At 58.5% G+C, this 111762-nt stretch carries 107 protein-coding genes, 1 tRNA gene and 1 other RNA gene (2 of these 109 cut by a window edge); 51 read left to right on the top strand and 58 right to left on the bottom strand.

The features are described from left to right. On the bottom strand, positions 1-1249 hold the 5' portion of the coding sequence (rimO, locus tag AC2TAD_RS11590; protein WP_480867810.1) for a 30S ribosomal protein S12 methylthiotransferase RimO. 140 nt of this gene lie to the left of the window's left edge; 1249 of the gene's 1389 nt are visible here — the first part of the coding sequence; it begins with the start codon at positions 1247-1249; its stop codon lies beyond the left edge, outside the window. A 95-nt stretch (positions 1250-1344) separates the two neighbouring features. Between rimO and AC2TAD_RS11585 the strand changes: the two genes are divergently transcribed. Continuing rightward, on the top strand, positions 1345-3300 hold the full coding sequence (locus AC2TAD_RS11585; protein ID WP_480867808.1) for an AsmA family protein: 1956 nt from the start codon (positions 1345-1347) through the stop codon (positions 3298-3300). Positions 3301-3335: 35 nt separating this feature from the next. Here AC2TAD_RS11585 and AC2TAD_RS11580 read toward each other — a convergent pair whose 3' ends face one another. From AC2TAD_RS11580 to AC2TAD_RS11565, 4 genes are read right to left on the bottom strand one after another with little or no spacing between them, the layout of a single operon-like run. Further along, positions 3336-4832 (bottom strand): phosphomannomutase/phosphoglucomutase, encoded by a 1497-nt coding sequence (locus AC2TAD_RS11580; RefSeq protein WP_480867806.1) that lies wholly within the window; start codon positions 4830-4832, stop codon positions 3336-3338. A 15-nt stretch (positions 4833-4847) separates the two neighbouring features. Then, positions 4848-5681 (bottom strand): 3-deoxy-8-phosphooctulonate synthase, encoded by an 834-nt coding sequence (gene kdsA, locus AC2TAD_RS11575; protein WP_480496799.1) that lies wholly within the window; start codon positions 5679-5681, stop codon positions 4848-4850. A gap of 5 nt (positions 5682-5686) precedes the next feature. Next, on the bottom strand, positions 5687-7261 hold the full coding sequence (locus tag AC2TAD_RS11570; RefSeq protein ID WP_480867804.1) for a KpsE/RkpR family capsule polysaccharide export protein: 1575 nt from the start codon (positions 7259-7261) through the stop codon (positions 5687-5689). Next, the gene (locus tag AC2TAD_RS11565; protein ID WP_480867802.1) at positions 7239-7898 is read right to left on the bottom strand and encodes an ABC transporter ATP-binding protein; all 660 of its coding nucleotides are present in this window, start codon (positions 7896-7898) and stop codon (positions 7239-7241) included. The genes AC2TAD_RS11570 and AC2TAD_RS11565 overlap by 23 nt, the downstream gene beginning before the upstream one ends. Positions 7899-8115: 217 nt before the next feature. Here AC2TAD_RS11565 and AC2TAD_RS11560 point away from each other — a divergent pair, with 217 nt between their 5' ends. Both AC2TAD_RS11560 and AC2TAD_RS11555 read left to right on the top strand, forming a co-directional pair. Next, on the top strand, positions 8116-8703 hold the full coding sequence (locus AC2TAD_RS11560) for a uracil-DNA glycosylase family protein (RefSeq protein WP_480867800.1): 588 nt from the start codon (positions 8116-8118) through the stop codon (positions 8701-8703). Continuing rightward, positions 8696-9484: an SseB family protein gene (locus AC2TAD_RS11555; protein ID WP_480867798.1), complete on the top strand. Its 789-nt coding sequence runs from the start codon at positions 8696-8698 to the stop codon at positions 9482-9484. The genes AC2TAD_RS11560 and AC2TAD_RS11555 overlap by 8 nt, the downstream gene beginning before the upstream one ends. A gap of 35 nt (positions 9485-9519) precedes the next feature. Here AC2TAD_RS11555 and yghU read toward each other — a convergent pair whose 3' ends face one another. Next, the gene (gene yghU / locus AC2TAD_RS11550; RefSeq protein WP_480867797.1) at positions 9520-10398 is read right to left on the bottom strand and encodes a glutathione-dependent disulfide-bond oxidoreductase; all 879 of its coding nucleotides are present in this window, start codon (positions 10396-10398) and stop codon (positions 9520-9522) included. A 248-nt stretch (positions 10399-10646) separates the two neighbouring features. On the opposite strand from yghU, the gene AC2TAD_RS11545 reads away from it, so the two are divergent. Next, complete coding sequence (locus tag AC2TAD_RS11545; RefSeq protein WP_170352397.1) at positions 10647-11165, top strand: YHS domain-containing (seleno)protein; 519 nt, start codon at positions 10647-10649, stop codon at positions 11163-11165. Positions 11166-11224: 59 nt separating this feature from the next. Here the strand turns inward: AC2TAD_RS11545 and AC2TAD_RS11540 are convergent, their stop codons facing one another. Continuing rightward, a complete protein-coding gene (locus tag AC2TAD_RS11540) occupies positions 11225-11878 on the bottom strand; it encodes a J domain-containing protein (RefSeq protein ID WP_480867794.1) in 654 nt (217 codons plus the stop codon). Positions 11879-12041: 163 nt separating this feature from the next. Beyond that, the gene (gene metF, locus AC2TAD_RS11535; protein WP_170753528.1) at positions 12042-12908 is read right to left on the bottom strand and encodes a methylenetetrahydrofolate reductase [NAD(P)H]; all 867 of its coding nucleotides are present in this window, start codon (positions 12906-12908) and stop codon (positions 12042-12044) included. A 93-nt stretch (positions 12909-13001) separates the two neighbouring features. Here metF and AC2TAD_RS11530 point away from each other — a divergent pair, with 93 nt between their 5' ends. Together AC2TAD_RS11530 and AC2TAD_RS11525 are read left to right on the top strand one after the other, a co-directional pair. Next, entirely contained in the window at positions 13002-13907 is a 906-nt protein-coding gene (locus AC2TAD_RS11530) for a LysR family transcriptional regulator (protein WP_170352400.1), read from the top strand. Positions 13908-14003: 96 nt separating this feature from the next. Further along, the gene (locus tag AC2TAD_RS11525; RefSeq protein WP_480867793.1) at positions 14004-14789 is read left to right on the top strand and encodes an inositol monophosphatase family protein; all 786 of its coding nucleotides are present in this window, start codon (positions 14004-14006) and stop codon (positions 14787-14789) included. Between the two features lie 54 nt (positions 14790-14843). Here the strand turns inward: AC2TAD_RS11525 and bhcD are convergent, their stop codons facing one another. The 4 genes from bhcD to bhcA are packed head-to-tail and all read right to left on the bottom strand — an operon-like array spanning position 14844 to position 19191. Further along, the gene (gene bhcD, locus AC2TAD_RS11520) at positions 14844-15827 is read right to left on the bottom strand and encodes an iminosuccinate reductase BhcD (RefSeq protein WP_480867792.1); all 984 of its coding nucleotides are present in this window, start codon (positions 15825-15827) and stop codon (positions 14844-14846) included. Positions 15828-15842: 15 nt separating this feature from the next. Further along, positions 15843-17006, bottom strand: coding sequence for a 3-hydroxy-D-aspartate aldolase BhcC (bhcC, locus tag AC2TAD_RS11515; RefSeq protein ID WP_480867790.1), 1164 nt, complete (start codon positions 17004-17006; stop codon positions 15843-15845). An 11-nt stretch (positions 17007-17017) separates the two neighbouring features. Beyond that, on the bottom strand, positions 17018-17989 hold the full coding sequence (bhcB, locus tag AC2TAD_RS11510; RefSeq protein WP_480867789.1) for a beta-hydroxyaspartate dehydratase BhcB: 972 nt from the start codon (positions 17987-17989) through the stop codon (positions 17018-17020). An 11-nt stretch (positions 17990-18000) separates the two neighbouring features. Beyond that, positions 18001-19191, bottom strand: a complete 1191-nt coding sequence (gene bhcA / locus AC2TAD_RS11505; protein WP_480867787.1) for an L-aspartate--glyoxylate aminotransferase BhcA — start codon at positions 19189-19191, stop codon at positions 18001-18003. A gap of 187 nt (positions 19192-19378) precedes the next feature. On the opposite strand from bhcA, the gene bhcR reads away from it, so the two are divergent. Further along, entirely contained in the window at positions 19379-20221 is an 843-nt protein-coding gene (gene bhcR, locus AC2TAD_RS11500) for an HTH-type transcriptional regulator BhcR (protein ID WP_480867785.1), read from the top strand. Here bhcR and AC2TAD_RS11495 read toward each other — a convergent pair. Both AC2TAD_RS11495 and putA read right to left on the bottom strand, forming a co-directional pair. Further along, positions 20186-20929: a rhomboid family intramembrane serine protease gene (locus AC2TAD_RS11495; RefSeq protein ID WP_480867783.1), complete on the bottom strand. Its 744-nt coding sequence runs from the start codon at positions 20927-20929 to the stop codon at positions 20186-20188. The genes bhcR and AC2TAD_RS11495 overlap by 36 nt on opposite strands. Before the next feature lie 42 nt (positions 20930-20971). Further along, positions 20972-24373 (bottom strand): bifunctional proline dehydrogenase/L-glutamate gamma-semialdehyde dehydrogenase PutA, encoded by a 3402-nt coding sequence (putA, locus tag AC2TAD_RS11490; protein ID WP_480867781.1) that lies wholly within the window; start codon positions 24371-24373, stop codon positions 20972-20974. A gap of 103 nt (positions 24374-24476) precedes the next feature. Between putA and AC2TAD_RS11485 the strand changes: the two genes are divergently transcribed. After that, positions 24477-24965 (top strand): Lrp/AsnC family transcriptional regulator, encoded by a 489-nt coding sequence (locus AC2TAD_RS11485; protein ID WP_170753285.1) that lies wholly within the window; start codon positions 24477-24479, stop codon positions 24963-24965. Between the two features lie 30 nt (positions 24966-24995). Then, entirely contained in the window at positions 24996-25562 is a 567-nt protein-coding gene (locus AC2TAD_RS11480) for a tetratricopeptide repeat protein (protein ID WP_480867779.1), read from the top strand. A gap of 45 nt (positions 25563-25607) precedes the next feature. Here the strand turns inward: AC2TAD_RS11480 and AC2TAD_RS11475 are convergent, their stop codons facing one another. The 7 genes from AC2TAD_RS11475 to AC2TAD_RS11445 all read right to left on the bottom strand — a co-directional run bounded on the left by AC2TAD_RS11475 (position 25608) and on the right by AC2TAD_RS11445 (position 33719). Further along, the gene (locus tag AC2TAD_RS11475; RefSeq protein ID WP_480867777.1) at positions 25608-27497 is read right to left on the bottom strand and encodes a PhoX family protein; all 1890 of its coding nucleotides are present in this window, start codon (positions 27495-27497) and stop codon (positions 25608-25610) included. A gap of 207 nt (positions 27498-27704) precedes the next feature. Then, positions 27705-28697, bottom strand: coding sequence for an ABC transporter ATP-binding protein (locus AC2TAD_RS11470; RefSeq protein WP_170783917.1), 993 nt, complete (start codon positions 28695-28697; stop codon positions 27705-27707). Then, positions 28694-29728 carry a Gfo/Idh/MocA family protein gene (locus tag AC2TAD_RS11465; RefSeq protein WP_480867776.1) on the bottom strand — a complete coding sequence of 345 codons (1035 nt, stop codon included), beginning with the start codon at positions 29726-29728 and terminating at the stop codon, positions 28694-28696. The genes AC2TAD_RS11470 and AC2TAD_RS11465 overlap by 4 nt, the downstream gene beginning before the upstream one ends. Continuing rightward, on the bottom strand, positions 29725-30564 hold the full coding sequence (locus AC2TAD_RS11460) for a carbohydrate ABC transporter permease (RefSeq protein WP_480867774.1): 840 nt from the start codon (positions 30562-30564) through the stop codon (positions 29725-29727). The genes AC2TAD_RS11465 and AC2TAD_RS11460 overlap by 4 nt, the downstream gene beginning before the upstream one ends. A gap of 10 nt (positions 30565-30574) precedes the next feature. Beyond that, on the bottom strand, positions 30575-31489 hold the full coding sequence (locus AC2TAD_RS11455; protein ID WP_480867773.1) for a carbohydrate ABC transporter permease: 915 nt from the start codon (positions 31487-31489) through the stop codon (positions 30575-30577). 65 nt (positions 31490-31554) lie between these two features. Next, complete coding sequence (locus tag AC2TAD_RS11450) at positions 31555-32808, bottom strand: ABC transporter substrate-binding protein (protein WP_170352416.1); 1254 nt, start codon at positions 32806-32808, stop codon at positions 31555-31557. 17 nt (positions 32809-32825) lie between these two features. After that, on the bottom strand, positions 32826-33719 hold the full coding sequence (locus AC2TAD_RS11445) for an N-acetylmuramic acid 6-phosphate etherase (protein ID WP_170753272.1): 894 nt from the start codon (positions 33717-33719) through the stop codon (positions 32826-32828). Between the two features lie 168 nt (positions 33720-33887). On the opposite strand from AC2TAD_RS11445, the gene AC2TAD_RS11440 reads away from it, so the two are divergent. From AC2TAD_RS11440 to AC2TAD_RS11405, 8 genes are all read left to right on the top strand, one after another. Next, positions 33888-34763: a glucosamine kinase nucleotide-binding domain-containing protein gene (locus AC2TAD_RS11440; RefSeq protein ID WP_480867771.1), complete on the top strand. Its 876-nt coding sequence runs from the start codon at positions 33888-33890 to the stop codon at positions 34761-34763. Further along, positions 34750-35499 (top strand): GntR family transcriptional regulator, encoded by a 750-nt coding sequence (locus AC2TAD_RS11435; protein ID WP_480867769.1) that lies wholly within the window; start codon positions 34750-34752, stop codon positions 35497-35499. The genes AC2TAD_RS11440 and AC2TAD_RS11435 overlap by 14 nt, the downstream gene beginning before the upstream one ends. A 19-nt stretch (positions 35500-35518) precedes the next feature. Further along, a complete protein-coding gene (locus AC2TAD_RS11430; protein WP_170352420.1) occupies positions 35519-36547 on the top strand; it encodes an SIS domain-containing protein in 1029 nt (342 codons plus the stop codon). After that, positions 36544-37680 (top strand): N-acetylglucosamine-6-phosphate deacetylase, encoded by a 1137-nt coding sequence (gene nagA, locus AC2TAD_RS11425; RefSeq protein ID WP_480867767.1) that lies wholly within the window; start codon positions 36544-36546, stop codon positions 37678-37680. Before AC2TAD_RS11430 ends, nagA begins: the two co-directional genes overlap by 4 nt. 112 nt (positions 37681-37792) lie before the next feature. After that, a tRNA-Gly gene (locus AC2TAD_RS11420) sits at positions 37793-37867 on the top strand. A 127-nt stretch (positions 37868-37994) separates the two neighbouring features. Further along, the gene (locus tag AC2TAD_RS11415; protein WP_480867766.1) at positions 37995-39815 is read left to right on the top strand and encodes an ABC transporter transmembrane domain-containing protein; all 1821 of its coding nucleotides are present in this window, start codon (positions 37995-37997) and stop codon (positions 39813-39815) included. A gap of 152 nt (positions 39816-39967) precedes the next feature. Next, complete coding sequence (locus tag AC2TAD_RS11410) at positions 39968-41857, top strand: acyl-CoA synthetase (RefSeq protein WP_170753263.1); 1890 nt, start codon at positions 39968-39970, stop codon at positions 41855-41857. Positions 41858-41870: 13 nt separating this feature from the next. Further along, positions 41871-42794, top strand: coding sequence for an alpha/beta hydrolase (locus tag AC2TAD_RS11405; RefSeq protein ID WP_170753261.1), 924 nt, complete (start codon positions 41871-41873; stop codon positions 42792-42794). On the opposite strand, the gene AC2TAD_RS11400 is transcribed toward AC2TAD_RS11405, so the two are convergent. The 16 genes from AC2TAD_RS11400 to AC2TAD_RS11325 all read right to left on the bottom strand — a co-directional run bounded on the left by AC2TAD_RS11400 (position 42795) and on the right by AC2TAD_RS11325 (position 60204). Continuing rightward, positions 42795-43631 carry an alkaline phosphatase family protein gene (locus AC2TAD_RS11400; protein ID WP_480867764.1) on the bottom strand — a complete coding sequence of 279 codons (837 nt, stop codon included), beginning with the start codon at positions 43629-43631 and terminating at the stop codon, positions 42795-42797. A 138-nt stretch (positions 43632-43769) separates the two neighbouring features. Next, positions 43770-45407, bottom strand: a complete 1638-nt coding sequence (locus AC2TAD_RS11395; RefSeq protein WP_480867763.1) for an ABC transporter ATP-binding protein — start codon at positions 45405-45407, stop codon at positions 43770-43772. Continuing rightward, positions 45404-46219, bottom strand: coding sequence for an ABC transporter permease (locus AC2TAD_RS11390; protein WP_170352427.1), 816 nt, complete (start codon positions 46217-46219; stop codon positions 45404-45406). Before AC2TAD_RS11390 ends, AC2TAD_RS11395 begins: the two co-directional genes overlap by 4 nt. Further along, a complete protein-coding gene (locus tag AC2TAD_RS11385) occupies positions 46216-47172 on the bottom strand; it encodes an ABC transporter permease (protein ID WP_170352428.1) in 957 nt (318 codons plus the stop codon). The genes AC2TAD_RS11390 and AC2TAD_RS11385 overlap by 4 nt, the downstream gene beginning before the upstream one ends. Positions 47173-47188: 16 nt before the next feature. After that, positions 47189-48775, bottom strand: a complete 1587-nt coding sequence (locus AC2TAD_RS11380) for an ABC transporter substrate-binding protein (RefSeq protein WP_480867761.1) — start codon at positions 48773-48775, stop codon at positions 47189-47191. A 125-nt stretch (positions 48776-48900) separates the two neighbouring features. Then, positions 48901-50892, bottom strand: coding sequence for a CocE/NonD family hydrolase (locus AC2TAD_RS11375; RefSeq protein ID WP_480867759.1), 1992 nt, complete (start codon positions 50890-50892; stop codon positions 48901-48903). Between the two features lie 51 nt (positions 50893-50943). Further along, on the bottom strand, positions 50944-52047 hold the full coding sequence (locus AC2TAD_RS11370; protein WP_480867757.1) for a DUF4147 domain-containing protein: 1104 nt from the start codon (positions 52045-52047) through the stop codon (positions 50944-50946). Further along, positions 52047-52484, bottom strand: a complete 438-nt coding sequence (dtd, locus tag AC2TAD_RS11365) for a D-aminoacyl-tRNA deacylase (protein WP_480867756.1) — start codon at positions 52482-52484, stop codon at positions 52047-52049. The genes AC2TAD_RS11370 and dtd overlap by 1 nt, the downstream gene beginning before the upstream one ends. A gap of 15 nt (positions 52485-52499) precedes the next feature. Next, positions 52500-53168 carry a nitroreductase gene (locus AC2TAD_RS11360; protein ID WP_480867754.1) on the bottom strand — a complete coding sequence of 223 codons (669 nt, stop codon included), beginning with the start codon at positions 53166-53168 and terminating at the stop codon, positions 52500-52502. 89 nt (positions 53169-53257) lie between these two features. After that, the gene (locus AC2TAD_RS11355) at positions 53258-54346 is read right to left on the bottom strand and encodes a TFIIB-type zinc finger domain-containing protein (protein ID WP_480867752.1); all 1089 of its coding nucleotides are present in this window, start codon (positions 54344-54346) and stop codon (positions 53258-53260) included. After that, positions 54343-54885, bottom strand: coding sequence for a hypothetical protein (locus tag AC2TAD_RS11350; RefSeq protein WP_480867750.1), 543 nt, complete (start codon positions 54883-54885; stop codon positions 54343-54345). The genes AC2TAD_RS11355 and AC2TAD_RS11350 overlap by 4 nt, the downstream gene beginning before the upstream one ends. 3 nt (positions 54886-54888) lie before the next feature. After that, the gene (locus AC2TAD_RS11345) at positions 54889-56037 is read right to left on the bottom strand and encodes an SPFH domain-containing protein (protein ID WP_480867748.1); all 1149 of its coding nucleotides are present in this window, start codon (positions 56035-56037) and stop codon (positions 54889-54891) included. A 22-nt stretch (positions 56038-56059) separates the two neighbouring features. Further along, complete coding sequence (locus AC2TAD_RS11340; protein ID WP_480867746.1) at positions 56060-57016, bottom strand: DUF2927 domain-containing protein; 957 nt, start codon at positions 57014-57016, stop codon at positions 56060-56062. A 4-nt stretch (positions 57017-57020) separates the two neighbouring features. Further along, the gene (locus AC2TAD_RS11335; RefSeq protein ID WP_480867745.1) at positions 57021-58211 is read right to left on the bottom strand and encodes a toxic anion resistance protein; all 1191 of its coding nucleotides are present in this window, start codon (positions 58209-58211) and stop codon (positions 57021-57023) included. 30 nt (positions 58212-58241) lie between these two features. Beyond that, entirely contained in the window at positions 58242-59156 is a 915-nt protein-coding gene (locus AC2TAD_RS11330; protein WP_480867744.1) for a 5-bromo-4-chloroindolyl phosphate hydrolysis family protein, read from the bottom strand. A gap of 175 nt (positions 59157-59331) precedes the next feature. Next, entirely contained in the window at positions 59332-60204 is an 873-nt protein-coding gene (locus AC2TAD_RS11325) for a pseudouridine synthase (protein ID WP_480867742.1), read from the bottom strand. Here AC2TAD_RS11325 and AC2TAD_RS11320 point away from each other — a divergent pair. After that, positions 60203-60658, top strand: coding sequence for a nucleoside deaminase (locus tag AC2TAD_RS11320; RefSeq protein ID WP_480867740.1), 456 nt, complete (start codon positions 60203-60205; stop codon positions 60656-60658). The two genes, AC2TAD_RS11325 and AC2TAD_RS11320, sit on opposite strands and share 2 nt — an antisense overlap. A gap of 13 nt (positions 60659-60671) precedes the next feature. On the opposite strand, the gene AC2TAD_RS11315 is transcribed toward AC2TAD_RS11320, so the two are convergent. Together AC2TAD_RS11315 and AC2TAD_RS11310 are read right to left on the bottom strand one after the other, a co-directional pair. After that, complete coding sequence (locus AC2TAD_RS11315) at positions 60672-61649, bottom strand: adenylate/guanylate cyclase domain-containing protein (protein ID WP_480867738.1); 978 nt, start codon at positions 61647-61649, stop codon at positions 60672-60674. 7 nt (positions 61650-61656) lie between these two features. Continuing rightward, entirely contained in the window at positions 61657-62349 is a 693-nt protein-coding gene (locus AC2TAD_RS11310; RefSeq protein WP_480867736.1) for a metal-dependent hydrolase, read from the bottom strand. Between the two features lie 58 nt (positions 62350-62407). Here AC2TAD_RS11310 and AC2TAD_RS11305 point away from each other — a divergent pair, with 58 nt between their 5' ends. Next, positions 62408-63058 (top strand): ceramidase domain-containing protein, encoded by a 651-nt coding sequence (locus AC2TAD_RS11305; protein ID WP_480867735.1) that lies wholly within the window; start codon positions 62408-62410, stop codon positions 63056-63058. Here AC2TAD_RS11305 and AC2TAD_RS11300 read toward each other — a convergent pair. Next, positions 63055-63618, bottom strand: a complete 564-nt coding sequence (locus tag AC2TAD_RS11300; RefSeq protein WP_170352445.1) for a DUF4202 domain-containing protein — start codon at positions 63616-63618, stop codon at positions 63055-63057. The genes AC2TAD_RS11305 and AC2TAD_RS11300 overlap by 4 nt on opposite strands. 125 nt (positions 63619-63743) lie before the next feature. Then, a complete protein-coding gene (locus AC2TAD_RS11295; RefSeq protein WP_480867733.1) occupies positions 63744-63902 on the bottom strand; it encodes a hypothetical protein in 159 nt (52 codons plus the stop codon). 225 nt (positions 63903-64127) lie between these two features. Between AC2TAD_RS11295 and gatC the strand changes: the two genes are divergently transcribed. From gatC to rnpB, 5 genes are all read left to right on the top strand, one after another. Then, entirely contained in the window at positions 64128-64415 is a 288-nt protein-coding gene (gene gatC, locus AC2TAD_RS11290; RefSeq protein WP_170325838.1) for an Asp-tRNA(Asn)/Glu-tRNA(Gln) amidotransferase subunit GatC, read from the top strand. A gap of 3 nt (positions 64416-64418) precedes the next feature. After that, positions 64419-65906, top strand: a complete 1488-nt coding sequence (gene gatA / locus AC2TAD_RS11285) for an Asp-tRNA(Asn)/Glu-tRNA(Gln) amidotransferase subunit GatA (RefSeq protein WP_480867731.1) — start codon at positions 64419-64421, stop codon at positions 65904-65906. Positions 65907-65941: 35 nt separating this feature from the next. Beyond that, positions 65942-66652, top strand: a complete 711-nt coding sequence (locus AC2TAD_RS11280; protein ID WP_170352448.1) for a hypothetical protein — start codon at positions 65942-65944, stop codon at positions 66650-66652. Continuing rightward, positions 66603-67304 carry an N-acetylmuramoyl-L-alanine amidase gene (locus AC2TAD_RS11275; RefSeq protein ID WP_480867729.1) on the top strand — a complete coding sequence of 234 codons (702 nt, stop codon included), beginning with the start codon at positions 66603-66605 and terminating at the stop codon, positions 67302-67304. Before AC2TAD_RS11280 ends, AC2TAD_RS11275 begins: the two co-directional genes overlap by 50 nt. A 132-nt stretch (positions 67305-67436) precedes the next feature. Further along, an RNA gene (gene rnpB, locus AC2TAD_RS11270) (RNase P RNA component class A) lies at positions 67437-67830 on the top strand. Positions 67831-67839: 9 nt separating this feature from the next. Here the strand turns inward: rnpB and AC2TAD_RS11265 are convergent. The 3 genes from AC2TAD_RS11265 to AC2TAD_RS11255 all read right to left on the bottom strand — a co-directional run bounded on the left by AC2TAD_RS11265 (position 67840) and on the right by AC2TAD_RS11255 (position 69728). Next, on the bottom strand, positions 67840-68172 hold the full coding sequence (locus AC2TAD_RS11265) for a GYD domain-containing protein (RefSeq protein ID WP_480867727.1): 333 nt from the start codon (positions 68170-68172) through the stop codon (positions 67840-67842). 65 nt (positions 68173-68237) lie between these two features. After that, entirely contained in the window at positions 68238-69080 is an 843-nt protein-coding gene (locus AC2TAD_RS11260) for a DUF2182 domain-containing protein (RefSeq protein WP_480867726.1), read from the bottom strand. Between the two features lie 12 nt (positions 69081-69092). Then, positions 69093-69728, bottom strand: a complete 636-nt coding sequence (locus AC2TAD_RS11255; protein ID WP_170753217.1) for a DUF1326 domain-containing protein — start codon at positions 69726-69728, stop codon at positions 69093-69095. 293 nt (positions 69729-70021) lie between these two features. On the opposite strand from AC2TAD_RS11255, the gene rpmG reads away from it, so the two are divergent. After that, positions 70022-70189, top strand: a complete 168-nt coding sequence (rpmG, locus tag AC2TAD_RS11250) for a 50S ribosomal protein L33 (protein WP_010441901.1) — start codon at positions 70022-70024, stop codon at positions 70187-70189. A 215-nt stretch (positions 70190-70404) separates the two neighbouring features. Continuing rightward, on the top strand, positions 70405-70911 hold the full coding sequence (locus AC2TAD_RS11245) for a hypothetical protein (RefSeq protein WP_480867725.1): 507 nt from the start codon (positions 70405-70407) through the stop codon (positions 70909-70911). A 131-nt stretch (positions 70912-71042) separates the two neighbouring features. Here AC2TAD_RS11245 and AC2TAD_RS11240 read toward each other — a convergent pair whose 3' ends face one another. After that, entirely contained in the window at positions 71043-71819 is a 777-nt protein-coding gene (locus tag AC2TAD_RS11240; RefSeq protein ID WP_170352454.1) for a Bax inhibitor-1/YccA family protein, read from the bottom strand. Between the two features lie 180 nt (positions 71820-71999). After that, on the bottom strand, positions 72000-72209 hold the full coding sequence (locus AC2TAD_RS11235; RefSeq protein WP_209195018.1) for a DUF1127 domain-containing protein: 210 nt from the start codon (positions 72207-72209) through the stop codon (positions 72000-72002). Positions 72210-72336: 127 nt separating this feature from the next. Between AC2TAD_RS11235 and AC2TAD_RS11230 the strand changes: the two genes are divergently transcribed. Next, positions 72337-73218 carry a LysR family transcriptional regulator gene (locus tag AC2TAD_RS11230; protein WP_170352456.1) on the top strand — a complete coding sequence of 294 codons (882 nt, stop codon included), beginning with the start codon at positions 72337-72339 and terminating at the stop codon, positions 73216-73218. Between the two features lie 5 nt (positions 73219-73223). Here AC2TAD_RS11230 and AC2TAD_RS11225 read toward each other — a convergent pair whose 3' ends face one another. After that, positions 73224-74180: an NADPH:quinone oxidoreductase family protein gene (locus tag AC2TAD_RS11225; RefSeq protein ID WP_480867723.1), complete on the bottom strand. Its 957-nt coding sequence runs from the start codon at positions 74178-74180 to the stop codon at positions 73224-73226. A 332-nt stretch (positions 74181-74512) separates the two neighbouring features. Between AC2TAD_RS11225 and AC2TAD_RS11220 the strand changes: the two genes are divergently transcribed. From AC2TAD_RS11220 to AC2TAD_RS11210, 3 genes are all read left to right on the top strand, one after another. After that, on the top strand, positions 74513-74884 hold the full coding sequence (locus AC2TAD_RS11220) for a helix-turn-helix domain-containing protein (protein WP_170352458.1): 372 nt from the start codon (positions 74513-74515) through the stop codon (positions 74882-74884). A 44-nt stretch (positions 74885-74928) separates the two neighbouring features. Then, the gene (hisN, locus tag AC2TAD_RS11215) at positions 74929-75720 is read left to right on the top strand and encodes a histidinol-phosphatase (RefSeq protein WP_170753205.1); all 792 of its coding nucleotides are present in this window, start codon (positions 74929-74931) and stop codon (positions 75718-75720) included. 115 nt (positions 75721-75835) lie between these two features. Next, complete coding sequence (locus AC2TAD_RS11210) at positions 75836-77170, top strand: 8-oxoguanine deaminase (protein ID WP_480867721.1); 1335 nt, start codon at positions 75836-75838, stop codon at positions 77168-77170. 61 nt (positions 77171-77231) lie between these two features. Here AC2TAD_RS11210 and guaD read toward each other — a convergent pair whose 3' ends face one another. Next, entirely contained in the window at positions 77232-78521 is a 1290-nt protein-coding gene (gene guaD, locus AC2TAD_RS11205; RefSeq protein ID WP_480867719.1) for a guanine deaminase, read from the bottom strand. 138 nt (positions 78522-78659) lie between these two features. Between guaD and mgtE the strand changes: the two genes are divergently transcribed. Further along, on the top strand, positions 78660-80054 hold the full coding sequence (gene mgtE, locus AC2TAD_RS11200; protein ID WP_480867717.1) for a magnesium transporter: 1395 nt from the start codon (positions 78660-78662) through the stop codon (positions 80052-80054). After that, entirely contained in the window at positions 80051-80608 is a 558-nt protein-coding gene (locus AC2TAD_RS11195) for a 5-formyltetrahydrofolate cyclo-ligase (protein ID WP_170352463.1), read from the top strand. Before mgtE ends, AC2TAD_RS11195 begins: the two co-directional genes overlap by 4 nt. Position 80609: 1 nt before the next feature. On the opposite strand, the gene AC2TAD_RS11190 is transcribed toward AC2TAD_RS11195, so the two are convergent. Beyond that, positions 80610-80837, bottom strand: coding sequence for a putative hemolysin (locus tag AC2TAD_RS11190; protein WP_170352464.1), 228 nt, complete (start codon positions 80835-80837; stop codon positions 80610-80612). Between the two features lie 89 nt (positions 80838-80926). On the opposite strand from AC2TAD_RS11190, the gene AC2TAD_RS11185 reads away from it, so the two are divergent. The 3 genes from AC2TAD_RS11185 (at position 80927) to AC2TAD_RS11175 (ending at position 84428) form a co-directional block, all read left to right on the top strand. After that, positions 80927-81742 (top strand): TIGR00282 family metallophosphoesterase, encoded by an 816-nt coding sequence (locus tag AC2TAD_RS11185; protein WP_480867715.1) that lies wholly within the window; start codon positions 80927-80929, stop codon positions 81740-81742. 64 nt (positions 81743-81806) lie between these two features. After that, a complete protein-coding gene (locus AC2TAD_RS11180; RefSeq protein WP_353393728.1) occupies positions 81807-83585 on the top strand; it encodes an SLC13 family permease in 1779 nt (592 codons plus the stop codon). 96 nt (positions 83586-83681) lie between these two features. Then, positions 83682-84428: an META domain-containing protein gene (locus tag AC2TAD_RS11175; protein WP_480867713.1), complete on the top strand. Its 747-nt coding sequence runs from the start codon at positions 83682-83684 to the stop codon at positions 84426-84428. On the opposite strand, the gene AC2TAD_RS11170 is transcribed toward AC2TAD_RS11175, so the two are convergent. The 4 genes from AC2TAD_RS11170 to AC2TAD_RS11155 all read right to left on the bottom strand — a co-directional run bounded on the left by AC2TAD_RS11170 (position 84429) and on the right by AC2TAD_RS11155 (position 89549). Continuing rightward, the gene (locus AC2TAD_RS11170; RefSeq protein WP_480867711.1) at positions 84429-86090 is read right to left on the bottom strand and encodes an FAD-binding dehydrogenase; all 1662 of its coding nucleotides are present in this window, start codon (positions 86088-86090) and stop codon (positions 84429-84431) included. Then, positions 86087-86953, bottom strand: a complete 867-nt coding sequence (locus AC2TAD_RS11165; RefSeq protein WP_170753192.1) for a bile acid:sodium symporter family protein — start codon at positions 86951-86953, stop codon at positions 86087-86089. The genes AC2TAD_RS11170 and AC2TAD_RS11165 overlap by 4 nt, the downstream gene beginning before the upstream one ends. Positions 86954-87025: 72 nt before the next feature. Then, complete coding sequence (locus AC2TAD_RS11160) at positions 87026-87760, bottom strand: glutamine amidotransferase (protein WP_480867709.1); 735 nt, start codon at positions 87758-87760, stop codon at positions 87026-87028. Between the two features lie 16 nt (positions 87761-87776). Then, the gene (locus AC2TAD_RS11155; RefSeq protein ID WP_480867708.1) at positions 87777-89549 is read right to left on the bottom strand and encodes an SLC13 family permease; all 1773 of its coding nucleotides are present in this window, start codon (positions 89547-89549) and stop codon (positions 87777-87779) included. A 110-nt stretch (positions 89550-89659) separates the two neighbouring features. Between AC2TAD_RS11155 and AC2TAD_RS11150 the strand changes: the two genes are divergently transcribed. Beyond that, positions 89660-90400, top strand: a complete 741-nt coding sequence (locus AC2TAD_RS11150) for a YebC/PmpR family DNA-binding transcriptional regulator (RefSeq protein WP_480867706.1) — start codon at positions 89660-89662, stop codon at positions 90398-90400. 120 nt (positions 90401-90520) lie between these two features. Next, positions 90521-91795, top strand: coding sequence for an MFS transporter (locus AC2TAD_RS11145; RefSeq protein WP_480867705.1), 1275 nt, complete (start codon positions 90521-90523; stop codon positions 91793-91795). A gap of 1 nt (position 91796) precedes the next feature. Here the strand turns inward: AC2TAD_RS11145 and AC2TAD_RS11140 are convergent, their stop codons facing one another. Further along, entirely contained in the window at positions 91797-92681 is an 885-nt protein-coding gene (locus tag AC2TAD_RS11140) for a LysR family transcriptional regulator ArgP (RefSeq protein ID WP_480867703.1), read from the bottom strand. Between the two features lie 88 nt (positions 92682-92769). Here AC2TAD_RS11140 and AC2TAD_RS11135 point away from each other — a divergent pair, with 88 nt between their 5' ends. The 6 genes from AC2TAD_RS11135 (at position 92770) to AC2TAD_RS11110 (ending at position 98549) form a co-directional block, all read left to right on the top strand. Further along, the gene (locus AC2TAD_RS11135) at positions 92770-93369 is read left to right on the top strand and encodes a LysE/ArgO family amino acid transporter (protein ID WP_480867702.1); all 600 of its coding nucleotides are present in this window, start codon (positions 92770-92772) and stop codon (positions 93367-93369) included. Positions 93370-93409: 40 nt separating this feature from the next. Further along, positions 93410-94318, top strand: a complete 909-nt coding sequence (locus AC2TAD_RS11130; protein WP_480867700.1) for a DMT family transporter — start codon at positions 93410-93412, stop codon at positions 94316-94318. A gap of 88 nt (positions 94319-94406) precedes the next feature. Further along, positions 94407-94979, top strand: coding sequence for a choline-binding transcriptional repressor BetI (betI, locus tag AC2TAD_RS11125; RefSeq protein ID WP_480867698.1), 573 nt, complete (start codon positions 94407-94409; stop codon positions 94977-94979). Continuing rightward, on the top strand, positions 94976-96484 hold the full coding sequence (gene betC, locus AC2TAD_RS11120; protein WP_480867696.1) for a choline-sulfatase: 1509 nt from the start codon (positions 94976-94978) through the stop codon (positions 96482-96484). The genes betI and betC overlap by 4 nt, the downstream gene beginning before the upstream one ends. Positions 96485-96572: 88 nt before the next feature. Further along, complete coding sequence (gene betA, locus AC2TAD_RS11115) at positions 96573-98231, top strand: choline dehydrogenase (RefSeq protein ID WP_480867695.1); 1659 nt, start codon at positions 96573-96575, stop codon at positions 98229-98231. A gap of 78 nt (positions 98232-98309) precedes the next feature. After that, complete coding sequence (locus tag AC2TAD_RS11110) at positions 98310-98549, top strand: HP1242/YdcH family protein (protein WP_170352480.1); 240 nt, start codon at positions 98310-98312, stop codon at positions 98547-98549. Positions 98550-98623: 74 nt separating this feature from the next. Here AC2TAD_RS11110 and AC2TAD_RS11105 read toward each other — a convergent pair whose 3' ends face one another. After that, entirely contained in the window at positions 98624-100024 is a 1401-nt protein-coding gene (locus AC2TAD_RS11105) for a helix-turn-helix domain-containing protein (RefSeq protein WP_480496876.1), read from the bottom strand. A gap of 65 nt (positions 100025-100089) precedes the next feature. Next, positions 100090-101295: a multidrug effflux MFS transporter gene (locus AC2TAD_RS11100; protein ID WP_480867692.1), complete on the bottom strand. Its 1206-nt coding sequence runs from the start codon at positions 101293-101295 to the stop codon at positions 100090-100092. Positions 101296-101479: 184 nt separating this feature from the next. Between AC2TAD_RS11100 and AC2TAD_RS11095 the strand changes: the two genes are divergently transcribed. The 4 genes from AC2TAD_RS11095 (at position 101480) to AC2TAD_RS11080 (ending at position 104094) form a co-directional block, all read left to right on the top strand. Then, entirely contained in the window at positions 101480-103012 is a 1533-nt protein-coding gene (locus tag AC2TAD_RS11095) for an acyl-CoA carboxylase subunit beta (RefSeq protein WP_480867690.1), read from the top strand. Positions 103013-103274: 262 nt separating this feature from the next. Then, entirely contained in the window at positions 103275-103604 is a 330-nt protein-coding gene (locus AC2TAD_RS11090; protein ID WP_353393756.1) for a DUF6497 family protein, read from the top strand. Between the two features lie 2 nt (positions 103605-103606). Next, the gene (locus tag AC2TAD_RS11085) at positions 103607-103747 is read left to right on the top strand and encodes a hypothetical protein (protein ID WP_214648750.1); all 141 of its coding nucleotides are present in this window, start codon (positions 103607-103609) and stop codon (positions 103745-103747) included. After that, positions 103741-104094 carry a hypothetical protein gene (locus AC2TAD_RS11080; protein WP_480496880.1) on the top strand — a complete coding sequence of 118 codons (354 nt, stop codon included), beginning with the start codon at positions 103741-103743 and terminating at the stop codon, positions 104092-104094. Before AC2TAD_RS11085 ends, AC2TAD_RS11080 begins: the two co-directional genes overlap by 7 nt. Before the next feature lie 86 nt (positions 104095-104180). Here the strand turns inward: AC2TAD_RS11080 and AC2TAD_RS11075 are convergent, their stop codons facing one another. Further along, the gene (locus AC2TAD_RS11075; RefSeq protein WP_480867687.1) at positions 104181-105338 is read right to left on the bottom strand and encodes a DcaP family trimeric outer membrane transporter; all 1158 of its coding nucleotides are present in this window, start codon (positions 105336-105338) and stop codon (positions 104181-104183) included. 650 nt (positions 105339-105988) lie between these two features. On the opposite strand from AC2TAD_RS11075, the gene AC2TAD_RS11070 reads away from it, so the two are divergent. Then, a complete protein-coding gene (locus AC2TAD_RS11070; protein ID WP_480867685.1) occupies positions 105989-106192 on the top strand; it encodes a hypothetical protein in 204 nt (67 codons plus the stop codon). A 114-nt stretch (positions 106193-106306) separates the two neighbouring features. Beyond that, the gene (locus AC2TAD_RS11065; RefSeq protein WP_480867683.1) at positions 106307-108352 is read left to right on the top strand and encodes an acetyl-CoA carboxylase biotin carboxylase subunit; all 2046 of its coding nucleotides are present in this window, start codon (positions 106307-106309) and stop codon (positions 108350-108352) included. Positions 108353-108428: 76 nt separating this feature from the next. Here AC2TAD_RS11065 and AC2TAD_RS11060 read toward each other — a convergent pair whose 3' ends face one another. Continuing rightward, on the bottom strand, positions 108429-108875 hold the full coding sequence (locus AC2TAD_RS11060; RefSeq protein ID WP_170352489.1) for a DUF4174 domain-containing protein: 447 nt from the start codon (positions 108873-108875) through the stop codon (positions 108429-108431). Between the two features lie 169 nt (positions 108876-109044). Between AC2TAD_RS11060 and scpA the strand changes: the two genes are divergently transcribed. Continuing rightward, positions 109045-111171 (top strand): methylmalonyl-CoA mutase, encoded by a 2127-nt coding sequence (gene scpA / locus AC2TAD_RS11055; protein ID WP_480867682.1) that lies wholly within the window; start codon positions 109045-109047, stop codon positions 111169-111171. A gap of 100 nt (positions 111172-111271) precedes the next feature. Further along, positions 111272-111762 carry the 5' portion of a VOC family protein gene (locus AC2TAD_RS11050; protein ID WP_170753154.1) on the top strand. 112 nt of this gene lie beyond the right edge of the window, so only the first 491 of its 603 coding nucleotides appear in the window; its start codon is at positions 111272-111274; its stop codon lies off the right edge, out of view.

Here is a 111762-nt window from a genome sequence, read left to right as displayed (position 1 = left end):
AGGTGGCGGCCTCGTCATCGACCTCATCCACGATCACGTCCAGCGTTTGTCCAACCTTTGCGGCCAGCTTTGCCTCGGATATCGCCTGCGCCTTTTCCATGAAGCGTTCCCAGCGGTCCTGTTTGACCTCGGCCGGGACATGATCAGGCAGATCGTTCGAGCGCGCCCCGTCCACGTTTTCGTACTGAAAGCAGCCAACACGATCCAGCTGCGCCTCGTCCATCCAATCCAGCAAAGTCTGGAACTCGGCCTCGGTCTCACCGGGATAGCCGACGATAAAGGTCGAGCGCAGGGTGATATCGGGGCAGGTCGCGCGCCACGCGGCGATTTCGTCTAGCGTTTTGGCCGCCGCCGCCGGGCGTGCCATACGTTTCAGAACGTCTGGATGGGCGTGTTGGAATGGAATATCCAGATAAGGCAGCACGTTGCAGCCTGCATCGGCCATCAGCGGGATCAACTCGCGCACATGCGGATAGGGATAGACGTAGTGCAAGCGTACCCAGGCATCGAATTGCCCCAGCTCGCGCGCCAGATCGGTGATGTGGCTGCGGACCTCGCGATCTTTCCACAGGTTCACGTCATATTTGCGGTCCAACCCATAGGCCGACGTGTCCTGAGAGATCACCAGCAGCTCGCGCACGCCATTGTCGACCAGTTTTTCGGCCTCGCGCAGCACCGCGTGGGCCGGGCGGCTGGCCAGCTTACCGCGCATGTCGGGGATAATGCAGAACTTGCACTTGTGGTTACAGCCCTCGGATATTTTCAGATAGCTGTAATGGCGCGGGGTCAATTGCACGCTGGCGGCGGGCAGCAGGTCTACGAACGGATCGGGATCTGGTGGAACCGCCTGATGCACGGCGTCCAGCACCTGTTCATACTGATGTGGCCCGGTGACGGCCATGATGCGCGGATGATGCTCGCGGATGTAATCCGGCTCGGCCCCCAGACAGCCCGTGACGATAACCTTGCCGTTTTCGACCAGAGCTTCTCCGATTGCGTCCAGTGATTCTGCTTTGGCGCTGTCAAGGAACCCGCAGGTGTTCACGATCACGGCATCCGCCCCTGAATAGTCCGGAGAAATACCGTACCCTTCCGCCCGCAGACGGGTCAGGATGCGTTCACTGTCCACCAAAGCCTTAGGGCAACCCAGCGACACCATACCAATGGTCGGCTGGTTCGCGCGGGGCGCTTCGGTGATCCGGGCGGCAGGCGCCAGGTCGGGGCGGAGGTTCGGCGGGTTTGTACTCATGGCGCGGCATATAGTGGGGAACGCTTCCCCTTGCAAATGCACTGAAGGCCAAGAATGATCATTTCCAAACAAGCCGAAGGGCGGAGAGCAGAAAAATGAAATGGCTGTTGCGCATTGTTTTCCTTTTTATAGCGGTGCTTGGGCTGGTAATCGGCGCTTTGCTACTGATGCCAGGTGACAAGTTGGCATCCATACTGGCTGAGCAGGTCAAAGCGGAAACCGGGCGCGATCTGAACCTGTCGGGCGATGTCCGTTTATCGTTCTGGCCTGTCTTGGGAATGGAGACCGGCCCCGTTGCCTTTGGCAACGCGCCTTGGGCAGGCTCCGATCCGATGCTGAGCGCCCAAAGCCTGGCCGTGGGCGTTGACGCGGCGGCGCTGATGGGGGGCGATTTGCGGATCAAACGGATCATTGCCGAAAACCCGACACTGCGGCTGGAATTGTCGGATGGGCGCGGGAACTGGGAGTTCACTTCGGCAACCCCGACTGAGGGCACCACCAGCGCAGCAGCGACCCCAGCGCAAGGGCAGCAAGGCGCGGTGACATTGGACCGTCTGCAGTTAACGAACGCGCGGCTTGTCTATGTCGAGAATGGTTCCACTCGGTATGATTTCGACAATGTCGATCTGGCCGCAAGTTGGCCGGACCCGAGTGCGCCTATGACCCTCGAAGCCCAAATGACGGTGCCGGGTGGCGCTGTGGACGTCGATCTGACGATTCCTGACCTTCCCGCCTATGCTTCGGGTGTTGCGACGCCTTTGACCGTGACGTTGACCGCACCCGGCGGAGACGCGCGATTTGATGGCCGCGTTAACCTCGCTGGTGAGATGGACGGCAATTTCCACGTCAGAACGCAAAACACCGAGCGGATGCTGGCAGCTTTTGGTCAAGCTGGTGTTGGCGTACCACTGGGGTTGGGGACGGCAGCAGACATATCGGGGCATATGACTCACACGCAGGATGGTCGCATTTCTGTTCGCGATATGGTTGCTCAACTGGACGAAAACCGAGTGACCGGCGAGGCGGATATTCTGATCTCGGATCTTCCACAAATCACGGCACGGCTGGACGCTGGTGACTTGGACCTGTCGAAATACAACGCGGCCCCGGCAGGTCCGTCAGGCGGAACAAGCACAGGCCCGGTTAATGACACAGGGTGGTCCACCGATCCTATCGACGCATCGGCTTTGGCACTGGCGAACGGGAAAATTCGGCTGAAGGCCAGCTCGATTGTGGTTCCGGGACTGACCCTGGGCCCCAGTGATCTGACGCTGAACCTTGATCGGTCGCGCGCAGTTCTGCAGATGAATCCGGCCAGCTTGTTTTCAGGTCAGTTGACCGGGCAGGTCGTAGCCAATAACCGAAGCGGATTGTCGGTCGGCGGTGACCTCAAGGCCGAGGGCATCGACATCGAACAGGCTTTGACTGCGCTTGCAGGTGTCGATCGCCTGTCGGGGACCGGGACAGGTTCGTTCAAGTTCCTCGGTGTCGGCCAAACCGAAGATCAGATCATGCGGTCGCTCAGCGGCGATGGGCGGCTGGATGTTGGCGCCGGGGTCATCAGCGGATTTGATCTGGACCGTCTGATGGGGCGCAGCTCGGAAACGGGTGGGACAACCGTCTTCAACAGCCTTTCAGCAAGTTTCACCTTGGATCAAGGCGTGCTTAGGAACGACGACTTGTTGATGTCACTCAAAAATTTCCGTGCGGATGGTGAGGGGCGTGTGGGCATTGGCGCGCGTGACATTGATTATCTTTTCACCCCTACAGCATTGCAGGCTAACGCAGGTCAGGGGCTTTCGGTACCCGTTCGAATTGTCGGCCCCTGGAGCAATCCATCGATCCAACCTGACCTAAGCAAAGTACTTGAAGCGGCAGCAGAGGGCAAAGTCAAAGAGTTGGAGGATGATGCCAAGCAAAAAGTTCTGGAAAAGGTTGGCGATGAGCTTGGAGTTACGGTGACCGACACGGAAAGCATCGAAGATGCGGTAAAAAACAAGCTGCAGGAAGAGGCTGCAAAAGGGTTATTGAAACTCTTGGGCGCAGATTGAGAGGGCAGGGGGCGTAAAGTGCCCCCCTTGCCGGTTCAGATGGTTTGGTCGTAGTCGCCGACGCCAGGTTCCGTTCGAATAACGGCGTCGATATCAGCGAAAATCGCACGCATCTCTTCTTCGCTTTCGCTGCTTTCGCATACGACAACCAGATTGGGCGTGTTGGACGATGCGCGAACCAATCCCCAGCTGCCATTGTCTAGAATGACACGGGCTCCGTTGACAGTGACCACCTCTTTTATGTTGCGCCCTGCGAAAGTCTCGCCATCTTCGGATTTGGCGACCAGCTTGTCGACCAGACGCTTTAGGATGTCGTATTTTTCGGTATCCGCTGCGTAGGGTGACATGGTCGGGGTCGACCAAGTCTTGGGGAGGGCCTTGCGTAGATCAGACATGCTTTTGTCGGGGTTTCGATCCATAAGCTTGCAGATCTCAACCGCCACGCGCATCCCGCAATCATAACCACGCCCGATGGGTTCAGCCAAGAAGTAGTGGCCCGACTTTTCGAAACCAGCTAGCGCATTGATTTCCTTAACCCGCCGCTTCATATGGCTGTGGCCCGTCTTCCAGTAATCCGCTTTGACGCTGTGGGCCTGCAACTCGGGGTCACTGGCAAACAGGCCGGTGGATTTCACATCGGCCACAAAGGTGGAATTTGGGTACAGCTTGGCCAGATCGCGAGCCATGATCACTCCGACCTTGTCGGCAAATATCTCCTCGCCCTCGTCATCTACAACGCCGCAACGATCGCCATCACCGTCAAACCCGAGCGCCATGTCGGCACCGCTGGATTTCACGCTGTCGGCCATGTCGTGCAACATCTCCATGGCTTCGGGGTTGGGGTTGTAGTTGGGAAAGGTATAATCTAGCCGGTTATGACTGGGTACAACCTCGACCCCCATCCGTTCAAAGACCTCGGGTGCGAAGGCCGACGCAGTTCCATTGCCCGTCGCGCAGACGACTTTAAGCGGGCGGGACATTTTGAAATCGCCGACCAGATCGTCGATATACGCCTCTTTCACCCCGTCGACAAATTCATACGAACCGCCTTCGTGCGGCTGACATTCGCCATTCAGAACGATGTCGCGCAGCTCGGACATTTCATCGGGACCATGGGTCAACGGACGCTCAAACCCCATTTTAACCCCGGTCCAGCCGTTCGGGTTGTGGCTGGCCGTGACCATCGCAACCGCAGGCACATCCAGATGGAACTGCGCGAAGTAAGCCATCGGGCTAAGTGCCGGGCCAATATCCTTGACCTGTATCCCCGCCTGCATCAGCCCCAGGATCAGCGCGTTCTTAATCGCAAGAGAGTAGTCTCGATAGTCGTTGCCAACCGCGATCACCGGCGCGATTCCGCGGCGACGCATCTGTGTACCAAGACCCAGACCCAGCGCTGTCATGCCCGGCAAGTTGATCTCTTCGGGGTATTTCCAACGCGCGTCGTATTCACGAAAACCCGTTGGCTTGATCATTGCGTCGCGCAGAAATGTCCAGGTGTTCGGGGTCACCTCGGGGAGTGGTTTGGTCATCAAGAATCTCGGTTGTTAAATCTGAATCGGATTGGCTTTGGCAAGCGTATCAAATCGCATCAATGTATCAATCAGTTGAGGCATCTGATCCAGGTAAATCATATTCGGGCCATCACATGGCGCATTGTCCGGATCCTGATGCGTTTCCATAAAGACGCCAGCAACGCCAACAGCAACGGCCGAACGCGCCATAACAGGCGCAAATTCGCGCTGGCCACCGGATGCGCCGCCCAAACCGCCGGGTTGAGCCACAGTGTGCGTGGCGTCCATGATCACCGGATACCCGGTTCGCGCCATTTCCGGTAGCGATTGCATATCGACCACCAGACGGTTGTAGCCAAAGCTGACGCCACGCTCGGTCAACATGATGTTGTGGTTGTCGGTGCTTTCGATCTTGGCAGCAACATTTTGCATGTCCCAAGGGGCCAGGAACTGTCCTTTCTTGACGTTCACCACCGCGCCTGTTGCGCCTGCCGCCTTAAGCAAGGCAGTCTGGCGACACAGAAACGCAGGGATCTGAAGGATATCGCACACCTCGGCCACTGGGGCGCATTGTTCTTTCTCATGTACATCGGTGGTAACTGGCACCCCGATGCTGTCCTTGACCGATTGCAGAACGGACAACCCCTTTTCCAACCCCAAAGCAGGGGCGGCATTTATCGAGGTGCGGTTGGCCTTGTCGAACGAGCCCTTGAACACATATTGCGCGCCCGCGGCATCGCACGCCTCTTTCATTTTACCGGCGATCATTTGGGCATGATCGGCGCTTTCAAGCTGGCAGGGGCCGGCAATGATTGTCAGAGGCAGATCATTGCCGACCGTGAGATCGGAGATTTTTACATGTTTCATGTGTCTTACGAGGATACCTGTTCACGAAGGACCGACGCGGTAAGCGAGATCAACAGGTAGATACCAGCAAACAACAGGAATGCCAAAATCGTATTTTCGAATTTGCGCGGGTAAGTGGGGTCCTGACTGGGCACAGGATTAACCGAGACTGTCAGATATCTAACCTTACGGTTAGCCTCGGTCCGGGTGGTTTCCATTTGCTGCATAGCGTTTTGCAGCATCATATCCCGGGCAATCAAATCGGCCTGAGCCATTTGAAGGCGCACGCTAAGCTGGGCAAGCGAATTTTCGCCTGCCGAGACATCCAGCATCTGTGCATTAAGCTCATCCAGGACTTGTTCAAGACGACGGATATCTGCACGCGCGCCATCGACCTTGGCTTGGTTGGGCCGCAGGTTGTCCAGCAAAGCAGCCAATTGCAGTTCTTTGTCTTGAATCTCGGTTTCCAGCGCGTTGATGCGCCCGCGCAGACCAGCGATCACGTTTTCAGGGTCCAGCAAAGCACCTTGCAACTGCAACTCGATCAAGTCTTCCTGCGCTTTTCGGCGCTCGGCCTGGGCCAACTCGAATCCGGCGCGGGCCTCGCGCATCTGGTCTTCGCGTTTCAACTCGGTCAGTCCGTTGATCGTTTCTTCAGCATAGGACAACAAGCGCTCGGACAGACCGACGGCAAGCTCGGCCGATGGGGCGGCAACCTCCATCCGTATGATCCCGTCGCTTGGGTCATATCCGATCGTTATCATCCGTTTGAACAGCTTGTAGGTTTCTTCCAGACTGGCATCAGGCGACAGGCGCTGAATTGGATCAATCCACTCCTGTTTGAAGATTTCGGCGAAGCCCATGTCCCGATCCAACCGAAGAAGGGCATCTTTGGATTCCAGGAACTCCTGCGTCGCCACCGAGTCCTGCGCTGTGGCATATTGCGTACCGGCCAAAAACCCACGGAACGATGCGCCTCCGCCATCGGCCTGAAGAATCGAGAAAGCCGAATCGCTGGCATACATTGGGGTCGCGTAGCGATAGAAATAGGTGCCCACGATTAGCGTCGGAAGCAAAACAAATGCAGCGAGGCGCGCGAACAATGCCATCAGCTTGCGCCTGCGTCTGCGAGCAATGTCCCTTTGGATCTCCTTGATCTCAATCTCGCGACGCTCTGCCGGGTTCATTTCGGGGCCAGGCAGGGTTTGAGCGGCTTCAGAAAACGTTTGGGGCAGTTGGATGGTGATTTTGTCCTTGGTCTCACCCTCAGTGCGTTTCTTTTCAGCGGCCAGATCTAAAAGGTTAGCCCGTTCAAACGGGTCGATACCTTTTTTCCGCAAAAGACGTACGGCATCATAATCCGAGGTCGCGGCAAGCCCGTTTTTCTGAGCAAGACGTCGTGCCACCCTAAGCTGCCGTCCGGTCAGTCCTTCGCGTTTGATCTCGTCGATTTCTGTAGCAGTCTGCGACTCGTTTGCGGCGGCCGGAGCCTTCGTTGCCTTGCGAATACGCGAGATCGCCTCAGCGCGCGCTTCAGGGTCGCCAGAGCCTTTGCGCTTGCGGCGCAGGTTGTAGATGCTAGCCTTGGGTTTGGTAGTCATATAGCTGCTTAGCCTCTTCCAAGGTGTCAAACATGTAAAGCTGACCGTCCACGAGAACGGCAGCCTGACGGGCGAATTTTTCCAGCACTGCAGGGCTGTGGGATACAATGACCAACGTGGTCGTGCGCAACCTTTCCCTCAGAATGTCACTGGCTTTCCTGTTGAATTCGACATCCGTGGTGGCGGGCATGCCTTCGTCAATCAGATACATGTCGAAATCAAGTGCCAGCATCAAGGCAAAGGTGAAACGGGCCTTCATGCCCGATGAATACGTGGCCATTGGCTGGTCAAAATACTCGCCCAGATTGCACAGCCATTTACAATAGGCTTCGACGTAATCGGGATCCATGCCATAGATTTTCGCGATATATCGCGCGTTTTCCAGTGCCGAAAGCTTGTTCGCAACGCCACCAGTGAACCCCATCGGAAACGAAATCCGGCAGGACTTGCGGATCACGCCTTCATCCGGTTTCTCTAACCCGGCCATCATGTTGATCAGTGTTGTTTTGCCAGTGCCGTTCGGGGCAAGCACGCCCAGAGATTTCCCAAGCTCAACCCTGAACGACACCCGGTCCAGGATCACCTTGCGGCGCGTCCCGGTCCAGAAAGACTTACTGACGTTCTCAAACTCAAGCATACTGGGCCTGCTACATATGTCTTTTTATTGCACCGACCAAGCCGGTGATGCCGCGTTCACGCGTGCTGCATTATGTCGAAAAATGAGGGGGGGGATCAATGCGTTCGCTTGCATGCTGTTGCTATTGTGACTTTTCCATCTGTTGGCGTCCAAAGGCGCGTTGTCTATCCTTTGATCTAACCGTCACTCATTTTGATGCAGGAAACCTTGCGATCTGATGAATGCACTCGAGAAAGACATCGCAGCCTGCAGGATCTGCGCCGATAGGTTTGCCGACACGCACACTGCGCACGAACCTCGACCGGTGGTCTGGTTCCGCAAAGGAACTTCGGTTCTGATTGCAGGGCAGGCACCCGGCGCACGCGTTCACGAATCCGGTCGCCCTTTTACCGACCCCTCCGGGGATCGCCTGCGGGATTGGTTGGGGCTTGATGAACCGACATTCTATGACCGCTCAAAGGTGTCGATTGTGCCAATGGCATTCTGCTTTCCCGGATATGATGTGCGCAAAGCCGATCTGCCTCCACCGCCGATCTGCGGGCAAACCTGGCACGACCGGGTGATGCAAGCGCTGGGCGAAATGCCGTTAACGGTTCTGGTCGGGGGCCATGCGCAAAAATATCACCTGGGCACAAAAAGCTCGGTGACGGAAACGGTGCGCAACTGGCGGGACCATGCGCCGCGCGTCTTTGCCTTGCCTCATCCGTCTTGGCGGAATACGGCATGGATGAAGAAAAACCCCTGGTTCGAGGCCGACCTTCTGCCGGTCTTGCGTGCGCGGGTGCAAGAGGTTCTGAATGACTGACACAACAGCTCTGGATGCCGCCCATTCCGCGATGGAGGCTGCCCCACTGGACGATGCTGCCCGACTGCGCTTTTTTGAACGGCTAGCGGATAGCGAGTTGTTTCTTTTGCTGACCGAAGAGGCGAAAGACGAAAACATCTCGCCCGAATTGTTCGATGTGGCTGACGGCCGGTTTGTTCTGGCCTTCGATCGGGAAGATCGGCTTGCCCGATTTGCGGAACGCCCGGTGCCTTATGTTGCTTTGTCGGGGCGGATTTTGTCCAACATGCTGGCCGGTCAGGGGATTGGTCTGGGTCTGAACCTTGAGGTCGCGCCATCGTCCATGCTGATCCCGTCCGAGGCCCTTGGATGGTTGGCTACGACTTTGCAGCACGCGCCAGAGGAAGTGCAGCAACACCTGTCCGAGTTCCTACCCCCCGTTGGGTTGCCCGACGATCTGTTAACGGCCCTGGACGCCAAACTGGCAACGGCCGTAGGTCTGGCGCAGGCGGCATATCTGGTCGGCACAAAGACGTCTGAGGGTGGCACAGGTCATCTGCTGGGCTTTGTCGGAGCGGTGAGCGGGGCTGAGGCTGCGCTGGCCAAAGCTGCGTCCGAAGCGTTGACCTTTTCGGGTATCGAAGCTGGGGCCATGGATGTCGGTTTTTTTTCAGCGCACGACTCGGCTGCCGCAGCGTTGGCGCGCGTTGGGCTAAGGTTCGATTTGCCCCAGCCCGAGACGTCCGAATATGCGCAGATAGCACCGGGCAGCGACCCGGATAAACCACCAATTCTGCAATAATAAGGCCCCGCAGATTAAGCTGCGAGGCCCATGCGTTACTCCGCTGCAGGTTCCAGCTTGTCCTGAGTGCGGGTTTCAAAGTCGCTGGCCTCGTGGCGTTCGTGAAGCTGCATGTGCTTTTCACCGAAGGGACGGTTGACCATGCGACCGCGCAGTACTGCGGGGCGTTCGTCGACTGCTTTGGCCCAACGCATAACGTTCTTATAGGATTCGACGTCCAGAAACTCGGCGGCGTCATACAGACGTCCCAGAACCAACTGACCGTACCAGGGCCAGATGGCCATGTCGGCAATGCTGTAATCGTTGCCTGCAATATAGGCATTTTCCGCCAGTTGCTTGTCCAGAACGTCTAACTGGCGCTTGGTTTCCATTGCAAACCGGTTGATCGGGTATTCCCATTTCTCGGGCGCATACGCATAGAAATGGCCGAACCCGCCGCCCAGATAAGGTGCGCTGCCCATCTGCCAGAATACCCAGTTCATCACCTCAGTCCGTTCGGGACCGGATTTCGGCAGAAAGGCGTCGAATTTCTCGGCCAAATGAAACAGGATCGAGGCGCTTTCGAACACGCGCACAGGTTCATCCCCCGACCGGTCCCAAAGCGCGGGTATCTTTGAGTTCGGGTTTGCCCCGACAAAGCCCGAACTGAATTGATCGCCCTCGCCGATATTGATCAGCCAGGCGTTATATTCGGCCTCTTCATGGCCAAGGGCCAACAGTTCTTCCAGCATCACCGTGACTTTGACACCGTTTGGCGTTGCCAGCGAATACAACTGGAACGGATGGCGTCCTACAGGCAGGTCTTTGTCGTGCGTCGCGCCGGAAATGGGGCGGTTGATATTGGCGAATTGTCCGCCATTCTGACTGTCCCAAGTCCAAACCTTTGGCGGGGTATAGGTCGATTGCTCGCTCATTTCTTGCCTTCCTCAGCAAATCTGGTGTGCATTGTCTGTCCGCAGCAACAGCTAATATTGCAAAGCGCCGAGTCCAACCCCGCATCTGTGGTTCATTTTGTAACATTCGGCGCCAATACTCTCACGTTTCTTCATCGGACGTCACAGCGCCGCGAGCAGGACTGCTCTGAGCCCTGAAATCGCTTATTGTCTGGTCAGACCCGGAATGCGGGTGACCTTGAAACCTAAGGACAAGAGGATTGACCTATATGAAACGTTTTGCCCTGACCCTTGCAGCAACGCTGGCATTCGCTGTTCCGGCATTCGCTGGTGATCAGTATGTTGATGGAACCGGTTATGCTGTTTCAGGCTATGATGTTGTGGCCTATCGCAGCCTGGATCAGTCACCGGTTGGTAAGGCGCAGCCGGCGGGCGTTCGTGGGCGTTCCGACATCACCGCTGAATACAATGGCGCAACCTGGGCATTCTCGACCGAAGAAAACCGCGACAAGTTTTTGGAGAACCCCGCGTACTACGCGCCGCAGTATGATGGCCATTGCGCCTATGGCGTGTCACGTGGCGGCAAGGTTCCGGCCAACCCGAACCTGTGGCGCATCGTTGATGACAAGCTGTACCTGAACATCACGGACGTGGTTGTTGGATTCTTCGAGGAAGATATCCCGGGTAACATCAATCTGGCGGAAGGTAACTGGCCGGGTATCGAGCCTGCGAAAGCTTCGACCGCAGTTATCCCGAAATTTACCTCGGACGCTCCGATTTCCAACTAAATGGAATCCGACAAACGAAAACCCGGCTGGTATCAGCCGGGTTTTTTGCATTTCAGGCCTCAGCTTGCCAGTTCAAAGGCATCCTGCAGGGCCTGATCCGCATCGAACCGTATGCGAACACTTTTGGCGCCAGGAAACTTTCGGGCCATGATCGCGTCAGGGACAACGACTTCGCCGGCACCTGCGTTCTTGGATTGGAAATTCAAAACTTCGGTTTCCGTTTTGCGAAACCCAGCCAGAACAGATGTGGGCAAAGCAACGCGGTTCGCACCTTTGCAGACCGGAGACTTCACGAAGTATATCAGATTACGACCAAAACACTCGATAGCGCTGGGGATGTGGTCCGAGTCAGCAACGATTTTGTCGGCACCGTCAGTTGGCGCAGTTTTGCCAGAATGGGCCAACGCCCGAGCAAGCAGATCACGACAGGCGCTGACTTCGGTGTCTTTCAACCGGATCACGCGTTTGCGCAGCTTGGGCCTTTTGGGCTTGCCATGCATCGAGCTCTTGGTGGTCAGCCCCTCTTGCCGCAGAAGATCATAAGCGTCTTTGGCGCGGACAAAATCCGAGCAATCATTGTCAGCGCGGTCAGGATGTGCGCTGAAGGCAATCTTGCGCCAAGCGTTGCGGATGTCGTCGGAACTGGCACTGTGGTCCAGCCCAAGCGCATACAAAGCATCTGTCCGCGCCTTGATCTTTTCAACTGCTTCCATACCCAAATCACTCACTAAACAACAACATGCCCTAGTGTTGTGACGGTCGCAATTTTGTCAAATTTGGTGAGTTTTTAGGGGGTATGTGGGAACAATTTCGAGATAACTATTTTGATTGTTCCCACTATTGCGTCTGATTGGCCAGGTATCGTCCGGCCTTTCGTTAGGCCACGTTCTGCAACGAGGGCTTTGGTGTGATCCCAAGAGCAAAGCAGACATCGCGCGTCAGTTCTGGCCGGTTCAGTGTATAGAAATGCAGTTTGTCCACACCGCCTTCTATAAGGTCCGAGCACAGCTCGGTGCACAATGCAGTAGCCAGCAAATCCTCGCGGTCATCCCGGAGGGCCTTGTCAAATGCCTGCTCGATCCAGCCGGGAATGCGTGTGCCACAACGTTTGGCAAAGTTGCGCGCGCCTTTCCAGTTCTCGATTGGCAGGATGCCCGGCACGATGGGCTTGTCGATCCCGGCCTTTTCGCAGGCGTCGCGGAAGCGGAAAAAAGTCTCGGCCTCAAAGAAGAACTGCGTCAGCGCTTCGTCTGCGCCAGCGTCCAGCTTGGCTTTCAACCAGTCGATATCAGTGCGAGCGCATTGCGCTTCGGGGTGGATGTCTGGATAGGCGCCCACGCGGATGTTGAACGCGCCGGTGTCTGAAAGCGCTTCGATCAGTTCGACCGAATTGGCGAACCCGTCTGGATGAGGGACGAACCGGTCCTGTCCTTTGGGGGGGTCGCCACGCAGTGCCACGATGTCTTTCACACCTGCCTTGGCGAAGGAATCTGCTATTTGCAGGGTCTCAGCGCGGGTCGCATCGACGCACGTCAAATGCGCGGCCACGGGAAGACCCGAAGACTTGTGCAAAGTCGCCACCGCATCGCGGGTCAATTCCCGCGTGGTGCCACCAGCACCATAGGTGACTGACACAAAGCGCGGGTCCAGCGGAGCCAGCGTCTGCACGGTGTCCCACAGGCGGAACGAGGCCTCGAGCGTTTGGGGCGGGAAGAATTCGAATGAAATCTCAGGTTGTGTCATCTCGGCCTCGTAAATACTGGTTGCAGGCCTTGTGCCATGACCTGCATTGTGAGACAAACTCATATTCCTCAAGAACAACATGAGTTCCATTGAATGCATATCGAATTCCGGCACCTGCGCACGATCAAGGCGATCCATGAATGCGGCGGTCTGGCCCGCGCGGCGGATCAGCTGAACATCACCCAATCGGCGTTGAGTCATCAGATCAAAGGGCTTGAGGATCAGGCCGGGGTTGAGCTGTTCCTGCGCCGCTCCAAGCCGATGAAGTTGTCGGCGGCGGGGTTGCGCCTGTTGCGGCTGGCCGAACAGATACTACCGCAGGTCGAAGCGACGCAGCACGAATTTTCTTCCCTGCGCGACGGGCGCACGGGCCGGATGCATATCGCGATCGAGTGCCATGCCTGTTTCGAATGGCTGTTTCCGGTGTTGGAAGCTTTCCGTAAATCCTGGGGCGATGTGGATGTCGATATCCGCCCCGGGCTGGCCTTTGACGCGTTGCCCGCGCTGCAGAAGGAAGAGGTCGATCTGGTCGTGTCCTCGGACCCCGAAGACCTGCCGGGGGTCGAGTTCATCAAACTGTTTGACTACGATGCGGTGTTTGTTGCGGCCTCGGCCCACCCATTGGCACAAAAGGATTTCATCGAAGCCGAGGATTTCCGCGGTCAGACTCTGATCACCTATCCGGTCGAACGCACGCGTTTGGACGTGTTCAGCCAGTTGCTGATCCCAGCGCGGGTGGAACCGGCGGCCATCCGGCAGGTGGAGCTGACAGCAGTTATCCTTTTGCTGGTCGCTTCGAACCGGGGGATTTCGGTCCTACCCGACTGGGTGGTGCGCGAGGTCAAGTATAACTCGGACTATGTGACCCGGCCACTGACCAAGGACGGGATCACCCGCAGTCTGTATGCGGCGGTGCGGTCCGAGGACCTTGAAAAACCCTATGTGCAGGAACTGATCGAACTGGCCGGGACCGAGGCGCGTAAGCTGCAATCGCAATAGGCGCGAAACGCGGGGCTGCTATGCGCATCAAGCCTCTTGGCAAGGGCGCATTGCATCAGTATACGCGCGGTTTGACCGAACAGGAGCCTTGGGACAATGGTAGGCAGTGCAAACCTCAACATCATGATCAAAGCCGCGCGCAAGGCGGGGCGGTCTCTAGTCAAGGATTTCCGCGAAGTCGAGAACCTGCAGGTCTCGATGAAGGGCGCGGGTGACTTTGTCTCCAAGGCCGATATCGCCGCCGAGGCGATCCTGAAAGAGGAATTGCTGGGCGCTCGCCCGACCTATGGCTGGCTGGGTGAAGAAGGCGGCGGGCAGGCGGGTGAAGACCCAACGCGCCGCTGGATTGTCGACCCGTTGGACGGCACCACCAACTTCCTGCACGGGCTGCCGCATTGGGCGATTTCCATCGCTCTGGAACACAAGGGCAAGATCGTTGCCGGCGTGATCTATGACCCCGCCAAGGATGAGATGTTCTTTGCCGAAAAGGGCGAGGGCGCGTGGATGAACGACACCCGCATCCGCGTTTCGGGCCGTCACCGTATGATCGAATCGATCTTTGCGACCGGTTTGCCTTTTGGTGGCCGTTCTGACCTGCCTGCGACCTTGCAGGATCTGGCCCGTATCATGCCCACCTGCGCTGGCGTGCGTCGTTGGGGATCGGCAGCGCTGGATTTGGCTTATGTCGCTGCAGGGCGTTACGAAGGCTATTGGGAACGTCGACTGAACGCGTGGGACGTGGCAGCCGGGATCATCATCGTGAAAGAGGCTGGCGGATTTGTGCAAGCCATCAATCCAGAAGGCAGTGTCTTGGAGGATGGTGAGGTTATCTGTTCGAATGAGCCGATCTTTGACCAGTTCTCGAAGGTGATCCGGGGCTGATTTTCTTAAGCCAGTGCCGAACAAGCGCGCCCCGTACAAGGCGCGCTTTTTTGTTTATAACGCAATGCGTTGGGCTAACCCGCAGTCTTCAGCCAGCCGTGCGGCGACGGATGCGACCGCCAGGTCCTGCAGGCCGACCCCTGTTCCATCGAACAAGGTGATCTGATCCGCCGAAACCCGGCCAGGATGAACGCCATTGATCACAGCGCCGATGGGCGTAATAGCCTTCTCTGTAAGAGCCCCGTTGCCAACGGCGTGCTGCGCTTCACCAATCGAGACGGATTGCGCCACCTCATCCGTAAAGACCGAGGCCGCAGAGACCAGTGCCGGGTCGACTTCTTGCTTTCCTTTGGTGTCGGTGCCCATACAGGCCAGATGGGTGCCGGGTTTGATCCACTCCTTCATCAGCAGGGGCTCGAAAGCTGAGGTGATGGTGATGATCACATCCGCCTGTGCGCCCAACTCCTGTGGGCTGACGCTTTCGAATTCCAACCCGATCTCGTCAGCGACGGAGGCCAATCGAGGCAGCATGTCCGGATGTGGATTCCACGCCACGACCTTTTCGAACACGCGTTGCTCGGCGGCTGCGCGCAGTTGAAAGGTGGATTGATGGCCAGCCCCGACCATGCCCAGAACCTTGGCGTCCTTACGGGCCAGATGAGCGATGGACACAGCAGATGACGCCGCAGTGCGCACTGCCGTCAGATAGTTGCCGCCAACCAGTGCCGACAGTCGCCCCGTATCCGGGTCGAACAGGAACACTGTGGATTGATGGTTGGTCAGGCCGCGATCTGTATTCCCTGGCCAATACCCACCGGACTTCACACCCAGCACTTGCCCTTCGCGGTCGAACCCGGACTTGAACCCATAAATCGCATCTGCGTGGCCCAAAGCCTCGCGGATCACGGGAAAGTTTCGCGCCCCGCCGCTGGCCATGGCGCCGAAGACGGCCTCGACAGCATCAAATGCTTGTTGACGGCCCACGAGTTGGGCACATAAATCCTCGGTCACAATCAGCGGTCCGTCTTGAGTAATCATGGCATCCCTCATCGCTTAATACGCCTTTCCGCGCGCCGACACTGGCCACAACGCTTCGACTTTGCCGCCGCGTACGCCGACATACCAGTCATGGACATTGCAAGTGGGGTCGCAGTGACCAGGCACCAGCCGTAGCTTGTCATTGACTTTCAAAACCCCGTCCGGGTCGCCAATCACGCCATGTTCGTCCGAACATTTGAGGTATTCCACGTCGTCGCGCCCATATACGAATGGCAGGCCGCTATCGACAGACTGGGCTTTGAGACCCGCATCGCAGACCGCAATATCAGGTTTGGAATGGCTCATGACACTGGTCAGGATGAACAGCGCGTTCTCCCATTCACCTTGGTCAATCCGGTTGCCGTCCTTGTCCAGAATGCGTCCGTAATCAGCATCCATGAACGCGTAAGACCCGCATTGCAATTCATTGTAAACGCCTGACTCGCTTTCAAAATAATACGACCCAGTTCCTCCGCCCGAGACCAGTTCGCAGTCTATCCCTTCTGCTTTCAAACCCTCGACCGCGTCTTTGACCATCGCGATGGCGACGTCCAGTTTTTCCTTGCGGGCTTCATAACTGTCCATGTGCTGCATCGCACCCTGATAGGCCTGTATTCCTGTGAACTTGAGATTTGCGGCGGCGTGAACCGCTTGGGCGATTTCAACGACTGCTGCGGTCGAGGTCACGCCGCAACGTCCTGCGCCGCAGTCGATTTCGACAAAAACCTCCAACTCGGTGCCGTGCCGCGTGGCTGCCGACGACAGCTCGGCGATGTTGTCCACGTCATCTACGCAGACGATTGTGCGCGCACCCAGTTTGGGCAGACGCGCCAAGCGATCGATCTTGGCTGGGTCGCGCACCTGATTGGATACGAGGATGTCTTTGATACCACCACGGGCAAAGACTTCGGCCTCGGACACTTTCTGACAGCACACGCCGACCGCGCCACCCAGTTCTTCTTGTAGCTTGGCTACGTCCACGGATTTGTGCATTTTGCCATGCACCCTATGCCGCATCCCGTGCGCTTTGGCGTAGTCACCCATCTTCTTGATATTTCGTTCAAGCGCATCAAGGTTCAGGATTAGGCTTGGCGTCTGGATATCGCGTTCGTCCATCCCAATGGCGGCAGGGATGTCGAAGCCGATCTCGAGATCGTCAAATTTCGCGGATTTGTTCATATTCTCTCTCCTCATCCTTGCAACCATGGCAACTTGTCTAGATCGACGTTCCCGCCTGTTATGATCACGCCTACACGTTTGCCGCGGAACACGTCTTGGTTCTTCAAGATGACCGCCAATGGCACCGCCGAAGATGGTTCCATCACCACCCGAAGGTGCTTCCACGTCAATTTCATAGCGGCGATGATCTCGTCGTCAGAGGCTGTGAAAATGTCCGTCACATGGTTCGAGACAAAGTGCCATGTGTTCTCTTTCAAGGGCACCAGCAAGCCGTCAGCGACGGTATTGGGTGCGTCGTCGGCAATTATGTACCCAGCCTTGAAGGACCGAAACGCATCATCCGCCTGCTCGGGTTCGGCCGCGTAAATCTCTGTGCCGGATGCAAGGTTCGAGACGGTCAGGCAGGTGCCCGAAACCATGCCGCCGCCGCCAATTGGGGCGATTACGGCGTCAACGCCGCCGGTTTGATCCAGCAATTCAGCCGAGCAAGTGGCTTGCCCTGCGATCACACGCGGATCGTTGTAGGGGTGGATGAACTCACCTCTTGTCCGGGCCTGAACCTCGGCAAAGGTAGCCTCGCGCGATGAAGTTGAAGGATCGCATTCCGTGATGGTACCGCCATACCTGCGTACCGCGTCTTTCTTGGCCTGAGGCGCTGTGCGGGGCATAACGACGTTGCACGGGATACCCCGGCGACCAGCAGCGTATGAGAGCGACAACGCGTGGTTGCCGCTGGAATGGGTGCACACCCCCTTGACGGCCTCTTCTTCGCTGAGGCTGAAGACCGCGTTGCAAGCACCGCGCACTTTGAAAGCACCTGCCTCCTGAAAGTTCTCGCATTTAAAGAACAACTGCGCGCCGGTCAGGTCATTCAGGTAGTCCGACGTCATCAGCGGTGTGCGTCTGATATGAGGTGCAATCCGCCGTTGCGCCGCGCGCATGTCCGCGATCGTCAAGTTGGCGGCTTGTGAATGGTCCAACATCTCCACCCTCCTTATGCGGCTGCCTTGGCGTGGTCCGGCGACCCTTTGCGATAGAAATCCTGTGCGGCGGCGACTCCGCTACCCAAGTTGATCGGATAGTGCAGATCGGCCATCGCCATCTCAATCGTCGACAGGCCGGACAGGACCATCGCATCCGTCAGGCTACCCAAATGACCAATGCGAAACGCCTTACCGTCAAGCTGGCCCAGGCCGATGCCGAATGACATCCCGTATGCGTTGAACGCATGATCTGTCAGCGCATTGCTGTTGGTACCATCCGGTACATAGATCGCGCTGACAGTGTCGGAATAAAGCTCAGGCGCCTCGGCAACCAGTTGCAGGCCCCAGGCATCAACGGCGCGCCGAACGCCTTCAGCAAGACGGGTGTGGCGGGCATAGACATTCTCAAGCCCTTCCTCGAACAACATTTTCAGGCTTTCCCGCATCCCGTAGATCAGTTGCAGCGGTGGGGTATAAGGAAAGCCACCAGACGCATTGGCTTGCATCATGTCGCGAAAATCGAAGAACGTGCGCGGTAGCGTCGCCGTTGCCGAAGCCGCCAGAGCCTTGGGGCTGACACAAAGGATCGCCATGCCGGTTGCCAGCATGAACCCTTTTTGCGACCCGGACACGGCGATATCGACACCCCATTCGTCGAACTCGAACGGCATGGACGCTAGGGAACTGACACAATCTACGAATAGCATCGCGGGATGATTGGCGGTGTCTATTGCGCGCCGAACTGCACTGATGTCCGACCGAACGCCGGTTGCGGTTTCGTTATGGGTCACCAGAACTGCACGGATTTGGTGTGCATTGTCCTTGGACAGGGCGGTTTCGAACTGCTCGGCAGGGGCACCGCTGCCCCAAGGGCAATCGATCACCTGAACGTCCAGTCCATGCCGTTGGCATAGGTCGATCCAACGGTGACTGAATACGCCGTACCGCGCCACCAGAACCTTGTCACCGGGGTTGAGCGTGTTGGTCACCGCAGCTTCCCACCCGCCAGTTCCGCTGGCGGGGTAGGTGACGACCTGACCAGAGGTGGTGCCAAAAACCTTCTTTGTGTCTTCAAGCACGGGGGCAAAGGTTTCGATGAAATCGGGCGCGCGGTGGTCCTGAGTCTGGACCTGCATTGCAAGACGCAGCCTGTCCGGGATGTTAGTCGGGCCAGGAATGAAAACAGGGTTTTGGTTGGACATGACGTGTTCCTCCGCATTTGAGGTCAGTGTCCGGGAATGCTCGGTTCCATGCAATTTTCTTGAAAAATATTTTCATTTTTGCAAGTTTAATACTAAGGCGCTGATTTGATTTGAGTTTCTTTTTTTCATTTCTTGGGGAAGAAAAACGGGCCAAAAAAATTTGACGTCGCAAACCGGAGAAAATGGGATGGAATCCTCAAAAAGACAGCGCGGTAGACCGAAGTCCTTGTTCAAGGAAAGCACGGCCGGGACGATGCAGTCGCTGGATCGCGCGCTAGGTGTTTTGACCGAAACTGCCCGGCAGGAGCGCGCAGCATTAAGCGATCTGGCACGTGAGACTGGTGTACCTACGGCCACCACCCACCGCATTCTGATGACTTTGCAGAAACACGGGTTCGTGGCCTTCGACGAAGAACGACAGGAGTGGATGATCGGGATCGAGGCTTATCGGACCGGGGCCTCGTTCCTGCGACGTAATAGTGTGATCGAGATTGGGCGGCCAGTCCTGCGCAGATTGATGCAGGACAGCGGAGAAACGGCCAATCTGGCGGTCCCGGACGGGGCGCAGGTGGTGTTTGTCGGTCAGGTTGAAACAGCAAACCCGATCCGGGCGTTTTTCCCGCCGGGGGCGCGGACGCCGATGTATGCCTCGGGGACGGGAAAGGCGATTCTGGCCGCGATGGGAGAGGCCGCGCTGACCAGATTGATGACCGGGGCCAAACCGGAACGCTTCACGCCTCATACTTTAATAGACGACACCCGGTTGCAGGCAGACTTGGATCAAACCCGCGCGCGGGGATGGTCATTAGACCGGGAGGAGCGATATCAGGGAATGTCCTGCATCGGAGCAGCCATATTCAACGACCGGGGCGAGCCTTGTGCAGGTATCTCGGTGTCTGGTCCAACGGTCCGGTTCAACGCTGAACGCGCGCCGGAACTGGGGGCGCTGGTCCAGGCCGCCGCGCAAGAGGTAACGCGGCAAAGCGGTGGTCACTTACCGGCGCGGGATGCGGGGAATGCGGGATTGTGACAGCTTGTATTCGTGCTCGGGGTGGGGCGGGTGGCCGTGGGTGCGGTTCCAATAAGACATCGCGCCGCGCCTTAGCCACAAGGGGACGCAAAGGATCAGACCAACGAGGAACCCACCGGTATGTGCCCAATAGGCGACACCGCCCTTGTCAGGATCGCTTGCCAGGCTACCGAGGAACTGCATTCCCAACCACACTCCCAACATGACAAAGGCCGGGATAGTAAATACGCGGAAATAGACGACTAGGATCAACAGGATGTCGACGCGGGCTTTGGGGAACATCAGAAGATACCCGCCCAAGACGCCAGCAATGGCACCAGACGCGCCAATCGTGGGGATCACTGATTCAGGAGCCGTCACGACGTGGATCAACCCCGCTCCGATACCGGCCAGCACATAAAACAGCAGAAAGGGTAGATGCCCCATTTCGTCTTCCAGGTTGTCTCCGAAAATCCACAGAAACAGCATGTTGCCCGCCAGATGCATCCAGCCGCCATGCAAAAACATAGAGGTCACAAGCGTTTCCAGCGCAAATCCATCCGTGATACGGGCCGGGATTACCGCATAATCGAAGTAAAGTTGATTGAGTAACCGTGCGTTATCCATGATCCCCACATAGCTGAGGAAGATCACGATATTCGCTGCCATCAGCAGATAGACGACGTAAGGCGTGCGCCCCGAGGGGTTATGGTCACGGATCGGAAACATGGCGCGACGCTGGGCTTTTCGCGGCCCAGCGTCAAGGCCCGGTTACGCCGCACCCCCAAGCAGAGCGGCGTTGCCTCCTGCGGCGGTTGTGTCGACACAAACGTGACGTTCACTCAGCACACGCGCGCGGTCGGGCAGGCCGGGGATCAAAGGCAGGATCGGGCCATGGCGACGGGCCAGATGCTGTTCGATCTGCCGCGCGGTGGCCTCATCGCCCCACCACAACACGCCTGAGATGTTCGCGATGTTCTCCAGTCGGTGCAGGTCGATCATGCCAGACGCGCGGATCGCGGTGCCGCCAAGGGCCTCGACCGCTTGGGCCTGCGCCTGAACGGCGTCTGCGCTCGGCCCCATGCACAGTAGCGGCGCACGGGGGAATTCGCTGAGCCGGTTGGATTCGCCGGTGGGGCCGGGCAGCGACCGAGTGCGCAGCGGGGCCGGCTGGCCTGTGGGTTCGGGCAGGTCACTGGCGGTGTTGTCCCATGTGGCATCCACCTTTTGCCGGTCCGGCGCGCAGAACCTCGCCATATAGTTTGGCCCGCCCGCCTTGGGCCCCGTCCCCGACAGCCCCTCGCCGCCGAAGGGTTGCGAGCCGACAATGGCGCCGATCTGATTGCGATTGACGTAGATATTGCCCGCGTGAACGGCCTCGGTGATGTGCTGCACGCGGTCGTCGATGCGGGTGTGCAGGCCGAATGTCAGGCCATAGCCCGTGGCGTTGATGTCGGCGATGACCTGATCCAGATCTGAGGCCTTGAACCGCGCCACATGCAGCACGGGGCCGAATATTTCGCGCCCAAGTGCCGCAATGCCGGGGATTTCAATCAGGGTGGGGGCGATGAAAGTGCCCTCGGGCGGGGTTCTCAGTTCCTTCAATACCCGACCTTCACTGCGAGCCTGTGCGATGTGGTCGGCGATGCCTTGCCGCGCGTCGCGGTCAATCACCGGGCCGCAATCGGTTGCGATCAGCCACGGATCGCCCACCACCAGGGCCTCCATTGCGCCGGTCAGCATGGTCAGCAGATCGTCGGCGATATCCTCTTGCACATAGAGGCACCGCAGGGCCGAGCATCGCTGACCCGCCGATTGAAACGCGCTTTCGATGATGGATTGCACGGCCTGTTCGGGCAGGGCAGTGCTGTCGACGATCATCGCATTCAGTCCGCCGGTTTCCGCGATCAGAGGCGTGCCGGGTTGCAGATGATCCGCCATCGCCGCGCGGATTTTCAACGCCGTGCCGGTCGAGCCGGTGAAAGCCACCCCCGACACCCGCGCATCGGATGTCAGCGCCGCCCCCACGTGCGGGCCACCCGGCAGCAATTGCAGCGCATCGCGCGGCACACCCGCCTCGTGCAGCAGTTGCACGGCCCGATGTGCGATCAGAGGTGTCTGTGGTGCCGGTTTGGCCAGAACGGCATTGCCGGTGGCCAGAGCCGCCGAAATTTGCCCGGTGAAAATCGCCAGTGGGAAGTTCCACGGGCTGATACAGGTGAAAATGCCCGCGGGGTTGGCATTGGGGATATTGGCGGCGTAGTAGCGCAGGAAATCCACGGCCTCGCGCAGTTCTGCCACTGCGTCGGGCAGAGACTTCCCGGCCTCGCGCGCCAGCAGGGCGAACAGTTCGCCGAAATGCGCCTCGTAAAGATCAGCGGCTGCGTTCAGCACCTGCGCGCGCTGGGCGGATGGGGCTTGCCACGGTGCGGAAGAGGCCAGCGCCAGTTCCACATCTGCGGTACTGGCCGGGGCGACCGCTCCGGGGCGGTCTTGTGGCTGGGCGGGGTTGGTGACGGGCTGATCGCCTTCGGGGCGCGCATCGTCCGACAGCAGGGGCTGCGCGTACCAGTGATGTGCACGAAAGGCATCGCGCGCGGCGTCGATCCGATCCAGCGTTGGCGTGTGGTGCAGGTCGAACCCGCGCGAATTGGGGCGCTCGGGCCGGAACAGGTCGGGGCCGGTGGGCAGGGGGCGGGCGGCGTCGATGATCGTGACAAAGGGATCGGCGGCGACCACTTCGGGCGGCACGTCCTCATCCACGATCTGGTTCACGAAGGAGGAATTCGCACCATTTTCCAACAGGCGCCGCACCAGATAGGCCAGCAGGTCACGATGTGCACCCACCGGCGCATAGATGCGGCAGCGGGTGGCGTTCTGGTCCTTGACCAGCCCGTGCAGCGTCTCGCCCATGCCGTGCAAGCGCTGGAATTCGAAGGGCTGCCCATCAGCCATGTGCAGGATCGCGCTGACCGTATGGGCGTTATGGGTTGCGAACTGCGGATAGATCCGATCGGTCATGCCCAGCAATTTGCGCGCATTGGTGATGTAGGAAATATCGGTCGCCGCCTTGCGAGTGAAGACGGGAAAGCCATCGACGCCTTCGACCTGCGCGCGCTTGACCTCTGTATCCCAATAGGCGCCTTTCACCAGCCGCACCATCAGCTTGCGGTCGTGGCGTTGCGCCATGTCATAGAGCGTGTCCAGAACCACCCCGGCGCGGGGGCCATAGGCCTGCACCACGATCCCGAACCCGTCCCATCCGGCAAGGGCGGGTTCGGACATCACCTCTTCGATCACTTGCAGAGACAAAGACAGGCGGTCGGCCTCCTCGGCGTCCACGTTCAGGCCCATCCCGGCGGCTTTGGCCAGCAGGCACAAGGCGCGCAGGCGGGGAACAAGCTCATCCATCACGCGCTGTTCCTGCGCCAGCTCATAGCGCGGGTGCAGGGCGGACAGCTTGACCGAGATCCCCGGATTGGCGCGAATGTCATCATGCGTGCAGGCATCGGCAATGGCCGCAATCGCGCGCGAATAAGATAGGTGATAGCGGGCGGCGTCAGCCTCGGTCCGGGCGGCCTCGCCCAGCATGTCATAGGAATAGGTATAGCCTTTGGTTTCCATCCCTTTGGCGCGGTCCATGGCGGATTGGATCGTCTCGCCCAGAACGAACTGACGGCCCATTTCCTTCATCGCGCGGCCCACTGCGGTGCGGATCACCGGCTCACCCAGCCTTTTGATCGCCCCGCGCAGGGCACTGACCGGTGAGGCTTTGCCTTCGTCCAGAACCTTACCCGTCAGCATCAGGGCCCAAGTCGAGGCATTGACCAGCGAGGACGAGGATTGCCCCAGATGCTTGCCCCAGTCCGAGGGCGCGATTTTATCCTCGATCAGCGCGTCAATCGTATCGGCATCAGGCACCCGCAGCAGCGCCTCGGCCAGACACATCAGCGCGACGCCTTCATCGGTGGAGAGGCCGTATTCGGCCAGAAAGACCTCCATCATCCCCGGCGAGGTGCTGGCACGGATGTCGCGCACCAGTTGGGCTGCGGCCGTACAGATGGCGGCACGATCCGTGTCGCTCAGATCGGCCTGCGCGATCAGGCTGTCCAGAACGGCCGACGGGTCGGCATAGGTTTGGGCGTCAATATGGGTGCGCAGGCTGTGTGACATGAATCCTCCGGTGCTTTGGTTAAATATAGGATCGCTTTGGCGGGCTGATTGCCCTAAATTTCGCAGTATGCAGTCGATTGGACTAATTTGAGGGGCGGATGTGATGCAAATGGACTTTCCCGACTTGGATCGGTTCGACCGCGCCATTCTGGCGATTCTGTCCGAGGATGGGCGCATCTCGGTCGCGGACCTCGCGCGGCGGATCGGTTTGTCAAAATCGCCCACTCAAGCACGTGTGAAGAAACTTGAGGCAGACGGGATCATCACCGGGTACCGCGCCCTGCTGGACCCGATCCGCCTTGGACTGGACCATGTGGCCTTTGTAGAAGTGCGCCTGACCGACACCCGAGAAAAGGCACTGGCCGAGTTCAATGCCGCTGTACGGAAGGTGGGCGAGATCGAGCAAGCCCATATGATCGCGTCGAATTTCGACTATCTGCTGAAAATCCGCACCGGGTCGATGTCGGAATACCGCGCGGTTCTGGCCGAGAAAATCTCTTCCTTGCCGCATGTGGCCAGCACCTCGACCTTTGTGGCGATGGAGGCCGTGAAGGAAACCGGCGTCTCGGGCGGGATCGATGCAGTGGGTTGACGAACGTGTATGGCGCGTCACCATTGAGACATGAAACAGATCGTTACAGCTTTTGCATTTCTGGTCTCGAGCACAATTGCGGCCCAGTCCGAGGGGTGCCCCGCTGCGCCGGACCACTCGGACGGAGTTGCCGGGATCATCACGCAAATCCAGCAAGCCGAGAATGAGCGCGCCGCGCAAATCCTTTCAAACCAGCTGTGGGAATTTTGGGCCGACGCACCGGACGACAGCGCACAGGCCGTGCTGGATCGTGGCATGACCCGCCGTAGCCAATGGGATTTGTTGGGCGCGATCGAGGATTTCGACAAACTGGTCGAATATTGTCCCTCTTACGCCGAAGGTTATAACCAGCGCGCCTTTGCGCATTTTCTGCGACAAGACTATCAGGCGGCGCTGCCTGATCTGGACCGAGCGATCGAGCTGTCGCCCAACCATGTGGCTGCCATTAGCGGTAAGGCGCTGACCTTGTTGGGCTTAAAGCGGGTTGATGAAGCGCGTGAGACTTTGCAACGGGCGTTGAAGCTTAACCCGTGGTTGTCCGAACGCCATTTGCTGGACGCCGGGGGACCACTTGCCCCGAAGGGCGAAGACATCTGAAGATCAACGCCCCCGAAAAGAACTCCGGGGGCGTTGGTGCGTTAGTTAACCGACAAGACCGTTATCAGCGCGCTTGATTGCGATGACAGACGAGCGTGGCGTACCACCATCAGGCCAGTTGCTGCCGGGGTGCTGGATGCCAACAAACATGGTGCGCAGATCTGTGGACCACGCCAGACCGGTTACCTCACAGCCGTTCGGGCCGGTCATGAAGCGTGCAATTTCACCGGTCACGGGATCACCAACCAGCATCTGGTTGTTGCCGTTGCCTGCGAAATCTTCCTCGTTGTCGTCATTCCCGTCTGTCTGGATCCAGATCAGACCGGTCGAATCGATCACCATACCGTCGGGCGAGTTGAACAGGTTGCCCTCGTTCACATTAGGCGATCCGGCGCGGTCATCCGAGTGTACAGTCGGGTTGCCCGCCATGACGTACAGGTCCCAATCGAAAGCGTCGGCGGCGTGGTCGTCATTGGCCGGGCGCCAGCGTACGATCTGACCGTATTTGTTGGCTTCACGCGGGTTGGCCGCGTTGACCGAGGTATCATCACCACCGGCGTTTGGTTTGACGCCGCGGTTCTTGTTGTTGGTCAGGCAGCAATAGGCTTCGACCGCAACCGGGCTGGAGGCGACCCATTCGGGGCGATCCATGGTGGTGCCGCCCGCTTTGGAGGCCGCCATGCGGGTAAAGATGCGAATCTCGGCATCGTCCATTCCGGTTGTTTCCGGGGTCAGAGCCAGCCATTCACCCTTCATGTCGTCGTTGAACTTGGCGACATAAAGCGTACCGTCGTTTAGCAGGCTCTCGGTTTCACCACCGGGCTGATAGGTGCCGTTCGAGACGAATTTGTACAGGTATTCGCCACGTTCATCGTCGCCCATGTAGACAACCACGCGACCGTCGGCAGCCAGGGTGACTTCGGCGTTTTCGTGCTTGAAGCGACCCAGACCGGTGTGCTTGACAGGCGTGCTGTCAGGTTTGGTCGGGTCGATTTCAACGATCCAGCCCGTACGGTGCGGCTCGTTGGGGTTTTTCGATGTGTCGAAACGGGGATCAAAGAACTCGTAACCGTTCCAGCTTTCGGCCTTGATACCGTAGCGCGCCATACCGTCCGCGACCTTCTGGTCATAGGCGGCATTTTCATCCGATGAGCCGAAGTAGCCATTGAAGTTCTCTTCGCAGGTCAGATAGGTGCCCCAGGGCGTCTTGCCCGCACCACAGTTGTTCATGGTGCCCAGCGAGGTGGTGCCGGTCGGGTCAGCCTCAGTTTTCAGCAGGTCATGACCGGCTGCGGGGCCAACGATTTTCATCGGAGTGTTGTGATGAATACGGCGGTTGAAGGGGCTGTCTTTGACAACCGACCAGCCGTCAGGGCCTTCGGTGATTTCCATGACTGTCACGCCTTGGATGTTCTGCAGCTTCAGAACATCGTCTGCGTTTGCCGGAACACCTTCCGCAGCGGCCGGCAGGTTGATCTTGCGGTTGGGGTATTCGTGGTTGATCGCGATCAGTTCGTGACCCTGGAACGAAAAGGTTTCCATCCCGTCAGTGTTCTCACCAAAGATACGGTCGGATTTTTCGACCGAACCACCATCGGCGATGTCATAGCCGTCGGCATCCGAGAACAGCGGATCGCCCCAGCGCATCATGACTTTCCACTCGTACCCTTCGGGGACGTGAACGGTGCCGTCGGTCTGGGCTGCGATCGGGGTGAAGGCAAAGCGCGACGCGTCAGCGGCCTGCGCCGAGGTCGAGCTGAGCAGACCTGTGCCCATTGCGGCAGCGCCCGATCCAAAGGCCACCACACCGGCCAGAAAACCACGGCGGGAAATGGCGCTTTCGACCACGCGGTCAAAGTCGTTTTCCTCGGGGCGGGGGAAGTGCAGCTCGTCCCAGTCGTCTGCGGATAGTGTGGTGTTGTCGACGTCTTTCATGGATGGCTCCTGGCTAAAATGAAAGTTGATGAACGGGATTTAAGAGGTCTTTGTGACAGGTTCTTAACAGCGCCATTAAAGCCGCTGTATTTCGACCTGAAAATAGATTCATTTTTGAAGCGCTAAATCGCGCCGAAGCCCTGCCTGCGCGACGCAGACAGGGTTTTACAATCATCAAAATTGATTGATCACATCGCCGTGATGGGGTTAACGCAGCCGCTGCCCATCGGCATTGAACCGATACGCTTTTTCGGGCGCGAACCCAAGGCGCAGGTCTTGGCCTTCGGATATTGCGTGTTGCCCGAACAAGCGCGCCGTCACCGAATGGTTCTGAACAGTCGCAATGACGTTGGTATCACCGCCCAGCTTTTCGACATGGCTGACCTGTGCTGACAGGGGGCCGTCGTCAGACAGGAACAGATCCTCTGGCCGAATACCAAGGGTGTCTGACCCCTGATCCAGCAGGCTTTCGGGCAGGAAGTTCATCGAAGGAGATCCAAGGAATCCCGCAACAAACTGGTTGGCGGGGTTGTTATACAGCTCCATCGGTGAGCCAATCTGTTCCACCCGGCCATCGCGCAGAACTACGATCTTGTCGGCCAGTGTCATCGCCTCGGTCTGGTCGTGGGTGACATAGATCATCGAGGCATCCAGTGCCCGGTGCAGGTTTGCGATCTCAATCCGCGTGTTCATCCGCAGCGCCGCGTCGAGGTTCGAAAGCGGTTCGTCAAACAGGAACAGTTTCGGCTCGCGCACGATGGCCCGCCCGATGGCGACGCGTTGGCGCTGACCGCCGGACAGCTCAGATGGATAGCGGTCCAGATATTCCTCAAGGTTCAGCATCCGGCTGGCGCTGGCGACGCGCTCTTCGATCACCGCTTTGGGCTGCTTCTCTTGTTTCAGCGCCAGTGTCATGTTCCCGCGCACGTTCAGATGGGGATAGAGCGCATAACTTTGAAAAACCATCGCGATCCCGCGCTTTGACGGCGGCACCAGATTGACGGTCTGGCCGTCGATATTGATCTCACCCGAGGACGCATCCTCCAACCCAGCGATGACGCGCAGCAGGGTGGATTTGCCACAGCCCGAGGGACCGACGAAGACGACAAACTCACCTTCTTCCACCTCAAGCGAGATGTCTTTCAGGACATGCACCTCGCCAAAGGATTTGTTCACGTTGGTCAGGGTCAAAGCGGTCATGATGCGGATTCCTGTAGGGAAACGGGCTGGCCGGTGCGGATGCTTTCATCAGCGGCCAAACAAATGGCGAGGGATTGGACAGCGTCATTCATGTGGCGCGTCAGGTCGATATCGTCTGCGATGGCGCGCAGCATATACGCCTGCTCGGCGTCACAAAGCTCCTGATGGCCGGGCTCATCGGGCATCTCAACCGTACGGTCACCGCTCGGCGTGTGGATCAGTAGACCACCAACCTTGGTGTGGCCATCGATATCCGCCGACGCGCCTTTGTTGCCGTCGGTGATCGAGACCGAGCCGTTGGGCGAGACGATATCTTTCACGAAAAACGCGGTTTCGGACATCATCGGGCCCCACCCGGCCTCGTACCAGCCGACCGAGCCGTCCTCAAAAATCACCTGAAACTGGCCGTAATTGTACATGTCCTCGGCGATCTCATCGGACAGGCGCAGGCCCATGCCATGCACGCGGACGGGCTGCGCATCGGTGATCTGGCACATGACGTCCACGTAATGTACGCCGCAATCCACGATGGGAGAGGTCGTCTGCATTAATGCCTTATGCGTCTCCCACTCCGCGCCCGAGGATTGCTGGTTCAGGTTCAGGCGGAACACATACGGCCCGCCCAGATCGCGCGCCTCGGCAATGAGGCGCATCCACGAGGGGTGATGGCGCAGGATATATCCGACCACCAGTTTGCGGTTCAGGCGGGTGGCGGTTTCGACCACGCGCCGCGCATCGGTCACATTGGTGGCCAGTGGTTTTTCAACGAAGACATGCGCGCCAGCTTCCATCGCGGCGCAGGCGTAATCGGCGTGGCTGTCGGAATAGGTGGCGACGACCACTAGATCGGGATTGGTCTCGGCCAGTGCGGTGTGGAAATCCGAATAGGCGGGGTATTGGCCCAGATCGGGGTGATCCACGTGGCCCGAGCGGTTCACCAGCCCCACGATCTGCGCGTCCGCGTGGTTGTGATGAGCCAGCGCGTGGCTGAGACCCATATTGCCAAGGCCAGCGATCAGAACTTTGGTCATTTGACAGCTCCCGAAGTGATGCCGCGGATCAGTTGGCGCGAGAAGATGACGTACAGAACCAGCACTGGCAGGATCGCCATCGACAGGGCCGACAGAACCGCGTTCCAGTCGGTGACGAACTGTCCGATAAAGACCTGACTGCCCAGCGTGAGCGTCTTGGTTTCTTCAGCCGGGGCGAGGATCAGCGGGAACCACAGGTCATTCCAGATCGGGATCATGTTGAACACGGCCACGGTCGCCATCGCGGGCCTGACCAGAGGCAGAACCAGCCGGAAAAAGATCGTGTATTCCGACAGCCCGTCGATGCGGCCCGCGTTTTTCAGGTCATCGCTGACCTGCCGCATAAACTCGGACAGGATGAACACCGCCAGCGGCAGTCCCTGCGCCGTGTAAACCAGTATCAGCGCCCATAGCGTGTTCACCAGCCCGGTCGCCACCATCATCTCAAGGATCGCCACGGTGCCGATGCGGATCGGGATCATAATCCCCAGCGCCAGATACAGCCCCATCAGCAGGTTGCCCTTGAACTGATATTCCGACAGCGCATAGGCCGCCATGGCCCCAAACAGCAGGATAAAGAACAGCGACGCAACGGTGACGATCATCGAGTTCTGGAAGTAGAGGAAGAAATCCCCCTGTTTCATCACCGTCTCATAGCCAATCATCGAGAAACTGTCGGCATTTGGCAGCGCCAGCGGCTCGCGGAAGATCGCGCGGCGGGTTTTGAAGCTGTTGATGATGATCACAAAAACCGGGAACAGGGCGATCAGCGTGTAAAGGATCAGCGCCCCGTGCATCGCAGCGGTATTCAGCGGGTTATGGCGTGCTTTGTTCATCGCTGGACCCTCACAATTGATACCGGCGCATCCGGGTCTGGATGCCGAAGAGGTAAATGCAGACGCCCACAAGGATGATCGCGAACATGGCCCCGGCGATGGCTGACCCCATATGCGGGTCACCCAGTTGCAGCTGGAAGCCAAAGAAGGTGCGGTACATGAAGGTGCCCAGGATATCGGTCGAGAAATCCGGCCCGGCCAGCGCGCCTTGGGCGGCATAGATCAGGTCGAAGGCGTTGAAGTTGCCCACAAAGGTCAGGATCGAGATGATGCCGATCGAGGGCAGGATCAGCGGCAGCTTGATTTTCCAGAAGGCCGAGGCCCCGGTTATGCCGTCGATCTCTCCGGCCTCAAGGATTTCCTCGGGTATGGTCAACAGAGCGGCATAGATCAGCATCATCGGGATGCCCACAAACTGCCAGACCGAGATCAGCGCCAGCGTGGTGAGCGCGTATTCCTCTTTCCCCAGCCACGGTGCAAACAGGGATTTCAGGCCCACGGCATCCAGCATCGAGGGCGCGATGCCCCAGATGGGCGACAGGATCAGTTTCCATGCAAAGCCAACGATCACAAAGCTCAGGATTGTCGGGATGAAAATCGCCGACCGATAGAGCGCCGAGAACCTCAGGTGCGGGTGGCTGAGCAGCGCGGCCAGCGCGATCCCGATGGGGTTTTGAACAAGCATATGGATCAGGAAGAACCAGAAGTTGTTGCCCAAAGCGTTCCAGAACTGCTCGGACCAGATGGGATCGAAAAACAGCGTTTGAAAGTTCTGCAAGCCCACGAACACGCGGCTCTGATCCACCTCGGAATAGAGCGCTAGCCGCAGTGTGTTGAACAGCGGAAAGATCATCACCGCCGTATAAACCAGCACGGCTGGGGCCAGAAACACGACGATATGCAAGCGGAAGCGGGGGCGATTCATGGGTCAGCTTTCACAGGGGTGTCGGGTGTACCCGGGCGGGCGTTTCCGCCCGGGTAAGGATCAGCTTACTGATGCGGAGCGTACCAGGAGGCAAGACCTTCCTGCAGTTCGGCGCCCAGTTCTTCGGGCGATTTGGCACCCTTGATAGCCGCAACGGATGCGCCCCAGGTCTCATTCTCAAGGTTCGGTGTGCCGCGCGACAGGATTTGATAGGTCGAGCGGATGGTCGATTCACACTCATCACGCCAGCCGACGATTTCCTTGGCCAGCGGATCCTGCAGCTCAACCGGCGTGCTGGACAGCGGGAAGAAGCCGGGCAGCGCGTTGCCGAAGATTTCCGCGAACTCTGGGCTTGCGACCCAGGCCAGGAAAGTTTCGGCCGCCTCGGGATTCTCGGTGGCGGCGTTCATGCCGATGCCGATATCGGTGTGATCCGAGATATAGCAGGTGTCGCCCGCATTGCGGACCGGCGGCTTGAATGCGCCCATTTCGAAATCAGCCTGCGCGTTGAAGCCCGAGATTTCCCACGACCCGGCAGGGTAAACAGCCGCACGGCCCAGCGTGAAGATGTTCTGGCTGTCGGGATAGGTCTGCGCCTCATACCCGTCGCCCAGATATTCGCCCCAACGGGCCAGTGTGGCGTAGGGGGCGGTCCATGCCTCATCGGTCAGCTTCTGCTCGCCTTTGATCAGCGCCTGACGGCCTTCCTCACCTTTCCAATAGTTCGGGCCGATGTTGTTATAGCCCATGGTGGCGGCTTCCCACTGGTCGTTGGTGCCCATCGCCATCGGGATATAGGTGCCGTCTTCCTTGATCTTGTCGAGGGCGGCAAAGAACTCATCCTCGGTGGTCGGCACGTCGATGCCCAGCTCGTTGAACGCGTCTTTGTTGTAGATGAACCCGTGAATCACCGACGCCATCGGAACACAGAAACTGACCGCGCCATCATCGGTCTGCCACGCCGATTTGGCGACATCAGAGAAATTGCCCATCGCCTCGACGCCCGACAGATCAGTCAGGTGCCCGGCTTCGTATAGCGCCAAAGAGGCGTCAAAAGGACGGCAGGTGATCAGGTCGCCAGCCGAGCCCGCGTCCAGTTTTGAATTCAAAACAGCGTTGTATTCAGCGGGGGCCGAGGGCGTGAATTGTACCTTGATGCCGGGGTTTGCGGCCTCAAATGCAGGAATGATCTGATCCTGCCATAGGGTCAGGTCATCGTTGCGCCAGCTTTCGATGGTCAGCGTGACATCTTCGGCCATGGCAGCCGTACCCATAAGGGTTGAGCCCAGCAGAGCCAGCTTCAGACTTGTGCGTTTCATTTCATTCTCCCAGTTGGTTAGCAGTTGTTATTCATGTTTAGTGCGGTGCTCAGGATGCCGTCGGCTTCTTCAAGCCGCGCCACCGCGTCGCCCTTTGACACGCCAAGGGCAGCGATCAGGATGGCGGGTTTTACGTCGCCGTTCGTCTGCGCCAGCGCAGCCTGGGCTGCATCGGTGTCGACCTTGGCAATCCGTGCCACGATCCCGGCCGCGCGCGCACGTAGCTTGTGATTGTCAGCGCGCAAATTCACCATCATGCCGCCATGCACATGCCCCAGATCAAGCGCCATGAGCGAAGACAGCATATTGAGCGCGATCTTCTGCGCCGTCCCAGCCCCCATGCGGGTCGAGCCCGAGATCAGCTCGGGTGGCGTGGCGAGCAGAATTGGTATGTCAGCGGTTTGAAGAAGAGGGCTGTCCGCATTATTGGCGATGCCGATCAAGGTTGCCTTTTTGGCGCGCGCGATGTCACCCGCTGTCAGAGTATAGGGCGTGGATCCGCTAGCCGACACCGCGATGACGGTATCGGTAGGCTTTAAGTCGGACAGAGCTTCGGCAAGTCCTACGTCCGAGTCCTCTGTATCGCCGGGCATTTCAACACCGGTCGGTAAGCCGCCTGCCATGTGAATGCGTAAGTGACTTGGAAGGATCGAGAATGTACCGCCCAGTTCCTGCGCATCTGCTGCGGCCATCAAGCCAGATGACCCGGCGGCGACGTAATGCAGCACGCCCCCGGTGCGGAGTGTTGCCGCCATTGCCGCAGCTCCCCGCGCGATCGCGGGTGCCGCACGCTCAACAGCCTTCGCAGCAGCGATTTGACCAGCGGCCAAGGCGCGGGCCGAGTTGGCCAGATCGCTCCGGTCAAGTTGGGCGGCATCAATGTGCAGTTGTTCAGTCGACGGCAGCGTCAAGAGAATCCCCCTTACAGTCCTTTTACAATACCTATGTAATACCACTTGTCTATAACTTTATTATTGCAAGCGATGTTTGGGGATTTTTGCGCTAAACTCCAGTAATTTGCGATTTGTGCCCGAATTTTGGTCTTTCCTGTGAAGGAAAGGTATTATAATGGTATTGTCATGACTGAGTCTCAAAACACCGCGTTTCTGGCCGTTGACGGTGGTGGAACCCGATGCAGGGTCGCTGCTGAGGTCCGTGGCGTCGTACATTCGGTCGAGACCGGAGCGGCCAATGTATCAACGGATTTCGAGGGCGGGGTTCGTCAGATCGCTGCCGGTTTGTCTGAATTGGCAGCGGGGCTGGATACCTCTGTAGCAGAATTGGTGCGCTGGCCCGCCTTTATCGGGTTGGCCGGAGTAACGGGTGACAGCGTCGCCGATCGACTGCGAGTGGCGTTGGATATGCCCAACGCGCGGATCGAGGATGATCGACCTGCAGCGGTAAGGGGCGCATTGGGTTCCTCAGATGGCCTGATCGCGCATTGCGGGACCGGGTCATTTCTGGCTGTTCAGATCAACGGTGACATCCGCCTTGCCGGAGGGTGGGGGCCTATCTTGGGCGACGAAGCATCCGCGCAATGGGTCGGTCGACGTGCGCTGTCCGAAGTGCTGAATGCGGTGGATCAGATCCAAGCGAAGTCGAGCTTGACGCAAGAGTTTTCTAAGCAGTTCGGCGGTGTTGCTGGAATTGTCGAATTTGCAGGGCAGGCCGCGCCGGGGGCGTTCGGCGCATTGGCACCTCAGGTCACAGCCGCTGCCGCCGATGGTGATCACGTCGCGCGTCAGGTTATGCAGGCAGGTGCCGATTACATCGGTGGAATGGCGAAACGCCTTGGGTGGAAGGCGGGGTTAACCCTCTGTTTAACAGGCGGAATTGGCCCGCATTATGCCGGTTATCTGCCCGCAGACATGCAAGCTGCGCTAAGACCAGCACAGGGCGAACCGCTGATCGGGGCCTTGGCCTTGGCAAAGGAGGGCGCTCATGAGCATTGCTGATTTCTTGCGCGCAGAAGCGTGGCTGAGCCCTAAGAACGGCCCGCGATATGTTCAGCTGCGCCGCCGCCTTCAGGAAGGGATAGATACGGGCGTGCTTGCACCGAATTCATCTCTTCCGTCCGAGCGGGAATTGGTGGACATCACTGATCTGTCCCGCGTCACGGTGCGAAAGGCTATTCAAGAGCTGGTGCAGGAAGGTGTGATTGAACAACGTCAGGGTTCAGGCTCGTTCATCCGCGAGCGCGTGCCCCGGGTCGAACAATCGCTGACACATTTGACGTCTTTCACCGAAGACATGTCGAGCCGTGGAATGCAGACCACGTCAAAGTGGTTGGAGCGGGGCGTATTTGCGGCGACGTCTCAAGAGATAGCTGCGCTGAACTTGCCGGAAGGCGCGCAGATTGCCCGCATCTATCGTCTGCGCGAGGCAGACGGCCGCCCTCTGGCGCTTGAGAAGGCAGCACTGCCGTTGGACATTCTGCCGAACCCGATTGAGGTGACCACCTCGCTCTACGAGGTTCTGGACGGGTTAGGGCGTCGTCCCGTTCGGGCGGTCCAGAAAATCTCGGCACTTAATCTTGCTGCGCGCGAGGCTGAGTTGCTGGATGTGCCGGAAGGGGCGGCAGGGTTGAACATCGAGCGTCTTTCATTTCTCAAAAACGGGCGGGTCGCGGAATTGACCCGCTCTCTCTATCGCGGTGACGCTTATGACTTCGTCGCCGAGCTGCGTTTATAACCGGAAGGATCAAAGGCCGATGTCCGACAATACATCCAAGATGCGCCAGGAGATTTTGGAAATCCCTGCCGCGGTTGACCGGCTGCTAGGCAGTGGCGCGGCCAGTATTCAAAACGCGGCCGCGCTGGTCCGGGAAACCGACCCGCGGTTCCTGATCACGGTGGCGCGCGGGTCATCCGACCACGCGTGTAGTTACCTGAAATATGCCAGCGAGCTATTGCTTGGGCTGCCTGTGGCCTCGGTTGGGCCGTCGGTTAGTTCGATCTATGGGGCCGACTTGATGGCGCGGGGCGCTGTATGCCTGTCGGTGTCTCAATCTGGCCAAAGTCCCGATATTGTCGGACTGACACGCTCGCTGCGGTCATCAGGAGCTGTTGCGCTGGCGATCACCAACAACTCGGAATCGCGATTGGCAGACGTTGCGGATGCGATGCTGCCGCTGCACGCCGGCCCCGAGTTGAGCGTCGCCGCCACCAAGACATTTGTGACTTCGCTGGTGGCAGGGTTGTGGTTGCTGGCCGAAGTCAAGGGCGATGCTGAACTGTTGGGGGCGATACGGGCGCTTCCCGCCCAGTTGGAACGCGCAGCACAGTGCGACTGGTCTGCAGCGGCGGCCACGATTACAGGGCGTTCGCTGTTTACTTTGGGCAGGGGGCCATCTTTTGCCATATCGGGCGAAGCGGCGTTGAAGATCAAGGAAACCTGTCAGATCCATGCAGAAAGCTATTCAGCTGCCGAGGTGCTGCATGGACCGGTCTCAATCGTCGAGGACGGGTTCCCAACCATTGTCTTTGCGGCTGGGGATGCCGCGGAGGACACCACGGCGCAGGCCGCTGACGCGCTGGCCGATAAGGGGGCCATAGTCTTCGCCACTACGGATCGCGTCACGCGGGCGCAGCAGTTGCCAGTAGAGCGTACGGATCATTGGATCACCGATCCGATCACGACGATCACCGCGTTTTACTCTATGGTCGAATCCGTCGCCAGTATGCGCGGTATTGACCCGGACGCGCCGCGTCACCTCAAGAAAGTGACCGAGACGGTATGACAATAGATAGAGTGATCTTTCGAAACGGTGCAATCTTTGACGGCAAGCGGTTGCTGAGTGATCATGCGCTTGTATTCAGCGGCGGTCAGAGTGTGGAAATCGTAGCTGACGCAGAGGTAGCGGCTGTTGGGGATCACATTGATCTGAACGGAGATATCGTCAGTCCGGGTTATGTGGACTTGCAGGTGAATGGCGGCGACGGTGTCATGCTGAACGATGACCCTTCGGTCGAAACGATCCGCCGGATCGCGCAGGCCCATCACCGGTTGGGAGTCGCGGCTTTGCTGCCGACTTTGATCACGGATACCAGCGAAAAGACTCGGGCGGCGATCGCAGCGGCCATTCAGTCAGTGAAAGAGGGCGTTCCGGGTGTCGCGGGATTGCATTTGGAAGGCCCCCATCTGTCGGTTGCCCGCAAGGGGGCGCATGACGGTGACCTGATTTGCCCCATGTCTGATACCGACCTTTCCATGTTGCTTGAGGCGGCGCAGCATTTGCCTTGCCTCAAAGTGACTGTGGCACCTGAAACGGTCTCGGAACAGCAAGTTGGGGCGCTGAGTGATGCGGGCATTCTTGTCTCGCTCGGACACACGGATGCAGATTTCGCGACCTGTCAACATTACGCGGCAGCCGGGGCACGCTGTGTCACCCATTTGTTCAATGCCATGAGCCAATTGGGCAACCGCGAGCCCGGTTTGGTTGGCTCTGCTCTTGCTAACGGCGGTCTTTCTGCGGGGCTCATCGCAGACGGAATTCACGTTCATCCTGAAACGATGCGAGCCGCTTGGGCTGCCAAATCCGGCCCGGGCCAGATCTATCTGGTTAGCGATGCAATGGCCGTTGCAGGCACTGATTTGTCCGAGTTCAGATTGGAAGGTCGTCGAATTACGAGAACCGATGGGCGACTGACTCTGGAGGATGGCACTTTGGCTGGGGCCGACCTGGATATGACGACAGCCATCCGCGTGCTGGTGACGCAGGTGGGTGTTCCCTTGCCAGATGCTCTGACAGCTGCCACGACCTATCCCGCCCAGTTGATCGGGCAAACGCATGGACCGTCGATGAAGCGCGATCAGATGATCCGCATCAGTGCAAACCTTGAAAAATGCACGTGGTTATTTCCTACTGAATGAACTGCTTGGGAAGGACTTGTCGGTTGCGCAATTTTTCGGCGCTGAATTTCAAAACAGCGACCGAAGGACGCTTGACGCCATCTGACGCATCGCTTAAACCGACCTCCGCTGAGCGGGCGTCGTATACTGGCTATTACCTCAGCCTTCCAAGCTGATGAAGCGGGTTCGATTCCCGCCGCCCGCTCCAAGTCAGCCCCAAAATTCTGCGTCAAAAGGCCCGTTTGGTGTTCGATTTTGCCATGGCAGCTTGACCCCACGCGCTGTCATCGCCAAGAAGCGCTGAAATAAACGCGAACACCACGTAAGGGCCAGTCATGGCAAGAAACGCCTCAGCCAGTCCATCGGCAAAATCCGCGCCCGGCGCCAGCGAAGAGCGCGCGCGTTCCAGAAAAATTGGTGTTCTGGGCTCGTTGTGGCCGTTTATGAAGCCCTATAAGCTGTTGATGATCGGCGCGACATTGGCATTGATCCTGACGGCCAGCATGACATTGACTCTGCCGTTGGCCGTGCGCCGCGTGGTGGACAACTTCCGCATCGAAGATGGCGAGTTGCTGGATTGGTACTTTCTGGCTGCGCTGGGCATCGCCGGTGTCTTGGCCATCGGAACAGGTATTCGCTATGCACTGGTGACACGGTTGGGTGAGCGCGTCGTGGCCGACATTCGTAAGGCCGTGTTCGACCGCGTCATCGGGATGAGCCCCGAATTCTATGAACGCATCATGACCGGAGAAGTCCTGAGCCGGATTACCACTGACACGACGTTGATCCAGTCTGTGCTGGGCTCTTCGGTATCAATCGCGCTACGCAACATGCTGATGTTCATTGGCGGTTTGGTGCTGATGCTGCTGACTTCGGCCAAACTGACCGCGATGGTTTTGTTGCTGATTCCGCTGGTTGTGGTGCCGATTTTGGTGTTGGGGCGCCGGTTGCGCGTGATCAGCCGCGAAAACCAGGACTGGATCGCAGCCTCGTCCGGAAACGCAGGCGAAGCGCTGGGTGCGGTTCAGACTGTTCAGGCCTTTACTCACGAACAGGCAAGCCGCGCCCAGTTCGGAGAGATGACGGAAACTTCGTATGAGGTTTCTTTGCGCCGTATCCAAACCCGTGCCGTTTTGACTGTGATCGTGATTTTTCTGGTCTTCTCCGGCATCGTGGGCGTTTTGTGGATGGGCGCGAATGACGTCCGCAACGGTGTGATGACCGAAGGTGTTTTGATCCAATTCGTGATCTATTCGATCATCATGGCCGGCTCGGTCGCGGCCTTGTCAGAGATCTGGAGCGAACTTCAACGTGCAGCCGGCGCGACCGAGCGTCTGGTCGAATTGCTGAACGCGCAGGACACTGTGAACGACCCCACGCAAGCCAAGGCCCTTCCCGCGCCCGTGCGGGGCGAGATACGGTTCGACGGCGTGACGTTCCGCTATCCTGCGCGGCCGGATGTGGTCGCGCTGGATCAGATGACGCTTACAGTCAGCCCGGGCGAAACGGTCGCCTTTGTCGGGCCTTCGGGGGCAGGCAAAACGACTGTCATTCAGATGATTCAACGTTTTTACGACCCGGATGCCGGCGGGGTAAGCCTGGATGGCGTCGACCTGCGTGACTTGGACCGATCTGAATTTCGACGTCACATGGCGCTGGTCCCCCAAGACCCCACGATCTTTGCCGCTTCGGCCCGTGAGAACATCCGCTTTGGCCGATTGGACGCAACGGATGCCGAAGTCGAGGCCGCCGCCCGCGCCGCCGCCGCGCATGATTTCATTTCGGCATTGCCGGAAGGCTATGACAGTTTCGTAGGCGAACGGGGCGTCATGCTGTCGGGTGGCCAGAAACAGCGCATCGCCATCGCGCGCGCCATCCTGCGCGATGCACCAGTTCTGCTGCTGGACGAGGCGACCTCGGCGCTGGATGCGGAAAGCGAGCGGGCGGTGCAGGGTGCTGTGGATCAGATGCGTGCGGGACGCACCACGTTGATCGTCGCACACCGGCTGGCTACCGTGAAAAAGGCGGACCGGATCGTAGTGATGGATGCAGGTCAGATTGTGGCGCAAGGTACTCATGATGATCTTGTGGCGCAGGATGGTCTGTATGCACGTCTGGCGCGGTTGCAGTTCACCGATGGTGTAGCTGCCGAGTAGTATGACGTCGGGGAAACGGATTTTCGCCGTAGCGTAATTTAGTTTTTTACCCCCTCCCTCTCTAACCCGTTGCTTGAACCCGCGTGGTTTTACTTCCATCCTGTGATGGAAAAAGCCGCGCGCAGAGTGCGAAATAAAACGGGAGGAGACGCATGTCGTTTGTTGGCATCGACGATAAGAAGAAACTTGAACAGGAAATGCCGTGGGAGGATCGGGACGTTCCGGTCACATTCCATCAGTTATTGTCGCGAACCGCGACCAAGTTTCCGAACAACAATGCGATCAGCTTTCAGTTGTTTTCTGGTCCCACAGACAAGGCCGAGACGCTGACATGGTCGGACCTGCTGGGCAAGGTCAATCAGGCCGCCAATCTCTTCCGGTCGTTGGGTGTCGGGGAAAAGGACGTAGTCGCCTATATCCTACCCAACTGTAATGAGACGCTGATCACCATGATGGGTGGCGCGGTTGCAGGTATCGTCAACCCGATCAACCCTTTGCTTGAACCCGAACAGATTGCAGCCATCCTGCGTGAAACCGGTGCCAAGGTTGTTGTCACGCTGAAATCCTTCCCCAAGACGGATGTGGCCCAAAAGGTCGAAGAGGCCGTGCGGCATGCGCCCAAGGTCAACACAATCCTCGAAATTGATCTGAACCGCTATTTGACCCCGCCCAAGTCATGGATCGTGCCTCTTTTGCGTCCCAAGATGGGCGACAAGGAACATCTGGCGCATGCGGACTACAAAAGCTTCAGTAAAGAGCTTGCCAAACAGCCGACCACTCTGACTTTCGAAGACAGTAAGGAAGACCGCGTCGCCTGCTATTTCCACACCGGTGGTACAACGGGTATGCCCAAAGTGGCACAGCACAAGTACTCGGGCATGATCTATAACGGCTGGCTTGGCGACACGCTGCTGTTCTCGGACGAAGACGTTGTTATGTGCCCGCTTCCGATGTTCCACGTCTTTGCCGTACATGTGATCATGATGGCGGCTGTGTCGTCGGGTGCGCATGTGGTATTCCCGACGCCGCAAGGCTATCGCGGCGATGGCGTGTTCGATAATTTCTGGAAGCTGATCGAGCGTTGGAAGGTGACATTTATCATCACTGTCCCAACGGCGATTGCTGCCAAGATGCAGCGCCCGGTAGATGCCGATATCTCAAGCGTGAAAACTGCGTTCTCGGGCTCGGCCCCGCTGCCGGTCGAGCTGTTCCGCCGCTTTGAAGAGGCCACGGGCGTCACGATCATCGAAGGTTATGGCCTGACCGAGGCAACCTGTCTGGTGTCATGTAACCCGACGGATGGTGAGAAAAAGATCGGTTCGATCGGGATTCCGTTCCCCTATACGGACGTAAAAATCCTCAACGACAGCCCGGACGGCCCGGTCGAGTCTGCTGCCAATGAGATCGGCGAGATCTGTATTTCGAACCCGGGTGTCTACGCTGGCAATACCTATACCGAAGCAGACAAGAACGTAGATCTTTATCATTTCGACGAATACCTGCGCACAGGCGATCTGGGCCGCTTTGACGAGGACGGATACCTGTGGATTACGGGCCGCGCCAAAGACCTGATCATTCGCGGAGGTCACAATATCGACCCGGCTGAGATCGAAGAGGCCCTGCTGGGCCATGAGGCAGTCGCATTCGCTGGTGCCATTGGCCAGCCCGATGCCTATGCGGGAGAGGTGCCTTGCGCCTTTGTCGAACTGGTCGATGGAGCGAAGGTCACCGAACAGGAACTGATGGAATACTGCGACGTCCACGTTCACGAACGCGCCGCACAACCCAAGCACATGACCATTTTGGACGAGCTTCCCAAGACCGCCGTCGGAAAAGTGTTCAAACCCGAACTGCGCAAACAGGCGATCACCCGTATCTACAACGGTGCGCTGGAAAAAGCCGGTGTCGAGGCCCGTGTTGTCTCGGTGCTTGATGATAAAAAACGCGGTTTGGTCGCACAGCTTGACGCGAACGGTTCCTCGGACGACGATGTCAGTAAAGTGCTGGGCTCATTTACCCGGCCATGGGAATGGGCTGCCTGATTGCGGAGGACACATGGATTATGAACGCCTGATCGACGAAGAAACCTGGGCGTTCATAAGACGTACCGCTGAAAGCTATCCAGATGATGCGGTTGATCTTTCCATCGCGGATCAGCGCAACGTGTATGACGCCATGTGCCGCGACTTTCGCCAACCGCGCCCGGTGGGCGTTGAAACAGAAGACAGGCACGCCGAGGGTGTGCCTGTTCGCATTTACACTGCCGGTGATCCGACACGGACGGTCGTCTATCTGCACGGCGGTGGGTTTGTTGTCGGAGGACTGGACAGCCACGATGACGTCTGCGCTGAAATTTGCGCGCAGACCGGGTACCGAATTGTTGCCGTAGATTATCGGCTCTGCCCCGAACATGTGCATCCGGCGCAGTTTCAGGATGCGTGGACCGCAGTGCAATGGGCCGCGAGTGAATTCGGTGACCCGCTTGTTCTGGCCGGAGACAGCGCCGGAGGCAATCTGGTCGCCGCTGTATCTCATCACGCGCGGGGTCGGCTGGATGGGATTCTGGGGCAAGTTCTGATCTATCCGGGATTGGGCGGGGACCGCTCTAAAGGGTCTTATATCGAACATGCCCATGCGCCGCTTTTGACGTTGGAAGACATAGTCTTTTACGAAAAGGTGCGTTGCGGTGGCACGCCTCCGCAAAGTGACCCGACCTACGCGCCTTTGCAGGATACGGATTTCGCCGGGCTGCCGCCCACAGTGATTGTGACGGCGGATTGCGATCCGCTGCGGGATGACGGGCCAGACTATTGCGCACGGATCAAAAAGGCCGGAGGGAAGGCACATTGCATCAACGAAGCGGGGCTGGTGCATGGCTATCTGCGGGCACGAAGCTCGGTCAAACGTGCCGCAGATAGTTTTGAGCGGATTTCGATCGCGATTGAAGCGCTGGGCCAGCAAATCTGGCCCTATGACTGATCACTTCAGAAAGGGTTGCGCCTTCATGGTCTCGGCCACCGGTGCGCCCATCCTCGTCAGGATCGTTGGTGCCAGCTGAAGCTGGTCTATGACCGTATCCGCCTCGGGGCCTTCCGCGTCGCCGAAGTAATACAGCGCCGTTTCCTGTTGCAGTGGACTGCGCCCTCCGTGGTGGCCGCGGTCGTCCTGACCGTGGTCGGCGGTGACGATCACCTCGTACCCCAACTGGCGCCAGCGGGGAATAAATGGGGCCAGCATTTCGTCCATGACAAAACAAGCGTGGTCCATCTCTTCGCTTTCGTGGAAAAAACGGTGCCCCATGCTGTCCAGAGTGCAAGTGTGCAGGATTCCGTAATCAAGCCCGAACCGAAGGCACATGTTGGTGAGCTGGGCAAACAGATCCACATCGCAGGGCGTCATCTGATTGGCTTTGCCGTAGCCCGTCATGGTGTGGAACCGGCCGTGGTTGATCGTCTTGCTGTTGGGTTCGTCATATTCCACGTCGCGCACGTAGTCGAAGGGATGGCGGTTGAAGAACTGTGACCAATAACTATGAGTGACTGCCCCTGTGACGCCCCCGGCCTCGCGTACCTGGCTGAACACGTCCTTGTGGCTGAGGCGGAAGACATTGCCATTGCCGGTGCAGCCATGTTCCTGCGGTGAGACACCTGTGTGGATCGAGGCGTAGCAACTGGCCGAAATCGACGGCAACACCGCGCGGTGTTTCCACGCGCGCGCCTCGCCGCTGTCGACCCAACCCTCGAGGTTGCCGAACAGGCGGCGGAAATTACGCCAAGGGACACCGTCAAGGATGATGAGAAGAAGTTTGCGGTCCATGGTTCGGCCTTTTCGTGGGGTCTTTCGGCGACCCTACGATATTCGCAGGGCAGGGGCAGCTTGTTCCCGCCCCAAATAGCAAAATCCCGACACCTGTTTGTGACAAGCGTCGGGATTTTATGATTGTTTTGCGTGGGATCAGTTCCCGGCGCTCTCCATCTTGCGGTGCGCGACAACCTCTTCCAGCCAACCCAAATGCATCTCGGGCACCGAGCTTAGCAGAAGGTCGGTATAGTCGTCGAACGGCGGGCTCAGAACCTGCGATTTCGGGCCGTAGCGGACCACACGGCCCTGATACATCACCGCAATACTGTCGCTGATCGCGCGGACCGTCGCCAGATCGTGAGTGATGAACAAATAGGCCACATCCTCAATCTTCTGCAGGTCCAGAAGCAGCTTCAGGATGCCGTCTGCCACCAGCGGGTCCAGCGCCGAGGTGACCTCATCGCAGATGATCATCTTGGGCTTGGCGGCCAAAGAGCGCGCAATACAGACACGCTGTTTCTGTCCGCCGGACAGCTCTGCCGGGTAGCGGTCAATGAACTTTTCGCCCAGCTCGATCTCGTCCAGCAGTTCCACAATCCGCTTGCGTTTTTCAGCGCCGCGCATGTTGAAGTAGAACTCCAGCGGGCGTCCGATGATGGTGCCCACGGTTTGACGAGGGTTCATCGCAACATCGGCCATCTGGTAGATCATCTGCAATTCACGCAGGTCCTCGCGGGTGCGGCCCTTGAGGTCGGGCGACAGCTTGCGCCCGGCAAACGTGATCTCACCATCGCGCGGCGGCAGCAGGCCGGTGATCACCCGCGCCAGCGTGGACTTGCCCGAACCCGATTCACCCACAACCGCCAGCGTCTGCCCTGGATGAAGCTCGACATTGACGTTGTGCAGCACATCGAAATTCAGCCCCTTGTAACGCGCGGTGATGCCGTCGACGCTGAGCACCGGTTCAGGTGTGGGCTGCTTTTCCTCGTGTTCGATCGAACGCACCGAGACAAGGGCCTTGGTGTACTCTTCCTGTGGGTTGTTGATGATCTGGTCGGTGGTGCCGTATTCGACCGTATTGCCCATGCGCAGAACCATGATGTCATCACTGACCTGCGCAACGACCGCCAGATCATGCGTGATATACAGCGCGGCAACGCCGGTATCTGCAATAGCCTCTTTGATGGCCATCAGAACGTCGATCTGCGTGGTCACGTCCAGTGCCGTAGTGGGTTCGTCGAACACCACCAGATCAGGCTCGGGGCATAGCGCCAGCGCCGTCATGCAGCGCTGTAGCTGACCGCCCGAGACCTGGTGCGGATAGCGCTCGCCGATATTGTCGGGGTCGGGCAGACCCAGCTTGGCGAACAGTTCGCGCGCGCGGGCCTCGGCCTCTTTGCGGCTGAATTTTTTCTGTTCAACCGCAGCCTCGACCACCTGATCCATGATCTTTTTGGCGGGGTTAAAGGACGCCGCAGCGGACTGAGACACATACGTCACCTCACCCCCGCGCAGCTTGCGGATATCGCCATAGGACGTCTTCAGGATATCACGCCCGTTGACCCAGACCTCGCCTCCGGTGATCTGAACTCCGCCCCGACCATAGGCCATCGAGGCCAGGCCGATGGTGGACTTGCCAGCCCCGGATTCACCGATCAGCCCCAGCACCTTGCCGCGTTCAAGGTCAAAGCTGACCCCGTGCACGATTTCGATGTCATGGGGCTTTTCGCCCGGCGGATAGACGGTCGCGCCGATCTTGAGGTCGCGGACCTTGAGAATGGTATCACTCATCCCCGGCCTCCTTTCAGCGATGTGGTTCGGTTCAGGACCCAGTCAGCCACGAGGTTGACCGAGATTGCCAGCGTCGCGATAGCCACAGCGGGATAAAGCGCCGCGCCGATGCCGTAGACGATGCCGTCCTTGTTTTCTTTCACGATCCCGCCCCAATCGGCCAGTGGCGGCTGAACGCCCAGCCCCAGGAACGACAGTGTCGAGACGAAGAGAACCGCAAAGATGAAACGCAAGCCCAGTTCCGCCACCAGCGGCGACAGAGCGTTAGGTAGGATTTCGCGGAAGATGATCCACGATTGCCCCTCACCGCGCAGCTTGGCGGCCTCGACATAGTCCATTACGGCGATATCTACCGCGACTGCGCGAGCCAAGCGATAGACGCGGGTGGAATCCAACAGACCCATGACGATGATCAGAACCGGAATGGTCACTGGCACCATTGCCAGCACCACCAGCGCGCTGATGAGCGTCGGGATCGACATGATCAGGTCAACTGTTCGGGACATGACCTGATCGGCCCATCCCCCCAGAACAGCGGCCAAAAATCCAAGGATCGAACCGGTCACAAAGCTGAGGATCGTCGCAGCCGTCGCGATAAAGATCGTTGTGCGTCCGCCATAGATCATACGGCTGAGAAGGTCGCGCCCGATATTGTCGGTCCCAAGCCAGAACTGCGAACTTGACGGTTCCCAGACATCGCCCACGACCTCGGCCATACCGTATGGGGCCAGCACAGGAGCCAGCAGAGCAATCAGAAAGTAGAGGGCTGTAAAGGCCAGCCCGATCATTGCAGAGATAGGGATGTTCTTCATTTCGGATGCCTCAGCCTTGGGTTGGCCAGAATGGCAACGATATCTGCAACCATGTTTAGTCCGATATAGATCGCGGCAAAGATCACGCCGCAGGCCAGAACCACGGGAACATCTCGCTTGGTTACGTGGTCCACAAGGTACTGCCCCATGCCGGGATAGACGAACACCACCTCAACCACGACAACGCCGACGACCAGATAAGCCAGGTTCAGCATCACCACATTGACGATAGGTGCGACTGCATTGGGCAGCGCGTGGCGGTAGATGATTTTAAAGTTGGTCAGACCCTTCAGTTCAGCCGTTTCGACATAGGCCGACTGCATCACGTTCAGAATAGCGGCGCGCGTCATACGCATCATATGCGCCAAGACAACCATGGTCAGCACCATGACGGGCAGTGCGATCGAGTTCAGCTTTTGCCCAAGTGACATGCTGTCATTGATCATTGCCAGCGGCGAGAACATGCCCAGTTTTACGGCAACGAAATAGACCAGCACATAGCCGATCAGGAATTCCGGGATCGAGATTGTGGTCAGCGTGACAGCCGAAATCAGCTTGTCCGGCCACCGGTTGCGGTAGCGTACTGCCAGCAGGCCAAGAAAAATGGCCAGTGGAACCGAAACCAGCGCGGCCCAGAACGCCAGGAACAGAGTGTTGTTCAGACGGCCGCCAACAGATTCGGCGATGTCCAGCTTGTTTGTCAGGGACTGGCCCAGATCGCCTTGCACAATGCCACCCAGCCATTCGAAATAGCGGGTCAGGGCAGGGCGGTTCAGACCCATTTCTTCGCGTAGGTTAGCCAGAGCTTCAGGGGTTGCGGACTGCCCCAGGACGGCTTGCGCGGCGTCTCCGGGAAGGGCTTCGGTCAGGCCAAAAATCAGGGCCGAAGCGCCGAGCAGCAATAGGAGTCCCAGCGCCAGGCGCTGGGAAACCAGTTTCAGAATAGGATGCATTCGTCCGTGATCCGTATCAGGCGAACCACATCTTACGAGACATCTGGCCGTTCATCAGCTCTTGGGTCGGGTCGGTCTCCCAACCTTCCAGCTGGTTGCTGACGCCTTCGACAAAGTCGTTGAACATCGGGCAGATCAGGCCGCCTTCGTCGCGGACCATCTGGCCCATCTGGCTGTAGATGTTCTTGCGCTTGTCATTGTCCAGCTCGGCACGGGCCTGGAACAACATTTCGTCAAAGCTGGCAACCTTGAACCGCGTGTCGTTCCAGTCAGCGGTCGACAGATACGCGGTCGCGTACATCTGATCCTGAACCGGACGGCCACCCCAATACGAGGCGCAGAAGGGCTGAACGTTCCAGACTTCGGACCAGTAGCCATCGTTGGGCTCACGCTTGATTTCCAGCGGGATACCGGCCTGAGCGGCGGTTTGCTGGAACAGAGCGGCGGCATCCACGGCGCCCGGGAATGCACCATCTGCGACCCGCAGGATGATGGGTGATCCGTCATGGCCGGACTTCTTATAGTGCTCGGCGGCTTTTTCGATGCTGAATTCACGCTGTGGGATCGAGCCGTCGAACAGAGGATATGCCGCGTTGATCGGCATGTCGTTCCCGATCGAGCCATAACCACGAAGAACCTTGTCGACCAGTTCCTGACGGTTGATCGCATATTTCAGTGCCAGACGCAGTTCGTTGTTGTCGAACGGTGCGGTGTCGCAATGCATGATGAACACATAGTGTCCACGACCAGCTGTTGAATGCACTGTCAGGTTGGGTGCGCGGCCCAGCAGGTCTGCCACTTTGGGCTCGACCCGGTTGATCGCGTGAACCTGGCCCGACTGCAATGCGGCTGTACGGGCGGTTGCGTCGTTGATTACAACCACTTCGACGCTGTCGAAGTTGCCAAAATCACTGTTCCAGTGGTTGGCAAATTTCTTGAACACATGGCGTACGCCGGGCTCGTCGACCTCCAGTTGATAGGGGCCGGTGCCGATACCGGCACCGGGGTTGTCCATGCCGCCGTCTGGCTGGATGATCAGGTGGTAGTCGGCCAGCAAATAGGGAAGGTCGGCATTCGCTTCGGTCAGTGTGACCTGGAAATACTCGCCATCGGCCTTCATGGACTCGATGCCCTTCATGATGCCCAGAGCACCGGACTTGGAGTCTTCGTTCGAATGGCGCTCCATGGTTTTCAGCACGTCTTCGCTGGTCATGGTCTTGCCGTTGTGGAATTCCACGCCTTGGCGCAATTTGAAAGTCCAAACCTTAGCGTCCGCGCTGCCTTCAACGCTTTCGGCGACGCGGGGTTCGATCGAGCCATCGGGCGCGACCTCGACCAGCGTGTCACCGAACTGCTTGCCGTTCGCGAACGGAACCGAGCTGGCATAGGTTGCCGGGTCAAGCGAGTTGGTGGATTCGCCGCCCTGAAGGCCCAGCTTAAGATCGCCGCCCTTTTTTGGTCCCGCTGCGCGAGCTGCATCTGCAAACATGGTGCTGGCCATCGCTGCCGAAACACCCAATGCCGCCGCTTTTCCCATAAATTCGCGGCGGGTCAGTTTCCCGACTGTGACCTGTTTGGCCATGTGAGTGAGTTGTTCGTTCATCCAAAGATCTCCCAGTTGATTGGATTCCAGCCCTTGCGCGGGCTTTTTATTGACGCATGAGTCAAAGTTGGCTGATTTTTGCCCACCGGGCAAGTTTTATTGTCATACATTTGCATCGCACTGAGTCACATCTGCTCGCGCGGGATCGAATCCTCCGTTTCCTTTGAAAAAACCTCTGTCCCGTCCTCATAGGCGGTCAGTTTGGCTTTCAGGTAAAAGGTGTTGATATCCGACCACATTTCACAAGTGGTCACGGTGCGCAGGTGAATGTCATCCCGGCGCATTTCCTGTGTCCAAACACATTGACCGCGCGCTGAAAGTGGATCTTCGGGGTGAATAGACCATTTTTCAGTGGCCGTGCCCCCGTGTGTCAGACCGTGGTGTTTATCTGTGATCAACCCAAAATCATCTTCGATGATCAAGTGCGTTTCGCCCGTGTTCATGTCTGTTTCTACACGGCGTTTGTTGCTGTCTGCACGCAGAGTGTCGACATCGCGAGGGGTTTCAGAATCGGCGGGTTCGAACACCCATTCGTCCCCGGATGACGGGCGGAGAGGGATATCGATCTCACCTTTGGTCATATGAAGCTCGGTCGCCTCGGGCGAGGGCCAGATCAGCGGCCAGTAAGCGCTTGAGATTGCGACACGCAAATGGTGCCCTTTGGGAACGCGGTACGCGATATGGTCGAGGTCTAATTCTATCTCGAAGGGTACGTTGGGTGTCAGGGCAGACGGGGTCGCGTGGCTGTCTCGGTGTGACAGATTAAGGACCCCATAGGTGATACGCGTCGACGCACCGTCGGGGTGCACGTGGTTCAGACGCACGGCAATCTGTGCTTGTGGTTTGTCAGCGCTGACGCGAAGCCGTAGTCGAGGTGCGCCAACGATATCCAAATCATCGGACAGTACTGCGCCGTCGAAACAAGCAGACAACGCGTCGTCCCCCCGCTGATCACCGGGCATGTCCGGGCCGAGCCAGATGGCGCAATACTCGCCGCCTTCCATCCCGCAGGTGTGCGGCGACCGGATGCGAGCGTCCAACGCGCCTGACGTGCCCAACCCGTCCTCGGTCAGCGCCAAAGTCTGAACAGGCAAGTGCGAGGTCGCGCCCTTTTCTTCAGCGATCCAGCGGCCGGGACGTTCGGTGTACCACCGTTGCGGGCGAACGCCGTCCATAAGATAGGCACGGTAATCCGGGTCCTGGTCCACTCCGGTATTTCGGCCTTTTAACCAGTGGTCCCACCAGCGCAGCGCCTCTTGCAGGAACCCAATCCGGGGCTCGGGGATCGCGAAATGCGGGTACTTGTGCACCCATGGTCCCACGATCCCTTTGGCTGGGGCGTCAAGTTGTTCGACCAGCAGAGGAACAGTGTTTTTATAGGCGTCACCCCATCCTCCGACGGCAAGGGTTGCGGCCCGGATAGCACCGAAATCCTCGCAGACCGAGCCGTGCTGCCAATAGGCATCCCGAGTCTGATGCCGCAGCCAGACCGACGGCAGGAATGGTTCATTTTCAAGTCGATCCAGCCATAGTTCGCGCCAGTTCGGGCGCAGTGCCGGATCAGGAGCGCGTGACGAATACGACCACATTGTTGCCCCCCAGCCGAGGTTTTCGTTCAGCAGGCAACCACCCTTGTAGTGGATGTCGTCGGCATAGCGGTCTGCGGTTGAGCAGAGGGTGATGATCGCCTTTAGGGCCTCGGGCTGCATTGCAGCGACCTGCAACGAATTGAAACCGCCCCAGCTGATCCCCATCATCCCAACTTGACCCGTGCACCAGGGTTGGTCGGCCAGCCACCGGATCGTCGAGACGGCGTCGTCCAGCTCTTGCTGGGTGTATTCGTCCTCCATCAGCCCTTCGCTGTCGCCATTTCCGCGCATATCGACCCGGATGCAGGCGTAACCGCGCTTAGCGAACCAAGGATGTGTCAGGGCATCGCGCGTCGCGGTGCCGTCGCGTTTGCGGTAGGGCAGGAACTCCAGAATGGCAGGGACAGGATCGTCCTGCGCATCCACCGGTCGCCAAACGCGGGCAGACAGGCGGCACCCATCTGGCATGTGAATACCGATATCTGGCAGGTCTTCGATCTCGCGCAGCGCATTGGAGGGATGAGTCATCGGATCAGTCTCGTGGTCTTGTGCGTTTCGGGTGAGATAAAAATCGTCAATTCAAGAGCGAATTGCGACAAGCAGATCCATCACGTTTGTTCCGGTGGGGCCAGTCACCAACAAAGCATCTGCACGCTCAAGGTAACTGCCGCTGTCGGCATTCTGAAGCGCTTGCTCTGCGCCGTCTGCCCAAGTGGTTCCATCGACAATACCGCCTGCCGCCTGCGTCGGACCGTCGGTGCCGTCAGTGCCGCCTACGACCACCGTCAGCCCTTCGACGCCAGCGATTTCCTTGGCCAATGCCAGCGCCAGCGCCTGATTGCGCCCGCCGCGTCCCGGATCGTCCGGCAGAACAACCGTCGGTTCGCCTCCAAAGATCATAACTCCCTTTGGCATGTCGCGCAGGCGAGGGCCGAGGGTCGCTGCCACGGCAAGAAAATCGTCGTGCAAAGCTTCTTCATCGGCAAATACCGCTGCGCCTTCGATCTCGGCCTGTCGGACAGCGGCCGCGCGGGCGTGGGCGTTTGAGGCCACAATCTGTGCCGATGCTTCGAAATCACGGGTATCGGGTAGCGCTCCAATCCCCGAGCCGATGACACTCAGATCATCCCCAGGCACATCCGAGATCGCCAGAACCGTTGCTTTGCGCCCTTTGAAATGGGACAGCAATCCGGCCCCCTTGATCCGGGATATCTTGCGACGTTCGACATTCATCGCAGTGATATCAAGCCCTTGGGACAAAAGCCGTTTGTTCAATCGCTCAAGATCATCCAGCGTCTGGCCCGGTACCAGATCTTCCGCCAGCGATGATGCGCCGCCTGACACGAGCAGTAGCAGGTGCGACGAAGCTCCCATTCCTTCCACGGTTTGTCGCAGCGCACGCCCACCGTCCAGACTGCGCGCGTCAGGAACAGGATGAGACGCCTCGATCACCGTTACATGATCAGGCAGGCCCCGTCCGTGATCGTCCTTGGTGACGACAAGGGTTGGCACCGGGCCGAAATGCTCAAGCGCGGCGAGGGCCATTGCCGCTGCAGGTTTTCCCACTGCCAGAATTTGGTCGGGCGCTGGGATATCACCAAGGGCTGTCTGCGTTGCGGCGTGGCCGCCAACGGCATCCACGCCTGCTTGCCAGATGCGTATTGCCTTTTGCGTTTGATTCATCAGTTCTCCACCCAGATTGTGACCGGCCCGTCATTTACCAGTTCCACGGCCATATCCGCACCGAATTGCCCGGTTTCGACAGGTATGCCTTGCGCGTCCAGAAAGCGCGCGAATTCTTCGTACAGGTGCTCGCCAATCTCAGGCGGGGCAGCTTCTGAGAAACCGGGCCGGTTTCCCCGTGTCGTATCTGCCGCCAGCGTGAACTGGCTGATCACAAGCGCCGAGCCCCCGATATCCAGAACCGACCGATTCATCTTGCCGGCGTCGTCCTTGAAAATTCGCAGTTTTGCGATTTTGGTCGCCAACTGCTCTGCTTTAACCAAGTCATCGCCCTGCATGGCACAAACCAGAATCATCAGGCCGGGACCGGTCCGCCCAACGACAACACCATCTACGCTGACCTTGGCTTTGGAAACTCTTTGTAAAACGGCCCGCAAGTGCTGCTCCTTTAGTTAATCGGCCCAGGTGATAAATTCACTTGGTGCAGCGCGTGTTGTACGAAATCCATTTGCCGGATGCTCTGAATCCGCATAGCCGAAGGAAATTGCGCAAAGGATCAGCCGGTCGTCAGGGATGTTGAAAAACCGGTGCAGGAATGGGCCGTAGCTGGCCACGGCTGCCTGCGGGATGGTCGCCACGCCCAAAGCCTGCGCTGCCAGCGTAAAGGCGGTGACAAAACCGCCGCAATCCATTGCACCATATGAGCCCAGCTCGGCCGGGCTGGACACAATCGCGCAATGAGGCGCACCGAAAAGGGTAAAGTTTTGCATCATCTGTTTTGCGGAGGCGGATCGGTCTCCGCGTTCAACGCCCACCGCTTCGTATAAGGCCCAGCCACATTCGCGGCGACGGTCCTTGTAAACGCCAGAATATGACGTCGGAAAGGGCAGATCAGGCGCAGGCGCGCCAGTGGTCGCCTCTTCTTGTAGCGCTTTTCGGAAGGTGTCGGTTTGGGCACCGCTGGTAACGACAACGTCCCATGGCTGTGCGTTGCACCAACTTGGCACACGTGCCGCGCTTGTCAGTATTTGCTCGATCTGGTCTTTTGGAATCGGATCAGGGCGAAAAGCGCGACAGGAATGGCGCTCGTCCAGCAATTTGTTCAATTTGGATAGCGTCACACTGGCCTCTCCCCTCGGCGTTGACGACGCGCAGGATGGCGTCTGACCAAAGGATGTTCAAGCAGTTATCCGGCTGGTACTGTGTCTGTCTATTGCTGACCGGTCGCGATCAGATAGCCAACCCCCGCGGCAACCAGCAAACCAAGCGCAACGGCGATGGTGATCTTGATTGCAGACCATGGGCGTTCGCCCTGTACCCGTCCCGTGCGGCCATTCACCACGAACCGATAGGTCTGGCCGCGATACTTGTAGGCCGCCATCCAGACGGGCAACAGGATGTGTTTGAAGGTGACATTCCGCACATCGGTATCAATCGCGTGTATGCGCTGACGGTCGCCGCCAATATCAAAGCGCACGTCCCGCTCGATCACGCGGGCCATATGGCCGCGCGCCTCGGTATAACCTTCCTTCAGCTCGACCGAGTACGCCTCGGCCCGGAACCCGGCCAGATATTCGGGCTGATAGGGTTCCAGCGCAGGCAGATCCCAAGGCTCCAGCGCGTCGGTATAGGTTTTGGGTAGGGACCGAGAGGCCAGCACCAGCACATCGTCAAAGAAACGCGCCACCCGCCCGGATTTGGGCGACCATCGCACTTTGGGAACCTGCTGTTGCACCCGCTGGCCATCGCGCATGACAGTGCGGGTTTCGTAATAGACCGTGCCGCGCTCACCTCGGTAGCTGGACTGGGTGTCGGCATCAAAGGTCCAGTAGGGCACATAGATACCCTGCATTTTCCGGCCCTTGCGGGCATAGTCCTTGAGCCCGTTAGGCGCAAACCACAGCCGGCCCAGCCAATCGCCCATCGCCTTATGCGCAACCCGCTCATCCAGCGCAAAAGGCAGCACGCCGCGCGGCTTGATGTGCCGGTTGACTCCGGTATCCGTCACCACGGGCGTGGCGCAGAATGGGCATTCGGCGGCATGGGTGGCTGGGTCGAATTCGACCTGGGCCGCACAATTGGGACAAGAAAGAACGCGCGTTTCCTCGATCTCGGTATCGGGCAGCCGGTCGGCGATGGCGGTGTCGAAATCCAGCTCTTTCAGGCTGGCCCCGCCCCACGGACCTGCGCCGATGGGTTCCGAATGGCCGCAATGGTCGCAGGTCAAAGTGCCATCGCCCGGGTTGAAACGGTAATCCGCGCCGCATTGGTCACAGGGGAAACGGTGTTCTTCGGTCATAGCTTGGCCTCTGTGGTCGTGGCGCTGCTCCCGGGGCCAATTATCAAACGAACAACCATGGCCGAGAGGATGCAGATTGCGACGAAATTCAGAGAGTTCTTTGCAAATACCCACCAACCATAGTCGGTGTAGACACCGTTGATCGAGATGGTGTCAGTCCCGCCGCCATAGCTGGATGTGCTTTTAGGATCCTGCGACATTAGCCAGCTTCTGAAGAACCTGAAGGTCAGTCGAATGGCGATGAGGTTTACCGCAATCCCTGCGCCCCAAATGGCCGCACGTACATAATTGATCCGGCGGCGCATCATGAAGCGCAGAAAGGGTTTGACCAATAGCCAGCAAATAAAAAACGATATTGGCAGGCCAAACAACGCGTACCAAAACACAAGGAACACAGAGTCCACGTCCAGAGCTTCACGGCTCAGGCTGGCAAACAGCGGTACGCCGATAACGCCCACCCAGCCCAACAGCGCAGAGAGTTTCACCGCACATCCCAGATCGCGCCGAGAATACGGAGACTCCGCCTTGACGTCGGCCACCGATTACGCCCCCGGCGGCGGTGGCGGCAGGATGGTGAACAGCTGTGCCAGTTCCTGCACCTCGCCCGCCTTTTTCCAGCCGTCCTGACCGGCGGTCCAGACATGGGTGTCACGGGTTAGCTCTCCGTCAGTGGCCATTCGGCCCATCTTGGCCTTGGAAAACGGCCCGCTGGTCTGCCCGTCGACGGCGATATGCCAAACATGCTCAACCGGAGGCGGGGGCGGCGGTGCCGCATGTGCAACTGTTTGCGGGGCAGCGGGGGCGGAGCTGCCCCACGGGCCGCTCGGTTGACCCGCTGCCATATTCGCCATCTGCTGCGCCATCGCCATTCCCATGCCCATACCAAGACCGGCCCCCATGCCACCGCCCTGACCGGGGTTGTTGGCGGCTGCGGTCATCGCCTCGGCTGCAGAATACTCGGTGAACTTGCCCAAATCACCGGCCAGACCCATGGATGTGCGCTTATCCAGCGCCGCCTCGACCGCCGGCGGCAATGAGATGTTTTCGATGTAAAACTCAGGCATCTCCAACCCGTACCCATCCAGCACGGGCGAGACCTCAGCCGCGATCAGTTTGCCCAGATCGGCGGTGTTGGCCGCCATGTCCAGAACCGGAATGCCCGATCCCGCAATCACGCGGCTGAATTCCTGCACGATGATGTTGCGGATCTGAAAGCTGATCTCATCCATGGTGAATTCGCCATCGGTGCCGACGATCTCGACCAGAAACTTCGCGGCATCCTTCACCCGCACCGTATAGGTGCCAAAGGCCCGAATGCGGGTTGGCCCAAATTCGGGATCGCGCAGCATGATCGGGTTCTTGGTGCCCCATTTCAGATCGTTGAACCGGGTCGTGTTGACGAAATAGACCTCGGATTTGAACGGAGACTGAAAACCGTGATCCCAATGCTGCAGGGTCGTCAGGATCGGCATGTTGTTGGTTTCAAGCATATAAAGGCCCGGCGTGAATACATCCGCCAGTTGCCCTTCATGCACAAAAACGGCGGCCTGACCTTCGCGCACGGTCAGCTTGGCACCGTATTTGATCGCATGGCCTTCACGCTCGAACCGCCAGACCATTGTGTCACGGGTGTCGTCGACCCAATGAATGACGTCGATGAATTCTCCGGTCAGAAAATCGAAAATACCCATTGGGGCCTCCTTATCCTTGGGCCTATAGCGGCTGGCCCATCAATTCACGTGCCAGTATCCGCACCACGGGGCGGGCATCCTGTGCCGTCACGCCCGGTTGCAGGCGCGGATCGTAAAGCATTGAAAGCAGTTTCTCGTCATGGCTGGTCAGCAGAGCAAACTCGTCATCGTCGTTAAAGATCGAAGGCCGTGCGGCCGGACTGTCGTTGGACAGGCCAAGACCCTGCGCCATTTCTTCATGGATGCAACTGCGGCGCAGCAAGTCCGGCAATTCCGTTCGGATGAGTACCACGGCCCGCACGAACTGGTTCGGCGCCCGGTTAGTGGGGGACGCAATTACAAAGCAATCAATATTGGCCCGAGGGTTTGCGACCAGTTCAAGGACCGGTTGGCTGATCCCCGGCGCGAGCTCCTTGAGGCGTGACACCACGTATGCGCTGTCGTCTTTGCCTGCAAAAAAGACATGAAAATTCGGTTTTCTTGTGACGACAGAAATCGGGTGGCTGGTAAGTCTCGCTAACCTTTCGGTGTAGGCGTTGACCTGAGCGGTATCCTGTTCGCGCAACTTTGGTTCCACGGTGGGCGCAAACTCAATTTGGACACGAACCGGGGTGGTCCAGCGGCTGAGTTGCCCCTCGGTGCTGTACGTCGTCGCGGTGACGGCATGGTCGGGATATTCGTTGTAAAACGCAATCACGTCGAAATTGCGCTCAAGGTCGCTGGCGTCGTAGGGCGTATCTGGCCCCCCGCCATCTGTGCGCAGCAGGCCGCGCGTGACCAGATCGCGTTCGACCCGCTGGTAAAACCGTGCAAGATCCTGACTGGCGGCCGAGGGCGCGACATAGGCGTTGGGCGCGGGCGTTGCCGGCGCAGGGCGGGGTTCAGGCACTGCAGACGCGGTCAGGGTTTCGTCGCAACTGGCTAAGGCCCAAAGCGCAACGCACCCCAATGCATATCTGAGTGTCCTTAGTCCTGCCACCGTATCAGCCCGGAACAGCGGTGCCGGAATTGTCGCCGATGCCGTCCTTGCGGGCCTTGGCGGAGGCCAGCGTGTCGCGCAGCTCGGCCTCCATCTTCTGCAGCTCTTCTTCGGCGGCGGCACGTTTGGCTTTGCCCTCATCGGCAATAGCAAGGCTTTCATTGATCGTTCCGATCAGATCAGCATTGGCCTGTTTTACAGCTTCGATGTCGAACACGCCGCGCTCCATCTCTTCGCGGATCATCTTGTTCGACTGCCGCAGATTGGCCGCGTTCGAGGTCAGCAACTCATTTGTCAGGTCGTTGGCCTCACGCACGGCCGAGGCAGCCTCGGCACTGCGCTGGATAGTAACCGCCTGCGCCAGTTGGGTTTCCCACAGCGGTACGGTGTTCACCAATGTCGAATTGATCTTGGTCACCAGCGACTTGTCGTTTTCCTGTACCAAGCGGATTGAGGGCAGTGACTGCATCGTCACCTGTCGGGTCAGTTTCAGGTCATGCACGCGGCGTTCCAAATCATCTCGTGCGGCGCGCAGGTCGCGCAATTCCTGCGCTTTCATAACCTGATCATCTTCGGGGGCGGCCTGAACGGCGGCCTCTTTTTCGGGGATATCGTGGCTGTCCAGTTCGGTCAGCTTTTCCTCACCCGCTGCGATATACAGCGCCAGCTCGTCGTAAAAACCCAGCGTCTTTTCATAGAGCATATCCAGCGATTTGATGTCTTTCAGCAGCGTATGCTCATGCGCCAACAAATCGTCAGTAATGCGGTCTATCTGGCCCTGTACTTGTTCGTATTGCGCGGTGAACTTGGCAAATGGCGCCGCGCGGCCCATTAGTTTTTCCCACCAGCTTCGTTCGCGCCTTACGTCCAGCTCGCTGACCGAGAAACCGCGAATGGTGGTCACGATGTTGCGCAGGCTGTCTCCGGCTGGTCCAACATCCTTGTTGCGTACGTCGGCCAACATGGCTTGGCTTATTTCCTGCAGTTCGGCTTGCGCTGAAGACCCGAACGCGACGATCGAGTTGGTGTTGCCCATATCGATCTCGTCCATCCGCTTGCGAATTTCGGCACTGACAGGCTCGTCGGCATCCTCCAGCGAGATGACCTCGGCGGTGGGGTCGGGAAGGGCAACTGCAGTAACTTCCTGCACCATCGTCTCGGCTTCGACCGCCTTATTCTTGATTTCGTCGGACATGGGGAAATCCTCTCTTGCAATAGTGGCCGGTCAGTCCAACCGGACGCCTTCGCGCTGCAACCGTTCGCGCAACACGTCAATTTCAACCGTCAGATCACTGCGGTCATCCAATAGCATCTTGCGGGTTCGAGCCGCGAAATTCTGCTCCAAATCGTCTAGCAATTCCGAGTAACCGGCAAGGGCTTGTGCGTCCCGCGTGCGGGCATAGACATCCGAGAATTTGACGGTCGCATCACGTGCACCTTGCAGATAGACGGTCAGGTATTTGCGCGCCCCCGCGAGATCGCGCGGGTCCTCTTCGACCGTACGAAATAATTCGCGCGCAGTGTCCTGAAATCGTTCAACGCGAGCCTCGATCTGTCGGTCGCCTGCGCGTTTGATTGCATCCGTCATCTCGGCCAGATGGGTCTCGGCATCTTCGATCACGCGGGCCACGCGGTCCTGTTGAAAGGTATCGATGCCCTCCATTCCCTTGTCTTTCATCGGATCCAGTCCGAAAGACACGGAATGCAGCGCCGCGGCTGCTAGGCCAAACAGAACAGGCGCGATGATGCCGGCGTCTGACGCCGCTGCTGCGTCCAGAAATTCCACTCTGTAAGACGCCAACGCCGTACCAAGCCCCGTGAGAACACTGGCAAAGATCTTGCGCGGAATAGCGGGCCGTCGCGCCGTTCGACGGGCGTTATAAGCCGCTTCGGCGCGCAGACCCTCGCGCAGAAGAAACGCCGCGCCGGTCAGCAGCGCCGCTGCAATCAGGCCAATGGTCATGCCAAGTGCGCCATCGTTCAGCGACAGAAACACCAATGGTATGGGAGGGATGAACAGAATGTTGGTGCGGGCACCAGCAGGTTCTACCCGGACGCCGTCGAACTGACCACGCGACGGCTGTTCGGTCGGTTCGGCTTCACCGTGTGGGCTATATTTTCCGCCATAGCGTTTGGCCATGCGTCTACAAGCCCCCCAGAAGGCCGGTGCAAACGCCAAACAACAGCACCACCAGGGCCGCGTAGGCCAGTTTCTGCACTCCGGTTCCGGACATGATGCCCCCCAAAGACGATCCTCACATAAAATTTAGGGCATGAGGGGCGTGTACGCTAGGGGGAAGGTTGCCTAACCCGCGTCACTTGCGAGATTTCTTGCCGATCGGTGCCCGTTTTCTTTGCGGTCGAGCCTTGGGTTTGGCTTGCGCTTCCGGGGCCGCGTCCAAACCCAATTGGTCGCGCATCACGCGGCGACGAATTTCTTCGACCTCGCCGGGCTTCAGGCTGCCCAGTTGAAACGGCCCGTAAGACACACGCAACAGGCGGTTCACGGCGTAACCGATATCCTCCATCGCGCGGCGAATTTCGCGGTTCTTGCCTTCGCGCAAGCCGATGGTCAGCCATGCGTTCGCGCCCTGTTGACGGTCCAGCGAGACGTCCATGGGTAAAAACCGCTCGCCTTCAATAACCAGCCCTTTGCGCAAGGGGGCAAAATCCTCGTCCTTGGGGCGGCCATTCACCCGCACGCGGTATTTGCGCAGCCATCCGGTCGAGGGCAGCTCCAGTTTGCGCTTGATGCCGCCGTCATTGGTCAACAGCAGCAACCCTTCGGAATTTAGGTCCAGCCGCCCGACGCTCATGACTCGGGGCATGTCCTCGGGCAGGTTGTCGAAGATCGTCGCGCGGCCCTTTTCGTCCCGCGTCGTTGTCACCAGACCGGGGGGCTTGTGATACAACCACAAGCGCGACGGTTCCGGTTCGGACACCGGCTTGCCGTCAACAGTGATCCTGTCTTTGCCGGTGACGTTCAGGGCGGGGCTGGTGATGGGCTTGCCATTCACGGTCACACGACCAGCTTCGATCATGCGTTCGGCTTCACGGCGCGAGGCGACGCCCGCGCGGGCAAGCACTTTGGCGATCCGGTCGCCGGGAGGAGGGGTTTGTGTCATCCGCAGCCCATAGCGCATCCCGCCGCCTTGCGAAAGACAGGTTTCTGATGCAGTCAGGGGCATGGCATTCAGGTCTTACATGAATATCGCGATAGATCAGGCGCGCGCGGCTGCCGAACGCGGCGAGGTTCCCGTGGGCGCCGTCATTGTGCAGGGTGGCCGGGTGGTCGCAGCAGCGGGAAACCGAACACGAGAACTGAATGACCCGACTGCACATGCCGAGATACTCGCTTTGCGCGCAGCCTGCGCCGAGGCTGGGTCCGAGCGTCTGCTCGAGCATGACTTGTACGTCACGTTGGAGCCCTGCGCGATGTGTGCTGCGGCCTTGTCTGCTGCACGTATTCGTCGGGTGTATTATGGTGCAGCCGATCCCAAATCGGGCGGCGTGGCGCATGGCGCGCGGGTGTTTTCGCATCCACAAGCGCATCACAAGCCCGAAGTATTCGATGGTATTGCTGCGGCCGAGTGTGAAGATCTGTTGCGCCGGTTTTTTGCTGAAAAAAGAGAGCAAAAGTAACTTGGTCTTTGCTTCAATTCGCAGACCAATCCAGTTGATAGACAACTTGCTGCCCGCCGAATCCTTTCAACGAGACTGACGCAGGTGGTCTGAATACCAAGTTATCCTCTGCCCCGACCAAAAGGCGCGTTACGTCGGTGACGTGAATTTCGTTTGGCCCGCTGATATCGGTGACACGGGCTGCCTTGTTGACGACCGATCCGAAAAAATCCTCGTTCCGCTGTATGACATCTCCGGTGTGAATGCCGATCCGCAGCCCAAATGGGGCGTCGGAAGCTGCTGCCGCGTTTCGGCTCTGGATTTCGATCGCCGCCCTTAACGCGTTTTGAGGAGAGGCGAAAATCGACATGGTTCCGTCTCCAAGCGATTTGATCATCCGGCCGCGATTCGCCTCGATCATCTGCGAGGTCAGGGCAAAATGGTCCGCAATAACCTCTGCCCATCTGCGATCACCCAATCGCCGGGTGATCACCGACGAATTCGCGATGTCAGTAAACATGACCGAAGCGGTGCCTTCGGTCTGATCATGTTGAAATTCGTGACGCGCTGCGTCTATCAGGACGTTCAGCGCAGTGTGCTCGATCCCGATTTTTTTCATGTTCGAGGTGGGGTTGGACACATGCGCCTGCACGACTTTCCAGACGCCGTCCTCAAGATGCAAAACAAATGTAAACCGGTGAAATGCAGACTTTCCATTCGAGGCAAAGGTCAATGTCGCGGTGCAATGCGCCCAGCCCGCGTTGCCGCATTCAAACGCTTCCAGCGAGTGTTCATCCCACTCAAAGTCGGGGATTTCTTTCGTGTGATCGGCAAACCCTCGGCGAAAAACCTGCCCCGACCACTCCTCGTTTTCCGCTGATCCCTGATACCGCAGATGCTCAGAAGACGAGAGCATGTTGACCAAGGTCGCGCGGTCCTTGAGGCGTACGGCATCGTTCCACCGTCTGACAACGGCGATCAATTCGGGGGAAGGAACGATGCTTTGGCTCATTCGTGCGCTATAGTTTGATCGGCTGCATCACCACGGGCTCGATCACGTCTACACCGGGCAGCCTGTCGATCAGCGTTTGCGCGGATTGTTCCAGGATCGGGAATGTTTTGTAGTGGCATGGAATCACGGTTTTGAAATTGAAATACCGCTTGGCAGCGTATGCAGCCCCCTTCATATCCATGGTGAAATGCCCGCCTGCCGACAGGATGCCGATATCGGGTTTATAGTAGTCGCCCATCCAGTCCATGTCGGCCATTATGTCCGTATCCCCAGACACATATAGCATGTGCCCATCACCCGCGATCATGAACCCGACTTCGCTGCCACCGGTGCGCAAACCATCGGGCGTAGAGAAGGTCGAGCTGTGCGACGCGGGAACCATCGACACCATCACGCCGTTCAGGTTTACCGTGCCACCTTTGTTGAAGCCCACGGTTTCGATCCCTTCGGATTCGCTCCAATACCCCATCAAATCGTATTGGCCGACGACTGGAACCTTAAGGTGCTTGGCCAGTGACACAACATCCGCGACATGGTCGAAATGTGTGTGCGTCAACAGGATGTGGGTTGCCCCCTCAAGGGCTGCGTCGTGCTGGTCTTCGGGCAAAACCGGGTTTCCGGTCAGCCACGGGTCGATCAGCAACACTTGCCCTTCGGTCTCGATGCGAAAGCTGCCGTGACCCAGCCAGATGATATTCATGAAAAAACCTCCCAATCAGTCTGTTGGCTTCAACCTAGCATCGGCTATGTAAAAATTCATGGACTGGTTTCAGGAAATTGACGGGTATTGCGAACGGTTGTCGCCCGCTTATTGGGCCGAGCCGATAAATGCGGTCACGAACGCGGCCTTTCTGGTTGCCGCGTTGATTATGTGGATGCGCGTTCGGGGGCAGGGGATGCCGCTGGCCGTAGCCCTGGTGGCGATTCTGGCTGCGATCGGCGTGGGCAGCTATCTGTTCCACACACATGCACAGGTCTGGGCGGCGCTGGCGGATGTCGCGCCTATCCTGCTGTATATTCTGGTCTACATTTTCGCGATCAACCGTGATGTCTGGCAGATGCGGCCGCTTTTTGCCGCCATCGTTACGGCGTTGTTTACCCCGTATGCAGCCGCGACCATACCTGTGTTCCAACTCGTGCCGGGTCTCGGCGGGTCGGCGGCCTATGCGCCGGTCCCGTTGCTGATCCTGATCTACGCTTTCTTGTTGCGCACGCGCGTTCCGGAAACGGCCAAAGGGCTGGCCATCGGCGCGATAATCCTTATCGCCTCAATTACATTCCGAGCGCTGGATGAACCGATCTGCGGCCATCTGCCGTCGGGTACACATTTCATGTGGCACATCCTGAATGCGACCATGCTGGGCTGGATGATCGAGGTCTATCGCAGGCACATGATACGTCTGCGTTAGTTTTCGAAAGCGGCGGCAAGCTCTTTGGGTAGGTCAAATTCCGTCAATACCCGCGTGCGACCCTCGTCAGACATCTTACGGGCGGTCTTTTCGACGATGCTTTGGATTTTCTCGGCAGAGTGCTTTGCGGCGAAGGGTGCAAAATACCACTTTAGAAACACGAAACAGATCACATCTTCCAGCGCCTGAACCTCGTCGTCGCGCTTGATGCCCTGTTTGCGCAGCATTCGCTCAGCCGCTTCGATGTCGCCGGCGCCATATTCACTAAGCTCCATCAACCCGGCGACGACTTCGGCGTGATGAACCGCTTGCGCTTTGCGCCATGCCAGATAGCCCGCACGACCTTCGGGGTATTCACTGCGGGCAAGCTTCCAACGTTCCACATGCTGACCGCGCGCCGCGATTTGCAGTGGGTCCGAGGCGTTTGGGAACAGCCGGTCCAACTCGGCGGTCATGCGCTGACCGTAGAGCAGGGCGGCAGGTTGGCCATCTTCCAGATTGGGGTCTTGTGCGTTGGCCGCGTCAATCGCGTCCAGAACTGCTTGTTTGCGCGGGTTCATCTTGTGCTCCGTCGAATGGCTGACTTTGTGTCCATCCTAGCGTGTCATCAGATTAAGCGCAGCAGGCGATTGTATAAAATCCGGGTCGGGGAGAGGAGGACCCGACCCGGACGAAGGGGGTCACATCACTTACCGAGCTTCGTTTTATCTTGAGAGACAGGTTCCGAGACCGTTTCGGGGAAGGTCAGGTCGCGGGTCAGGCTGCCCATGGTCGGCCCGAATGCCTGTGCCTGCGCTGCCAGAAGGGTCGAGGTCAATACAAGGGCGGTCATGAACGTTTTCATCGTCTTACTCCGATTGTGCGTTTCCGTGAGTATGAAGTGAACAGTTCAGTTTAGTTTTTCAAGGGGCAAAGTGAACTAATCGGTTTATTTTTTGCATGACGGCTATGCTCTATTTGTAGTCGGCTTGGGTCGCCGGGGCGAAAGGCGGGTAAATCCGCCCCCTGCCGCTCTTGCGACCGGGGCGGCAGACAGGTAAACGCCACCTAACGCATATGAGGTTTTCCGATGTCGATTGACCAAAGCACCGCCGCCAAGGTGGCCAAACTGGCCCGGATCAAGGTCGAGGATGACGCGCTGCCCGCGCTGGCATCCGAATTCAACACCATCCTTGGGTTCATCGAGCAACTGAACGAAGTAGATGTTGAAGGTGTCGAGCCCATGGTCTCGGTCGAGCCGATGCGCCTGAAACGGCGCGAGGATGTGGTCACCGACGGAAACCAGCAGGACAAGGTTCTGGCCAACGCCCCTGACGCGCGCGAGGGCTTTTTCGCAGTCCCCAAAGTGGTGGAGTAAGACATGAGCGATCTGAACAAACTGGGCCTGGCCGAGGCCCGCGACGCGCTGCGCAAGGGTGATGTGACCTCGGTCGAGCTGACCGAAGCCTGCTTGAAAGCGATTGATGACGCCGACGCGCTGAACGCTTTTGTCCACAAAACGCCCGAGATCGCGCTGGAACGCGCCAAGGCTGCGGACTCACGGATCAAGGAAGGCGACGCGCCTTCCATGTGTGGTCTGCCGATCGGCATCAAGGATCTGTTCTGCACCAAGGGCGTGCCCTCTCAGGCGGCCTCGAAGATTCTGGAAGGCTTCAAGCCGGAATACGAATCCACTGTGTCTCAGCAACTGGCCGATGCCGGGGCTGTTATGCTGGGCAAGTTGAACATGGACGAATTCGCCATGGGCTCGTCCAACGAAACCTCGGTTTACGGAAACGCGGTCAGCCCATGGCGGCGCGGCAATGACGACGCGCAACTGACACCTGGCGGCTCGTCGGGAGGTTCGGCGTCTGCTGTGGCGGCTGACCTGTGTCTGGCCGCAACCGGCACCGACACTGGCGGTTCGATCCGTCAGCCCGCCGCGTTTACCGGCATTACCGGCATCAAGCCGACCTACGGCCGTTGCTCTCGCTGGGGCATTGTGGCCTTTGCGTCCTCGCTGGATCAGGCCGGTCCGATGACCAAAAACGTGCGCGATGCGGCGATCATGCTGGAAACCATGTGTGGCCATGACCCCAAGGATTCCACCAGCGCCGAATTGGCTGTGCCGAACTTTGAGGCGATGCTGACCGGCGACATCAAGGGCAAGAAAATCGGGATCCCTAAGGAATACCGTATGGACGGTATGCCGGCCGAGATCGAAAAGCTCTGGGCAGATGGCGCCGAGATGCTCAAAGCTGCTGGGGCCGAGATCGTCGATATCTCGCTGCCGCACACCAAGTACGCGCTGCCTGCCTATTACGTGATTGCCCCGGCCGAGGCGTCCTCGAATCTGGCGCGCTATGACGGCGTCCGCTATGGCCGCCGCGCCACGCTGGCGCAGGGCGATGGCATCACCGAAATGTACGAGAAAACTCGCGCTGAAGGCTTCGGTCACGAAGTTCAGCGCCGCGTGATGGTCGGCACCTATGTGCTGTCGGCGGGCTTCTACGACGCCTACTACAACCGCGCCCGCCGCGTACGTACCCTGATCAAGAAAGACTTCGAAGACGTCTTTGCCGCAGGTGTCGACGCAATCCTGACGCCCGCTACCCCGTCGGCGTCGTTCGGGCTGGGTGAGATGACCGAAGCCGATCCGGTGCAGATGTATCTGAACGACGTCTTCACCGTCACCGTGAACCTTGCGGGCCTGCCCGGTGTCTCTGTCCCGGCAGGTCTGGACGCACAGGGTCTGCCGTTGGGTCTGCAGTTGATCGGACGTCCTTGGGAAGAGGGTGATCTGCTCAACACGGCCTACGCGCTGGAAAACGCCGCCGGGTTTGTGGCCAAGCCGGGCAAATGGTGGTAGGTCTGGGCGCAGGCAAGACAACACGGAGCAGCCGGATGCGATTTACGTTTCTGATCCCCGCAATCGGGTTTGTGGCCGCCTGCAACACGGTGGCCCCGATCCAGGGGACCGACTTCAATACACCGTCTTATCAGGCCCAGCGTGAGGCCCAATTGGCTGGCCAAGGCTACACGGGCAACCCTCTGGTCGGCCCAGTGGACGTGTCAGAGCAGGCGCTTGGCGCGCCGGGTACAGCACTGCCCCCATCGGGAGACAACGCAGACCTGGCCTCTGCTACTGCGGCGGCTTTGGCTAGTACTTCTGCCTCTGGTGCACCTTTGACCGCTCCGGTTGCGACAGAGCTTCCGAGCAACAACGCCATCTCGGATGAGCAGGATTTTGGGGCTGTATCTGACCGCCGTTCCATCGAGTCAGATGCGGCACGGATCGAACAGAATCGTCAAACCTACGAGGTGGTTGCCCCAACAGCGATCCCTCAGCGGGGCACCGATGGACAGCCCAACATTGTGCAATACGCGTTAAGCACTTCAAATCCGGTTGGTACGCAGCTCTATAGTCGGGCAGGGTTCAACCTGCAGGCCAAGGCGCAAAGGAATTGCGCAAAATTCCCGTCGGCGGATCAAGCACAGATCGAGTTCCTGTCCAATGGTGGCCCGCAGCGCGACCGTAAGGGGTTGGACCCGGACGGAGACGGGTATGCCTGCGGCTGGAACCCCAGCGCGTTTCGCAGTGCCGTCAACAACTGACCTGAATCCGATCTGGCACCCTTCCCCCAATTTCGGCTCACGCAGAGACGGGTTGGGGCCGTCGCTGGTCGTTCTGCACTATACCGCAATGAACAGCGCCCAGGCGGCGTTGGATCGCCTCTGCGACCCGCAATACGAGGTGTCCGCCCACTACCTGATCGGTTGTGGCGGCACGCTCTGGCAGATGGTGCGCGAAGAAGACCGTGCTTGGCACGCCGGGGCAGGTGAGTGGCGCGGCCAAACTGACATCAACTCGCGCTCGATCGGGATCGAGCTGGACAATCGCGGCGACCACCCCTTTTCCGAGCCGCAACTGGCGACACTCGAAACCCTTCTGCTCGCGATCTTGTCGCGCTGGAAAATCCCGCCATCCGGCATGATCGGTCATTCCGACATGGCTCCGGGTCGCAAGATCGACCCCGGCCCGCGCTTTCCCTGGTCTCGGCTGGAACACCAAGCCCTTGCCGCCCAATCGGGCGCAGGCGATTGTCCACAAAACCTCACACAAGAGGCGTTCCGCGCTGCTGCCCGCGCCGCAGGCTATACTGCCCAAACCGACGACGATACGCTGCTGGCAACTGTGCGCCTGCGTCACCGTCCAAGTGCAACAGGCCCTTTGCACCCTGCCGATTTCGCCGCGCTTATCCCCTAGAACCTGATCCGTCCTTCATCTGGCCAAAAATACCTCGGGGTTGAATTGGCCGCAGGCCAAGAAGGGGCTGGCCCCTTCTACCAACCAATCCACCCTTGACGCCGCCTGGCCCAAAGCCTACCCAGCCCACGCGCGGAGGGCCGGATGGCCGCTGGGGTCGCAAGGCCCGAGAGGAAAGTCCGGACTCCACAAGACAACGGTGCCGGGTAATGCCCGGGCGGGGTAACCCGACGGAAAGCGCCACAGAAATCAGACCGCCACACGCGTGTGGTAAGGGTGAAACGGTGGGGTAAGAGCCCACCGCGCCGCTGGCAACAGCGGTGGCACGGCAAGCCCCACCGGGAGCAATGCCAAATAGGGTCCCCGCGCGGGCCGGTCGGCGCCCGCCGATACCGCCGCTAAGCCTGTCTTGGCCCAGAGGGACCGGGTTGGCAGCTTGAGCCGCGCAGCAATGCACGGCCTAGAGGAATGGTCATCGAAGGGGGTAACCCCGGAACAAGATCCGGCTTACAGGCCCTCCGCGCATATTCCCTGCTCACTTGCCCGGGGGTGAATAGGCTTCGGCAAGTTTGGCAGCTTTTTTCTGAATCGCGACAAAATCTTTGGCCTTCCATGCGCGAACTGTCTCGACCTTGGAAACTGCGCCCGAGGCTGCGACGGCCATGCCGACGGCGACCGCATCAGTTCCGTCCGGTGCCTCGCTGATAACAACCACGTCGTTTTCGCCAGTTGTCACATAAAAAGCCAATAACTTGCCTCCGACTTTCTTTAAAAGAGCTTTCACCGGTCCCGTCCGATCCGCCGGCTTCTTAAGCATCCCACGGACACCGCCCTGCGAATAAGTGGCGTAAGTAATGAAAATTGGCATGTCTACCTCCTGAAAAAATGAAGGGGACCCTTAAGTTGGCCGGCCCCGAAAGCCGAGTATTTTGATCACGTCACCGGAATCGAAAGCCCTGCGATCAACCAAGCACCGAATACGATCAAGGCAATGCCGGTCAGGGGAACCAGCCATCTTGCATGTGGGATAAGTTTTTCCAGCGCGACATACACGGCGATCCCGACAATCCAATAAAGGTTCATAATGCCGCCAACAAACAGCAGCAGCATCAGCGCCCAGCAGCACCCAAGGCAATATGCCCCATGCAGTACGCCGGTACGAAAGGCGCCAACTGCACCCGGTCTGCTGTGGTCGGCCAAAAAATGCGCAGGGTTGCGGCAATGACGCAGGCATGCAGTTTTCAGGCTGGACAGTTGATAGAGCCCGGCCGCTAACAAAATAATCCCGGCAAAGGTTCGGGATCGGATCGTCATCATCGGCCCGTCGGATAACCCGGCTTGTTCCAACCCCCATTGCGCTCCTGTTGCCAATGCGCTGAAGGCCGCCCAAGTCACCAGATAACCGCTCAGAAAAACCATGCTCAGGACAGCGGACCGGGCCTTTTCTGGTCCCATGCGTTTGATCGCGGTATAAAGCAAAACGGTAGGAGCAGCGCTGGGTGTCATCATGGCGACCATCATCACCCACCACATTAGAAAAATAAGGATGGCGTAGGGCAGGGACCACGCCGTTTGACCTGCCATTGTCATTGGCTCTCCGATCGGTCCGGCCATGCGGGTCATGTCCACTGCGGACATGTTCATACCAATGCCAACTGTTGTGTACCACGCAGCGCCAAGGACGACTGCGAGGACACTCAGCAACACGATTAGTCGGTCATGGCGTAAAACACGATCAATGGCTCCGGCCGAGGCCGGCTCGTTCTCAGAGGTCATGATCGCACCTGTTCACGCGCCAAGAACGCCGTGGCCTGATATGTTAAGATGCGCCAAATGCGCGTGGGTGGCGTCAAAGCTCAGGCTGATCTCGCCACCCGTTGTCTGTGCTTTCCCCGAGGCGGCCTCGGCCTGACGATATTCAAACCCATTCGGTAATTGTATGGATGCCCGATGGGGCAGACCCGATACGATATGTGGAATCGGATTGACCTCAAGATCGAAGACACCATGAACCTTTGCGTGGCCTGTGCGGTCTTCGCGGGACCAGCTCAACTCGATCGGTACATAGAGTGTTTCGTGTTTGGTTGGTGCCATGGCGCTGTAGACGAACCAGAATGTCGCCATTTCATCCGTGTCCTGACCAGTCATGATAGCTTGCATCGCCGCCCGCTGATCGGCCGAGGCCGAGACGTCGATCACCAATTGCATTTGGCCGTTGCCTTCGTGAATCGGGCCCGGCCAATAGTAGACGCCTGCCGCGCGGATTCCCGCAAGATCGGTGTCTCCGTAGTGGCCGCTTTGGATATCATAAACAACAACCGCTTCGCAGTTGCCATGCGTCGGCAAAACGCTGAATTGGCACGGGCAACCGAAGTTGCAGTTGCAATTGGCCAATTCCTCGGCCTGAAGTTCCCATTCCGTCATAATAGCCCCCCAAGTGTACGGCATGATAAAACCGCGCTACCCCAAGGTTTTGCCTGTGATCCGATGCCTCGTGCATCCCGCCGGAATGCAGCCTTTTGGCTTGCTCCGACCGCAGAACTGTATCACGGAACCGTGATCCCACCAAATCGACACGGTTCGGCCGTCGCGCGTCAGATGGAATTGTGCGGAAAAGACACCGATTCAGGTTGACTCGGCTGTGCGACCGGGTAAAAGCGCACGCTCATAGGAATTCAACCGAAAGGCCCCTGCCTTTTCGGACGCAGGAGATAACCATGGCGAAGCCGACGACAATCAAGATCCGTCTGAACTCGACCGCGGGCACGGGCCACTTCTACGTGACCAAGAAAAACGCGCGTACCATGACCGAGAAAATGACCATTCGTAAATACGATCCGGTCGCTCGGAAACATGTCGAGTATAAGGAAGGCAAGATTAAGTAATCTGCCGTCCCTCTTGGACAGCTTAGAAGGCCTCGTGTTTACGGGGCCTTTTTTCGTTTGAAACTGGTTGGATGGTGGATCTCGGACGACCTTGTGCTGCATCTGTGCCGTTGCAACGGCGCATCAGCCGTAAAGCTATTCGCTACGGCTGCGGGTTGCTTTTTGGAACGCCTTTCTCATACGCTTCAGCTAATCGTTCCAAAATGTTGGCCGTCATGAAAAAAATCTTGTTATCCACAGCTACCGTTCTGGCCCTTGCGGCCTGTGAAGACCCTTACAATCGCTCAGGTGTCGGCTTTACCGGCATTGATGGTGAGCCCCGGACAATTGCGGATGTTCCGGGTGCGGTCGCCTTCCTGCCTGATGCAACGAACGTACCCGCAGAACTCGCCGTCTTGCCGGCGGTGCCCGTGACGACAAGCGAAACCGATCCGCAGAAAATCGCACGGATCGCGATTGACAATGGCGGCCGCAGTGACGCCAATTCAGTCGTGCTGACCGGTTCAGACACAAACCTGTTCCTTAGCACAGTCAGCGTAAACGGAACGCTGTATGGTGTCTTACGCACCGCGAATAATTCGACTCGTATCGACAACGAAATCGGCGCAGCCTTCGGTCGTAACGCCGAACAGTTCACTGGTTGTTTGCCTGCGGGTAATGTGTTCCGCAAAGGGTCGTCGCAGCGCAGCTCGGGCTTTGCTGTTCCTCTGAACTGCAGCTGATCTTTTCTTTAAGCCGTCTAAGACGAAAGGCCCTCACTGGATGGTGGGGGCCTTTTTTGGAGTACTAAATAGCCCGCGAAAAAAAGGGCGAGCCATTGGCTCGCCCTGAATTGCGTGGTCTGAAGACCGCGTTACTCGCGGTTGCCGAACAACTGCAGCAGGAACATAAACATGTTGATAAAGTCGAGATACAGGCTCAGTGCGCCCATGATCGCTGCTTTACCCAACCATTCCTGATCACCCGAATGGGCCATTTGCAGGTAAGTGGTTTTGATGTTCTGCGTGTCGTATGCGGTCAGTCCAGCGAAGATCAGCACACCGATGACCGAGATTGCAAAGGCCATGGCCGAGGATGCAATGAAGATGTTCACGATCGATGCTACGATCAGACCAATCACGCCCATGATCAGGAACGTGCCCATCGCCGACAGATCTTTCTTGGTCGTGTAGCCATACAGCGACAGCCCCGCAAAGGCGATGGCAGTGATAAGGAAGACCTGAATGATCGACTCGCCGGTAAAGACCAAGAAGATCCAGCTGATCGAAACGCCCATAACGGCTGCGAACAGGTAGAATACCGTCTGCGCAGCTGCTGCCGACATACGGTTGATCCCGGCGCTAAAGCCGAAAACAAAGGCCAGCGGCGCGAACATGATCACCCATCTCAGCGGCGATGAAAACAGGGCGGCACCTAGCGATGTCAGGTATTTGTCAGCGCTCAGTTGCGCCGCTGCCGCCGATGGGTCGGTTGTTGTTGCCAGGCCGGCAATTGCCCAAGCCGCCGCAAATGTTATCAGCATGCCGACGGACATGGTGCCGTAGACTTTATTCATGTGGGCGCGCAGGCCCTCGTCAATCTGGGCAGCGCGCGCGCCGGCCGCCGTCCGGATCGTGTCAAATTGTGCCATAAAAGGGTCTCCCTTCGTTAATTCTTAGCGCGCCCGCAAGAGGGCGGCGTTCCCCGCAAATATCGGCAACTGCGGGCAAGCTTTCAAGGGTTTAGCGCAGGATTCCGGTTAAAACTGACAACAAAAATGGCGACCTGCTGATGCGGATCGCCATTCCAGGAAAAAAGATCAATTTAAAAATCATCTTTGCCAGAATTCCGGCGCATCCCAGATTTTGCGCGAGGCCTCTGCCTCGGCCTGTTCGCGGGTGATTCCGATGTCTTCCAACGCGCGGGCATCCAGCCGAGCCAGGGTGCAGCGCTGGCGATACAAAGACACGGCGTCCAGCAACGTTTTCAAGCCAAACCGGCGGCGCGGTGGACAGGGGTGGTGGAGTGCAACTTGGGTCATAATTTATGTCCTTTCCTCTATTTGCGATGAATATCGCCTGTCTCATCAACTTCCTTGATTTATATGGCGTGGTGTGACACATTTTAAAAATGAATGTTTTTGATCTGATCCATAAGGAATCGTGAAGATGCGAAATCTCGATATTACGACGCTGCGATCCTTCGTGGCTGTAGCCGACCAAGGCGGAGTAACTCGCGCCGCCGGGTTCCTGCATCTGACGCAATCTGCCGTCTCAATGCAGCTGAAGCGTTTGGAAGAGCTTTTGGGTCTGGATCTGCTGGACCGCAGCGGTCGGACCATTGCGCTGACACCCTCGGGCGAACAGCTGTTGGCGTACGCACGGCGAATGGTCGCGTTGAATGATGAGGTGATCTCGAAGCTGACGGACCAAGCCTATGAGGGAGAAGTCGTGCTTGGTGTACCGCATGACATCGTATACCCGGCCATTCCGCGTGTTTTGAAGCAGTTCAATGCAGATTTCCCTCGGGTGCGCATCCAACTGGTGTCGTCTTTCTCATTGCAGCTCAAGGATATGTTCAAGAAAGGCGAATGTGATTTGATCCTGACAACCGAGGGCGGGGCGGCCGATGGTGCTGAGTCGATCGCAGAATTGCCTTTGCGCTGGGTCGGTGCGCCGAATGGGTCTGCTTGGCGTAAGCGTCCATTGCCCTTGGCCGAGGGGCGCCGGTGCCTTTTCCGACCCAAGGTGATCAGCGCCCTTGATGCACAGGACATTCCCTGGGAACTGACCGTCGACGCCGAAGATGATCGTACAATCGAGGCAACGGTCAGTGCCGACTTGGCTGTAAGCGCGATGCTGGAAGGGACCGAGGCCGCACATCTCGAGCTTATCGACTCCGGCGGTGCTTTGCCCGATCTGCCTGTGCAGATGATCAACTTGTACGGTGGAGAGGCGGGCCGAGGTGATGTGGTCGAGGCCCTGGCTGCTTTGGTCCGTCAAAATTTCCGCATGTTGGTCGGCACGCCCTTGAAGGCGGTCGCGGGGTAGGGGGTTCAGATAGTGATCACGACTTTTCCGGTCGCGGTCCGATCCCGTAGCATCTGCAAACCTCTGGCTGCTTCGGTCAGCGGAAACGTATGACTGATATAAGGTTTTATGCGCCCTTCGGTATGCCACTGGAACAGGGTTTGAAAGCTCTTTTGCACGATTTCCGGGCGGAAGTTCAGATACCCACCGATATAAAAACCTATGACGGTCAGGTTTTTGACCAGCAGATGATTCGCTGGGATTTGCGGGACTTCGCCGCCGGCGAAGCCGATTGGCACTAATCTTCCTTCGGGGTTTGTGGCGCGAAATGCGGCTTTGAACACATCGCCGCCGATTGCATCATAGACGACATCAGCGCCGCCCAGTACCTTGACCCGCATGTGAAGGTCTTCAGAGCTATCAATCAAGTGATCAGCTCCCGCCTTGCGGGCCACCTCCAACTTTTCAGAGCCACGTGCTTGCGCGATGACGGTAGCCCCCATAAGTTTGCCGATTTCAACCGCAGTTAAGCCAACGCCTCCGGCGGCGCCGGTGACTAAAAGTGTTTCGCCCGGTTGCAGCTGCGCTCTGTGATCCAAAGCCATATGCCCTGTTCCGTAGGCAATCTGGATCGCGGCGGCGTCTTCAAAGCTCATGTTGTCTGGCATCGGGATCGCCCGCGCAGCCTCGAATACACCATACTCGGCTAGCCCACCTTGGCCTGAATAGATGGCGATGCGATCGCCCGGATTAAGGTGCGTGACGTCGGGCCCGCAGCTGTCGACAATCCCAGCGATTTCCATGCCCTGGGTGAATGGGGCCGGAGGCGTGTCCTGATACGTACCCTTTTGCATCAACAGATCGGCAAAATTCAGGCCACAGGCTTTGATGGCAACGCGAATCTTTCCTGGACCGGGCTCGGGTATGTCCAGATTGCACAGCCGGGGTTCGGCCCCGGTGGTTTCGATTCTAAAAGCCTGCATCAACTCGCTCCGTGTTTGCGGCATAGATTCGGTTTGTCCTGCCGTTGTCAATTCATTACCGGGCGAGACAGCCTAAGGCAGCGCAGGAATTACATAATATTGCAATGCGTGTATGCGTTTATGTCTATTGCGATTGCACAACCGTAAACCATTGTTGGGTAATCTCGATTCAACCCGCTTGAAAAAATCACCAAAAGGCGCAATATTGCGCTATGGTGCTGATTTGGGGGCATGTTCCAAATTAGGGAGTGGTTAAGCGCGACTCGCTAGTGATGCGGTGGTGGTGTACGCCGTGCGTCCCTGGGAGTTGTGTGTAGTAGAGGAGAATACCGATGACCCATCACGTCGATGTCCATGTGGGCAAGCGCGTACGGCATCGCCGTTGGCTGATTGGGATGACTCAACAGCAGCTGGCGCAGCAGGTTGGTATCAAGTTTCAGCAAATCCAGAAGTATGAAACAGGGGCTAACCGAATCAGCGCATCCCGCCTGTGGGACATTGCCGAGGCGCTAGATGTTCCGGTCAGCTTTTTCTTTGAAGGTCTGGAAGAGGCCGAAAAAGAAACCGCTGGCAAGAAATCGGTTCCTGCGGATCTGATGGGGGACAAGGAAGCACTGGATCTGGTCCGCTCGTATTATGCGATTCCTGAAAACCAGCGCCGCCGTCTTTTCGAACTGGCTCGGGTTCTCAGCGACGTTGCTTGAATTAGCGGGTTGACTCTGATGCCGGTGATCCTCACGGGTGTCGCATGCAACAGATCTCGCTCAGTGACATAGAAGTAGCACAGGAAATGGCCGACGCCGCGCGCGAGGTCATTCTTCCTTTTTTCCGGAAACCGGATCTGGAAACCTCGAACAAGCTGACTGACGGGTTTGACCCGGTCACTGTCGCGGATCGGGCGGCGGAACAAGCCATGCGGGCGGTTCTGGCGCGTCACCGTCCAGACGATGGCATTTTTGGCGAAGAATATGGGCAGGTCGAGGGTCTCAGCGGTCGAACCTGGGTGTTGGATCCGATCGACGGAACCCGAGGCTTCATCAGTGGTACTCCGACTTGGGGGGTTCTGATTGCCCTCAGCACTCAGGACGGACCCGTCATGGGGGTGATTGATCAGCCCTATATTGGCGAGCGTTTCATAGGGTCGGCGGATACTGCCGAGGTCTCAGGTCCGACTGGTACGCAACCTTTGAAGACGCGCGCGACAGAAACGCTGGATCAAGCCGTTTTGTTTACCACGTTCCCCGAGGTGGGAACTTCGGAAGAACGCGCAGGATTTGAATCCGTAGCGCAGCACGTACGCCTGACACGTTACGGCATGGATTGTTATGCCTACGCGTTGTTGGCAGCGGGGCAGGTCGATCTGGTGATTGAATGCGGCTTGAATGCCTATGATATTCAGGCACCCATCGCAGTGATCGAGGCTGCAGGCGGTATCGTAACTGACTGGCAAGGTGGCCCGGCACATCAGGGTGGACGCGTGCTTGCTGCGGCGAATGCTGACCTGCATGCCAAGGCGCTGGCCATTCTGCACGACGTTTGAAACAGGTTGATGCGGGGGCGATGGTCAGGTAGCGTTCATCCCGCTGGTTCTTGAGCCCGTTTTCCGCCAGCCATCGCACTCCATGCATGAAACGGGCATGTGCAAGGAGGGCGAAGTGACAGAATTCCTTATCAAAAACGCAGATTCAATCCTGACCATGGATGACGCGCGCCGTGAACTGGCGGGTGCGGATATCTTGGTCCGGGGCGGTCAGATTGCTGCGATTGGCCAAGGGCTGACAACGCTGGGGGACGTGCACGATGCAGCCGGATGCGTCGTCACGCCGGGTCTGGTTAACACGCACCACCACCTCTATCAGACCCTTACGCGTGCTGTCCCCAATGGGCAGAATGCATTGCTGTTTGGGTGGTTGCAGACGCTCTACCCGATCTGGTCACGATTTGGGCCGGAAGAGATGTTTGTCTCGGCACAGATCGGGCTGGCCGAGCTTGCTTTGTCGGGCTGCACCCTGAGTTCTGATCACCTGTATCTTTACCCCAACGGCGCAAGATTGGACGATACCATAGCCGCGGCGGCCCAGATTGGCCTGCGTTTTCACCCGACCCGAGGCGCGATGAGCATTGGCGAAAGCGACGGGGGCTTGCCACCGGACGCTTTGGTTGAAAAGGAACAGGTAATCCTAGACGACATGATCCGCGTGGTAGACGCCTTCCATGATCCGTCCGAAGGCGCAATGTGCCGCGTCGGGCTGGCCCCCTGTTCGCCGTTCTCGGTCAGCCGCGACTTGATGCGGGATACAGTTGTTCTGGCGCGGGACAAGGGTGTGATGCTGCACACCCATCTGGCCGAGAATGACGAGGATATCGCCTATTCTCAGGCGCAATTCGGCTGCCGTCCGGGGCAATATGCCGAGGATCTGGGCTGGACGGGTTCGGACGTCTGGCACGCCCATTGCGTTAAGCTGGACGGGGCCGAGATTGACCTGTTCGCCCGCACGCAAACCGGCGTCGCCCATTGCCCCTGTTCGAATTGCCGTCTGGGGTCTGGGATCGCCCCGGTCCGGGCGATGCGGGATCGCGGCGTTCCGGTGGGTCTGGGCGCGGACGGCTCGGCCAGCAATGACAATGGCAGCCTGATCCTTGAAGCCCGGCAAACCATGCTGCTGCAACGGGTCGCAAACGGAGCCGATGCGATGTCTTCCCGCGAGGCACTGGAAATCGCCACGCGCGGCGGTGCGGATGTGCTGAACCGCCCTGATTGTGGCCGGCTAGAGCCCGGAAAACGCGCCGACATTGCCATCTGGGACACGCGTGGCATCGAAAGCGCAGGCAGCTGGGACAAGGCTGCGCTGTTGTTGTCCGGTCCGATGAAGGTCAAACACCTGTTCGTCGAAGGCCGCCAAATCGTGCGCGACGGGCAGATCACAACGCTGGACCTGCCTAAAATCATCGAAACCCAAAACCGCCTCGCCCGCGCGTTGGCGGACTAGGTACGGATCCGCTTTTCATCTGGCCAAAATATCCCCGCCGGAGGCATGGGCCGCAGGCCCATCAAATTGAAACAGCCCGTCCCCCGACCCAGACCTCTGCTATGGCGCGGTCGTCACCCATCATGATGGTTGGAAAGATCGCCTCCCAAATATCGTCCGCACAAGCTTCGCGCTGGGCGATAGCAGGGGTTGAGGCCAAATCGAGCACAACCAGATCCGCTTCCATACCCGGCTCAACGTTTCCGATCCGGTCGTCCAGCCGCAGCGACCGCGCTGACCCGACAGTGCCCAACCACAACAGTTGCGCCGCGTGCAGAGGCGCGCCGCGCAGCTGGCCGATTTCATAGGCCGAGGCCATCGTGTGCAGCATCGAAAAGCTCGACCCACCGCCCGTATCCGTGGCCAGCCCGACCCGATGCCCGTCGCGCATCAACCCGGTCATGTCGAACAGGCCCGAGCCAATGAACGTATTCGAGGTCGGGCAATGGATCAACGCCGCGTCCACCTCGCGCAGACGATCCCGTTCGCGCGCCTCCAAATGGATGACATGGCCGTAGACGCCATGCGATCCCAGCAGGCCGAATTTCTCGTAGGTATCCAGATAATCCCGCGCCTCGGGGAACAGCTCGCGGACCCATGTGATCTCATCGGTCTGCTCGCTCAGATGGGTCTGCATCAGGCAATGAGGATGCTCGGCCCAAAGCGCGCCCATGGCCTCAAGCTGTTCAGGGGTCGAGGTGGGTGAAAAGCGCGGCGTGATGGCATAGGACAACCGGTCTATTCCGTGCCATTTCTCCAACAGCGCCTGCGACTGGTCATAGGCGGTCTGCGCCGTGTCCCGCAGCCCCTCGGGCGCGTTGCGATCCATACAGGTTTTCCCCGCGACCACCCGCTGATTGCGGGCCTGGGCTGCGGTGAAAAACGCGTCCACACTTTCGGGATGAATGGTGCAAAAGCTGCACATGGTGGTGGTGCCGTGTGCCGCCGTCAGGTCCAAATAGCGGTTGGCAATCTCGGCGGCATAGGTCGGGTCGCCGAACTTCATCTCTTCGGGGAAGGTATAGGTGTTCAGCCAGTCGATCAGGCGTTTGCCCCAGCTGGCGATCATCGCTGTCTGCGGGTAATGCACATGCGCATCCACGAATCCGGCCATGATCACGTGCTTTCCGTGATCGACCACCGCTGCCTCAGGGTAATCTGCGCGCAGGCGAGTGGCCTCCCCAACACCGGCAATGCGGTCGCCGTCGATCAGAACCGCCTCACTGATTTTCACCGCATCAGTGGGGTTGCCGTCAAAGGGCGAGCCCTCAAAGCTCAGCACACGGCCTTTCAGCAGCGTTTTTTGCGCCATTTTTTGTCATCTCCGCCTGTATGGGGTGTGGAAACACCATAGGGCGGCGAAACTTGTCGGTAAATCGCCGCATTGTCATTGTTTTCCGGTAGCTGCTTCTTCTAATTAGAGGCCAATGACCAGAACACGGGGGCAGACATGACCACAGGCTTTGATGAACCCGTAACCGAGACAACCAGCGATGAGGACGTCTATGCGCTGGACCGGCGGACCGTGGCGGCCATTCTCTACGCAGTTGACGTAGATGACCGCGACAAGCTGGTCGAGCTGATGGAGCCGCTGCACGCCGCCGACATCGCCGACCTGCTGGAACAGATCAACCCTTACGACCGTGCCCGCCTGATCCGGCTTTATGACAAGGAATTCGACGGTGACATCCTGTCTGAACTGGATGAGGCGATCCGCGAAGAGGTGATCGGCGTCCTGCGCCCAGACGTTCTGGCCGATGCTGTGCGCGACATGGAAAGCGATGATGTGGTCGACCTTCTGGAAGACCTGGAAGAGCCTCAGCAGGAAGCTATCCTTGATGTACTGGAGGATTCCGAACGTGTCGCTGCCGAGCAGGCGCTGTCCTACCCCGAGAACTCGGCCGGTCGCCTCATGCAGCGCGAGGTGGTCATGGCCCCCGAGCATTGGTCGGTAGGGCAGGCCATCGACTTCATGCGCGCCAACGATGATCTGCCCGAGCAGTTCTATCACGTGGTGCTGGTCGACCCGCGCCTTAAGCCTGTGGCGCAGGTGACTTTGGGCAAGCTGATGGCGACACGTCGCGATGTTCCCCTGCATGACATCGCCGAAGAAGAGTTTCACACGATCCCCGTAGATCAGGACGAGGAAGACGTGGCTTATGCGTTCAACCAATACCACCTGATCTCGGCCCCGGTGGTGGATGAAGATGGGCGGTTGGTCGGCGTGATCACCATCGACGACGCCATGGTCGTGCTGGATGAAGAACACGAGGAAGATATCCTGCGTCTGGCAGGGGTCAGTGACGAAAGCTCGATCTCGGACAGTGTGGCGGCGACCAGCAAGCGGCGTCTGCCGTGGCTGGCCGTGAACCTGTGTACGGCTATTTGTGCCTCGTTGGTGATTTCGCAGTTCGAGGCGGCGATTGATCAACTGGTGGCACTGGCCATTCTGATGCCGATTGTGGCCTCGATGGGCGGCAATGCGGGCACGCAGTCGCTGACAGTGGCGGTACGGGCGCTGGCCACGCGCGACTTGACGGCGGCAAACGTGATGCGGGTGATCCGGCGGGAATTGCTGGTGGGGATGCTGAACGGGCTGTGTTTTGCCGTCGTGCTGGGCACAGTGGGGATGATGTGGTTCGATTCTCCGATGCTGGGTGTCGTGATCGGGTCGGCCTTGGTCGTGAACATGGTCATCGCGGGCTTTGCAGGTACGGTAGTACCGGTCGTGCTGGACCGTCTGGGCGTTGACCCTGCGCTGGCGTCGGGGACTTTTGTGACCACCACCACGGATGTCATGGGGTTCTTCATCTTTCTGGGGCTTGCCAGCGTGGTGCTACTGTGATCGATCTGACCGAAATCAAAGCCGCCGCGCGTAAGGCGGCTTTTGCGCGCCGCAAGGCCGCGTTTGACGCGCGGCTGCCCGGTGCGGCCGGACGTTTATCCGAAGTGCTGGCTGGGTACCGGGGCGTACCGATCTCGGGCTATATGCCCATCCGCACCGAGATTGATCCACTGCCCGCTATGGCCGAGGCTTCGGCCTATGGCCCGGTCGGGGTGCCGGTCATTCAAGCCGCCGCGCAGCCGCTAAAGTTTTCCCGCTGGACGCCCGAGGGCGCACTGAAAGACGGCCCGTTCGGCGCCAAAGTGCCCGAGGTCGACGACTATTTCGACCCCGAGATACTGATCGTGCCGCTGGTAGCGTTTGATGCACAGGGCGGGCGTCTGGGCTATGGGGGCGGGTTTTATGACCGCACGCTGGAAGGGCTGCGGGCCCAACGCCCGACGCTGGCCATCGGGTTCGCCTTTGATGCTCAAGAAGCGGAAGGGCTGCCGCTGGAACCGACAGATCAACCGCTGGATATGGTGATCACCGAAAGCCGGGTTCTGACGTTTTAAGTTAGCCCATGTTTTCTGCGCGGAAGAACTCCCACGCGTCTTGTTTTGACCCGTCGGGCAGGGTGCAGGTTCCGGTCTGTCCCTCGGCGCCGTCCACGATATCATATGTGCCGCCTTTTTCGACGCAGAACGTAGCCGCAGGATTGGCCAGTCCGACCTCAGGCCCGGGGGTGGGGTCACAGGCAGCCAATGGGGTCAGTAAAGCGGCCGAGAGGATGTAGCGGGTCATGAATGTCTCCTGATGCAATATGTTTCCCTGCGTTATGGCGGCAGTTTAACCACTTGTGCTTGGCCGAGGCCACACTTAGGACGGTTCGTATGAGAATATTGTTTCTGGGTGACGTTATGGGCCGTGCAGGACGCGCGGCCATTCAACAACATTTGCCACGTCTGCGCGATGAATGGCGGCTGGATTTTGTTGTGGTCAATGGCGAGAACGCTTCGAACGGGATGGGGCTAACCGGCGATCACGCCAAGCTGCTGCTGGATGCGGGGGCCGATTGCCTGACGCTGGGCGATCATGCGTTCGACCAGAAAGACATGCTGCAATTCATCGAGAAAGAGCCACGCGTCGTGCGCCCCGTAAACTTCGCCAAGGGGGCGCCCGGGCGGGGGCATCGTTTGTTCAACGCGCCGGGGGGGCGCAAGGTGCTGGTGGTGCAGGTGCTGGGGCAAGTCTTTATGAAGCGGCCCTTTGACGATCCGTTCTCGGGTGTTGAGCCGATCCTGAAGTCCCACCCGCGCGGCGGGCAGGCGAATGCGATCATTGTCGATATGCATTGCGAGGCGACGTCGGAAAAGATGGCGATGGGCCATTATTGCGACAAGCGCGCCAGCCTTGTGGTCGGCACGCACACCCATGTGCCTACAAGTGACGCGCAGATTCTGCCCGGCGGGACGGCCTATCTGACCGATGCGGGGATGTGCGGCGACTACGACTCGGTCATAGGTATGGATAAGGTCGAGCCGATGCGCCGCTTTATCACCGGGATGCCCAAGGCGCGGTTCACCCCCGCCAATGGCGAGGCCACCTTAAGCGGCGTGTTTGTCGAGACTGATGATCGCGACGGGCAGGCAAAATCTGTGCATATGGTGCGTGTTGGCGGGCGATTGCAGCAGGCGGGGCCGCAGTAAGGCTTGCTCTGTCTCGCGCAATGCGTGAAACTGACCGCCGGGCCAGAGGTCGGACACACCAGGAATGCAATTCATCCAACTGACAGAAACGGGCAGCGCGATACTGGCGCTGATGGTTGTCGCGGGCATGTTCATCATGTTCCTGCGCGAGATCTACCCAACTGAAGTGGTGGCTATTGGCGGCGTGGCCGTCATGCTGCTGACCGGTATCTTGCCTTACCAAAGCGCGCTGGCCGTGCTGTCCAACCCCGCGCCGTGGACCATTGCAGCGATGTTCATCATCATGGGGGCGCTTGTGCGTACCGGCGCGCTGGATGCGTTTACCTCCACCGCGCAAAAGCAGGCGCAGGTGAACCCGCGCTTTGCTATCGGTCTTCTGATGGCTTTTGTCGTTTTGGCCTCGGCCGTGGTGTCGAATACGCCCGTGGTCGTGGTGATGATCCCGGTCTTTGTGCAGATTGCGCGGACGCTGAACGTGCCGGCCTCAAAGCTGCTGATCCCGCTTAGCTATGCGGCGATTCTGGGCGGGACGCTGACCTTGATCGGCACGTCGACCAACCTGTTGGTGGATGGTGTGGCCCGGTCGCAGGGCATGGCCCCGTTTACCATCTTCGAGGTCACGCCATTGGGCATCGCACTAGTGATCTACGGCATGGTCTATCTGCGGTTCATTGCGCCGCGCCTGCTACCGGATCGCGACAGCATGGCTTCACTTCTAAGCGACCGCTCGAAGATGAAGTTCTTTACCGAGGCAGTTATTCCCCCAGAAAGCAACCTGATCGGGCGCGAAGTGACAGGCGTGCAGCTGTTCAAACGTCCCGGCGTGCGTCTGATCGACGTGGTTAGGGGCGATGAATCGTTGCGTCGCAACCTCAAGGGCGTTGAGCTTAAGCTGGGTGACCGCGTGGTTTTGCGCACCGAGATGACCGAGTTGCTGAGCCTTCAGAGCAACAAGGAATTGAAGCGCGTCGATCAGGTTTCGGCGGTCGAAACCAAGACGGTCGAAGTTTTGATCACCCCCGGTTGCCGAATGGTGGGCAGAACTCTGGGCGCGATGCGTCTGCGTCGGCGCTATGGTGTGTATGTGCTGGCTGTGCATCGCCGGAACCAGAATATCGGACGGCAGTTGGATGATCTAGTTGTGCGCGTGGGGGATACGCTGCTGTTGGAAGGCTCGCCTGAGGATGTTCAGAAACTGGCCGCAGATATGGATATGGTAGACGTGTCGCAGCCTTCGGCTCGGGCTTTCCGTCGCAGTCACGCGCCTATTGCGATCGGGTCACTTGTTGGCATCGTCGTGCTGGCGGCGCTTGGCGTTGCTCCGATCCTGCTGTTGTCGATCATCGCGGTTGCGGCGGTGTTGCTGACGCGCTGCATCGACGCCGATGAGGCGTTTTCCTTTGTCGAAGGCCGTCTGCTGGCGCTGATTTTCTCGATGCTAGCGATTGGCGCAGCGCTGGATAAATCTGGTGCGGTGTCCCTGATTGTCGAAGCGGTTGCGCCCGGCTTAAGCTCTCTACCGCCCTTCCTGATCATTTGGGCCGTGTACCTGCTGACCTCGGTGTTGACCGAGCTTGTGTCAAATAACGCGGTGGCCGTGGTCGTGACGCCGATTGCTATCGGTCTGGCGCAGGCGGTGGGCATTGATGCGCGCCCGCTCGTGGTGGCGGTTATGGTCGCGGCCTCAGCCTCGTTTGCGACGCCAATCGGGTATCAGACCAACATGATGGTCTACGGCCCCGGCGGGTATCGGTTCACCGATTTTCTGAAGGTGGGTGTGCCGTTGAACCTGACCGTGGGGCTTCTGGCGTCGCTACTGATTCCGCTGATCTGGCCGCTGTAGCGACGGCACGTAATTGCCGAATAAAATGCCGGGGGCTTGTAAACGCTGATCAAGTCACGATCTTTTTATCAAATACGAATGTGAAAGGATTGGAACATGCCTTTTCCGAAGCTCGGCCAGGCCATCGTCGTTGGCGCAGTTGCGCTGACCATTCTGGGAAGTCAAAGCCATGCGGGCACCGTTACCGGGACCGCTACATATCGCGAGCGGATCGCAGTGCTTCCGGACGCGACTCTTTACGTCGAACTGCAGGATATTTCTCTGGCTGATGCGCCTGCAGTGACGCTTGCGTCTCAGCGCTATGCGTTGGCCAGTGTCCCTGCCGACTACCAGCTGACCTATGATGACGCGCTGATTCAAGATGGCCGGACATATGCCGTCCGAGGCTCAATCTACCATGGCAACAAACTGCTGTTCACAACAGATACGGTGAACCCAGTGCTGACGCGAGGAGCCGGGGATACGGCAGATCTTTTGTTGGTGAAGGTTCCTTCGCAACCAGCCGCAAGTCTGGATGGCACCAACTGGACAGCAATCGGCATTAACGGAGAAGTGGTGGACGCGAAACGCCCGCCTCAGATTACCTTTGCGCAGGGCGGCGCGTTCGGCGGTACCGGCGGGTGCAACAGGTTCTCGGGCCAGGCCGAAATCAGTGGTGACAGCCTGAATTTCCCCGACAACATGGCTGCGACCCTGATGGCATGCCCGCCCGAGCTTGAAGAGGTCGAAGATCAATTCCTTGCCGCGCTCCAGACTGTGACCCGCTATGCAATGGCCGGAGACAGCCTTGTGCTGTTGGACGCGGCAGGAGAGCCCGTTCTGAAATTCGTCCGCGCGCAGTAATCAGGCCACAGCGCGCGAGCGTCCCGCATTGCGGCCCGAGAAGATGCAACCGCCCAGAAACGTGCCCTCCAGCGCGTTGTATCCGTGGTATCCACCGCCGCCAAAGCCCGCGACTTCTCCGGCCGCGAACAGGCCGGGGACGACCTGACCATCCGTACCGATCATTTGGCTGTCGAGGTTGGTCTGCAGCCCGCCCAACGTCTTGCGCGTCAGAACGTGCAGTTTGACCGCGATCAGCGGACCGTTGTTCGGATCAAGGAACTTATGCGGCTTGGCGGTGCGGATCAGCCGGTCGCCACGATAGTTGCGCGCGGCCAGAATGGCAGCCATCTGGGCATCTTTGGTGAAGGGGTTATCAACCTGTGAATCCCGCGCTTCGATCTGGGCGCGCAGATGGTCCTCGTCGATTGGGGCCTCCCCCATCTGGTTCATGCCACGCACCAACTCGCTGAGCGTATTGGCGACAATGAAATCCTCGCCATGCTGTTTGAACGCCTCGACCGGGGCAGTGGCTTTTGATCCGGTCAGTATCCGCTGCAACAGCACTTCGCGCCAACCGCCTTCGGTCATGTCGGGGTTCTGTTCGGACCCTGACAGGGCGAATTCCTTCTTTATCACCTTCTGGGTCAGCACGAACCAGCTGTATTCATAGCCGGTTTTCAGGATTTCCTTTAGCGTACCTAGCGTGTCAAACCCCGGCAGGCAGGGCGGCTTCATCCGGTTGCCGGTCGCGTCAAACCACATGGAGCTTGGTCCGGGGAGGATGCGGATGCCATGCGATGGCCAGATCGGATCCCAGTTCCGCACGCCTTCGGTGTAGTGCCACATCCTATCGCCATTGATCACGTGACCGCCTGCTTTCTCGCTGATGGCAATCATACGGCCATCAACGTGAAAGGGGACACCTGCGACCATGTCCTTTGGCGGCTCTCCCAGCCGTTCACGGGGCCAGTTCTTACGTACCATCTCGAAATTGCCGCCAATCCCGCCGGAACTTACGATGATCGAGAGCGCGTAGACCTCGAACTCACCCACTTCGTCGCGGTTGGTCTTGGCCCCGTGCTGGGCGGTGTCATCGGCCAGAACCTCGCCCGAGACACCCTTGGCGCAGCCGTTCTGCATAATGATATGGCTGACCTGATGGCGGAACTTCATCTGGATCAGCCCGTTATCCACATGTTCGCGCACGCGGCGGATGAAATGTTCCAGCACACCCGGCCCGGTGCCCCATGTGATGTGGAACCGCGGGACCGAGTTGCCATGCCCATCCGCATAAGACCCGCCGCGCTCGGCCCAGCCGACCACGGGGAACCAGCGCAGGCCCATATCGTGCAGCCAAGGGCGCATCTCACCTGCGGCGAATTCCACATAAGCCTCGGCCCATTTGCGCGGCCACGCGTCCTCATCCCGGTGGAACTGCGCGCTGCCCATCCAATCGCGCAAGGCCAGGTCGTGGCTGTCGCGAATGCCCATGCGGCGCTGTTCCGGGGTGTCGATCATGAACAGCCCGCCAAGGCTCCAGAATGCTTGCCCGCCCAGAAAATGCTCCGGTTCCTGATCGACGATGATGACCTTTTTACCCCGGTCGCCCAGCTCGGCAGCGGCAGCCAGCCCCGCCAGACCGGCCCCAACGACGATGGCATCTGCTGTGTTATTGGTCATGCGACGTCCTTTCGGCGGAACCATAGGAGGAAGGGCACGGCCACGACATACATCGTGATCCCGTAAACGGCCGACGGAAGGGCCAGCGGGCTAAATCCGCTTTCGGTGCCAGTGATCAGCGCGGCCAGCGTGATGCCAAGGGTCGAGTTCTGAATGCCGGTTTCGATTGAGACGGTCTTAGCCTCATCCCATGACAAGTTCGCGGCTTTGGCAATCCCCAGACCGATCAGCAGTAGTGCAATGTTCAGGGTGATCAGGCTGCCGCCCATGATCCCGAGATTTTCGGTGAATGTCTGCCAATTGGCGGCCAATGCAGCCAGAACCACGAGCACGAACAAGACCGTTGCCAACTTGGACAAGCCGCTCTCGATCCGGTTTGCAAATCCAGTTGCGAAATGGCGGATGCCAATACCGATTGCGACGGGCAGGGTGGTGATCAGGAACATGGCGATTGCCAGTCCGGTGATCGAGACCTCGGGGGCGTCGGCCCCCATGAAATGCGCGATCGACCACGCAGCCAGAAACGGCACTGTCAGCATCGACAACAGGCTGATCACTGCCGTCAGGCTGACCGACAGGGCCACGTCCCCCTTGGCCAGTTTGGAAAGGATATTGCTAGTCACACCGCCGGGGCAGAAGCTGAGGATCATAAACCCCACCGCAATTTCGGGCGGCAGCGCGAACAGTTTGACTGTGGCAAAGGCCGCTATTGGCAGCAGCACGACCTGACACAGCGCGCCGATAGCAAAGGGGTAGCCGCGTGTCAGGACGCGGCGAAAATCTGCAATCTCAAGTCCTACGCCCAGCGATAGCATGATAATGGCCAGCGACAGGGGCAGGCCGACAGAAATGAGTAGATCCAAGAACAACTCCTCCCAAAGCCGTTCCGGTCAGCCTATGCGAGCGGTCGGCAATTGCGCAACCGCGCCGTTGGGTCAGCCATAGCGTTCCGCAAAACGGCGCAGGATCAGTGCCGGCTGGGTGACGTCGGCCGCGTGGCAGATGTCGATCAGGCGCTGGGCATCCTCTGGTGGAAAATAGCCGTGATGCTTGTAGATATTGATGCGTTCCTCAAAGTCCTTTGCCTCGGCCTCGGGATGGAACTGCGTCGCATAGACGTTCTGGCCGAAACGGATCATCTGAAACGGGCAGGGGTCAGAAGCTAGCAAGTGCACGCATCCTTCGGGCAGTGCCTGAACCGCCTCTTTGTGGCCGACAAACGCGTCGAAAGTTACGGGCAGCCCTACTGTTAGCTGGTCCTGCATACCGTCCTCGGTCACGTGGCAGGTCGAAGGCCCGACGGGTTCACCGTATTTTTCTTTACTGACCGCCCCGCCAAGGTGGGCGGCCAGAATGCCTAAGCCATAGCAACACCCCATGAAGGGATGGTCCTGCGCAGTAATCTGCGGCATCAATCCCATGATCGACGCCTCGACGCGGGCATCTACGTCAGATTTCGTTGCGGGATCATCGCTGACGCAGCCGGGGCCTCCGCCGACGATCACGCCTGCGTAATCGGTTACGTAGAGCCCCTCAGGCAGAGTTTCGCAATCCAGACGGATGCGATGCGTTCGCTCGGGCGTTAGCCCGGTTTTGTCCAGGATCGAGGCATACTCAGCGTCCGAGGCGTCTGTCTCAGGTCGCAATTGCAGGATCAGAAATCGTTTCATACGCAGCCTTTACCCGTCACAGCGGCCAGAACACAAGGATCGAGGGGACTGAAACGGCGATGATCAAAGCCTCCAACGGCAGTCCCATGCGCCAGTAATCGCCAAAGCGATAGCCGCCGGGGCCAAGCACCAGCGTATTGTTCTTGTGCCCTATGGGGGTCAGGAACGCCGCCGAAGCCGCCACGGCAACCGTCATCAGGAACGGATCGGGCGAGACCTCCAGCGTGCGGGCCATTTGGATGCCCACGGGTGCGGCGACAATGGCGGTGGCGGTATTGTTCAACACATCCGACAGTGTCATCGTGACCACCATCAGCACCGTCAGAATGGCCCATGCAGGCAGGCCGTTGGTCAGCTGGATCAGAGCATTCGCAATCAGTTCTGTCCCGCCCGAGGTCTCAAGCGCGCTGCCCAGCGGGATCATCGAGCCCAGCAGTACCACGACGGGCCATTCGATATGGTTGTAGATCTCGGCAATAGGCATGATCTTGGTCAGTACATAGGCCACCACGACCAGACCCAGCGCAATCGGCAGGTAGATCAGCCCGATACTGGCCGCCAGCACGGCCGCCCCGAACAGACCGATCGCCAGCCACGCCTTGTCATTGGCGGTCACGTTCAGGCCGCGCCCAGCCAACGGTAGGCAGCCCAGCCACTCGGTCACGTCCGCACTGCGGTCACGAGGGCAGAGCAGCAGCAGGATATCGCCCGCCTCCACCTCGGTCTTGCGGACTTGTTCGGTGATTTGACGACCCTGGCGCGAGATGCCCATCAGCACTGTGCTTTGTCGCCATGCCAGCCCCAACCCTTGGGCGGTGCGCCCGGTGATGCGGGCGTTCTCGGTGGCGACGACCTCGATCACTTCTAGTCCGTCACCCTCGGCAGTCAGCAATTCCTGCCGTCGCGTGTCCGAGAAATCCAGGTTCAGCGCCGCGCGGAATTCGTCCAGCGCCTCGGGTCTGGCCTCCAGCACCAGCGCATCGCCCGCGTGCAGGGTGGCATGGGCTGAGCGCCCGTAGCGACGCTTGCCGTCGCGGATCAGGCCGATGATGGCGACGTCGGATTTCTCGGCCACCTCGTACAACTCGCTGACGCGTTTGCCGATCTGAGGGGATTCCGGCGGGATGGTCAGCTCGGCGATGTATTCGGCCAGCGCCTCAGAGCTTTCGGTTTGCGGCCCGCGATCGGGGATGAACCGCCATCCGATCAGCGCGACAAAAGCCAGACCGGCAATGGCTGCGATCCCGCCCACGGGGGCGAAATCGAACATATGGAACGGCTCACCCAGAGTTTCGGCTCGGATCGAGGCGATGATGATGTTGGGTGGCGTACCGATCAGCGTGACCATGCCACCCAGAATGGTAGCGAAACTCAACGGCATGAGTGACAGGCCCACAGACCGTCCGGCCTTGCGTGCGGTCTGGATATCGACCGGCATCAAAAGCGCAAGCGCCGCCACGTTGTTCATGAAGGCCGACAGGACCGCTCCGATCCCGCCCATCAGCGCAATGTGCGCGCCCAGCCCGCGCGAGGCATCGACCAGCGAGCGCGTAATCAGGAATACCGCGCCCGAGCGCACCAGCCCGGCAGACACAACCAGAACCAGCGCCACGATGATGGTTGCGGGATGGCCGAACCCGGCGAATGCGTTGTCCACGGGCACAACGCCCAGCACAACACCAATCATCAACGCCGAAAAGGCAACAAGATCATATCGGAATCGCCCCCATAGCAGCATTCCAAAAACTGTGGCGAAAAGGGCAAAAAGAATAATTTGATCACTTGTCATGTCGCCACCATACCCGCGACGGGATATCGGGCAAGCCGCTCTCTTGATCCTGCCCCCCGCAAACGTCTATATGAGCGCCGAACACCCAAACATGATGACGAGGACGCACTATGGCAGGCCACTCCAAATGGGCCAACATCCAGCACCGCAAGGGACGTCAGGACGCCGCGCGGTCCAAACTGTTTTCCAAACTGTCGAAAGAGATAACCGTGGCCGCCAAAATGGGCGATCCCGATCCCGACAAGAACCCGCGCCTGCGTCTGGCGGTGAAAGAGGCCAAGTCGAATTCGGTCCCCAAGGACGTGATCGACCGCGCTATCAAGAAATCGGTGGCCGGTGAAGGCGACGAATACGAAGAAATCCGGTACGAGGGCTATGGCCCGAACGGTGTCGCCGTGATCGTCGAGACGATGACCGACAACCGCAACCGGACCGCCTCAACCGTGCGCTCGACCTTTTCGAAGAACGGCGGTAATCTGGGCGAGACCGGTTCGGTCGGGTTCATGTTCGAACGCAAGGGAGAGGTTGTCTATCAGGCGGACGCTGGCGATGCAGACACGATCTTCGAGGCCGCGATCGAGGCGGGTGCCGAAGATGTCGAAAGCTCGGAAGACGGTCACATCATCTGGTGCGCCGATACCGATCTGAACGACGTATCCAACGCGCTGGAAGAGGCCTTGGGCGAATCCGAATCCACCAAGCTGGTCTGGAAACCCACGACCACGACCGAGCTGGGTCTGGAAGATATGCAAAAGCTGATGAAGCTGGTCGATGCGCTGGAAGACGATGACGACGTACAGCGCGTAACGACCAATTTCGAAGCGACGGATGAGGTCATGGCTCAGCTGTGATCCTGTCGTTAATCGATCAGGAAAACCCGGCCTCTGGTCGGGTTTTTTTATGCGCCTTTTCAGTGTGCTTGGCGGAATGCGTTAAACTCGGTAAGCTGTTCGTAAAACAGCAATGAGAGCATGACGGACAGTCCCCCGATCCCTGCGAAACGAAACCTGCCTGTGTTGACCGGGCAAAGCATCCTGTCGCAAATCGCTTGGACGCTTGGCAGCCCCTCTATCGTGCTGCCGTTTCTTGCTGTCTCGCTGGAATTGCCGATGTTCATAGCGGGCGCGCTGGTCTCGGTTCGCATGGTGGGCAGCGTGATTGCGGATGTGTTCCTAGCGCGTTCGATTTCGGCTCACGACCGCAAGAAACGCGGCATTGCGCTGACCGAAGTCGCGGTTGGCCTCTGCCTTCTGATCGCACTGGGGGTAGCGACGACGGGTTATGTGCCACTGATCGCGGCGGCGTTTGTCCTTGTTTTCTTCATCATCGGGTTGGTCGATGAGACGCAGATGCTCATGTATACCGATCTTCTAGGCGATCACGTTCAATCCAAATCCCGCATGATCATGCGCTATCTGCAACTAGGGGTCGGAGGGCTTGGCGCCATCGGTCTGGCGCTTTTAGTGCATGAGATCGTTAAAGAAAACCCACCTTTCTCGCGCCATTCAGCAATCATCTTCGTGTCCGTGGGCTTTTTTGTCCTGTCGGGCCTGGCCATTCTGGCGATGTTCGAAGGCGCGAGCGGTGATGAAAGCACCCGCGATGCCGCGCCCGGGCCGAAACGCAAATTCATCACGTATTTCACCGACATCACCGCGATGTTCAATGAGCCGTGGTTCCGGCGTTACATGATCATGCGCTTGCCTCTGGTCGCGGCCACGCTTTCAGTGCCCTTTTTCGCCCTGATCGCGGCTGAGGCGCACCATGCCTCGGCCAAGGGTCTGACAGCAATGATCGTTTCCTCGGCGTCTGGATATCTGGTTTCCGCTCCGTTGTGGCAGGTGGTGAACATGAAGTCTCATAGGGCGGTCATGGTGACGGGGAACCTTATGGTCGTCATCACTGGGACGGTGCTTTTGACCTTTCATTTCTTGCACTTGGATCATGATGTTCATCTTCACGCCATCGCGCTGTTTATCGTGACGGTGGCCGTGACCGGCATCAGCAGCGCACGAAAACTGTACTACCTGGACGTGGCCCCAAAGGATCAGCGGGTCAAAGGTGCGGCAGCGATTAAGAGCGTCAGCCGCCTGGTCGCGGTTATTCTTTCCGCCGCGCTGGCCGCGGTGGCGCATATGCACGAGGTCGCCTGGGCCATTGCCTTTATCGTTGTGGTGGCCGTATTCGCGGCCTTTGCCTGCTATCGCCTGGTTTTGCCGGTGGCGGAAAGCTCGGCTTCGGCTTGACCTATGCCGGCTGCAAGGCACTGTTTGCGCTGCGTTTCACCGCTTGGGTCAACGGGTCCAGGGCCGGGGCCAGAATGCGCCCGACTTGCCATGTCAGGGGGACATCGTAAGGCGCATCCGGAAGCACCAGGGACAGGCTGCCATCGCGCAACGCTGGCTTCACAAGGCTTTCGGGGTTCATCCCCCATCCCAGCCCGGCGATCGCGGCTTCGACAAATCCATGCGAAGAAGCCAGATAGTGAGAGGGTGGCGAAAGGCGCCGCCCGGTTTGTTGAGTGATCCAGGCCCTTTGCAGGCCGTCTTTACGGTTAAATGTCAGGTTTGGCGCTTGGCCAAGACTGTCGATGTTTACCCCTTTTGGAAACCACCTTTGCATGAATGCCGGACTTGCTGTCGCCAAGTACCTTAACGACCCGAGCGCGATTGCATCACAGCCCGCGACAGGTTGACCTCCGATAGTGACGGCTGCGCTGACCTCTCCGCGCTTTAACCAGTCAGCGGAATAATCCTGATCGTCGATCACAAGATCAAACAGCATGTCGTCCACCTGCGCCATGGCGTCGATAAACCATGTTGCCAGCACGTCGGCAGGCACTGCGATCCGAACGCGCGTAGGGTTCGTGTTTTGGTCCAGCGTCAATTCACGTGCCAGTTGGGCCTCTAGCAATCCGATGTCCTCGGCGTGTTGGGCGATGCGCAGACCCGCCGGGGTGGCAGTGCAGGGTGTGCCGCGAAGGATCAAGGCGGCACCGACCCGGTCCTCTAACGCTTTAATTCGCTGGGAAATAGCGGAAGGTGTGACCGATAGCTCGGACGCGGCGGCCTCAAAGCTGCCATGACGCAGAATGGCAGACAAAGCGGACAGGTGATTGGGGTCGAGCAGCATTAGTAAAACTTAATCGGGATAAACATCATTAATTTGATAGGCGGCCTTGGGCATCGTAGTCAACTGGCCAACAGCTTAAGGAGTTCTCATGCCCACGTCTCTGATTGCCGGTTTTGCGCTCGGCTTTAGCCTGATCCTTGCTATTGGGGCGCAGAATGCTTTTGTTTTGAGACAGGGCTTGCGGCGCGAGCATGTATTTACCCTGTGTCTAACCTGCGCGGTGTCGGATGCGATCCTGATCGCAGCGGGTGTGGCCGGTTTCGGATCGCTGGCGCAGATGGTTCCTTGGTTCGAAACCGCGATGCGGTACGGGGGCGCGATTTTTCTGACCTGGTACGGGTTGCGAAGCCTGAATTCCGCGTGGCGCGGGGGCGCAGTGATGGAGGTAGAGGGCGGTCAGCGATCTGGCTTGCGGTCTGTGCTGCTGACGGTGCTGGCTTTCACCTGGCTGAACCCGCACGTTTATCTGGATACGGTTGTGCTAATCGGGTCGATTTCAGCCCAATATGAGGACCGTTTGGCTTTTGCTGTTGGTGCGATGACCGCAAGCTTTGTCTTCTTTTTCTCGCTCGGCTACGGGGCAGGGTTTTTGTCTCCGATATTCGCCCGTGCCAGGTCGTGGCAGGTCTTGGATATGATTATCGGTGTGGTGATGTTGGCGATCGCGGCCAAACTTGTCGTGATCTGAGGGCTTGTCCCCAAGCGGTATTCAGTGTTGAACCGTTAACATGACAACTCTTACCGCCCCCGCTCGGCCTTTTGCTGGCATGTTCTGGATGTTCTCGGCCGGGTTGTCTTTTGTGGTCATGACAGCGTTGGTCAAGTCGTTGGGGTCCAGCATGGATCCGATACAGGCTGCTTTTCTGCGGTTCGTTTTTGGGTTGGTCTTCCTCTTGCCCGCACTGCGCCTGGTCGTCTCGACACGGTTGTCGCGCAGGCACTTAACCCTGTTCGGCATACGCGGGATCGTTCACGCGGTGTCGGTGATGTTGTGGTTCTATTCCATGACCCAGATACCCTTGGCCGAAGTCACAGCGATGAACTACATGACCCCGGTCTACGTGACACTTGGTGCGGCGCTGTTTCTGGGCGAGCCATTGGCGTTTCGCCGCATCGCTGCCATTGGATTAGCCCTGATTGGGGTTGCCATCATCCTCAGGCCCGGCTTTCGAGAGGTTTCGCCGGGACATATCGCTATGCTGATGACCTCGCTGACGTTAGGGGCGTCATATTTGCTGGCCAAACGGCTAGTGCAGGACCTGCCGCCCTCAGTCGTAGTGGCGCATATGTCGATCTGGGTGACACTCGCGCTGATCCCCTTTGCGGCGGCCGTCTGGACGCCGCCTAGTCTGTATGACCTCGGCGTGTTGTTTCTGGTCGCCAGTTTTGCCACTCTGGGCCATTACTTCATGACGCTGGCACTGCAGGCGGCACCCGTGGCGGTGACGCAGCCGGTCACGTTTCTGCAGCTGATCTGGGCGACCCTCATGGGTGCGCTGGTGTTTCACGAAAGCGTCGACATCTGGGTCGTTGCCGGAGGCACTCTGATTCTGTCCGCCGTCAGCTTTATTGCCTGGCGCGAAGCCGTTCTGAACCGCAGCAGCCTGACGACACCCAGTATCGCTCCGAAACTGTAGCTGTTTCCGAAGGAATAAGGCGTTATTGATTGACGGGTCAATAAAAACCTCTTAGCGTTTTTTCATCTTGCGCAGTGGAGGGGTAACGATGCCAAAACTCGGAATGGAGCCGATCCGTCGGGATGCGATCGTCAAAGCCACGATTGCCGAACTGGGGGCGAAGAAATCCCTTGATGTCACTGTTAGCCAGATTGCCAAACGGGCCGGTATGTCCAGCGCGCTGGCGCATCACTATTTCGGGGGCAAGGACCAGATTTTTCTGGCCGCCATGCGCCGCATCCTTTCGGATTTCGGGGCCGAGGCCCGGCAGGAGTTGAAAGGCGCCGCACCCAATCAGCGTGCTCAGGCGATTATCCGGTCCTGTTTTGCCCCGTCCTGCTTTACGCCTGACGTGATCGCAGCTTGGATGACCTTTTACGTGCTGGCACAAACCAATGATGAGGCGCTGCGTCTGTGGCAAATCTATCAGGCGCGTATTCGGTCGAACTTGATTTATGCGTTGCGCCCTTTGCTGTCCGATCCGATTGAGGCGGCAGAGGATATGGTCGCTCTGATCGACGGCCTGTATATCCACGCCGCCCTTAACGCGCCTGAAAAGCCGGAACGTGCGGTCAACCACGCGATGCGTGTGCTCGATACTTTTCTTGAGGCTGAAACATGACACAACCTAACATTCTGATCCTGATGGTGGATCAGTTGAACGGGACCCTTTTTCCGGATGGTCCCGCAGACTGGCTGCATGCACCGAACCTCAAGAAACTGGCAGCGCGGTCCACGCGGTTTGCCAATGCCTACACAGCTTCACCTTTGTGCGCGCCGGGCCGGGCCAGTTTCATGTCCGGGCAGTTGCCTTCGCGCACCGGCGTCTATGACAACGCGGCCGAGTTCCGCAGCGACATCCCCACCTATGCGCACCACTTGCGCCGGGCTGGGTACTATACCTGCTTGTCAGGCAAGATGCATTTCGTCGGTCCCGATCAATTGCACGGGTTCGAGGACCGCCTGACCACTGACATCTACCCCGCCGATTTCGGCTGGACGCCCGATTATCGCAAACCGGGCGAGCGGATCGACTGGTGGTATCACAACATGGGTTCGGTGACGGGTGCCGGCGTGGCCGAGATTTCCAACCAGATGGAATATGACGACGAGGTCGCATATAACGCCAAGGCCAAGCTCTATGATCTGGCGCGCGGCAAGGACGATCGCCCATGGTGCGTGACCGTCAGCTTTACCCATCCGCATGATCCTTATGTGGCTCGTCGGAAATATTGGGATCTGTACGAGGATTGCGAGCATCTGCTGCCCGAAGTTTCGGACCTTGGCTATGACAATCAGGACGCGCATTCCAAACGGATTTTCGACGCGAATGACTGGCGTAGCTTTGACATCTCTGAGGACGATATCCGCAAGTCCCGCCGGGCCTATTTCGCAAATATCTCGTATCTGGACGATAAGATCGGCGAAATCCTCGAAGTGTTGGAAACCACGCGGCAAGAGGCAACGATCCTGTTTGTCTCGGACCACGGCGACATGCTGGGAGAGCGGGGCCTGTGGTTCAAGATGACCTTCTTCGAGGGCTCGTCGCGGGTGCCGCTGATGATCTCTTCGCCCGATTTACCAGCAGGTCGGATTGAGGCACCGGTCTCGACCATCGACGTCACGCCGACTCTTGGCGCGCTTGCAGGTGTCGACATGGCCGAAATCGCACCATGGACCGATGGCGAAGACCTCGTGCCGCTGGCTAAAGGCGCCGAGCGTACTGCGCCCGTGGCGATGGAATATGCGGCCGAGGCGTCATACGCGCCGCTGGTTTCGCTGCGGTATGGCAAGTGGAAATACAACCGTTGCGCGTTGGACCCCGACCAGTTGTTCGACCTTGAGGCCGATCCGCATGAGTTGGAAAATCTCGCCGAAAAACCTGAACATGCAGGCACCTTGCAAACCCTGCGTGCCAAGTCCGAGGCGCGTTGGGATCTAAACCGGTTCGACGAAGATGTACGTGCCAGTCAAGCCCGCAGATGGGTGGTGTATGAGGCGCTGCGGCAGGGGGGGTACTACCCTTGGGATTATCAGCCCCTGCAAAAGGCATCCGAGCGTTACATGCGCAACCACATGGACTTGAATGTCGTCGAGGAAAGCCAACGCTTTCCCCGCGGAGAATAACAGACTGATTTAGTAATACCCCCTTCGGTTCGGCCAAGGTTTTTCGATGGAAAATCTTGGTGTACCGGTGGGAAACGGAGACTCGAAAATGGAAGCAGATTTCGTCATCGTCGGCGCAGGTTCCGCAGGCTGCGCGATGGCATACCGGCTAAGCGAGGCAGGGGCCTCGGTTCTGGTGATCGAGCATGGCGGAACGGATGCTGGACCGTTCATCCAGATGCCGGCTGCACTAAGCTATCCGATGAATATGTCGCGCTACGACTGGGGCTATCAGTCCGAGCCCGAGCCGCATCTGAACAACCGTCGTTTGGCCTGTCCACGCGGCAAGGTGATCGGAGGGTCTTCCTCGATCAACGGCATGGTCTATGTGCGCGGCCACGCGCGGGACTTTGATACCTGGGCCGAGATGGGGGCGGATGGGTGGTCCTATTCGGATGTGCTGCCCTATTACAAACGCATGGAGACCTGGCACGACGGTGGGCACGGGGGCGACACGGCGTGGCGCGGCACCGATGGTCCGCTGCATGTGTCGCGTGGGCCGCGCGAGAATCCGCTGTTCAAGGCGTTCGTCGATGCGGGCCAGCAAGCAGGGTACGAGGTCACGGGCGACTATAACGGCGAAAAGCAGGAAGGCTTTGGCCCAATGGAGCAAACCGTCTGGAAGGGGCGGCGCTGGTCGGCGGCGAACGCGTATCTGAAGCCTGCGCTCAAGCGTGACAATTGCGATATTGTGCGGGGTCTGGCGTCGAAGGTCGTAATCGAGAATGGCCGTGCGACCGGAGTTGAACTTGTGCGCGGTGGCAAGACTGAAGTCATCCGTGCCCGGCGCGAGGTGGTGCTGGCGGCGTCGTCCATCAACTCGCCCAAACTGTTGATGTTGTCAGGGATTGGCCCGTCCGCGCATCTGGCCGAGCATGGGATTGAGGTTGTTGCGGATCGCCCCGGTGTGGGCGCAAACCTGCAGGATCATCTGGAGCTTTATATCCAGCAGGCGTCGCTTCAGCCGATCACGCTGTATAAACACTGGAACCTGATCAGCAAGGGCTTGATCGGCGCGCAGTGGCTGTTTACCAAAACCGGGCTTGGCGCATCGAACCAGTTTGAAAGCGCGGCGTTCATTCGCTCGCAGCCGGGTGTCGAATATCCTGACATTCAGTACCACTTCCTGCCGATTGCCGTACGCTATGACGGGCAGGCGGCGGCCGAGGGGCATGGGTTCCAGGCGCATGTTGGTCCGATGCGGTCGCCGTCGCGAGGTGCTGTGACATTGCGATCCAAAAGGGCCGAGGATGCCCCTGTGATCCAGTTCAACTACATGAGTCATGAGACGGATTGGGAAGACTTCCGCACCTGTATCCGCCTGACCCGCGAGATTTTCGGGCAGGAGGCGTTCAAACCTTATGCCGGCAAGGAAATCCAGCCCGGTGCTGACGCTCAAACAGATGATGAATTGAACGCTTTCATCGCGGAACATGCCGAGAGCGCTTATCACCCATGCGGAACTTGTCGGATGGGGCGTGCGGATGATCCAAACGCGGTTGTCGATCCTGAAGGCCGCGTGATCGGTGTGGATGGGCTGCGGGTGGCCGATAGTTCGGTTTTCCCTCAGATTACCAATGGCAACCTCAATGCGCCTTCCATCATGGTCGGGGAGAAGGTCTCGGATCATGTGTTGGGGCGCAACCCGTTGCCCAAGGCCAATGACCGACCATGGATTCATCCTCAATGGGCGACATCACAGCGGTGATTTGATCCGCGTCAAAGCGGGGTAGCGCAGACATCTATAAACCTGAATCGCAACGACTAATCTAAGGAGCGAACAGAAATGTCCAACACCCCGCATGAACTGGCCGAAGAGTTTCCGGACAAAGTTGAGGTGATGAGCCAGCTCAAGCAATCAGACGCTCACTTTGCGCGGCTGGCAGAGGAGTACCATGAGATCAACCGCGTGGTGCACCGAGCCGAAACCAATGTCGAGCCCATGGAGGATTTGGCCGAAGGTGAATTGCGCAAGAAGCGCGCGGTTCTAAAAGATGAGATCTGGGCGATTTTGTCCAAAGCATAAGCCAAAAGGGCGGGGGCTCTGCCCCTGTCGCGGCACGTCGCGCTTCCCCCGGGATATTTCAGGCCACGTAAAGTTCAGGTGACTTCGTACGGCAAGGTATTGCGGGTATGGGCGTCGATGGTCAGGCGACGTTCGAGTGGTGGAACCGAACGCTGATGGCAGTTCTGCCTTTCACAGATACGGCAGGATATTCCGATAGGTTCGTAGGCGCTGGCGTTGTTGATATCCAAATTATCTGCATAGACGAGCGCTTCGGCGTGCCGGACTTCACATCCAAGCGCGATGGCGTACCGACGCACAGGCGCACCGAAGGATCCCCCGGATTTCGAAACGTCCCGCGCCAACGAGATGTATTGAACGCCATCGGGGGTTTCCGCCAGTTGCCGCAGGAAATGGCCCGGTGTTTCAAAGGCGCGGTGCACGTTCCAAAGGGGGCAGGCGCCGCCAAAGCGGGCGAATTGCAGGCGTGTAGCCGAGTGGCGTTTGGTGATTGTACCGGCCTGATCGACACGGACAAAGAAAAACGGAATTCCCTTGGCACCGGGACGTTGCAGTGTCGATAGGCGGTGAGCGACCTGTTCGATTGAAGCCCCAAAGCGGTTGCTGAGCAGTTCCAGATCATGGCGGTAGTCTTGCGCGGCCCCAAGGAATGCGCTGTAGGGCATTAGGGATGCGCCTGCGAAGTAGTTGGCGAGGCCGATCTTGGCGATGGCGCGGGCTTCATCTGTTTGGAATTTGGCAAAGTCCAAAGTCGCTTCGAGCAGCTTGTCCTGGTTTATCAGGGCGACTTGCAGCAAAAGCTGGAACACCTGCGTTTGAGGCGCGCTGCGCGAGGACAGAGACAGGGTTTTGCTGTCAGCGTCATACCGTCGGGTTTCTTTGATATCAGCAATGTGTACCCGAATATCCCTTTCTCGCAGGCTGCTGATCGCCGCATCGCGAATGCCGCCGGTTTCCTGTGCGATTGACGCAAAACGCTCGGCCGCCCGATCCACGGCGTCAATGTAGTTGTCGCAATAGTGGAAGAAATCCCGGACCTCTTCCCAGGGGCTGGCTTGAATTTGCGCATCTTCACGCCCCAATGCTTCGTCCAGCGATGCAAGCCGTTCGTGGGTCTGCCGATAAGTGCGGTGCAAAGCGATAAACGCGCGGGCCAACGCAGGCGCATTTGATGCCGCCAGTCGCAGATCGGCCAACGGGGGCATTGCATCGTCAAAAACCGGATCGGCGAGTGCTTCGCGCATGTCTGACACAAGGCGTTCGCTGTCGCCGGTGCTTAACTCGGTCACATCCATGCCGAATTCCTGCGCCAATGCCAGAACAACCGTGGTCGAGATGGGACGGTTGTTGTTCTCCATCTGATTAAGATAAGGGAGCGAAACCCCCAGCTTGGCGGCGAATTCCTTTTGGGTCAGGGTCAGGCGCGTACGCATCTCGCGCAGTTTCGCGCCTGCATAGAGTTTCTGGGTCGCCATGGCGCGCCTTTGCAACTATTCCGTTGTGGGAAATTAACTTTGCAAATCCCGGGGCGCAAGCATTGCTAGAGTCCCAGGCGACGCTCCCGCCGGATTACAGATGTAATTGCAAAGACAGCCAGCAAGGCGGTTATCAGCATCAGCCACAGCAAGGGCATCGCCCCTGTTTCGCGGGTCAGCAACGACCCGGCCAGTGCGCTGAGACCAGCCCCACCCGCCAGCATGATAGCGCCGCTCAGGCCCGCGGCCGTTGCCGCCAGATGTGGGCGCACTGACAGAGCGCCCGAAGTGGCGTTCGGGATCGTCATGCCATTTCCAAGGCCGACGAATGTCATAAGCCCAAAGAAACTAAGGGGTGTGCCTAGCCCAAACAGGAACAAAAGCGCCGACAGAAAAACGCCAGCGGCATTCAGGATGCAGCCCCGCAGGACCATTCGGTTGACACCAAATCGGACGGAATACCGACCGCTTAGGAAATTACCGGCAAAATACCCAATCGCAGGCGCGCCAAAATATACGCCAACTTCTGCGGCTGACATTCCGAATATCTCGGTCCCGATAAATGGAGCTCCACCGAGATAGGCGAAAAAGGCACCTGACGACAACGCAGAGGATAGCGAATACCCCCAAAAGCGAGGGGACGTCAGCAGTTCAGGATACTCTCGAAACTGTTGCAGCAGGGTCTTCCCGCTTTTGGCTGAGGTTTCACCGAAGTCTTTGAAGCACAGGATTAGCGTCAATGCGCCTAAAACGAAAGGCAGCCAGAAATTAGCCTTCCATCCGAGGGATTCTTCCAGCAGCCCTCCGATCGCGGGGGCAATCATCGGGACGACCGCCATCCCCATAGTCACGTAGCCAATCATCGAGGCAGCCTGATCCTGATCGTAAAGATCCCGCACGGCAGCCCGGCTAAGCACCATGCCGACGACTATTGTCGCCTGAGACATCCGAAACGCCAGAAAGACCGTGGCGTTCGGCGCGTAGATGCAGCCCAATGTCACCACCAGGAACAGGGCAAGGCCGTACAGCAAGACTGGCCTGCGGCCGGCCTTGTCTGCGATCGGTCCGATAAGAATCTGCAGCACCGCGCTGACCATAAGGTACAGGGCGATCGAAAGCTGCATGACCTTATAGTCTGTCTGGAAATAAACAGCCATGTTTGGAAGGCTGGGAAGATAGAGATTCAGACTAAGTGCCGACAGCCCTGACAATAGAACAAGCGTGGCAATAGATGGGGGTGAGCGTCGAGCGGAAGATGATCTGAACTGCATAGTTCAATTGTATAGTCCGCGATTTTGGGATTGGCATCAGCATTGTGATCTCAGCGTTGAAATTTGCTGATTTGCATTATTCTATCGATAAATGTTCAAAGGTTTGCAAATTTGCCGAAAGTTGCTTTGGGCTGGCAAGTATAAGGTATAGTGTCCCGCCAGATTACATTAGGGGATCACTGTCATGAAAGACATCCTGACCGAGCTTGAAGGCCGCCGTAGCAATGCCCGTTTGGGTGGTGGTCAAAAACGGATTGACGCTCAGCATGCGCGGGGAAAGCTGACTGCGCGGGAACGTATCGAACTGCTGTTGGATGAAGACAGCTTTGAAGAGTTTGACATGTTCGTCAGTCATCGCTGCACCGATTTTGGTATGGAAAACCAGAAACCTGCGGGCGATGGCGTGGTCACCGGCTGGGGCACGATCAACGGTCGGATGGTTTATGTGTTCAGCCAGGACTTTACCGTATTTGGCGGGTCTCTTTCGGAAACGCATGCCCAGAAGATTTGCAAGATCATGGATATGGCGATCCAGAATGGCGCGCCAGTGATCGGCATCAACGACTCGGGCGGCGCGCGGATTCAAGAAGGCGTCGCCTCGTTGGCGGGCTATGCCGAGGTGTTCCAGCGCAACATCATGGCTTCGGGCGTGGTGCCGCAGATCAGCGTGATCATGGGACCCTGTGCAGGTGGCGCAGTGTACAGCCCGGCGATGACCGACTTTATCTTTATGGTCAAAGACACCTCTTACATGTTTGTGACCGGTCCCGATGTGGTGAAAACTGTCACCAATGAGGTTGTCACGGCCGAAGAACTGGGCGGCGCATCGACCCACACCAAGAAATCCTCGGTCGCGGATGGCGCCTTTGAAAACGACGTTGAAGCGCTGGCCGAAGTACGCCGTCTGGTCGATTTCCTGCCGCTCAACAACCAAGAGAAACCCCCTGTCCGTCCGTTCTTTGATGAACCCGACCGGATTGAAACCTCGTTGGATACCTTGATCCCGGACAATCCGAACACGCCTTACGACATGAAAGAACTGATCACTAAGGTGGCGGATGAAGGCGACTTCTACGAGATTCAGGAAGACTACGCCAAAAACATCATCACCGGTTTCATTCGCCTCGAAGGGCAGACTGTCGGTGTTGTCGCCAACCAGCCGATGGTTCTGGCCGGGTGCTTGGACATCGACAGCTCGCGCAAGGCGGCCCGTTTCGTGCGGTTCTGTGACTGCTTTGAAATTCCGATCCTGACCCTTGTGGATGTTCCGGGCTTTTTGCCGGGTACGTCGCAGGAATATGGCGGTGTCATCAAGCACGGTGCAAAGCTGCTGTTTGCCTATGGTGAGGCGACTGTCCCTAAAGTCACCGTGATTACCCGCAAAGCCTATGGCGGGGCTTATGACGTTATGGCGTCGAAGCACCTGCGCGGCGATTTCAACTATGCGTGGCCGACAGCCGAGATCGCGGTGATGGGCGCCAAGGGCGCGACCGAAATCATCCACCGCGCCGATCTGGGCGATGCCGAGAAAATCGCGCAGCACACACAGGATTACGAAGACCGTTTCGCCAATCCATTCGTTGCTGCGGAACGTGGCTTCATCGACGAGGTGATCATGCCACAATCGACGCGGCGTCGCGTTTCGCGCGCTTTCGCAAGCCTGCGCAACAAAAAGCTGAAAAACCCCTGGAAAAAGCACGACAACATCCCGTTGTAAGTGCTTGGGCGGGGTCGGTTTCTAGTCAACTCGCCCCCGATTTCCTTTTGCAGTCCAAGGTAACGAAGACCTGACGGGGACTTGAGTTTGACATTGAGGGCAAAGCTGATAAATGAGTGCTCTTACCAGATATAGAAAAGCGCGGGCCAAAAGCCATGCGCGCGCGATCCCGGAGAGAGGAGCTCACCTTTGGTGGGTCCGGGGTCGCGCCTTTTGTCTAGGTTTTCTGACCCTGTCATCCCCTGTAGTTGCGGAAACCAATTTGGCTGTCCCTTCGGGTCAGCCCGTGCATCTGAGCGATGTTCTGTTGGACAACAACCCCGGCGAACTTTGGGTCCGTTTCCGCTTTGTCGCTCCGAAGATCGGTTCCGACGTAGGCCGTATCGGTTATGACGTCGCCTCGGTCGATATGGAGCACCTGTGCCATACGCTGGCCGTCGCTTATGTCGCTGAATACGATTTGGAACCGGCACGCGTAGTGATCTCGCTGTCTGATAGGCCAACGGAATTTGGACAAGCCGCACCTGACGCCACGCAGTATTTCGAAGCCTACCGATTGGAGCAGGCGCAGTGTATCTGGGAGGGGCTCTGATCATGAGACCCGGTTTTCAGATCGTCAGAGCGTTTCTGACCAGCAATGCGGCTTTGGAGGTGCGCAAGATGAACTCATCCATCACAGGATGCGATTTCGATGTTTTTGGGGACATTTACGTCAGCGGAGGAGCAACATGCTGAAGCACCGCGGATTTCCCGGTCGTTTGGCCGGAACAGATTTCCAATTCACAATCCGCCGGGCCAATCCCAAGGGCGTGACGCCGCTAACCAGACGAGAACGGTTCCGTGATCGCAAACCGGCCGACCGCCGGGCGGATGCGGGCTTTATGGAGGCGCTCTGGCAACATTTCGGCGACCAGCCTTTTGAGAGGGGTAATCTGGATGCCGGTCGTCTTAGCTGGTTGTTTGAGCGTGAAGTCATTCCAGCCGAGGATCCTTTTGATCCGGCCAGCTATGACGCATTGCTGGTGATCGATCCTGACGCTGCAAGGCTGTCGTTTCCGGATATTTTCGACGGACTGCGCTGATTGTGACCTATCAGGCCGTATATCCTCACGCGGGCAATGCTCCGTGGAAAACCCTGCCCCGATGGGGGCAGGGTCGTGATATGCGATCAGAAGTTCAACTGCGCCGCAACTTGAACGCGGCTGCCGTCAAAGTCATCGCCCGAGTTCACGTCGTTCCGCTCACCATAGATGTATTCGGCGCTCAGTGTCAGAGTCTCGGTCGCCTGATAGAAGGCGTTTACGTGGATCGTCTCAAGCTCGGTAAAGGCCAGGTCACCAGTCGAGGTTGCCAAGTCATAGTCCTCGTAACCGTAGGCGATACCGACGTTCCATTTCGGACCGATGTCCTGACGCAGTTCGACGGTGAAGCCGTCAACATCGTTGGCTTCGCCATTGACCACCGCATCACCCAAGCCGATCAGCCACGGTCCAAGCGCCTGACCGGTCACGTAGTTGACCTGGAACAGGCCACCCTGCCAAAGCCGCGCCGATCCGGACAGAGTCACACCCCATTGGTCGACTTCATTGATGCCGGCGTCGTCCTGGGCTCGACCGTAAAGACCGGCAATTCGGGCGACGTAAGTGCCATCATTGTATTCGGCCGACGCGGTGAAAACCGGATCATCCGAGTTGGAGCTACCGACGTTTTCCTCGATGGAGAGTGCAAATTCGGCATTTTCAGAGAATGCGTTAGTGTAACGGATCTGCGGAACACGGGCGAAGGCGATACCAACGGGACCGTTGAATTCAACCGAGGTCGGATACGTGTCCAAAGGCTGGAAGTTGGTCCAGAACTGGCCGATCAACCACTGGTCGCCGATACGGATATTGGCGTGACGCAAACGCAGTTCAGCAGCGCCGCCGCCTGCAAACAGGTCAAGCTCCAACTGACCGCCGATATCGCCAATGGCGCTAGGCGTACTGGTGAGCAAGCCGATCCGCGACTGACGGACGGTTGCGCCAAAGGTACCGCTGGTCTCAGCAGAAGGTTCACCAATTACGTTGACGAACGCTGTATCGCCTTGGTCGAAGTCGAAATCGTAGAAGAAGTCGGCTTTGACATAGCCATAGACGTCCAGTGTCGTATTCCCGATCCTAAACTCACCGGGTGTCGCGTTCGGTCCCTGAGATTCCAAGGCTTCGATCCGGAGGCGAAGTTTCTCCAGTTCGGCCTGCGTATTCGCATCCTGGGCATAAGCAAGCGTGCCAGTCACACTAAGCGCAGTGGCAGCGAGCAGAGATGCCGTTTTTCTCTTTGTAATCATTTGGATGTTTCCTTGTGTGCGAGTGTGCACGCGCAACGTTCCACGCCGACGATTTTCAGGGAAATCACGAGATTGGGACAATTAAACGCAAAAATCTCAAGAAAATTTGTGGGAAAAGCGGACCTGGATCACAGCAAGGTGAACAGATCGGTTAACCTTATGAGTGCAGTGTTTTTTTTCGTCGCTATCGCGTGCGCAAAACGTGATGCTGCAAGTGCAAAGCTTGTTTTTCGGGTCAACGTTTGTAACGGGATTGTGACGAACATTCACGTGAGTCCCCGTGAATATGCGCGAAACAGCGTCGGCGCAAAATTGCGCGGCTTTTCCTTGAATGGGCAGATTCCAGCCGGAAAAATTGCAACTCGTGAATCACAGTTTGCAGGTGCAACCACACCGTGCATGGTGTCCAAGCCGTGCGGCTCTACTTTGCCTGCGCCGCACATGCACCTACTATTCCGTACCCCTTCCTTCCGCGGGCAGGCTTGTGAGTTTCACAAATCCCTGCCCGCGTTTTTCTTTGCGCACACGGAGGGGGATCGACGGCATAAAGCTGCGCATATTTGGCCTAATACCTGTCTGTTATTGAATAGCGGTACACGAACCGCGCATCTGGCTTCGACTGATTCAAACCAACAGATGAGGCAGAAATCATGCGACTCTCGAAACTTGCGATTGCATTGGCGACCTGCGCCGGGCTTGCAGCCTGTGGCGACACCACGGGCGAACAGGCGATCTTGGGCGGTGGCGCCGGCGCGGTCGGCGCGGCGGTGCTGCAATCGGACCCGCTCTTTGGGGCCGTGGTCGGCGCGGCCGGCAACGTGCTGTATTGCAAGACGCAAAACAACTGTAGCTAACGAAGTCATCGGGGCTTACTCGGCCCCGACCGTCATCGCTGATCACGCCGTCGTGGGGTTAAGTCCTCGCGGCGGCGTGTTACGTTTTTCGAACACCAAGACAAAGGACGTTCCATGTTCAACAAGATACTGATTGCCAACCGGGGCGAAATCGCCTGCCGGGTCATCAAGACTGCGCGCAAGATGGGTATCGGCACCGTTGCCATTTATTCGGACGCGGACCGCAACGCGCTGCACGTATCAATGGCCGATGAGGCCGTTCATATCGGCCCGCCCCCTGCGAACCAGTCCTATATCGTGATTGACAAGGTCATGGACGCGATCCGTCAAAGCGGCGCTCAGGCGGTACATCCCGGTTACGGCTTCCTGTCGGAAAACTCCAAGTTCGCCGAAGCGCTTGAGGCCGAAGGCGTGGCTTTTGTCGGTCCCCCGGTCGGCGCGATCGAAAGCATGGGCGACAAGATCACCTCGAAGAAAATTGCGCAGGACGCAGGCGTGTCGACCGTGCCCGGTTACATGGGGCTGATCGAAGACGCGGAAGAGGCAGTGAAGATTTCGAACGAGATCGGCTACCCGGTCATGATCAAGGCCAGCGCCGGTGGCGGCGGCAAAGGCATGCGGATCGCATGGAATGACGACGAGGCGCGCGAGGGTTTCCAGTCGTCCAAGAACGAGGCCGCGAATTCCTTTGGCGATGACCGGATCTTCATCGAGAAATTCGTGACACAACCCCGCCATATCGAAATTCAGGTTCTCTGCGACAGCCACGGCAACGGTATTTATCTGGGCGAGCGTGAATGCTCGATCCAGCGTCGGAACCAGAAGGTTGTGGAAGAGGCCCCGTCGCCCTTCCTCGACCCCGAGACACGCAAGGCAATGGGTGAACAGGCTGTCGCGCTGGCCAAAGCTGTAAACTATGCCAGCGCCGGGACGGTCGAGTTCATCGTGGATGGGGATAAGAACTTCTATTTCCTGGAAATGAACACCCGCCTGCAGGTGGAACACCCTGTGACCGAGCTGATCACCGGTGTCGATCTGGTGGAACAGATGATCCGCGTAGCCGCAGGTGAGAAACTGACCATCACCCAAGATGACGTCACCCTGACTGGCTGGGCGATTGAAAACCGTCTGTATGCCGAAGACCCGTATCGCAACTTCCTGCCCTCGATTGGCCGTTTAACCCGCTATCGCCCGCCGATGGAAACGGCGGCTGGTCCGATGTTGGTGAATGGCAAATGGCAGGGTGACGCGCCCGAAGGCGAGGCCGCAGTGCGTAACGATACCGGCGTCTATGAGGGCGGCGAGATCAGCATGTACTATGACCCGATGATCGCCAAGCTCTGCACCTGGGCGCCGACCCGGGAAGCCGCGATCGAGGCGATGCGTGTGGCGCTGGACAGCTTTGAGGTCGAAGGTATCGGTCACAACCTGCCGTTCCTGTCCGCCGTGATGGATCACCCGAAATTTGTCAGCGGTCACATGACCACCGCTTTCATCGCCGAAGAGTATCCCGACGGTTTTGAAGGCGTCACCCTGCCAGAAGAAGACCTGCGCCGTATCGCCGCGTCTTGCGCGGCGATGTACCGTGTCGCTGAAATTCGTCGCACCCGCGTCTCGGGCCGTATGGACAACCACGAGCGCAAGGTCGGCGCGCATTGGAATGTTGCGCTGCAGGGTCAGGAGTTCGACGTCAAGATCGAAGCGGATAAAGAGGGCGCGACGGTGGCCTTCTCGGATGGCACAAGCCTGCGGGTTGCCTCGGATTGGACGCCGGGCGACCAACTGGCTGTTTTGGATGTCGACGGAGAGGCGCTGGTCATGAAGGTCGGCAAAATCTCGGGTGGGTTCCGTATCCGCAACCGGGGTGCAGACCTGAAAGTGCATGTGCGCCGTCCGCGTCAGGCGGAGCTGGCCAAACTGATGCCCGAGAAACTGCCGCCCGATACCTCGAAAATGCTGCTCTGCCCGATGCCCGGCCTGATCGTGAAGATCGACGTTGAACTGGGCCAAGAGGTGCAGGAAGGTCAGGCGCTATGCACTGTCGAGGCGATGAAGATGGAAAACATCCTACGCGCCGAGAAGAAAGGTGTGGTCGCCAAGATCAACGCAGGCCCCGGCGACAGTCTTGCCGTGGACGATGTGATCATCGAGTTCGAGTGATCATGACGGCGCTTTTGTCATACCCCATAGCTCTCCCGGCGTTCTGCGCCGGGGGCTTGGGGCGTGGCGAAGGCTATCAACCGCCCTCGCGCCGTTCGCGAATCTCGCGTTCGCGGAGGGGGGTCTTGTCGATGGATCGACCGATCTCACGCACGCTCCACGGGGACGGCTTGCGCAGTTTGACCACGCCGTCCTTGTCGACGAACACCATCTGGAAACCACGCGGGCGCAATTGCGACCGTATCGGGGATTTGGCCGCCGGGTCCGTGTCGGTGATGACAATCACATCGCGGTCACGCATCGCGGCTTCGCCTTCGATCAGCATGTCGATTTGTTGTTGGAAGCGGGGGTCTGCGGGCGTGTCGGCAAAGACGACAATGGGTCTGTTGACCCATAAAAACTCGCTCAACTCGCTGTCACCTGCGGGTCGGACAAATTCATCCTCATCCGGCGCAGACCCATCGGCAGCCATCGCGGCCAGCGGGATTAGTGCCGAGAAAACAAGGGCAAGCGTTCGTGTCATGGGGCCTCCTGTTCCATCGAATATAGCCCCTGTTCAGATGAATGCGACCAGTGAAATGCAATGCGCGCTCAATTTGTCGCGCGCAGCCCGGATTGGCCGGGCACTTCGAAACATAACTGCGTGCGGGTTCCTCTTCGCGCGCAACCCGAAATAGGAAAAGGAAATCGCCATGACCGATACCAAAGACTGGCAGGCGCTGGCCGAAAAAGAGCTGCGCGGGCGTCCGCTGGAAGATCTGACCAAAGAGACGCTGGAAGGCATCGACGTCAAGCCGCTCTATACAGCCGAAGATACGGCGGATCTGCCGCACATGGGTACGCTGCCGGGGTTCGGCCCGTTCACGCGCGGGGTGAAGGCTACGATGTATGCAGGCCGCCCATGGACGATCCGTCAATATGCGGGTTTTTCGACCGCCGAGGAATCGAATGCCTTCTACCGCCGCAATCTGGCCGCGGGTCAACAGGGCGTGTCGGTAGCCTTCGATCTGGCCACGCATCGCGGCTATGACAGCGACCACCCGCGCGTTGTGGGCGATGTGGGTAAGGCGGGTGTAGCAATCGATTCTGTCGAGGACATGAAGATCCTGTTCGATGGCATTCCACTGGACAAGGTTTCGGTCTCGATGACCATGAACGGTGCTGTGGTCCCAATTTTGGCGAGTTTCATCGTGGCAGGCGAAGAGCAGGGGCACGACAAATCTGTGCTGTCCGGCACCATTCAGAATGACATTCTGAAAGAGTTCATGGTGCGGAATACCTATATTTACCCGCCCGAGCCGTCGATGAAGATCATTTCGGACATCATCGATTATACGTCGAATGAGATGCCCAAGTTCAACTCGATCTCGATCTCGGGCTACCATATGCAAGAGGCCGGCGCGAACCTGGTGCAGGAGCTGGCCTATACGCTGGCGGACGGGCGCGAGTACGTGCGCGCTGCGACGCAGGCCGGGATGGACGTGGACAAGTTCGCGGGACGTCTGTCGTTCTTCTTTGCGATTGGTATGAACTTCTTCATGGAGATCGCAAAACTGCGCGCCGCCCGCACCCTGTGGCACCGCGTGATGACCGATTTCGGGGCGAAATCAGAGCGGTCCAAGATGTTGCGCACTCACTGTCAGACCTCTGGCGTTTCGCTGCAGGAACAAGACCCATACAACAACGTGATCCGCACGGCCTATGAGGCGATGAGCGCGGTTCTGGGAGGCACGCAAAGCTTGCACACCAACGCGCTGGACGAGGCAATCGCGTTGCCCACTGATTTCTCAGCCCGCATCGCCCGCAACACACAGTTGGTGCTGCAGGAAGAGACCGGTGTAACCGATGTGGTCGATCCTCTGGCGGGCTCATATTACATCGAAAGCCTGACCAATGAGCTGGTCGAAAAAGCCTGGGCCCTGATGGAAGAGGTCGAAGAGATGGGCGGGATGACCAAGGCTGTTGCCTCGGGCATGCCCAAGCTGCGAATCGAGGAAAGCGCCGCGCGCCGTCAAGCGATGATCGACCGGGGCGAAGAGGTTATCGTAGGCGTCAACAAATACCGCAAGGAACAGGAAGACCCGATCGACATTCTGGACGTCGATAACGTCGCCGTGCGCGAGGCGCAGGTCGCGCGCTTGGAACGTATCCGCGCCACCCGTGATGAGGCGGCATGTAAAGACGCGCTGGACGCCCTGACCAAAGCCGCCCAGGAGGGCGGAAACCTGCTGGCTGCTGCGGTCGAAGCCGCCCGCGCCCGCGCATCCGTAGGAGAGATCAGCATGGCAATGGAGAAAGAGTTCGGCCGCCACCGCGCCGAGGTGAAAACACTGGCCGGTGTCTATGGTGCCGCCTATGAGGGCGACGAAGGCTTTGCCGCGATCCAGAAATCCATCGACGAATTCGCCGAGGCAGAGGGCCGCCGCCCGCGCCTGTTGGTGGTCAAGATGGGTCAGGACGGGCATGACCGGGGTGCCAAGGTGATCGCGACCGCCTTTGCCGATATCGGCTTTGACGTGGATGTTGGCCCACTGTTCCAGACACCTGCTGAGGCGGCGCAGGATGCGGTCGACAATGACGTTCATGTGGTCGGGATTTCGTCTCAGGCCGCGGGACACAAAACGCTGGCCCCGCAACTGGTCGAAGAACTGAAAAAGGCCGGAGCTGAAGATATTATCGTCATTTGCGGCGGTGTGATCCCGCAGCAGGATTATCAGTTCCTCTATGATCACGGCGTCAAGGCGATCTTTGGACCGGGCACGAACATTCCCGAGGCTGCACAAGACATCTTGCGCCTGATCCGAGAAGCCAAAGGGTAAGGCTAAAGATTTTTCGACGAAAAATCTTGTGATCCCGGCGCTTTGACGGAAACATGCGACCAGACCCAAAAGGTCTGGTCGCACTACGTTGGAGGCACTCATGTTACTGGATCATCTGGCCGTCTCAGGCGAAACCGTTGAGGAGGCTGCAGCCCATATCGAAGACGCGCTGGGTGTGACCCTGCAAGAGGGTGGCAAACACGAAGCCTTCGGAACACATAATCGTCTACTAGGGTTGGCCGATGGATTGTATCTCGAAGCCATTGCAATCGACCCGGCCGCACCCAATCCCGAGCGAACACGCTGGTTCGATCTGGATCGGTTCGAGGGCCCTCCGCGTTTGACCAATTGGATTTGCCAGGTGCCGAGTATTGACGCGGCGCTGGATGTGTTCCCCGATGGTGTTGGACATCCAATCGACTTGGCCCGGGGTGCGTTGCGGTGGCAGATGGCGGTCCCACCGAGTGGTCGTTTGCCTTTCGACAACCTGTTTCCGGCTCTTATTCAATGGCATGGCGATCTGCACCCGGCGCGGATGTTAACGCAAAGCGGTTGCCGATTGCGCCGCTTGGTGGTCTCGCATCCGGAAGG

Source organism: Ruegeria sp. HKCCD7628, assembly GCF_057221005.1.
The sequence above is the reverse complement of the archived record's forward strand: the minus strand, read 5'-3'. Positions and strand labels throughout refer to the sequence as shown.

Excerpts from the sequence above, each read along its gene's own strand:
- AC2TAD_RS11585 (WP_480867808.1), top strand. The coding sequence starts at position 1,345 with ATGAAATGGCTGTTGCGCATTGTTTTCCTTTTTATAGCGGTGCTTGGG.
- AC2TAD_RS11580 (WP_480867806.1), bottom strand. The coding sequence starts at position 4,832 with ATGACCAAACCACTCCCCGAGGTGACCCCGAACACCTGGACATTTCTG.
- kdsA (WP_480496799.1), bottom strand. The coding sequence starts at position 5,681 with ATGAAACATGTAAAAATCTCCGATCTCACGGTCGGCAATGATCTGCCT.
- AC2TAD_RS11570 (WP_480867804.1), bottom strand. The coding sequence starts at position 7,261 with ATGACTACCAAACCCAAGGCTAGCATCTACAACCTGCGCCGCAAGCGC.
- AC2TAD_RS11565 (WP_480867802.1), bottom strand. The coding sequence starts at position 7,898 with ATGCTTGAGTTTGAGAACGTCAGTAAGTCTTTCTGGACCGGGACGCGC.
- AC2TAD_RS11560 (WP_480867800.1), top strand. The coding sequence starts at position 8,116 with ATGAATGCACTCGAGAAAGACATCGCAGCCTGCAGGATCTGCGCCGAT.
- AC2TAD_RS11555 (WP_480867798.1), top strand. The coding sequence starts at position 8,696 with ATGACTGACACAACAGCTCTGGATGCCGCCCATTCCGCGATGGAGGCT.
- yghU (WP_480867797.1), bottom strand. The coding sequence starts at position 10,398 with ATGAGCGAGCAATCGACCTATACCCCGCCAAAGGTTTGGACTTGGGAC.
- AC2TAD_RS11545 (WP_170352397.1), top strand. The coding sequence starts at position 10,647 with ATGAAACGTTTTGCCCTGACCCTTGCAGCAACGCTGGCATTCGCTGTT.
- AC2TAD_RS11540 (WP_480867794.1), bottom strand. The coding sequence starts at position 11,878 with ATGGAAGCAGTTGAAAAGATCAAGGCGCGGACAGATGCTTTGTATGCG.
- metF (WP_170753528.1), bottom strand. The coding sequence starts at position 12,908 with ATGACACAACCTGAGATTTCATTCGAATTCTTCCCGCCCCAAACGCTC.
- AC2TAD_RS11530 (WP_170352400.1), top strand. The coding sequence starts at position 13,002 with ATGCATATCGAATTCCGGCACCTGCGCACGATCAAGGCGATCCATGAA.
- AC2TAD_RS11525 (WP_480867793.1), top strand. The coding sequence starts at position 14,004 with ATGGTAGGCAGTGCAAACCTCAACATCATGATCAAAGCCGCGCGCAAG.
- bhcD (WP_480867792.1), bottom strand. The coding sequence starts at position 15,827 with ATGATTACTCAAGACGGACCGCTGATTGTGACCGAGGATTTATGTGCC.
- bhcC (WP_480867790.1), bottom strand. The coding sequence starts at position 17,006 with ATGAACAAATCCGCGAAATTTGACGATCTCGAGATCGGCTTCGACATC.
- bhcB (WP_480867789.1), bottom strand. The coding sequence starts at position 17,989 with ATGTTGGACCATTCACAAGCCGCCAACTTGACGATCGCGGACATGCGC.
- bhcA (WP_480867787.1), bottom strand. The coding sequence starts at position 19,191 with ATGTCCAACCAAAACCCTGTTTTCATTCCTGGCCCGACTAACATCCCG.
- bhcR (WP_480867785.1), top strand. The coding sequence starts at position 19,379 with ATGGAATCCTCAAAAAGACAGCGCGGTAGACCGAAGTCCTTGTTCAAG.
- AC2TAD_RS11495 (WP_480867783.1), bottom strand. The coding sequence starts at position 20,929 with ATGTTTCCGATCCGTGACCATAACCCCTCGGGGCGCACGCCTTACGTC.
- putA (WP_480867781.1), bottom strand. The coding sequence starts at position 24,373 with ATGTCACACAGCCTGCGCACCCATATTGACGCCCAAACCTATGCCGAC.
- AC2TAD_RS11485 (WP_170753285.1), top strand. The coding sequence starts at position 24,477 with ATGCAAATGGACTTTCCCGACTTGGATCGGTTCGACCGCGCCATTCTG.
- AC2TAD_RS11480 (WP_480867779.1), top strand. The coding sequence starts at position 24,996 with ATGAAACAGATCGTTACAGCTTTTGCATTTCTGGTCTCGAGCACAATT.
- AC2TAD_RS11475 (WP_480867777.1), bottom strand. The coding sequence starts at position 27,497 with ATGAAAGACGTCGACAACACCACACTATCCGCAGACGACTGGGACGAG.
- AC2TAD_RS11470 (WP_170783917.1), bottom strand. The coding sequence starts at position 28,697 with ATGACCGCTTTGACCCTGACCAACGTGAACAAATCCTTTGGCGAGGTG.
- AC2TAD_RS11465 (WP_480867776.1), bottom strand. The coding sequence starts at position 29,728 with ATGACCAAAGTTCTGATCGCTGGCCTTGGCAATATGGGTCTCAGCCAC.
- AC2TAD_RS11460 (WP_480867774.1), bottom strand. The coding sequence starts at position 30,564 with ATGAACAAAGCACGCCATAACCCGCTGAATACCGCTGCGATGCACGGG.
- AC2TAD_RS11455 (WP_480867773.1), bottom strand. The coding sequence starts at position 31,489 with ATGAATCGCCCCCGCTTCCGCTTGCATATCGTCGTGTTTCTGGCCCCA.
- AC2TAD_RS11450 (WP_170352416.1), bottom strand. The coding sequence starts at position 32,808 with ATGAAACGCACAAGTCTGAAGCTGGCTCTGCTGGGCTCAACCCTTATG.
- AC2TAD_RS11440 (WP_480867771.1), top strand. The coding sequence starts at position 33,888 with ATGACTGAGTCTCAAAACACCGCGTTTCTGGCCGTTGACGGTGGTGGA.
- AC2TAD_RS11435 (WP_480867769.1), top strand. The coding sequence starts at position 34,750 with ATGAGCATTGCTGATTTCTTGCGCGCAGAAGCGTGGCTGAGCCCTAAG.
- AC2TAD_RS11430 (WP_170352420.1), top strand. The coding sequence starts at position 35,519 with ATGTCCGACAATACATCCAAGATGCGCCAGGAGATTTTGGAAATCCCT.
- nagA (WP_480867767.1), top strand. The coding sequence starts at position 36,544 with ATGACAATAGATAGAGTGATCTTTCGAAACGGTGCAATCTTTGACGGC.
- AC2TAD_RS11415 (WP_480867766.1), top strand. The coding sequence starts at position 37,995 with ATGGCAAGAAACGCCTCAGCCAGTCCATCGGCAAAATCCGCGCCCGGC.
- AC2TAD_RS11410 (WP_170753263.1), top strand. The coding sequence starts at position 39,968 with ATGTCGTTTGTTGGCATCGACGATAAGAAGAAACTTGAACAGGAAATG.
- AC2TAD_RS11405 (WP_170753261.1), top strand. The coding sequence starts at position 41,871 with ATGGATTATGAACGCCTGATCGACGAAGAAACCTGGGCGTTCATAAGA.
- AC2TAD_RS11400 (WP_480867764.1), bottom strand. The coding sequence starts at position 43,631 with ATGGACCGCAAACTTCTTCTCATCATCCTTGACGGTGTCCCTTGGCGT.
- AC2TAD_RS11395 (WP_480867763.1), bottom strand. The coding sequence starts at position 45,407 with ATGAGTGATACCATTCTCAAGGTCCGCGACCTCAAGATCGGCGCGACC.
- AC2TAD_RS11390 (WP_170352427.1), bottom strand. The coding sequence starts at position 46,219 with ATGAAGAACATCCCTATCTCTGCAATGATCGGGCTGGCCTTTACAGCC.
- AC2TAD_RS11385 (WP_170352428.1), bottom strand. The coding sequence starts at position 47,172 with ATGCATCCTATTCTGAAACTGGTTTCCCAGCGCCTGGCGCTGGGACTC.
- AC2TAD_RS11380 (WP_480867761.1), bottom strand. The coding sequence starts at position 48,775 with ATGAACGAACAACTCACTCACATGGCCAAACAGGTCACAGTCGGGAAA.
- AC2TAD_RS11375 (WP_480867759.1), bottom strand. The coding sequence starts at position 50,892 with ATGACTCATCCCTCCAATGCGCTGCGCGAGATCGAAGACCTGCCAGAT.
- AC2TAD_RS11370 (WP_480867757.1), bottom strand. The coding sequence starts at position 52,047 with ATGAATCAAACGCAAAAGGCAATACGCATCTGGCAAGCAGGCGTGGAT.
- AC2TAD_RS11355 (WP_480867752.1), bottom strand. The coding sequence starts at position 54,346 with ATGACCGAAGAACACCGTTTCCCCTGTGACCAATGCGGCGCGGATTAC.
- AC2TAD_RS11345 (WP_480867748.1), bottom strand. The coding sequence starts at position 56,037 with ATGGGTATTTTCGATTTTCTGACCGGAGAATTCATCGACGTCATTCAT.
- AC2TAD_RS11335 (WP_480867745.1), bottom strand. The coding sequence starts at position 58,211 with ATGTCCGACGAAATCAAGAATAAGGCGGTCGAAGCCGAGACGATGGTG.
- AC2TAD_RS11330 (WP_480867744.1), bottom strand. The coding sequence starts at position 59,156 with ATGGCCAAACGCTATGGCGGAAAATATAGCCCACACGGTGAAGCCGAA.
- AC2TAD_RS11320 (WP_480867740.1), top strand. The coding sequence starts at position 60,203 with ATGGCATTCAGGTCTTACATGAATATCGCGATAGATCAGGCGCGCGCG.
- AC2TAD_RS11325 (WP_480867742.1), bottom strand. The coding sequence starts at position 60,204 with ATGCCCCTGACTGCATCAGAAACCTGTCTTTCGCAAGGCGGCGGGATG.
- AC2TAD_RS11315 (WP_480867738.1), bottom strand. The coding sequence starts at position 61,649 with ATGAGCCAAAGCATCGTTCCTTCCCCCGAATTGATCGCCGTTGTCAGA.
- AC2TAD_RS11310 (WP_480867736.1), bottom strand. The coding sequence starts at position 62,349 with ATGAATATCATCTGGCTGGGTCACGGCAGCTTTCGCATCGAGACCGAA.
- AC2TAD_RS11305 (WP_480867735.1), top strand. The coding sequence starts at position 62,408 with ATGGACTGGTTTCAGGAAATTGACGGGTATTGCGAACGGTTGTCGCCC.
- AC2TAD_RS11300 (WP_170352445.1), bottom strand. The coding sequence starts at position 63,618 with ATGAACCCGCGCAAACAAGCAGTTCTGGACGCGATTGACGCGGCCAAC.
- AC2TAD_RS11295 (WP_480867733.1), bottom strand. The coding sequence starts at position 63,902 with ATGAAAACGTTCATGACCGCCCTTGTATTGACCTCGACCCTTCTGGCA.
- gatC (WP_170325838.1), top strand. The coding sequence starts at position 64,128 with ATGTCGATTGACCAAAGCACCGCCGCCAAGGTGGCCAAACTGGCCCGG.
- gatA (WP_480867731.1), top strand. The coding sequence starts at position 64,419 with ATGAGCGATCTGAACAAACTGGGCCTGGCCGAGGCCCGCGACGCGCTG.
- AC2TAD_RS11280 (WP_170352448.1), top strand. The coding sequence starts at position 65,942 with ATGCGATTTACGTTTCTGATCCCCGCAATCGGGTTTGTGGCCGCCTGC.
- AC2TAD_RS11275 (WP_480867729.1), top strand. The coding sequence starts at position 66,603 with ATGCCTGCGGCTGGAACCCCAGCGCGTTTCGCAGTGCCGTCAACAACT.
- AC2TAD_RS11265 (WP_480867727.1), bottom strand. The coding sequence starts at position 68,172 with ATGCCAATTTTCATTACTTACGCCACTTATTCGCAGGGCGGTGTCCGT.
- AC2TAD_RS11260 (WP_480867726.1), bottom strand. The coding sequence starts at position 69,080 with ATGACCTCTGAGAACGAGCCGGCCTCGGCCGGAGCCATTGATCGTGTT.
- AC2TAD_RS11255 (WP_170753217.1), bottom strand. The coding sequence starts at position 69,728 with ATGACGGAATGGGAACTTCAGGCCGAGGAATTGGCCAATTGCAACTGC.
- rpmG (WP_010441901.1), top strand. The coding sequence starts at position 70,022 with ATGGCGAAGCCGACGACAATCAAGATCCGTCTGAACTCGACCGCGGGC.
- AC2TAD_RS11245 (WP_480867725.1), top strand. The coding sequence starts at position 70,405 with ATGAAAAAAATCTTGTTATCCACAGCTACCGTTCTGGCCCTTGCGGCC.
- AC2TAD_RS11240 (WP_170352454.1), bottom strand. The coding sequence starts at position 71,819 with ATGGCACAATTTGACACGATCCGGACGGCGGCCGGCGCGCGCGCTGCC.
- AC2TAD_RS11235 (WP_209195018.1), bottom strand. The coding sequence starts at position 72,209 with ATGACCCAAGTTGCACTCCACCACCCCTGTCCACCGCGCCGCCGGTTT.
- AC2TAD_RS11230 (WP_170352456.1), top strand. The coding sequence starts at position 72,337 with ATGCGAAATCTCGATATTACGACGCTGCGATCCTTCGTGGCTGTAGCC.
- AC2TAD_RS11225 (WP_480867723.1), bottom strand. The coding sequence starts at position 74,180 with ATGCAGGCTTTTAGAATCGAAACCACCGGGGCCGAACCCCGGCTGTGC.
- AC2TAD_RS11220 (WP_170352458.1), top strand. The coding sequence starts at position 74,513 with ATGACCCATCACGTCGATGTCCATGTGGGCAAGCGCGTACGGCATCGC.
- hisN (WP_170753205.1), top strand. The coding sequence starts at position 74,929 with ATGCAACAGATCTCGCTCAGTGACATAGAAGTAGCACAGGAAATGGCC.
- guaD (WP_480867719.1), bottom strand. The coding sequence starts at position 78,521 with ATGGCGCAAAAAACGCTGCTGAAAGGCCGTGTGCTGAGCTTTGAGGGC.
- mgtE (WP_480867717.1), top strand. The coding sequence starts at position 78,660 with ATGACCACAGGCTTTGATGAACCCGTAACCGAGACAACCAGCGATGAG.
- AC2TAD_RS11190 (WP_170352464.1), bottom strand. The coding sequence starts at position 80,837 with ATGACCCGCTACATCCTCTCGGCCGCTTTACTGACCCCATTGGCTGCC.
- AC2TAD_RS11185 (WP_480867715.1), top strand. The coding sequence starts at position 80,927 with ATGAGAATATTGTTTCTGGGTGACGTTATGGGCCGTGCAGGACGCGCG.
- AC2TAD_RS11180 (WP_353393728.1), top strand. The coding sequence starts at position 81,807 with ATGCAATTCATCCAACTGACAGAAACGGGCAGCGCGATACTGGCGCTG.
- AC2TAD_RS11175 (WP_480867713.1), top strand. The coding sequence starts at position 83,682 with ATGCCTTTTCCGAAGCTCGGCCAGGCCATCGTCGTTGGCGCAGTTGCG.
- AC2TAD_RS11170 (WP_480867711.1), bottom strand. The coding sequence starts at position 86,090 with ATGACCAATAACACAGCAGATGCCATCGTCGTTGGGGCCGGTCTGGCG.
- AC2TAD_RS11160 (WP_480867709.1), bottom strand. The coding sequence starts at position 87,760 with ATGAAACGATTTCTGATCCTGCAATTGCGACCTGAGACAGACGCCTCG.
- AC2TAD_RS11155 (WP_480867708.1), bottom strand. The coding sequence starts at position 89,549 with ATGACAAGTGATCAAATTATTCTTTTTGCCCTTTTCGCCACAGTTTTT.
- AC2TAD_RS11150 (WP_480867706.1), top strand. The coding sequence starts at position 89,660 with ATGGCAGGCCACTCCAAATGGGCCAACATCCAGCACCGCAAGGGACGT.
- AC2TAD_RS11145 (WP_480867705.1), top strand. The coding sequence starts at position 90,521 with ATGACGGACAGTCCCCCGATCCCTGCGAAACGAAACCTGCCTGTGTTG.
- AC2TAD_RS11140 (WP_480867703.1), bottom strand. The coding sequence starts at position 92,681 with ATGCTGCTCGACCCCAATCACCTGTCCGCTTTGTCTGCCATTCTGCGT.
- AC2TAD_RS11135 (WP_480867702.1), top strand. The coding sequence starts at position 92,770 with ATGCCCACGTCTCTGATTGCCGGTTTTGCGCTCGGCTTTAGCCTGATC.
- AC2TAD_RS11130 (WP_480867700.1), top strand. The coding sequence starts at position 93,410 with ATGACAACTCTTACCGCCCCCGCTCGGCCTTTTGCTGGCATGTTCTGG.
- betI (WP_480867698.1), top strand. The coding sequence starts at position 94,407 with ATGCCAAAACTCGGAATGGAGCCGATCCGTCGGGATGCGATCGTCAAA.
- betC (WP_480867696.1), top strand. The coding sequence starts at position 94,976 with ATGACACAACCTAACATTCTGATCCTGATGGTGGATCAGTTGAACGGG.
- betA (WP_480867695.1), top strand. The coding sequence starts at position 96,573 with ATGGAAGCAGATTTCGTCATCGTCGGCGCAGGTTCCGCAGGCTGCGCG.
- AC2TAD_RS11110 (WP_170352480.1), top strand. The coding sequence starts at position 98,310 with ATGTCCAACACCCCGCATGAACTGGCCGAAGAGTTTCCGGACAAAGTT.
- AC2TAD_RS11105 (WP_480496876.1), bottom strand. The coding sequence starts at position 100,024 with ATGGCGACCCAGAAACTCTATGCAGGCGCGAAACTGCGCGAGATGCGT.
- AC2TAD_RS11100 (WP_480867692.1), bottom strand. The coding sequence starts at position 101,295 with ATGCAGTTCAGATCATCTTCCGCTCGACGCTCACCCCCATCTATTGCC.
- AC2TAD_RS11095 (WP_480867690.1), top strand. The coding sequence starts at position 101,480 with ATGAAAGACATCCTGACCGAGCTTGAAGGCCGCCGTAGCAATGCCCGT.
- AC2TAD_RS11085 (WP_214648750.1), top strand. The coding sequence starts at position 103,607 with ATGAGACCCGGTTTTCAGATCGTCAGAGCGTTTCTGACCAGCAATGCG.
- AC2TAD_RS11080 (WP_480496880.1), top strand. The coding sequence starts at position 103,741 with ATGCTGAAGCACCGCGGATTTCCCGGTCGTTTGGCCGGAACAGATTTC.
- AC2TAD_RS11075 (WP_480867687.1), bottom strand. The coding sequence starts at position 105,338 with ATGATTACAAAGAGAAAAACGGCATCTCTGCTCGCTGCCACTGCGCTT.
- AC2TAD_RS11070 (WP_480867685.1), top strand. The coding sequence starts at position 105,989 with ATGCGACTCTCGAAACTTGCGATTGCATTGGCGACCTGCGCCGGGCTT.
- AC2TAD_RS11065 (WP_480867683.1), top strand. The coding sequence starts at position 106,307 with ATGTTCAACAAGATACTGATTGCCAACCGGGGCGAAATCGCCTGCCGG.
- AC2TAD_RS11060 (WP_170352489.1), bottom strand. The coding sequence starts at position 108,875 with ATGACACGAACGCTTGCCCTTGTTTTCTCGGCACTAATCCCGCTGGCC.
- scpA (WP_480867682.1), top strand. The coding sequence starts at position 109,045 with ATGACCGATACCAAAGACTGGCAGGCGCTGGCCGAAAAAGAGCTGCGC.